Origin of the sequence: Sphingomonas aliaeris (assembly GCF_016743815.1) — a bacterium.
Classification (GTDB): Bacteria; Pseudomonadota; Alphaproteobacteria; order Sphingomonadales; family Sphingomonadaceae; genus Sphingomonas; species Sphingomonas aliaeris.
The window spans coordinates 2,818,650-2,933,992 of the sequence record NZ_CP061035.1 but is presented as its reverse complement, the minus strand read 5'-3'; the positions used below and the strand labels follow the sequence as shown (position 1 = coordinate 2,933,992).

Below are 115,343 nucleotides of genomic sequence, written 5' to 3'. Positions count from 1 at the left end.
TGCAAACCGGATTACGTAACCTGCTGAATTCGTTTGTGCGGACGAGTGTGACCGGACGCCCTGTCCTGTGGTTCTACACGCCCGCGATGATCGGGTTCACGCAGCAGATCGATGCGTCGGCGGTGGTGTACGATTGCATGGACGAACTGTCCGCATTCCGCTTCGCCGATCCCGCGTTGCTGGCGCGGGAAGCGCGTTTGCTGTCGCGTGCGGACGTCGTCTTCACCGGCGGATACAGTCTGTACGAAGCGAAGCGGCACCGTCATTCGAATGTCCATCCGTTCCCGTCCGCGGTCGATGTCGCGCATTTCGCACAGGCGCGCGGCGGGATCGACGAGGCGGCGGACCAGCGTGATATTCCGTCGCGCAAGATCGGTTTCTACGGCGTCATCGACGAACGGATCGATCTGGCGCTGATCGATGCGGTGGCCGCGGCGCGCCCGGACTGGTCGCTCGTGATGATCGGCCCGGTCGTGAAGATCGACCCGGCGAACCTGCCGCATCGACCGAACATCCACTGGCTCGGGTCGCGCGACTATGCCGACCTGCCGGCCTATCTGACCGGATGGGACGTCGCGATGATGCCGTTCGCGATCAACGAGGCGACACGCTTCATCAGCCCGACGAAGACGCCGGAATATCTTGCCGGTGGCCTGCCCGTCGTATCCACGCCGATCGTCGATGTCGTTCGCCACTATGGCGACATGCAAGCGGTCGGAATCGCGCAGGACGCACCCGCCTTCATCGCCGCTATCGAAACGGCGCTGAAACTTCCGAAGCAGGGCGACTGGCGCGATGCGGCGGACGCGGTGCTGGCGACGCAGTCCTGGGACCGGACCCAGGCGGCAATGGCCAACGAGATCGCGCGGGCATGCTCGACCACCGGCCGCATTCCGCGCGCCAAGCCGAAATACGATACGTTGATCGTGGGTGCCGGTTTTGCCGGCGCGGTGCTGGCAGAGCGGCTGGCGGCGGATGCGGGGCAGCGCGTGCTGGTGGTCGACCGACGTCCGCATGTCGGGGGCAACGCGTATGACGAGCATGACGCCGCCGGCGTGCTGATCCACCGATATGGCCCGCACATCTTCCACACCAATTCGGCCGAGGTGTTCGATTACCTGTCGCGCTTCACGGAATGGCGGAATTACGAGCATCGCGTTCTGGCGGACGTGGACGACAAGCTCGTCCCGATCCCGATCAACCGCACGACGGTGAATGCGCTGTACGGGCTGTCGCTCGACAGCGATGCGGCGGCGGAAGCGTTCCTTGCGTCGCGCGCCGAACCGGTCGCGGATATCCGGACGTCGGAGGATGTCGTGGTGTCGGCAGTCGGACGCGAGCTCTACGAAAAGTTCTTCCGCGGTTACACGCGCAAGCAATGGGGGCTGGACCCGTCGGAACTGGACCGCGCGGTCACCGCGCGCGTCCCGACGCGGACATCGACCGACGACCGCTATTTCAACGACCGGTTCCAGGCGATGCCGGCAGCGGGGTATACGAAGATGTTCGAGCGGATGCTGGATCATCCGAACATCACCGTCGAAACGGGCGTCGAATATCGCGACGTTATCGGCTGGGTCGATGCGGACCATATCGTCTTCACCGGGCCGATCGACGAATATTTCGACTTCCGGTTCGGGAAGCTGCCCTATCGCAGCCTCGAATTCCGGCACGAGACGCATGACGTGGCGGAGTTCCAGCCGGTCGCGGTGGTCAATTATCCGAACGAGGCGGTGCCGTACACGCGCATCACGGAGTACAAGCATCTGACCGGGCAGGTGCACGACAAGACGAGCGTCACCTACGAATTCCCAAGTGCGGAGGGCGACCCGTATTACCCGATCCCGCGGCCGGAAAATCAGGCGCTGTTCAAGCGGTACGAGGCGCTGGCCGATGCACAGCCCAACGTGACGTTCGTGGGGCGGCTCGCGACCTATCGCTATTATAATATGGACCAGGTGGTCGGGCAGGCATTGGCGACGTATCGGCGGATGCGCGCAAAGGCGGACACGCTGGCGCTGACGGCGGCGGAATGACGCTTCATCGCAAGGGCGACGTTTGAGCCCGATCGCCCGCGTTTCACCGATCCGTATCCTGTTCGTCTTCGCGTCGCTTACCGGCAGGGGCGACGCGTCGGACGTGCGCCGACTGGTTCGGGCGCTGGATCCCGCGCTCCACCAGGTTTCTGCGGTCGTCTGCTTCCGACCGTCCGGCCTGCAGGATACCGCCGCGCGCCGGCTGGAGGCGGCAGGCGTGCCGGTGGATCGCACGCCGTATCACCTGTCGTTCGAGGATACCGTGGCCTATCTTGCCAGCCGGATGCCGGCGTTCGACGTGGTGGTCGCGTGCCAGAACGTTCCCGACGTGGACCCCGCGATGGACCGGCTGTATCTGCGTCCCGCGCTGATACGGCACGATGGACCGGTCGACGTGTCGGAATGGCCGGGACGGATTGCAGACGCGATCGCCGCGCGTGCGCCGAGGGCACGGCCCACAGGTCTGTTTCGCAGTTTCCTGCAAGGCGGGTTCGAATGTTCGACCCACCGCCGTGGACACGACCGGCGGCGGATCGATGTCATCGCCGCGAGCCAGCATGACCTGCATGCCGATCATGATTATCGCGAGTTGGCCAAGCACGGTATCCTGACGGTGCGCGATGGCTTGCGCTGGCACCTGATCGAGCGCGAACCCGGGCGATACGATTGGTCGAGCCTCGACCGGCAGCTTTCGGCCGCACGCGAGACGGGTACGGAAGTGATCTGGGACCTGCTGCATTACGGATGGCCGGACGATGTCGACGTGTGGCAGCCGGAATTCGTCGAAAGGTTCGCCGCCTTCGCCGCCGCCGCGGCTCGACACATCGGTCCGGCGGGTCCCGGCGAGCGCCGTTTCTATGCGCCGGTCAACGAGATCTCGTTCCTGTCCTGGGGCGGAGGCGATGTGGGCTATATGAACCCGTTCGCCGGCCGGCGCGGGTTCGAGTTCAAGGTGCAACTCGTCCGAGCCGCGATCGCAGCGATGGACGCCATCCGGGCGGTCGATCCCGATGCGCGCTTCGTTCATGCCGATCCGATCATCAACGTCCGCACCAACCCCTTGCGTCCGCAGGATGCGGGCGTGGCCGAGGGGCACCGGGTCGCGCAATATCAGGCATGGGACATGATCGCGGGTAAAAGCTGGCCGCAGCTTGGCGGGCGGACGGACCTGCTCGATATCGTCGGGATCAACTTCTACCACAACAACCAGTGGGTTCACGGCGGGGCGACGCTTGCCATCGGCGATCCGCTCGCCCGCCCGCTGCGCGATCTGCTCGCGGAGACCTATGCGCGGTACGGCCGGCCGATCTTCATCGCGGAAACGGGGATCGAAGGCGATGGGCGTGCGGCGTGGCTGCGGATGATCCTGGCGGAAGTCCGTGCCGCCGTCGCGATGGGCGTACCGGTCGAAGGCGTGTGCCTGTACCCGATCCTGGACCATCCGGGTTGGGACGACGACCGGTATTGCCCGAACGGGTTGCTGCGTTTTTCCCCGAACGCGGCGGATCGTCGTGCCGATCCTGCGCTCGCGGCGGTCATCGACGCGTATCGGGCGGAGGAGGCAGCTAAATCCTGGAGCGGGCGAGGGGAATCGAACCCCCTAGCTAGCTTGGAAGGCTAGAGCATTACCACTATGCTACGCCCGCTCGACGTCGTTGCGACGCGGCGTTTTCCTATCGACTGGCGCCGATAGCGTCAAGGACGTCGCGCCGTTCGAGTGGGGGGAGCGATCGTTCAACCGGTCAGCCTGACCAGCTTCGACATGTCGATCTGCGCGCCGTTGACGCCCAGCGTCACCGCGCCGCCATTGCTCATCACGTCGTCCACGCGTCCGCTGGTGGTGATCGCGACCGGAATGGTGGTGCCGGTGGTCGTGCTGGCCTTCAGCGCCAGCGTATAGGCGCCCGGCGGTGCCTTCGCGCCGTTTGCCATAGTTCCGTCCCAGCTGAACGCGCCGCTCTGATCGGGCATGATCGTGGCGGACGAGACCTGCTTGCCGCTGGAATCGGTAATTGTGGCGGTAAGCTCCGTGACGGACGAGTTCGCCTTGTAGCTCCATTGCGCCGGCCGGTCCGCGGACAGGCCCGTCACGGCGGAGTCGAACTCCGCCGTCTTTCCGATGAAGCCCGACGCCTGCGTCATGTTCTGCGTGCTCAATTGCGCGAGGATGCTGTCCAGCGTCCCGGTCTGCTTGACGGACTGCTGCACCTGCGTGAACTGCGCCAGCTGCTGGGTATATTCGGTGGATTCCATCGGCTTCAGCGGGTCCTGGTTCTGCATCTGGGTCGTCAGCAGTTTCAGGAACATGTTGAAATCGACGTCGGTCTGTTTCGCCGCGGTTGTCGCGGCGGTCGGCGCGGTGCCGGTAATCGGGCTGGTAATCGTGGCCATGTCTTACTCCTCAGGCAACCAGATCGACACCGCCGCGGGTGCGCAGCGGGCGGTAGGCGGTGATGTCTTCAATTGTGTCCGGTCCGGTGTCGGCCATCGCGGCGGCGCGGGGGTCCTGCTGGCGTTGCCAGGGCGGTCCGTTATCATTCGCCTGCCCGCGCTGACCGTCTCCGGCGCGCGTATCGAACCGCAGCGTCTGCGTATCTGCGCGAACCCCGGCATCGCTCAGCGCGCGGCCGAGATCCGCGCTGTCCCGGCGCAGCATATCGAGCGCGGCGGGCGTATCGGCGGAGACGACGGCGCGCAGCGTGCCGCTATCGTCGAACGACAGCTTCACCTCGATCCGCCCCATGTCGACGGGGTTGAGACGCAGCGTGATGGTTTCCCCGCCGCCCGTCGCGGCCGTTCCGCTCGCGACGTGATGCGCGATGGCGACGCCCAGTTCCTGTCCGATCCGCCCGGGCTGGGCCGTGATCGTGGCGATCGGGGGCTTGGGCGTGCTTTCCGGGGGAGCGGTATGGGGGGCGAGTGCGGCGGCGAACGCCGGCGCGATGTCGCGCGCGGGGGCGCTGGCGGGGGCCGGGTCGGCACCGGGTGCGGTGGACGGCGAGGTCATGTTCGACGGCATGTTCGGTACGTCCCGCTGCTCGACCGGGTCGTCATATTTCCCGTCTTCCACGGCAATCGCCGCGCGAAGCACCGGGGCAGTAGACTGGCTGATCACCGGCCCGCCCGATGCCGGATCCGCCTGACTGGACTTGGGATCGGATGGCGTCCTCTCGACCGGCGGGTTTGCCGGCATCGGCAAGGCTATCGCTGCCGGCTGGGGGAGCGGGGAGGGCGTGTCGATGGCAAACGGCGGCTCGTCCGGGGGCGGGGCGGCCTTTGGCTTCTCGGACTTTACGGCGTCTTTCTTTGCGGGCTGGTCGGTGATGACTGGTGCGCTTGGCTGAGCGGCCAATTGCAACGCGCTGCCGATCGCCGGAGCTTCCGGACGGCCTTTGTTGGTGGCGGGGGCCGCAGGGGCCGTGGGAGGCGGCTGATCCTTCGGCGCTGCCTTGGGCGGTACCGGCATATCCTGCGCGAGCGTCTCCGGCTCTGCCGGACATTCGGTAGGCGGAACGGCTGCTTCGACGACCGGCTCCTCATCTGGCTGGACGACGGAGATGGCTGACGGAGTTTTGGCCCCGGGGACCGAGGCGATCGTCAACAATGTTGTCATCGGGGGGCGGGGAGTTTCAAGTCCGCATTCGGGCCAGGGGCGGGGATGACGGGCGTCGGAGCAGCGCCGGGCAGCGTGCCGAACGAAGTCATGGTGGCTTGTACCGACGTCGCGCCGGTCATCACGATAGGATCGATGGCCAGCAGCGTTCCGAACGCGGGCATGTCCGCCGGCCCGTAAGTCTGGCCCGTCATTGTCGTCGCCTCAGGGGGGCGAACAGGCTGGCGGCGACGGAGATCATGCAGGTCCTTTCGGGGGATGCGTGAACGTATCCCGTCTTATTATAGGCGAGGCGCGGTTCAGCCGATCGTACCGAGCGACCGAATGCGGGCGCGGGCATGGATTTCGTTCTGCGACAGGACGACCGTGGCGGGGCGGACGCGTTCGATTATGGATCGGACGAACGGCCGGATCGAGGGATTGGTCAAGAGGCAGGGAATCTCGCCCTCGCCAGCCAGTCGATCGAGCGTTTCACGCACTGCGCCGAGAAACCCTTGGAGCGCGGACGGTGCCATCGCCAGTTGGCGGTCCTCGCCCTCGCCGACGATGCTGGCGGCGAACGCTTCGTCCCATGCACCCGACAAGGTGACGATCGGAATTGCGCCGTCGCGCGCCTGTTGCGCCGATATCTGCCGGGCGAGACGGCCGCGTACATGTTCGGTGATCTGGGTCAGGCTGTGGGTCAGCGGAGCGGCCTCCGCAATGCCTTCCAGAATTGTCGGGATATCGCGGATCGAAATGCCTTCCGACAGCAGGTTCTGGAGAATCCGCTGCACGCCGGACACGCTGATCTTCGCCGGTACGATGTCCGCGACGAGCTTTTCCGAATCCCGGTGGACCTCGTTCAGCAGTTTTTGGGTCTCGGTGTAGCTCAGGAAATCGGCGATATTGTCCTTCACGAGCTCGGTCAGGTGCGTCGTGATGATCGTTCCGCAATCCACGACGGTCAGGCCGCGAAGCCCGGCTTCGTCGCGCAACTCGCGGTCGATCCACAAGGCGGGCAGGTTGAACACCGGCTCGCGCGTTTCCTCCCCCGGCAGCGCGAGCGGGCCACCCTCCGGGTTGATCACCAACAGCCGGTCGAGCCGGATTTCGCCGCGTGCCGCCTCGGTTTCCTTGACGTAGACGACATATTCGCTGGGTTGCAGCGCCATGTTGTCGATGATGCGGACGGATGGGAGGACGAAGCCGTAATCGGTCGCCATCTGACGACGGAGGGCGCGAACCTGATCGTCCAGGCGAGGTTCACGCTGCGCATCGTTGATGATCGGCAACAGGCCGTAGCCGATCTCGATCCGGATCGCGTCGATCGCCAGCGTCCGCGAAATCGGCTCCTCGGCGACCGGTTCTGCCGCGATCGCCATCGCTTCGTCGGCAGCGGTCTTGGCGATCTTCGCGTTGGCGGTCTTGCTGAGATGCCATGCGGCCCATCCGCTCAGGCCGGCAAAAATCGCGAATGGCAGGAAAGGCAGGCCGGGCAGCAACGCCAGCGCGGCCATCAGCGCGGAGACCATTCCGAACGCCTTGGGATATCGACCGAGCTGCTCACCGAGCGCGGCTCCGGTTTTCCCGGCAACCCCGCCCTTCGACACCATTAGGCCGGCCGCAGTCGAGACGATCAGGGCCGGAATCTGGCTGACCATGCCGTCGCCGACCGTCAGCAGGGTATAGGTATGGAATGCCTCGGCAAAGGGCACGCCATGTTCCGCCACGCCGATGATGAGGCCGACCAGCACGTTGATCGCGGTGATGAGCAGAGCGGCGACCGCATCCCCCTTCACGAATTTCGATGCACCGTCCATCGCGCCGTAGAAGCCGCTTTCGGCCTCTACCTCGGCGCGGCGTTCCTTGGCGACCGTCTCGTCGATCGTGCCGGCGCTGAGATCCGCGTCGATCGCCATCTGCTTGCCGGGCATCGAATCCAGGCTGAAACGCGCTGCGACTTCGGCGATGCGGCCGGCGCCTTTGGTGATGACTACGAAGTTGATGACGATCAAGATAGCGAAGATCGTCAGGCCGATGACGGTGTCGCCGCCGATCAGGAACTCTCCGAAAGCGGCGATAACCCCGCCTGCCGCCTCGGATCCTTCGTGGCCGTGGATCCTTCGTGGCCGTGACCGAGGATCAGGCGCGTCGAGGCGAGATTCAGGCCGAGACGCAGCATCGTCGAGATCAGCAGGATCGTCGGGAAAGCGGATAGTTGCAGCGGCTTTTCGATGAACAATGCGGTCATCAGGATCATGACGGACAAGGTAATCGACAGCGCGAGCCCGAGATCGAGCATCCAGCCGGGCATCGGCAGGATGAGCATGACGATGTCCGCGATCGTGACCAACGTATTGCCCAACGGCAACCTGGTGATCCGCGGGCGTCAGGAAATGCGCGTCAATTACGAACTGCGCGAACTGATCGTCACCGGCATCGTCCGTCCGCAGGACATTGCCCGCGACAACAGCATACCGCACACCAAGATCGCAGAAGCGCGCATCAGTTATGGCGGACGCGGCCAATTGACCCAGGCGCAACAGGCGCGGTGGGGTCAGCAGATCTACGACGCACTGTTCCCATTCTGACGGTCGCAGCATCGTAACACAGCAGGGATTCAAAAAGGAATAATCGGTTAAGTATAGTTAACCGAATATTTACCATCAATATTTCGTCAGGTTCGTCCGGGTCAGTTTTTTCCTTCATATGATGGGGAGTGGCTGGAAGAATTCCGGTCGCCGGTGGATCGCCGTTACGATCCGCGGCCGCAGAAGCAGCCGGTAATTTCCAGAAGGAAATATTGATGGCTTTTTCCGTAAACACCAATACTGGCGCTTTCGCTGCTCTCCAGTCGTTGAATCAGACGACCAAGGGATTGGCGACCGTTCAGAGCCGCATCAACACCGGCATGAGCGTGGCGTCGACCAAGGACGATTCCGCTTCCTATGCAATCGCGCAGGGCCTTCGTGGCGATCTGGGCGGTTTGAAGGCGGTCAGCACTTCGCTCAGCCGGGCGAAGAGCGTCGTCGACGTGGCAGTCGCGGGTGCGGAGCAGATTTCGGACGTTGTCAACCAGATGAAGACGCTTGCAAAGCAGGCGTCGGATGACGGTATCAGCACCGAAACGCGCGCCGCATACAACAAGGACTTTACGGCCCTTCGCGATCAGATCACCACGATCGTCAACTCGTCCGAGTTCAACGGAACGAACCTGTTGAAGACCAGCGGCGGCACCGTGAGTGCGTTGCAGTCGCTGACCAATACCGCCACCTCGTCCGGCACCACGTTTACGCCGGACACATTGACCGTCGACAACCAGACGCTGGACCTTGCGTCGACCGAAACCGCGTCCACCGGCGCCGGCACCGGTGTCCTGGGCAAGGACTCGACGATCGACACGTCGTCCAAGGCGAAGAAGGCGATCGATACCCTCGATAAGCTGAGCACCACCCTGTCGGGCAAGCTCAGCACGCTGGGTTCGGCGGCACGAGCGATCGATGCGCAGCAGACTTTCACGAGTAAGCTGTCGGATTCGGTCGAAGGCGGCATCGGCAATCTCGTCGATGCGGATCTCGCCAAGGAATCGGCGAAGCTGCAGTCCTTGCAGGTCAAGCAGCAGCTTGGCGTTCAGGCACTGTCGATCGCCAACCAGGCGCCGCAGACGATCACGTCGCTGTTCCGTTAAGGACGCCGGCACCGCCGGCACCCCCTAAACAGCTGGCGGGATCGCGGGGATCGGGATGGCAGAAGCCATCCCGATCCTCCTTCTCCGACGTGAAACAATAAAATCGTGTTTACCATGACCGGCAGGGCATTTTCCTTCCCACAATGAAACGCAGGATCGGTCATGGCCGATCGTTTCAGAAGGAACAGTGCTCATGACCTTTTCGGTGAATACCAATGTCGGCGCGGCCGCCGCGCTTCAGGCGTTGAATGCGACGTCCAAGGGCCTGGCGTCGGTGCAGAGCCGCATCAACTCCGGACTCATCGTGTCGTCCACCAAGGATGATTCGTCCTCATTCTCGATCGCGCAGAATCTGCGCGGCAATCTCAGCGATCTGAAGGCGGTAACGTCGTCACTGAATCGTGCCAAGAGCGTGACCGATGTTGCCGTCGCCGGCGCCGAACAGATTTCCGATGTCGTCAACCAGATGCGTACGCTGGCCAAGCAGGCGGCCGATGACGGCGTCAGTGCAGACAGCCGTGCGGCGTACAACAAGGACTTCACCGCGCTCCGCGACCAGATCACCACGATCGTCAGTTCGGCGGAATTCAACGGCACCAACCTGTTGAAGACGAGCGGCGGCACGATCAGCGCGCTTCAATCGCTCAGCAATCTCGCCACGACCAGCGGCACGACGTTCACGCCGGATGTCCTGACCGTGTCGAACTTCGAACTTGATCTGCCAGCCACCGAGACCGCATCTACCGGGACGGGCACCGGGGTACTTGGCAAGAATTCAACGATCGACACGGCGGACAAGGCCAAAAAGGCGATCGACACGCTGAACACGATGGCGACCACGCTGAGCAGCAAGTTGAGCGATCTTGGTTCCGCGTCGCGCAATATCGATAACCAGATTACGTTCACCAGCAAGCTGTCCGACACGATCGAGAGCGGCATCGGCAATCTGGTAGACGCCGACCTCGCCAAGGAATCGGCGAAGTTGCAGGCCCTGCAGGTCAAGCAACAGCTCGGCGTGCAGGCACTGTCGATCGCCAACCAGGCGCCGCAGACGATCACCTCGCTGTTCCAGAACTAATCGCGTGATGGTGCCGATCGCGGCCTCGTTCATCCCTTCATAGCACCGCCGAGCCGTTGCTCGGCGGTGCCAAGACGGTAAAGCAAATGGCCGGTGAAGTAGTTTCACGAGTTACCTGATTAGATTGTCTGTACGGACCCGGACCTCGGTCCGCATCCTTCTCGCCCTTTACCCGACGTCAAATCAACTTTGATCCGTTTCGGGATCATCTTGTATAATGGTTTGATATAAGTTAAGCGAAGCAAGGTTGCGGTGCCAGATCGATGTCGCAACGATTCATCTCGGAACGGGGTGGGCCATGCTAAGCCTGGCTTGCCGATGACAGAGGTCAATTCGATCCATTTTGCGGGGGCAAGATGAACCGGAGTGTGGGTATGGTTCGTATTACTTTGGAATTGACGTTCGATGGCGTCGCATCCCTTTGGGGGCATGCCGCTCGCCGGGCAGCGGTCGATCACGGCTTACTCGATAACGAGATTATCGAGACGTTTGGTCCGCGCGAGGATCCGGACCTCCGGGCCTGCGCCGAAATGGTGTTCGACCGCCTTACCCGTGAAGACGGCATGTTCGAAACCAGTGCTATCTCGGTAAACCAGCCAGATGCAGTGATGGTCGAGCCCGGGCAACCTGCCGCGGCGTCCGTTACGCTGTGGAGCGGTTCGAAGAACAAGCACGTATCGTTGAGAGAATATTTCCGCGTCGCGTGACAGCCGGGGCGGATACGGAGCGATCAGGAGCGCTCCGCAAACACTCCGACAAGCAATACCCGTGTGATGGCATGCTCGGTATCGCGAGACGTCAGCGCGTTGCCGACATCGCGTGCAAGCCGTGCCGCATCGACCGGAGCGAATGGTGACGCGTAGAAGCGCGCAAATTCCGCCGCCGCGATCAACGCCGTCTCCCGCAACTCCGGCATCCTCGCCTCCAACGGCGCGATAGCCGCCGCGTCATGCGCGACCAGCACCAGTTTCACGCGAAGGCGGCCATAGGCCCGCGAGCCGTCGACGATCGGAACGACGATTTCCTTCATCGGCAGCAAGGACGGTCCGGCGGCGGCACCGCCATTCGCAGTCGCCACGGTCCCTTGGGACAGCACCAGCGCGGTAGCGGCTAGATATCGAGTTCGGCGCATTGCGGGCAAATCTCCGGCGGGAATGATCGTGTCGCCGCCATGTGGCTGGAGAACCTTCCTATAATAGGACGAGTTGGAACGAGGCGGATCGCAATGAGCCAGGATCGTAAACCCGGCAAAGTCCGGGTGTTGAAGGCTGGCGATGAAACGCCGCAGCGCCGACGTCACGATTCCGATCCGATCGTCGTGGATGGCGGCGGCGCGGGAACACGCGGTGCGCCGTGGATGATGGCCCTGCTGTTCCTGCTGGCCGCGATCGGCTGCGCGGCTGCCACCGAATTGTATCTGCCGTGATGATCCGGCTGGTCATCGGTGCCGTGCTTGCTGCGACCGCGGCGAATGGCGAAGTGCATGCGCCCGTCGCTGCCCCGCACGCGATCCCCGCAACCGGGCATTCCACGCCACCTCCCGTAGCCAAGACGCGTCAGGTGGCGGAGCCATCGCCGTTGATCGGCCGGGCCCCCAATGTACGATTGCCGGGTTTCGCGGCGTGGCTGGCGGACCAGCCGATCGATTCGGCGTTCGACGCCTGGCCGACGATACCAGATGCCGACGCCTGGCACGAAATTGCCGTCGCGCGAACGAGCGAGCGGCAGGCCGCGCGGTGGGCATTCGTCAGGAGCCTGATCGGCAGCGGGCGAGGAACGGACGCGATCGGCGTGCTCGAGGTGATGGTGGCAGACGATCCCGATCTCGCATTGGTGCCGACATGGCAGCGCGCGAATGGCATCGCACAGATACAGGCATGGCATCTGGAGGACGGCGTCGATACGCTGCGCCGGTTCGGACTGGTGGCCGATCCCGAAGCGTGCCTCTGGCGAATGCGGGCATTGTCCGACCTGGGGCAGGGCAAGGCGGCGCTGGCGGACTTCAATTGCGCTGTTCCTGCGATCAACGCACGTCGGCCGTCAGCGCGCAAGGCCTTCACGCTGGCCGCAGCCCGTGCCGCTGTGGATGCGGGCGAGTATAAGATCGCGCTTGGTTGGCTGGCCCCGTTGCCCGACACCGATACGAGCGCCAACCTTTTGCGTGGGAAGGCAGACCTCGCGCTTGGCTATGCGCAGGACGGTCGATTGCGATTGGCGCGCGTGGCATCGCTTGGCACGCGGCAACAGCGCGCGGAGGGCATGTTTTCGACCATCCAATATGGACTTTCAAGCAAGACGATGCCGGTCGAGGAGGCGTTGAAGCAACTGGACGTGCTGTTGATCGGCTGGCGTGGCGACGCGCTGGAACGGCGCGCGCTGACATTGTCGATGCAACTTGGCGAACAAACGCACGATCCGGTGCGCGAGCTTGGATCAGGTGCAATCCTGTCACGATATTACGATCTGGGTACCGAAGCGGGGCCTCTCGTCGCGACATTACGGTCGCGGCTGGCTGTGCTGCTTGCGCCCGCATCGACCCTGCCGCTGGCAAAGGCGATGGGGTTGTTCTGGGATTATCGCGAATTCGCGCCGAGTGGGCTGGAAGGGGTGCGGCTGGGGGAAATGCTGGTGACCCGTTTGCAGGCGGCCGGCCTGTACGATCGGGCGGCCGATCTGCTTGATCATCGCTTGTCTGCCGCGACGACGCGCGACGTGGCCGAGGGGCCGCTGTCGATCCGCATCGCCAGTCTGCGCATCCTTGCGGGCGATCCCGCCGCGGCGATCCGTGTTCTGCGGGCAACGGACGATCTCGCCTATCCAGAGGATATGACCGCGCAACGGCGGCGATTGGAGGCGGTGGGGCTCACGTTGCTGGGCAAGACCCGCGAGGCGCTGGCCGTGCTGGACGATGTGCCGGACGGCGCCGCAATCACGGCCGAGATTTACTGGCGCGCGCGAGATTGGGCGCGGCTGGAGACGGTGGGGTCCGTTTTGTTGCCGCCGCCAGGGCAATTGAGCGAAGTGGGACAGGCGATCGTGCTGCGACAGGCAATCACCTCGGCGATGCTTGGACATGGTAGCGCGCTTACCAAATTGCATCAGCGCTATGGCGCCGCATTTGCCGGACTGCCGGCAGCCGCCGCGTTCGAATTGCTTGCCGGCAATCCGGAAAAAATCGATCCGACGGCGCTGACACGGGCGATGGGCGCGATGCCGACCGCGAGCCCGATCGGCGCGCTGGGCGACATGATGGATGCCGGGCAGGCGGCGATGGCTGCCAAAAAGGATGCGCCGCCCGCTGCCTAGGTTTGGCCGCTAGGCCGCACCTGCATCCGCGACGATCCGCACCGGGACCGATTTGGACGCGGGCGTCTTCGACAGATCATCGTGCAGCGCGACTGGAACGAGCACGTTGCATTCCGGGTAATAAGAGGCGACCGTGCCCCGCGGCAGGCGATAGGCCGTGAGCGTCAGGCCGCCTAGTTGCCGGTCGATGCCGTCCTCCGCATCCGTGATCATCCGCACCGACTGCCCGTCGCGCAAGCCCGCCTCCGCAATGTCGTCGGGGTTCATCAGCAGCACGTCGCGCGTGCCTTCGATCCCGTGGAAGCGATCGGAATAGCCGTAGATTGTGGTGTTGAACTGATCGTTCGACCGGATTGTCATCAGCCGGTAGCGTCCCGGCGCATCCTTGAAGCCGACCGAATTGAGTTCGCCTGGCGTCGTGAAGACCGCCTTGCCGCTATCCGTTTTCCAGATGCGATTGTGCGCGCCGTTGCCGCGGTAGAAGCCGCCGGCTTCGAACATGCGCGCGTTATAGTTGCGGAAATCGTCGGGATAGGTGGCTTCGATCAGGTCACGGACCAATGCGTAATTGCCGGTCCATTCGCGCCATTTTAGCCTGTCGTTCTGGGGCAGCGTTGCCTGCGCGATGCCCGTGACGATCGCGAGTTCGCTCTTCACCGCGTCCGACACCGGGGCGCGGCGGCCGACCGAACCGTTGATCATCGAAAAACTGTCCTCGCTCGTCACAGACTGGTTGCCGGAGGCCTGCACATCCTTTTCGTAGCGGCCGAGGCAAGGCAGGATGTAGGCCGTCTTGCCGGGGAACAAGTGGCTGCGGTTCAGCTTGGTCGATACCATCACGGTCAGGTCCTGCTTCGGCCAGGCCTCCTCCATTCGTTTCTGGTCGGGTACCGCGCGAAGCAGATTGCCGCCGAGGCAAATGAACGCGCGGACTTTCCCCTCGATCAGCCCCTCGACCGCCTCGACGATGTTCATGCCGTCGTGACGCGGAGACGTGATGTCGAACAGGTCGTCGATCGTATCGAGCGGGACGAGGTGCGCCTTTTCGGCGATGCCGACGGTGCGCTGGCCTTGCACGTTGCTATGCCCGCGCACGGGGCAACAGCCTGCGCCGGGCTTGCCGATATTCCCGCGCAGCATCAACAAATTGACGAGCATCGCGACGTTGAGCGCGCCGTGGGCGTGTTGTGTCAGCCCCATGCCGTATACGCCGATGACGCGTTCGGCGGCGATGTAGACACCCGCCGCGTCGCGGATCGCGGCCTGTGGAAGTCCGCTCTCGCGTTCGATTTCGGCCCAGTCCGCGGCGCGGCAACTCGCGATGAAGTCATCGAAGCCGGTCGTGTGTTCGGCGACGAAAGCATGATCGATCACCGCTGGCTGGCCGGCGGCGCGGGCCGTATCGTCCGCCTCGACGACGCATTTGCACATGCCGAGCAGCGCCGCGATATCACCGCCCGCCTTCAGCTGGTGATACTGGTCCGAGATGGTCGTCGCCTTGCCGGTCAGCATCGCCGATGGGCTCTGCGGGTCGACGAACGATACGAGCCCTTGTTCGATGATCGGGTTGAACGTGACGATCTTTGCGCCGCGATCCTTCGCATCCTTCAGCGGGTGCAGGAAGCGCGGACTGTTCGTGCCGGGATTTTGACCGAAGAAGAAGAAGGCGTCCGCCTTCTCCAGATCATCCCAGACGATCGTGCCGACCGGCGAGCCGATCACCTTCGTCAACCCGACCGACGTAGTCTCGTGACACATGTTGGAGCTTTGCGGCAGGTTGTTCGTGCCATACGCGCGCGCCAGCAACGCGTAGAGATACGACGCCTCCAGCCCGGCATGGCCCGAAGCGTAGAACACCGCCTGATCGGGTTCGAGCGGCTGGAGGGCGGCAGCGATCCCGGCGAACGCCTCGTCCCACGTGACTTCCAGATAGCGATCGCTGACCGCGTCGTAGCGCAGGGGGTGGGTCAGACGCCCGGTCATCTCCAGATCGTGGTCCGCCCAGTCGCGGAGCGCGGTGACGGTATGACCTGATTTCGCCCAGAATACCGGCGTGCAGCGCGCGCTGGTCATCTCCCACAGGGTCGCCTTCGCACCGTTCTCGCAGAATTCGAACGCTGAATAGTTTGCGGGCTTCGGCCATGCGCAGGAGACGCACATCACGCCTTTGGGTTTGTTCAGCTGCCCGAGCGTAGCGAGCACGCTGGGCGTCGCCCATGTCTCACCGAAGATTTGAGCGATGCCCTTCAGGGATCCCCACCCGCCGGCGGGTCCGGGGGAGTGCGGCAGACTGCGCTTGTCGGTCATCGGGATCTTTCGATTGTATCAGGCGATCATAAGCCCAACGTCCGGCAATGCGAAAGGGGGGCGAGGGCGCGATAAATCTGCCTTAATATCCTGTGATGCAACGCAATCGTTGCATAGTCATCCCGACGCGCGCAGTTTGTCGCCGAGATCGCGCCCCGCAGGCGGACGCGCGTCGACCGTCGTTCAGGAGACCCCGATGCCGATAATCGTCAATGGTTCGCCCGTGGACCTGCCGGGCGATCCCCGCGTGTCGCTGCTGGACCTGTTGCGCGAAGGGCTTCATCTGTCGGGGACGAAGAAAGGCTGCAACCAGGGCGCATGCGGTGCCTGCACGGTGCTGGCGGATGGCGACCGGATCCTGTCCTGCCTCGCGCTTGCGGTTCAGTTCGACGGGCGCGAGATCGCGACGATCGAGGGGTTGAGCGGGGAGGGCGGCCTTCACCCGCTGCAACAGGCGTTCATCGATCATGACGGGTTCCAGTGCGGGTATTGCACGCCGGGCCAGATCTGCTCCGCGATCGGCATGGCGGCGGAGGCGAAGCGCGGGTTGCCCAGCCATGTCAGTGGCGACCTGTCCGCAGAACGGGTCACGCTGACCCGCGAGGAATTGCAGGAACGGATGAGCGGCAATCTGTGCCGGTGTGGGGCGCATAACGGCATCATCGACGCGATCACCGAAACCGTCGCATCGGAGATGGCGGCATGACCCCGTTCGATTATGCTCGCGCCGGGGATACCAGCGAAGCGCTGCGTTTGGGTGCGGTCGGGTCTGCGGCGTACCTCGGCGGCGGGACCAATCTGGTGGATCTGATGCGCGAGACGATCGCGCGGCCCGCGACTTTGATCGACGTGACCGGCTTTTCCGGTTCGATCCAGGAGACGGAAAGCGGCGGACTGATGATCGGAGCGGGTGTGCGCAACACCGCACTTGCCGAACATATTGCAGTACGCACCCGCTATCCGGTGCTGGCACGCGCGGTATTGGCAGGGGCTTCGGCGCAGATCCGCAACATGGCGACGGTCGGCGGGAACATGCTGCAACGGACGCGCTGTACCTATTTCTACGATACGGACGGTTCGCGCTGCAACAAGCGCCAGCCGGGATCGGGCTGTGATGCGATCGGCGGGTTCGACCGCGGGCATGCGATACTGGGTACGTCGGATGCGTGCGTCGCGACGCATCCGTCGGATATGTGCGTGGCGCTGGCGGCGCTGGATGCAATCGTTCATCTGGAAGGCGCGGGTGGCGCGCGGACGCTGCCGTTCGTGGACCTGCACCGGCTGCCGGGGGATCATCCGGAGATCGACACGGTGCTGGAGCCGGGCGAGCTGATTACCGCGATCGAATTGCCCGCGCTGACGTTCGCTGGGAACTCGACGTATCGCAAGGTGCGGGACCGGGCGAGCTATGCGTTTGCGCTGGTCTCCGTCGCTGCTGCGATCGCGGTCGAGGACGGCGTCGTGCGCGATGTCCGGATCGCGCTGGGGGCGTGGCGCACAAGCCGTGGCGCGCGACGAAGGCCGAGGCGGCGTTGATCGGCGGGCCGGCGACGATCGAGGCTTTTCGGGCGGCGGCGCAGGCGGAAATGGCCGAGGCGCGGCCGCTGCGTGACAATGGATTCAAGATCGGGCTGGCGACGCGGACGATGAGCGCGGTGCTTGGCGAACTGGCGGAGGTTTCGGCATGAAGATCGTGGAAGATGCCAAAGTTGCCGCGCAAACGGTTATTCAAACGGCAATGTCGAAGCTGGTGCCGCTGGCGCCGGACAGTTGGATTCCAGGTGGGATTCCCGACCCGTTGATCCAGCAAAAACATGGGCTTATCGGGTCTTCGGTGTCGCGGCTGGATGGGCCGTTGAAGGTGCGCGGCGCGGCACGTTTTGCAGCGGAAGTGCGCATGGATGACATGGTCTATGCCGCGCTCGCCTATGCCACGATCCCGCGCGGCCGGATTGCGGCGATCGACACGGCCGCAGCGGAGGCCTCGCCCGGCGTGGTGCTGGTGATGACGCACCTGAACGCCCCGCGGATGAACCCGCCGGCGGTGTTCGGATCGTCCCCGACCGCCGCGGGACCGTCCGACCTGCCGATCATGCAGGACGACAGCGTCCACTGGAACGGCCAGCCGGTCGCGGTCGTGCTGGCCGAGACGCAGGAACAGGCGGATCATGCGAAGTCGTTGATCGCGGTGACCTATGATGCCGCACCGTCCACGACATCGTTCGAGACGGCGCGCGCCGCATTGACCGAACAGGGCCTGTTCATGGGCCAGCCGCTGCTGGACGAGATCGGCGATGCGGACAAAGCGCTGGCCGATGCGCCGCACCGGGTGGACAATCTGTACCGGACGCCACGCCACAACCATAATGCGATCGAGCCGCATGCGGCGACGATCGCCTGGATCGATGGCGATTTGATCATTCACGATGCCAGCCAGATGGTCACGGCGGAGGCCGCGACGATCGCCGACGTGTTCGATCTGGAGGCGGACCAGGTGCGGATCACATCGCCTTATGTCGGCGGCGGATTCGGCAGCAAGGGATTGTGGGACCACCAGATACTGGGCGCGGCAGCGGCGAAGGCCTTGGGGCGACCGGTGCGGATCACGCTGTCGCGCGAAGGCGTGTACCGCATCGTCGGCGGACGTACGCTGACCGAACAGCGCGTCGCGATCGGGGCGGAGCCGGACGGCCATTTCAACGCGCTGATCCATACCGGGATCGCACCGATGACGCCGCACAACAACATGCCCGAGCCGTTCATCCTCGGCACGCGATCCGGTTATGCGGCCGACACGATGAAGTTGCAGGTCGAGATCACCAAGATGAACATGCTCGCCAACACCTTCATGCGCGCGCCGGGGAGGCCGTCGGCACGTTCGCGCTGGAATCGGCGATCGACGAACTGGCGGTCGAACTGGGGATGGACCCGATCGACCTGCGGCTGCGCAACGAACCGGAAAAGGACCCGACGTCCGGCCTGCCATTCTCGTCGCGACATATCGTCGAGGCGTGGAATGCAGGCGCGGAGCGGTTCGGCTGGTCGAAGCGGAGTGCGGCGCCGGGGATGCGGCGCGAAGGCGAATGGCTGGTCGGCATGGGCTGCGCGACCGCGACCTATCCGTATTACCGCATGCCGGGCGCGGCGGCGCGGATTACGCTGACGACCGACGGATCAGGCGACATCCGCGCCAAGGTGGAAGTCGCGGCGCATGAAATGGGCATGGGCACGTCGACCACGACGGCGATCGTCGCGGCGGAACGGCTGGGCCTGCCGATGGACCGCGTGGATGTCGCCTACGGTGATACGAACATCCCCGGCGCGATCATGGCGGGTGGTTCGCAGCAGACCGCGGCGATCGGCGGCGCGGTGATCGCGGCGCACCGGTCGCTGGTCGCCGAGTTGATCAAGCTGGCGGGCAACGATTCCCCGCTTGCCGGCCTGTCACCGGACGACGTCGGCAGCGAGGATGGCGGGCTGGCCAAGCTGGACGAACCGGGGCGGCGCGAAAGCTATGCCTCGATCCTCGGCCGGGCGCAGCGCGACAGCGTGAGCGTGACGGAAAATGCGTCGCAGCCGCTGGAGCAGATGCACTGGTCGATGCATTCCTATGGCGCGATGTTCTGCGAAGTGCGGGTGAACACGGTGACGGGCGAGCCGCGCGTGAGCCGGTTCCTGGGATCGTTCGATACGGGGCGTATCCTGAACGCCAAGACGGCGCGCAGCCAGTTCCGCGGCGGCATCATCATGGGGCTTGGCCTCGCGCTGATGGAGGAAACGCAGTTCGACGAACGCAACGGGCGGATCATGAACCCGAGCCTCGCGGAATATCACGTGCCGGTGCATCTGGACGTGCCGGACATCGACGTGATCTGGACCGACATTCCCGACCCCCACACGCCGATGGGCGCGCACGGCATCGGCGAGATCGGGATTACGGGCGTCGGCGCGGCGGTGGCGAATGCGGTGTTCAACGCGACCGGACGGCGCGTGCGGGACTTGCCGATCACGTTGGATAAGTTGCTGTAGGGGCGTTCGCCCGCCTTCGTCGTGACGGGTAGACTTTTCCCGAACCGGTCGTGCTGAGCTTGTATCGCGTCGCGGCTCGCGACCACCCTGCCAATGGTGCCCGTCCTTTGTGAGTCCGGTGAAGCCATGCTGCCAGCCCGTCTTTTGGTTGCCGACCGGCGTGATTGTAGATCCCGGTGGGCGCGGGAGTGACGGGGTGGCGGATTTAGGGAAGCCAGCTCTTCATGGTGTTGATCACTGCTTCCGGGGCCTCCCAGGGCACGAAATGACCCGCATCGACGTGGATCAGCGTCAGATCGGGGACAAGCTCGCCCAAACCTTCCAGTTGGCTCGGTAACAGCGCCTTGTCCTGCATGCCCCAGATGACGAGCGTGGGTTGCGTTACGGGCGGGAAGGGGGCGCTGAGAAATGCCGGGCGTTCCGGCGTGGAGTCCATCGGGGGGACGATAATCGAACTGGCGCGGTACCAGTTGAGCATCGCGGTCATCGCGCCAGGCTGGCTCCACTGGTCGAGATAGACGGGTTTCTCGTCGGCGATCCTCTCGAAGTCGGTGTGCTTCATGAAGCTGCCGTCGAAGAAGGCGCTGAGCCCGATGCTGTCGATATGCTTTTCGAGGCTCGGGTTGCGGAAGGCGGTGATGTACTGGCTCGCCTCGCGCTGGCCCAAGTCGTCGAACAGCGTCTTCTGGAAGATATAGGGGTGCGGCGCGTTGACGATGATCAGCCGCGCGACGCGGTCGGGCCGGGTGAGCGCCGCCATCCACGCGATCGCGCCGCCCCAGTCGTGCCCGACGAGCGTGAAGCGATCGATCTTGTAGTGATCCGCCAGTGCGATGAGGTCGCCGACCATCTTGTCGGGGGTGTAGTCCGCCACGTCCGCGGGCTTTGACGAGCGGGCGAAACCGCGCTGGTCGGGGGCGAGGACGAAATGCTTTTCGGCGAGCGCCGGGATGACGTGACGCCACGTGCGGTGGGATTCGGGGAAGCCGTGCAGCAGGATGATCGCGGGATCTTTGGGCGATCCGGCGGTCGCGACGTCCAGGCTGACGCCGGTCGGCAGGTCGATACGGTGAAGGTCGAAATCTGGCATTTTGTCTCCCCTCCCGCTTGCGGGAGGGGCCGGGGGAGGGCCATCGCGCGCGGTGTGCTTGGTAGAATGCCCTCCCCAACCCCTCCCGCAAGCGGGAGGGGAGATTTTAGGGGGCCGCGCTAAATCGGGAGGGGGTTACGGATAGCTGACGGTCAGGGGCACTTCGGGGATCGGGATAAATTCCTTGTCGTCGCCGGGGACGGTGGGGAAATTGCCCGCCTTCCAATCGCGCTTGGCCTGGTTGATGCGCTCGCGGCTGGAACTGACGAAGTTCCACCAGACGTGACGTGGGGTGGCGAACGCTTCCCCGCCGCATAGCATCACGCGCGCGCCGGACGATGATCGGAGCGAGGTCGCGATGCCGGGGCGCAGGACGTACAGCACCATCGGTTCCAGCGTCATGCCGTCCAACGTCGCCTCGCCGACCGCGAGATAGACGGCGCGTTCGTCCGCGCCGGGGTCGATCGGCACTTCGCCGCCCGCATCGAGAACGATGTCGGCATAGATCGTGTCGGCATAGGTCGTGGTCGGCGCGGAGACTCCCCACAGATCGCCCATGATGACGCGCGCGCGCGCATTGGTCGTCTCGACGACCGGCAGTTGCGCCTTGGCGACATGTTCGAACGCCGGGTCGGTTTCCTCGTCCTTTTCGGGCAAAGCGAGCCATGTCTGGATGCCGCTGAGCAACGGACCCGCGGCGCGTTCCGTCTGGGGCGAGCGTTCGGAATGGACGATGCCGCGGCCGGCGGTCATCAAATTCACCGCGCCGGGTTCAACGACGATGTCGCTGCCGACCGAATCGCGATGCCCCAGCGCGCCTTCGAACAGATAGGTGACGGTCGCCAGATTGATGTGCGGGTGCGGGCGGACGTCGACGCCGTTGCCCGCGTCCAGGTGCGCCGGCCCCATCTGGTCGAAGAACAGGAACGGGCCGACCATCGTGCGCGCCTTGTTCGGCAGCGTGCGGTGCACCTTGAACCCGCCCAGATCGTGCGTGACGGGGGTGATCGTCTGGAGGATCAGGTCGTCATTTATCATGTCGCAGGCTCCGTTGCGTCCAGCATCTCGATCAGGTCGGCGGGGTAGATCGGTTCGTGATGCCGCGCGATTTCGGCGCGATCGAACCAGTGCCAGCCCGCCATCAACTGCTTTTCCTGATCGGTCAGATTGGCCGATGAAATGTCGTGATCGTCGATAGCGACCCGAAAGTATCGTTCATCCGCGGTGACTTCCACCCCCTCGAACGTCCTGAAGTCGGCGATGCGTTGCGCGACCTCCGGGCCGCAATCGAGATCGAGCCCGGTTTCTTCCCACAATTCGCGGCGGGCGGCGGCGGCATAGCTTTCGCCCGGATCGACCGCGCCGCCGGGCGTACACCACATCGGGGGGCGATCGTCCGGCGTGAACCGGAACAGCAGGACGCGGCCCTGCGCGTTGGTCAGCAGGATGCGCGCGGCGGGGCGCGGAGCCCGTTTTGTCAGTGATGGCGTGACGGTCAATCGCCGTCCAGTTCGCGATAATGGCGGAAGATGCCGTCGGTGTTGAATGCGAGGCGGCGGTCGCTTTTCAGATAGGCCTTGATGCCGGGCAGCTCGGCGACCTGATCGCGGATGCGGATGAGGGCGGGATAGTCGCCTTCGATCGCGGCCATCCGGCGGGGGAACATGTAGCGCAGCCCCTCGACGACCTGGAACAGCGACGTATCGGCATAGGTCCAGCGATGATCGATCAGCCAGTCGCCTTGGTTGGACGTGACGGCATCGTCGAAATGCTGGAGGAACTTCGGCATGCGCGTGTCGCGGAACTGCGCGGCGGCGCGGGCGGCCTCGGGCTTCTGATCGTCGTAATAGGCCATCATCTCGACCGGATGATGAACGTTGTGCACTTCCGCGACAAGATCGGCGATCGTCAGTTGCAACTGGTTGAGCCACAGCCGGTCGGCCATGTTGCTGGGCGCGAGCTGGTGTCGCTCGCCGAGATACATCAGGATGTTGGCGACCTGAGCGATGACCATATTGTCGATTTCGAGATAGGGCGGGGCGAACGGGCCGCGCTTCGCATGGCGCTCCATATCGTCGAGCAGCGCTTCCTCGTCCTTCGTGCGCGCGCAATCGCGATACTCGATCCCCGCCGCCTCCAGCGCGAGCCGGACGAACTCGCCGCGGCCCTGTATCGAGGGCCAGTACCAGAGATTATAGGCCATGCCTGTCCTTACTCGTCCGGGGCGCGGGCCTTGATCGCGAGGGCGTGGATACGGTCCCGCAGCAGATCGGCCAGCGCGGTGTTTACCATACGCTGCCGCTGAACGCGCGAAACGCCTGAAAAGGCCGCGCTTTCGATCGTCACGGAGAAATGCGTTTCGCCGGTGCCGTCGTCGCCCATATGGCCGGCATGGCTCGCACTGTCGTTGCTGACGTGCAGGTGCGTCGGGGCGAGTGCGGCGGTCAGTCGAGCGGTGATCTGATCGACGATCAGAACCGGGGTGGAGGCGGTGGAAGCATCGGTCATCGCGCCTATATAGACCGCTTTGCCGTTTCGGGGAGCCGTGTGACAGCCGATCGTGAAAAGAAGGACCAGCCGCGGGATCGTGCGCCGCGGGACCGGGTCGGCACGCGCTTTCACGGGCGGGTGGAAAGCCCCGGGCGGCTGTGCTCCGAACCCGGCTGCGACGAGGCGGGCGAATTCCGCGCGCCGTTGCTGGACGGCGTGGGCAGCGGGCATGAAGGGCCGCGCCCGTATCGCTGGCTGTGCTTGGATCACGTGCGCGCGTTCAACGCCGGGTATAATTTCTTCAGCGGGATGAGCGTGGACGAGATTCACGAGGCGCAGCGTCCGATTTCCGGCTGGGAACGCGAAACGCGCGCGTTCAACGCGGCCGGCGGGGCGGATCGGCCGCCGAAATGGGCGGACTTCGCCGATCCGCTGGATGCGATCGGTGCGCGCTTCAAGCGGCGGATGGAAGAGGCGCGGCCCGACGGCAAGCCGCTGTCGGAAAGCGAACGGCGCGCGTTGAAGGTGCTGGGGCTGGGATCGGACGTCGACCGGCGTGGCTTGCGGCAGCGTTACGCGGAACTGGTGCGGAAATATCATCCGGACCGGAACGGCGGCGACCGGAGCCACGAGAAAGCGCTGCAGGACGTGATCGCGGCGTATACGCAGTTGAAGGGGGCCGCGGCGTTTGCGTGAGGGGGGGCGGATTCTGCGCCGTCCTTTCGATCGTCATTCCCGCGTAGGCGGGAATCCATAATCACGCTGGCTGGTGGAAAGAGCCGACTCCGCGGTGATTATGGATCCCCTGGACTCACGAAAGAAGTGCACCGCTGCTAGGGTGGTAGTGCGATGGGGCGAAGATACAGGCAGCTCAGCCTAGACGAGCGGATCGAGATCGCGCGGCTGCATGCCGCCGGGCTGTCGGATCGTGCGATAGCGGCGGCGATCGGCCGGGATCATACGACGATCGGTCGCGAGCGGCGGCGCAATAGCCAGCGGACGAAGGTCTGGGACGGGGGCTATGCCCCGGCGCGGGCGCATGCGCTGGCGGCACGGCGGCGGCGCTGGGACGGCCGCTTCAAGCTGGTACGCCAGCCGGACCTGCGAGAGATCGTGAGGAAAGGCCTTGCGATGGGACATTCCCCCGAACAGATCGCCGGCCGGCTGGCGCGTGACGCTGGTCGCACCGTGATCAGCCATGAGTCAATCTATCGCTACGTCTATCACCGCTCGGCGCAGAAAGACCATTGGCACCGCCTGCTGCCCCGCGCGAAGTTCAGGCGCGGGCGATATGCACGCCGCGGCGGCAGTCCGGCCAGCTTCATCCAGCACCGTATACCCCTGTCCGAACGGCCCGCAGAGGCCGACCGGCGCGACCAGCCGGGCCACTGGGAGGCCGACTACATGCTGTTCGCCCGATACGGCCACAACATCCTCGTCATGCACGAACGACAGACCCGCTTCACCATCCTCGACAAGCCACCGCACCGCAAAGGCGCCTTGACCGCCAGCCGTATCGCAGCGCGGCTCGGCGCCATCCCCCGCGACATGCGGCGCACCATCAGCTTCGATAATGGCACCGAATTCGCCGAGCATCATCGCCTGCGCGATCGTCTCGGCGTCGCCACCTTCTTCTGCGATGTCCGCAGCCCCTGGCAAAAAGGCGGGGTCGAAAATACCATCGGACGGCTGCGCCGCGTCCTGCCCCGCAAGACCGATCTCAATACGATCACCCACCGCCAACTTTGTGCCTATGCCGAACGCCTCAACAATACCCCCCAGAAAATGCCTCGACTTCCAGACACCCGCCGAGGCATTCATCGCTCTCTCAAACGGTGCACTTCAAACGTGAATCCACATCCCCGCCTGCGCGGGGATGACGGTGGGTATGGGTCGAGGTGGCTCTTCCGAACTAACGCCCCGCCTCGGCCTCTGCGATTTCGGCGAGCTGGTCGGCGACGGTGGACCAGCCTTCGGTAAAGCCCATCGATTCGTGGCGCGTCCTGGCCTCCGCGGTCCAGTGGCGCGCGGTGCCGGTGTAGCGGGTCTGGTCGCCTTCCGCGGTGAATTCGATGATGCCGGTCATGAACAGTTCGGGCTGCGGGATCCAGCCGGCGCGATAGGCGTCGGTGAAGACGAAGCGGCGGCCCGGCGTGACTTCGAGGAAGACGCCTTCCATCTCGTGCCGTTCGCCCTCCGGGCCGTGCATGATCATCGCGGAGCGTCCGCCGGCGCGCCAATCCTGTTCGACGATCTCGGTGCGCCAGGGGCGGGGGCACCAATAATCGGGCATGCGTTCGGTCGCGATCTTCCAGACGAGATCGACGGGCGCGTCGATCAGGCGGGTCACCGACAGGTCGTAAGGTCCGGTCATGCTGCATCCCCGCGTTCGGCGGCCTCGATCGTCGCGATGTCGATCTTGCGCATCGTCATCATCGCCTGCATCGCGCGCCCGGCGGCGGCGGTGTCCGCATTGGTCATCGCCCGCATCAGCGCGCGGGGCGTGATCTGCCAGAAGACGCCCCAGCGATCCTGGCACCAGCCACACGCATTCTCCGCGCCGCCATTGCCGACGATCGCATCCCATAGCCGGTCGGTTTCCGCCTGATCATCGGTATAGACCTGGAACGAGACGGCTTGCGTATGCGGGAAATCCGGTCCGCCGTTCAGGCCGAGCATCGGCATGCCGCAGACGGTGAATTCGACCGTCAGGACATTGTCCTTGCCCGCATTGGGGAAGGCACCGGGCGCGGTGTGGACCGCATTGACCCGGCTGTCGGGGAAGGTCGCGGCGTAGAATTCCGCCGCGTCCCGCGCATCGCCGTCATACCACAGGCATGCGGCCATCTTCGCATCGGTCATCGAAAGTCTCCCGTCAGGCGTCGAGTATTGGCGAGAAGCCGCCATAGATCATGCGCTTGCCGTCGAACGGCATGTCGGACCCGTCGGGTTTCATCCGCTCGTCCGCCATTACCTTTTCCCAGCCCTGCTGCCGCGCCTCCTTCGATGGCCATTCCACGAAGGAGAAGACGATCGCTTCGCCGTCCGCTGCGTTCACCGCCATGTTGAAGTCGGTGATCTTGCCGGCGGGCAACCCCTCGGCCCAGGTTTCTACGACGCGGGTCGCGCCGCAGTCCCGGAACACGGCCGCCGCCTTTTCCGCATGCGCAAGGTATGTGGATTTGTTGCCGACCGGGACGGGCGCGATGAAGCCGTCGACATAGCCCGACCCTTCGCCAGAACCGGCGACGAGGATCGGATCGAAGCCCGCGAAGATCATCCGCGCGCCGTCGAACGGCATATCGCCCATCTCCTCCATGCGGGGATCGGACATGATCTTCTCCATCGCCGCATCGCGCGTCGGCTTGTCGGGATATTCCATCCAGCTGAACACGACCGCCTCATCGTCCGTCGCCTTCACCGCGCGGCGAAAATCGGTGACCTTGCCGTCCGGAACGTCGTCCGCCCAGCATTCCATCATCCGCGTCGCGACGAATTCCTTGAAGATCGGCAGCGCGGCCGTGGCGTGATCGATATAGGCCTGTTTGTTGGCGACAGGCACGGCGAGCACGAAACCATCGATATAAGCCATCGTCTCTCTCCTCGTTCGTTTCTGGTGTCTGGAATCAGGCGGCGGTTGCGTCATGCGCCATGTCGGGCGGGCCGGCCTCCGCCGCGGCGGGGTCCATCCAGAACGGGCCGAAGCCGTGTCCGTCGGGATCGGCGAAGGCACGTGAATACATGAAGCCCAGATCCTCGGCATCGTGCACTTCCGTGCCGCCCGCCGCGATCGCCGCCGCGGCGATGGCATCTACCTCCTCGCGACTGTCGAGCGCGAGCGAGATCAGCGCGCCGCTGGTCGTGTGCGCGTCGATGATCTGCTTGTTGGTGAACGTCGCGTAGAAGGCGTGGTTGAGCAGCATGAAATAGATCGTGTCCGACCAGACCATCGAGACGGCCTGATCATTGGAGAATTTCGGGTTCTTCTGCATCCCGATCTTCTCGTAGAACGCGGTCGACCTGGCGACGTCGGTCACCGGCAGGTTTACGAAGATCATCTTCGGCATATCGTCTCTCCCGTTCGACCCGTGAATTGCTGCGTTTCCGAATCGTTGTTTGACGGTGATGCCTGTGCCGGTTACTAAAAGCAACCATGAAGTTAGAAAAGATAACCAATAAGCGCTGGTATGACGATGCGTGCGGTACTGCACTCGCGATGGAGCTGGTCGGCGAGCGCTGGTCGCTGCTGATCGTGCGCGAATTGATGTTCGGGCCGCGCCGCTTCAACGAATTGCGCGGCGGCCTGCCGGGGGTCAGCGCCAACGTGCTGACACAGCGGCTGGACGGAATGGAGCGGGCGGGGATCGTCGAGCGGATGCGGTTGCCGCCGCCCGCATCCGTGCAGGTGTATGCGCTGACGCCCTGGGGGTATGAGAGCGAGACGGCGATCAAGGAATTGGGCCGCTGGGCGGTGCGATCGCCGAAGCATGACCCCAGCCTTCCGCTGAGCGCCGCGTCGCTGATGATGTCGTTCCGCACGATGTATGCCGCCGACCGCGTGACGGACCGGGATGCGCGGATCGGCTTCAGGTTGGGGGCCGACCCGTTCGTCGCGCGGCTGGCGGCGGACGAGATCGCGATCCGGCGCGAGGATGCGGTCGGCACCGCACTCACGCTGTCCGGCGAACCGACGACGATCGCGTCGATCGTCTATGGCGGCCGTCCGGTCGAGGATGCCGAGGGGGCGGGCGAACTGTCGGTGCTGGGCGACCGCGCGCTTCTCAGCCGCTTTCTGACCCTGTTTCCGCTGCCGGCGAAGATTTCCGGCGCACCGATCGCGGATTAAACGAACCAACTTGCCCGCCAGTGGTTGAGTCCGGAGCCACGCTTGCCCTAAGGCGTTGGGCCAGACGTGAGGCGAGCATGACCGACATTCCGAATACCCAGCCAGACAGCAGAGAGACGACGATCCTGGACGCGCCGGACCGCATGGTCACGGTGCGCGAGATGTTCGGAATCGACTCCGACATGGAAGTACCGGCATTTTCCGAAGCGGACGAACGCGTTCCCGATCTCGATCCCGCCTATGTGTTCGATGCCGACACGACGCTGGCGATCTGCGCGGGTTTCGCGTTCAACCGCCGCGTGATGGTGCAGGGCTATCACGGCACGGGCAAGTCGACGCATATCGAACAGGTCGCGGCACGCCTGAAATGGCCGTGCATCCGCATCAACCTGGACGCGCATATCAGCCGTATCGATCTGGTCGGTCGCGACGCGATCGTGCTGAAGGACGGCAAGCAGGTCACCGAATTCCGCGAAGGCCTGCTGCCCTGGGCGTTGCAGACGCCGACGGCGCTGGTGTTCGACGAATATGATGCGGGTCGGCCGGACGTGATGTTCGTGATCCAGCGCGTGCTGGAGACGGAGGGCAAGCTGACGCTGCTCGACCAGAACCGCGTGATCCGCCCGAACCCCAATTTCCGCATGTTCGCCACCGCGAACACGATCGGGCTGGGCGATACGAGCGGCCTGTATCATGGCACGCAGCAGATCAACCAGGGGCAGATGGACCGCTGGAACATCGTCGTCACGCTCAACTATCTGCCGGCCGCGGTCGAGGCGCAGATCGTGCTCGCCAAGTCGGGCGAGTATGACAAGCCGGAGGGCAAGGCGCAGGTCGACAACATGGTCCGCGTGGCCGAGCTGACCCGCCGCGGCTTCATCAACGGCGATATCTCCACCGTGATGAGCCCGCGTACCGTGATCACCTGGGCGCAGAATGCGCTGATCTTCAAGGATGTCGGCTTCGCGTTCCGCCTGTCCTTCCTGAACAAGTGCGACGAGGCGGAACGGTCGCTGGTGGCGGAATATTACCAGCGCGTGTTCGGCAAGGATCTGCCCGAGAGCGTGGTGGGCAAGGCTTGAGGCCGAAGTGACCACGGAGACGCCGCTCGATCGTTTCAAGGCCGTGCTGGGCGGCACCTCGCGCGCATTGTCGGGCGAGCCCGAGATCGAACTCGCCTTTACCGCCGATGCGCCGACCAGTTCGGGCAACCACATAAAGGTGCCGATGCCCGCGCGGACGCTGCCAGCGGAGCAAGTGGCGGAGGCGCGGGGCTTCGCCGACGGCTTCGCGCTGCGATTGCGCCACCACGACGTCGCGATGCACACGCGTGCCGCGCCGGGCGAAGCGGTGGCGCGCGCGGTGTTCGATGCCGTCGAGGGCGCGCGGGTCGAGGCGCTGGGCGCGCGCGGCTATGCGGGGATCACCGCCAATCTCGCCACCGCGCTTGACATGCGGTTGCGTGCCGACCCGATCACGCGCGCGCGGTCGAAGGACGAGGTGCCCTTGTCCACCGCGATTGGGCTGATGGTACGCGAGCGGTTGACCGGGCAGGGCGCGCCGGCGGTCACTGCGCCGGGCATGGCGTTGGTCCGCGAGTGGATCGAGGAGAAAGCGGGCGGCGATCTGGACGCGTTGGCGCTGGCGATCGACGATCAGCAGGCATTCGCGACGCTGACCACGCGTTTGCTGGAGGATCTCGACCTGATCGAGGGGGACATGGTCCCCGAGGATAGCGACGAAGGCGGCAACGACGACGAGGGCACGGACGAGCAGCAATCGGACGAAGGCGACGAGGGCGAATCCGAAGGCGAGGAAGGGCAGGGCGAGATCGAGGCCCGCGGGTCCGAACGCGATGCCGAGTCCGAGGATGGCGATAGCGCGCAACAGGGCGACGACGATTTCGAGGATATGGACGGCGAGCCGGGCGACGAGGGCGAGGACGGCATGTTGCCCGTCCGCCCCAACCGCCCGATGCAGGATTTCGCCGGGCAATTCGATTACAAGGCCTGGACCACCGCCTATGACGAGGTGATCGCGGCGACCGAATTGTGCGACGCGGACGAACTGGCGCGCCTGCGGTCGTATCTCGACCAGCAGTTGGTGCATCTGCAGGGCGCGGTGACGAAGCTCGCCAACCGGTTGCAGCGTCGGTTGATGGCGCAGCAGAGCCGGTCGTGGGACTTCGACCAGGAAGAGGGCATGCTGGATGCCGCGCGGCTGGCGCGTGTCGTCGTCAATCCGATGCAGTCGCTGAGCTACAAGATCGAGCGCGAGACCGACTTCAAGGATACGGTCGTCACGTTGCTGATCGATAATAGCGGGTCGATGCGCGGGCGGCCGATCTCGATCGCAGCGATCTGCGCGGACATCCTTGCGCGCACGCTGGAACGGTGCGGCGTGAAGACCGAGATATTGGGTTTCACGACGCGCGCGTGGAAGGGGGGACAGGCGCGCGAGACGTGGCTCGCCGCGGGACGCCCGCCGCAGCCGGGGCGGCTGAACGACGTGCGGCACATCGTCTACAAGAAGGCGGACGAGCCGTGGCGCCGGGCCAAGCCGTCGCTCGGGCTGATGATGCGCGAGGGGCTGCTGAAGGAGAATATCGACGGCGAGGCGCTGATCTGGGCGCATAGCCGGCTGATCGGCCGGCCGGAGGATCGCAAGATCCTGATGGTCATATCGGACGGCGCGCCGGTCGATGATCTCGACGCTCAGCGTGAATTCGGGCTCCTATCTGGAGCGGCATCTGCGGCAGGTGATTGGCTGGATCGAGAACAAGTCGCCGGTCGAACTGGTCGCGATCGGCATCGGGCACGACGTGACGCGCTATTACCAGCGCGCGGTGACGATCATGGATGCTGAGCAACTGGGCGGTGCGATCATCGAGCAACTGGCGGCGTTGTTCGACACGAATGATTGAGGCGCCCGAGGGCGGTTTTCGCGGGCCTGTAAAGCGGTCGGTCACGATTGCGGGGCACCAGACGTCGATCAGCCTGGAGCCGGTGTTCTGGAGTGCGATCGAACGCGCGGCAGTGGCGAGAGGGCTGCCGTTGAGTGCGCTGGTGGCGCAGGTCGACGCGGTGCGGATTTTGGCGGAGGACCCGCCTAACTTGGCGAGCGCGCTAAGGACGTGGATATTGTCGGAGGTCGATCCTGCGCGCGAGGCGGATCAGGACTGTTAGCAGGGTCAAGTTCGGACCCGTCCGGGAAGGCCGCGCGCGATAGTTAACGTCTGAACTTGCTGGCTAGCGGACTTTCATCCGTCAGGGGGCTTACGCTTTACGTCGACTGGCACGGAGGGGCGTTGCGCAGCGCCAAACGTCCATAATTCGGAGAGGGCGGGCACCCTTAGGGTATCCGGAACGGGAAGCTTGCTGTACCTCGTGTTGCGACGGCTACACCGCTTGCATCGGTTGCCGGGTCGAACCGGGCCCTCCGCTGAAGGAGCCGACACGGTACATCGTCGAGGGTCGTATGGCCGCTGCTCCGCGTTACCTCGCAGCGAGAAACCTTGCCATTGGCGGTGATATCAAAGTTCACCACGACAAAACCCTGCTCGTTATTTCGGATCGCTGCCGTGGGATAGTCTTCAAATGTCAGCCATTTCCCCGGATTTTTAGGAACCGCGCCACCGAAATCGCTCTTTGGCATCTCGTACGTTGCTCTCGTTTGAGCAATGAGGCCGGTGGAGCTTACGCCTGAAAGTACCAGTAAAACTACGCGCATCATCTTCTGCATCGAAATTCCTCCTGCGAGCGCCACTTATCCTCATACTCAAAAACGCGTCATCAATCCTTCTATCATGGCGCTTATTTTCAGGAGCGCCACTTGACTGGCGGACGTCTAAGTTGGGTACTTCCTGCCGGTCTATGTCCAGGGACTGCGCGCTCGGCATTTTGGCGGGCCTGCACCGAACGAAACGGGAGGCCTGGTCGTCCGCCCGTGCCAAGGAGGACGTCAGCCTACCGGCCCAGCAATACCCGCGCTTGTCCGGCGATCTGCGCCAGCATCGCGGCATTCGGGGCGGCAGCGCCCTTGGCACGTTCGACGACGGCCTTGAACTGCGCGACGCGGTCGGCGTTGGCGGAGAGCCATGCCTCGACCTGCGCTTGCGGATCGCCCGAGCCGCGGCCGAGGAAGTCCAGTCGCAATTGCTGGAAATCGCGCGCGAGGCCGGCGATCAGCAGGCGTTCCCACGGGTCGCTCGGCGAGATGCGCGCGGCATTGGCCTGCGCCCAGTCGAGCCCGAGCGCCTGGCCGAGGCGAGTGAAGGCGCGTGTCAGGACGAGTTCGTCTAGCGTCAGGCGCTGCCCCAGATCGGCGAGACCGACCGCGCCGTCCAGTTCGAACAGCCGCACGGTCTTCTGCACCAGCTTGCGCGGGGCGCCGGCGCCTTCCAGCCGCGCGGCGATACGCGCGCTCTGGGCGCTGGCTTCCTCCAGCAACAAATGCTTGGTCTGCTTGTCGAGGCTGCCGATCCCTTTCGCCAGACGGGCAAGGATCTCCGCCGGGCCGGTGCCGGGGCGGGTGACGCGGAGCAGATCGGCGATCTGCGCGCGCGTCGCGACGGCAACCTCGTCGAACAAAGCGATGCGCGCCGCCTCCGGCATCGGGGCGGTTTCGATCTCGCGCCACAAGGCCGGCAGGTCGAACAGGCGTTCCGCGACGACGAACAAGGCGGCGATGTCGGCCATCGCCGCGCCTTCCTCCTCCGCGAGCTCGAACGGGTACAGTACACCCATGCGGTTGACGATGCGGTTGGCGAGCTTGGTCGCGACGATCTGCGGGCGCAGGCGATGCTGTTCGATCGCGGGGGCGAACTTCTTCTGCATCGCGCGCGGGAAGGCGGCGAACAGATCGTCCCGCAATTCGGGATCCATGCCGAGATCGCTATGTTCGATCGCGTCCTGAAGCGCGAGTTTCGCGGTCGCGAGCAGCACCGCGAGTTCGGGGCGCGTCAGCCCGCGCAGTTCCTGCACGCGACGCAGCAGGTCGTCGTTCGACGCCAGCCCCTCGACCGCGCGGTCGAGCCGTCCGGCGCCCTCGAATATCTCGATCACGCGGACATAGCTTGGCAGTGCCTGCGCGCCGTCATGTTCGGCGACGGACAAAGCGAGCGTCTGGAGCCGGTTATCCTCCAGCACCAGATGCGCGACGTCGTCCGTCATGCTGGCGAGGAAGGTGTTGCGCTTTTCGTAGGCGAGGCGACTTTCGATCATCTCGCGGTTGAGCGCGATCTTGATGTTGACCTCGTTATCCGAACAATCGACGCCGGCCGAATTGTCGATGAAGTCGGTGTTGATGCGGCCACCGCGCGCGGAGAAGGCGATGCGCGCGGCCTGCGTAACGCCGAGGTTCGCGCCTTCGCCGATCGCGATCGCGCGCAGATCCTCCGCATCGACGCGCAGCCGGTCGTTGGCGGGATCGCCGACCGAGATGTTGTTCTCCGCCGCGGCCTTCACGTACGTGCCGATGCCGCCGAACCAGATCAGGTCGACCGGCGCCTTCAGGATCGCGGAGATCAATGCGGTCGGTTCCATCTCGTCCGCGTCGATGCCCAAAGCGGCGCGGATCTGCTTGGACAGCTTGATCGTCTTGTCGGTGCGCGGGAAAACGCCGCCGCCCTTCGAGATCAGCTTCGTATCGTAATCCGCCCAGCTGGAGCGGGGAAGCGCGAACATGCGGTCGCGTTCCTGCCAGCTTGCCGCCGGATCGGGATCGGGATCGAGGAAGATGTGGCGATGGTCGTATGCGGCGACGATCTTGAGCGTCTTCGACAGCAGCATGCCGTTGCCGAATACGTCGCCCGACATGTCGCCGCACCCGACCACGGTGATCGGTTGCGTCTGCACGTCCACGCCGCGTTCGGCGAAGTGACGTTGGACGGACAGCCACGCGCCCTTGGCGGTGATGCCCATCGCCTTGTGATCGTAGCCGACCGATCCCCCGGAGGCGAATGCGTCGCCGAGCCAGAAATCCTGTTCGAGCGCGATCGCGTTGGCGACGTCGGAGAAGGTCGCGGTGCCCTTGTCGGCAGCGACGACGAAATACGGATCTTCATCGTCCAGGATGCGCACGTCCGCCGGATGGACGACCTTGCCCTCGACGATATTGTCGGTGATCGACAGCAAGGTGCGGATGAAGATCCGGTAGCTTTCGGTACCTTCGGCAAGCCAGGCGTCGCGGTTCGATGCGGACGGCAATTGCTTGGGGTAGAAGCCGCCCTTCGCGCCGGTCGGCACGATGACGGCATTCTTCACGCGCTGCGCCTTCATCAGGCCGAGAATTTCCGTGCGGAAGTCATCGCGCCGGTCGGACCAGCGCAAGCCGCCACGCGCGACGGGGCCGGCGCGCAGGTGGATACCCTCGACACGCGGTGAATAGACCCAGATCTCGCGCCACGGAACGGGGGCGGGAAGACCGGGGATCAGGTGGCTGTCGAGCTTGAAGGCGAGCGCAATCCGACCGGCGGGTGCGAACGCGTTGGTCCGCAGCGTCGCCGCGATGACGCTGTGCAAGGCGCGCAGGATGCGGTCGTCGTCGATCGCCGATACCGCGTCGAGACCGCGCTCGATCGCCGCGTCCTTCGCCGGAATACCCGCACTATCATGCGCAGGATCGTGCGCGGCAGAGAAGCGGTCGATCAGGCTCGCCGCTACGTTCGGTGCGCGGCGCAGCGCATCGACCACCGTGGTCAGGCCGTAGGGCAGGCCGGCCTGGCGCAAATAGCGGAACCAGGCGCGGAACAGGACGACAGATGCCGGCGCCATATGCGCATCGACGATCAGCCGGTTGAACGCGTCATTCTCCGCCTTGCCTTCCAGCACGGCGGCGATCGCATCCTCCAGCACCTTCGCATCGCCGGTATAGGCACTGGCCGCCTCGACCAGGAATTCGTGGACGAACCCTTCGGTGTCGCCCGACAGCGCCGTCGGGATCTCCTCGATCACGCGGAAGCCGAAATTCTCCAGCACGGGCACGGCATCGGACAGAGCGAGTGCGCCGCCTTCGCGGTAGATCTTTAGCCGTGCGGCGCGACCGACATCGGTGAACAGGCGGACGGTGCGATCCTCCGGCCCCTCGAGCCGCGCGAGGCACAGGATGTCGCGGGCGGCTTCTTCCGGCGCGGTAGCGTTGCGATAACCTTGCGGGAAAGTCGCCGCGTGGCCAAGTGCGAGACGGGCGGCGCGGGTCGGATCGACCAGCTCACCCAGAGCCGCCTCGACCGCGGGGACCCAGCCGCGCACCATCCGCGCCAACCGTGCGTCGAGCGGTGCGGCATTGGGCATATGCCCTTCGCCGCGCAGGTCGAACGTGTAGCGGATCATCGCCACCACGCCGTCCTCCAGCGCGATCGACCAGTTGAGTAGCGCTCCGTTGCACGCCTCGCCCAGCATATCGCCGATCGCGACGCGGCGGGCGGTGGTCAGATCATCGCGCGGCAGCCAGACGAAGGCGAACATGTGCCGGCCGAGCGTCGAGCGCACCAGCACCAGTTTCGGGCGCGGACGATCCGCCAGCGACATTGCGGTGAGCGCGAGATTTTCGAGATTGTCCGCATCGAAGGCGGTGACCAGATCGTGCGGCAACGCGCCCAGCGCGTGCGTCAGCGCCTTGCCGGTATGCCCCTTCGGATCGAAACCGAACTTCGCCTCCAGCGCGGCGAGGCGGGTGCGGAGCAGCGGCACGGTGTGCGGTGCGGCGCCAAGGGCGGCGCTGGTCCACAAACCGGCATGGATCGAGAGGCCGACGACCTTGTTCTTCTCCACCACCGGCACCAGCACCAGATCGAGCGGCACATGGCGGTGAACGCTGGAAATAAGGTTGGATTTCAGCAGCAGTGGCGCTTCGCCGCCCTTCGCGAAATACTCGACCGCCGCGGCGCGCGATCCTTCCGCCAGCACCGGCACGTCATGCGCATGGCGCGTGATGCCGACCTGTTGCAGGCTGGTGTCACCGCGCCATACCTCGTGTCCGAGCAGCGTCATATGCCCGTCGAGGAACCAGCGGAGCAATGCGGCGCCTTCGCCATCCGAATCGAACAGGCTGCTGTCCAGTAGTGCCTCGGCATCGGCGGCGATGCTTTTCTGCAGCGCCGGCCAATCCTGTACCGCGACGCGGACGTCGGCCAGATTGCGCTCCAGCGCGGCCAGCAGGTCGCGGCGGTCGCGCGCGTCGGCGCGTTCGAGTTCCAGATAGACCATCGATTCGGGCGCGCCGGTATCGCCCACATCGGTAAGCACGCCGGACGCATCGCGCGTGACGCGTAAAACCGGGTGGATGATGCGATCGATGCCGATGCCGTGCGCGCCGATCGTCGCCGCGATCGAGTCGACCAGGAACGGCATGTCGTCGTTGATGATCGCCAGCCGCATCCGGCGGCGCGGGTCCGATCCGGAGATCGGCTCCAGCTCCATCGCAGGAGTTCCGGCGCTGCGCGTTTCGGCAGTGGCGGCGACGAAGGCGGCGGCGTCCTGCCGCTCCTTCTTCCCGAAATCCTGCAATTCCCCCGGAAGTGCGCCCTTGGTCAGCCGGGCGGCAAGCGCATCCGACAGCGATTTCAGCGTAGTCTTGGCCATAGGATAGCCCTATGCGCCTGCCGCTTTTTTAGCTCAACCCCTGTGGCGCTGCACAATCGGTGGGCAGGGGCTGTCGAAGCGTGCGGGGCGGGCCTCAGCCCGCCGCGCGGATCGCCTTTTCGGTCAGGCCGGCATCACCGATCGATGCGACGACCTGCACCTCGCCGTTCGTCCCGCTGCGTGCGAGCAGAACGACGTAATCGCCGACCGGTACGCCCGTTTCCAGTGCAAAGCTGGCGAGTACCGGCTTTCTCGCCAAGGCGATGCGCCGATCGGGCTTTGGCTTGGCGGCCGGCTGACGGAGTGCGCGTTCTGCCTTGACCACGCCTTTGATCCCGCCGTCGAACGCGTCGAGAAAGTCGCCGAGGCCACCGGTCGGCACCGCCATGCGGCGTGCATAGCCCAATACCGCGGCATATTCCGTCAGGCGCGTCTTGTCGTAATCCGCGCCGAAGACCAGCTTCACAACCGGCGTCATCGGCGCCCGCAATTGCAGCGTAATCCCGGCCGCATCCAGCAGCGCCTCATAGGATCCGGGATCACGGTCCGCGGCGGCGGCAAAGTCATGTGCTCGGCCAAGCGCCCGGTACAGGGTGGAGCGCGTGCGCGTGTCCGCCGCACGCACGGCGGCGGCGGTCTGTTGCGCCAGCATCAGCTGGTCGGCAAGGTTGGCAGCGGGGCCGGCGGGCGACCGGGTTTCGTCCTCGTCCGTATCGGCGCCTGCTGTGTCGTCCGCCTCCTCACGTTCCGCGCTCGGCCCGTCGGCCCAGATGGGCGCAGTCGTAGCGCGCGGCGGGGCGGCGCGAACGGCGGCCTGGACCTCGGCATCCAGTTGCGCCTGCAACTCGGCGTCGACCAGTTCCTTCCAGTTGATCACGCCGTAGATGAAGTCGATCGTGTCCTCGTCCGAGGAGAACGGCATCAGGATGCCGCGATACATCGTGTTGAAGCCGCGCTGCGAGACGAACTCCGCCTCGAACCCGATCGGCGCGCGATTGGCGATGATCTGGAGATAATGATCGGTGAGGCGCGACAGCAGCGAGCGACTCGGCACCTGAGAGATCAGCGTCACCGACGAATCGAGATCGCATTCGGCGCGGAGGGCGGAGCCTAGATAGGCGATGACGGGATCTTCCACCCCGCGCGAGAAATCGAGCAGCACCGCGTGCGGACCGAAATCGGCGATGTTCGCGGGATCCAGATCCTCGATCGAGGGATAGGCGCGACCGCCGAGCAGCGACACCCAGTGGTTATAGGCGCGCACATGCATCCGGCGCTCGTCGCTGCCGATCTCCAGTTTCGGTTCGTCGACGACCGGTTCGTCATCGACACCGTCGATCAGGCCCGAATTCAGGTCGCCATCGAAGCCGTGAACATTGTCCATTGCGCATACACCCTTCGTGGATCGCCCGTTCGATCCGCCGCTCAAGGCCGCTTTGTGCACCGGCCATGGTAAACGATGCGTAAAAGAGTGGTCGAAGATCGCGGTTAACAATGACATGCGAAGGCGATCTGGCGCGGAACGGGAGCGATCCTGGTAACGATTGCGAAGAACGGCGCTTGTAAGCCCCGAAGGGACCTGCTAACCGCGCCGCCTCGTGAGGGTTGATCCAACCAGCACGCACGCCGCTTTAGCTCAGTTGGTAGAGCATCGCATTCGTAATGCGGGGGTCACAGGTTCGAGTCCTGTAAGCGGCACCACTTCAAGACATTGTATTCGCTTAGATTTAATAGACCTGTGCGGCTATGGGCGGGTGGTGAGGCTCCGTGAGGAAGCAAAGCGGAAGCAGGCGGGCGTCCCATTGCTTCCGCTCGCCTCGGTGGTCCCGGCCTGCCGCCCCAGTGTTGATCCTTGCACCGTCCTCCACGAACCGCTCCAGATCGGCGGCATGATATCGCACAAGCCTCCGTCCGACTTTCTAATACACGGGACCACCACCCCTTAAGCGCCAGTCTTCTAAGGTACGGGGACTAGTGCCGAAATAGCTTGCCGCGTGGCCGGTAATTAGGAGGGGCTGTCCTCGCGGAACTCCCGCCCCGGTATCGTTGATGTCCGCCTGGGGGCTTAATAGACGGGTGTACGGTGGACACGCCCTCGTCATCCATACCCTTATGCGGAGCCTGACGTGTGCCGCCAATCTCTTTGGCTGCGGTAACAGCCCGCATCGGTGGTTCTCTAGCTAGAAGCGCACGCGCCATCGCCTTGCCCGATAAAGGGTACGCCACGGCTTCACTAGGTCCGGGGCGAATGGGCGATGATCTGCACAGCCCACAACCTCCTCAAGGCCAGGCGCTGAGCACCGGAGCGGTATCCGTTCGCTTCAACTGCAATGCCAACCCCAGCGCATAACCCGTTACTCGGACAGGCTCCTAGCCGTTGGCATCAAGACGGTAGCATTTACGCCGAATACGCTGTGGCCGACCCCGACAGGTCTCAACCTCCTATAATTCAAGAAAGTTATCGGATCGGAAGGATGAGGTTGATGAATTACGGCATTTTGCTGACTGTTGCGCCGATTTCGCTAATGATGCCTGTTTCGGCATCAGCGACACCAGATGCACCGGCCGCTGCTCCGCTGGCGCAGGCGCCCCATGGCTCCGATATCGTAACCACCGGCGTGGCGAAGGGCCGCGACCGTCTGGATAGCGCCACCTCGACAAGCGTGCTGCGCGAAGCAGAGATCACCAAGCTTGCGCCACGTTCGGTCGGTGAACTGCTGCGTGATATCCCCGGCATTCTGGCCGAAGCGCCCAACGGCGAAAGCATCGCGAACATCACGATCCGGGGCCTGCCGCTGTCGTCCTCCGGCGCGAAGTTCGTGCAGTTGCAGGAAGACGGTCTGCCGGTGACGGAATTCGGCGACATCATCGGGGCGAGTTCGGACAGCTTCGTGCGCGTCGATCTCAATCTGGCCCAAGTGGAGGCGATCCGGGGTGGCTCCGCTTCGACCTTCGCCTCCAATTCGCCGGGCGGGATCATCAACTTCATCTCGAAGACCGGCGAACGCGAGGGGGGCGCGGTGGCGCTGACCGCAGGCCTCGACTTCGACCAGTATCGTGCCGATTTCGATTATGGCGGTCGGCTGACCAGCAATCTGCGCTTTCATGTCGGCGGTTTCTATCGGCAGGGCGAAGGCCCCCGCCGGATCGGCTTCGATGGCCAGCGTGGCGGCCAGATCAAGGCTAACGTCACAAGGGAATTCACCGGCGGCTATATCCGACTGTACGGCAAGTATCTCAACGATCGTTCGCCTTTCTATGATTCGGTGCCGCTGCGCGTGACCGGCACCGATGCCGATCCGAAGTTGAGCGCGGTGCCGGGTTTCGATCCGACCAAGGATACGCTGTCGACCCGCGCCCTCCAGTCTGTGACGTTGCTCGACGAGAACAATCAGCCGATCCTGGAGGACATCCGCAACGGCCATCGGGTCAATGAGCAGGCTTTCGGCGTGGAGGGGCAGTTCACGCTGGCAGGCTGGACGATCATGGAACGGTTCCGGTACGCTGGAAGGTCGGGCGGGCTGATCGGGCCGTTCAGTAGCCTGATGCTGACCCCGGCCGCCGCGCTGACCCGGCTCGGTGCCACCGGAGGCAGCTTCAGATACGCGACGGGCGCCAACGCGGGACAGTTGATTAGCAACCCTGCGACGTTGAACGGCAACGGACTGATCGGCATCTACAACATTCGCGACCGGCGGCAGCAGGATGTCGGCAACGTCACTAACGACATCCGGGCCAGCCGGGTATGGGAAATGGGCGAGGCCAGCCTGACGACCACCGCAGGCTTCTATGCCGCGCGCCAGACCATCGACACGTCGATCCTGTACGGCGTCGCGGTGTCCGAAATCCGGGGCGGCGGAGATGCCGAGTTGCTAAACGTCTTCGACAGCACGGGGGCGGCGCGGACCGCGAACGGCATCTACGCCTACAATCCGTTGGCGGGCACGCAGCGCCGCACGTTGCGGCTGGCCTATACGGTGAACGCGCCGTTCGCCTCCGCGAACTACCGGATCGGTCGCGTGTCGATCGGCGGCAGCCTGCGCTACGATTATGGCAGCGCCAGCGGGCAGGTATTCGGGGTCGAACTGGGCAATGGCCGGGTCGGGCAGGTCGTGCGTGACATCGACGGAAGCGGCGAGATTTCGCCGCCCGAGCAGCGCGTCGGCGTGACCCCGATCGGCGCGCCAGGTCTGGTCGATTACGACTATCACTATCTGTCCTATTCGGCGGGCATCAACTTTCGCGTGTCGGAGCCGTTCGCGGTGTTCGGCCGCTACAGCCGCGGCGCCCGCGCCAATGCCGACCGGATCACGTTCGGCGCGGTGATCGACAATGCGACCGGCCGGTTGCTGATCCCATCGGCTTCCTACGATCCCGTCAAGCAGGCCGAAATCGGCGTGAAGTTCCGCCGGGCGGACCTGACGCTGAACCTGACCGGTTTTCACGTCGACGCGCAGGATACGAACATCAACACGTCGACCGGCGCCGTCATCGCGCGCGACTACCGTGCTACGGGACTGGAGTTCGAGGGCGGTATTCGCCACGGCCTGTTCAGCCTCACCGGCGGCGCAACCTGGACCGATGCGAAGATCGTCCGCGACCGGGTCAACCCCGCGATCGACGGCAACACCCCGCGTCATCAGGCCAGTCTGATCTTCCAGGCGACGCCGCAGATCAGCAACGATCGCTTCGCGGTGGGGGCCGTGTTCATCGGCACCACCGACAGCTACTCACAGGACGTCAACCTGCTGAAGATGCCGGGCTATGTCACGACCAACGCCTTCGTACAGGTCCGCCCGACCGAACGGCTGCTATTGTCGCTGAATGCCACCAACCTGTTCGATACGCGGGCACTCACCTCGATCGACGAGGATCGCATACCCGCCAGCGGCATCGTCCGCGGTCGGGTCCTGAACGGCCGGGCCATCTCTGCAACCGCGCGCCTGGACTTCTGATGGTTTAGAGGCGCTTGCGTGCCCTTTGTCATGATGTCTCTTCCTTGAGTTAGATCGTCAGCCGATGCGAAGACGATGCGGACGGGCTCGCGATGCAGGATCGGTACCGCTCGATCCTGCGCGAGGTCGATCTCTCAGCCCTCCTCGGCGTCTATAAGGAAGAACGCGGCTACCCGCCCTTTTGGGCTTTATGCTGATCAGCGGTCACTCGGCCATTCTGACGCAGGGGCAAATTGTGAATGCGTTTACGGCGGTGCCGATCACTGTCAGCTAATGGCTTAAATCTAAGGAGAACCGGCTGCCGATATCCGGTGGCCGAGTTCAACGCCGGCGACATCCCGTTATTTAGCTGCACGTCCTAACGCCTTGCTCCAGTGAAGCCCTCGATGCCCCGGCGGATGCCAAGCCACTCGAACGCCCGCCGGAACGGATACCCACTTGCAGCCTGGCTGCCGGATGAGATCCAAGGAACACCGCGAGCATTTCGCGAATTCGAGGCCTTCGTTCCAGATTGCGGCTGCTGGGCTGTGCCCTCGCATCGTACACATCCATGCCATGCTGCAATGATACCGTCCAAATCCGAGAATGCGGTAACTTTGTCGTCGGAGGCGGCCAGCCGAATATAATCGGTTTGGATCGACGACAGATTATGCCAGGTTCAGCGTCCTGACGGTCGCGTCTTGCTCCGCGAAGCTTTTGCGGATGGTAGTCATCATGGCGATCGCGGACAGGCGATATTTGGGCCAATTGTCCTGTGCCTCCGTGCTTGTCCATCTTCGGCGAAATGTGTCGTACTGGTTGCCGAGCATCACGCAGTCGGCTTTCAACTCCGCCGCTATCATCTTGTCGTTTCGATCCCCCGCAATGATTGGATCGAAGATGTTGGCGTGCTTGAATTGCTGGAACGTCTGCATCGCATCGCTCAACTTTTGTCGGTGTACTGCGATCGCCGGCCAAGCGTCGAGAGCCGAGCGGTTCAGGTCCGGACGAGCGATATCGAGGATCGAAAGGATCGCGCGCCGACGGTCGTGATATTCTCGGATGATCATATCTGGTGCCATCGCTAGCCGCTAGGCGGTGGCTGAGGCATCTGCAATTGACATAAACCTCTCCCAAAAAGACGCGCGGCAAAAGCAATCGAATACGGTGTGGCACCATAAATGGCAAAAAAGCTCGGAACGGAAATTGGAATTTTTATTAACGGGTCAAGCTGTTGCTTTATAGCAACACGGCGTGATGTTGTCGGTACTATGATCCGTAACTGATTGTTCCGCCGGTCTATCTGCGCATAAGGTCGTAAGCGAGGCAGGCCGGGGGGATCGGCCTGCGAGTTCGGGGGTAAAAATATATGCGTCGTTCGGCTATCGCGCTCTTTTGGGGCGCTTCCTCTGTCGGATTTGCTTTGCCGGCGTTTGCGCAAGACATACCGTCCGATGTGGCTGCCCCGACGGCGGTCAGCGAAGATCCGGGCAGTGATATCATCGTCACAGGTACGAGAGCGCAGGGACGTACAGTCGCAAACAGCACAGTCCCGATCGACGTCATCAACGGCGATACGATTTCGCAGTCTGGATACACCGAAACCAACAAGGTCCTCAGCCAGCTGGTACCCTCGTTCAACTTTCCACAGCCGTCTATTACGGACGGAACCGATACGGTGCGTCCGGCAACGCTTCGCGGACTGTCACCCGATCAGACACTGGTGCTGATCAACGGAAAGCGCCGTCACACGACGGCATTGCTGAACATCAATGGTTCGGTTGGTCGTGGATCTGCCGCCGTCGACCTCAACTTGATCCCCGCCATCGCGATCGGGCGCGTCGAAGTGCTGCGAGACGGTGCGGCAGCACATACGGGTCGGACGCGATTGCCGGCGTCATCAACTTCCAGCTTGCGGAAAAGCGCGATTTTTCTGGCCGAGTGACCGTCACGCACGGTTACTATGACACACGGACCGAGGGCGTACAGGGTTTTGGTAGCCTTGTGAGCCCAACCACCGGCGCACCGACGTTCGCTCCCGACGGAACCTTAGCAGTCCGGACCACGGGCGAGGATCGTCACGTCAAGGATGGCGCTTCGACGACCGTGGCAGCGACGGTAGGACTGCCGATCGGTCCGGAAGGATTCTTCGACGTTTCCGCCGAGTACAACGTGCGCAATCCAACGAATCGCACCGGTTTCGATCCACGTCAGCAATACGATCTGATCGGCGGCGCTCTTGATCCCCGCGAGTTCACGTTCAATCGATACAGCCACCGCTATGGTGACGCGAAGACGCAGGATATGAAGCTCTTCGTCAACGCCGGATTGCCGCTGGGCAGCGCGACGCTTTACGCTTTTGGTAGCTACAATTTCCGCGATGGTGAAAGCGCCGCATTCTACCGTCGTCCGCTCGCGGCTGATGGCCGGAGCATTGCATCGATCTACCCCAACGGATTCTTGCCAATCATCAACACGACGTTGGAGGACGTATCCGGGACGACCGGGATCAAAGGCGAGATCGGCAACGGGTTCCGTTATGACCTCTCGGTCGGTACCGCTAAAAACAAGTTCGATTTCCAGATCAAGAACTCGCTCAATCGTTCGTTCGGGCCATCCTCGCCAACGGCGTTTGACGCGGGAGGCCTGCGCTACACGCAGACTGTTGCCAATCTGGACCTGTCGAAGGAACTCGATTTCGGCGGTTTGAAAAGCCTGACCCTGGCCGGCGGTGCGGAATATCGCCGCGAGACCTTCAAGCTTCGCCCTGGCAACGGACCAAGCTATCTGAGCGGCACTTTTGGTGGTGCAGCAGGTGCTCAGGGTTTCCCGGGTATCTCCCCGACGATCGGCGGCCAGCGCGTCGATCAGTTGCGAGCTCGACATAACGTATCGGCCTATGCCGAGCTGGATGCCGAAATCAGCGACGCGTTCACGGTGCAGGCGGCTGGCCGTTATGAGGACTATTCGGACTTCGGTTCGGACTTCAACGGAAAGCTCGCCGCGCGTTTCGAACTCGTAAGAGGCTTTGCAATTCGCGGCGCCGCTTCGACCGGTTTCCGTGCGCCGTCGCTGCAGCAACAGTTTTTCTCGGCTTCAGCGACCAACAACGTCAACGGGGTCCTGCTGGAGACCGTTACCCTTCCGACCGACAATCCGATCGCGATCGCGCTCGGTGCGACACCGCTGAAAGCAGAGACCTCCGTCAGCTACTCGGCGGGCGCGGTATTCACCGCCATCCCCCGTGTCACGCTTACGGTCGATGTCTATCAGGTTTCGATCGACGACCGTATCGTAGTGACCGACAATCTGACGGCTTCGCGTACGAACGGTGTCCCCTCGGGCACCAATCCAGGGCTTGCCATCGCGACGATCCTCAACAACGCCGGTTTCAACGCCACGAATGCCGCTCGCTTCTTTGTGAACGGCGTGGATACGCGAACGCGCGGAATCGATGCTGTTTTGACGTACCGGGCGGATCTGGCTGGTGGCAAAGCGAACTTCACGGCCGGCTACAACTACAATGAGACCAAGATCAATCGTGTTTTGGCCGCTCCAGGGCCATTGGCAAACATCCCCGGCCTAGTGCTGTTCGGGCGTCAGGAATCGCTGCGCCTTACGGATGGGCAGCCGCGTACCAAAATCAACTTCTCGCTGGACTACGATCACCAGTGGATCGGCTTCAACGTCCGCACCAACCGCTACGGTAAGACGTTGGCGGCGGGCACCGATCTGTTCGGCGACGTGCCGTTGGCCGCAAAGTGGATCACTGACGTTGAAGTCCGTGGAACGGTGTCGGACCGCATCGAACTCGCTATTGGTGCGAACAACGTTTTCGACGTGTACCCTACGCTGACGCCGACGGGCCGGGGTATCGATCCGGTGACAAATGCGGCTCGTAACTACGGTGCGACCAACTACGTGACGCCGTATTCCAGCTTTTCGCCGTTCGGCTTCAACGGGCGTTACCTCTACGCGAGGGCGAGTGTGAAGTTCTAAGGAACAAACGTTCGGTCGGCGGGGAGGGGGCTAACGCCCCTTTCTCCTCAAGAACCTGACGTCTGCGCTTCAGTTTTTAAAAAGTGGCGGTTTCCGACGGTTTCAGCTGAGCAGCCCCAATTGGGTTGACGGGCTTTGATACCCTTGAAAGGTCTGGATCGATTTGTGGCTCCCGGCACGTGTTTATGGCGTCTACGAAAACGTGTTGGCATGGAATGACAAATTTTTCTGGATCGCCGTCCATCAAAACGGGTGGTCCGCTAAACCCGAGAAGAGTTAGAACAAGGACGCTAGGGAAGATGCGAGTTCGTCTTTGCGAAACGGCTTTGTAAGCCGAGATATGCCCGCGTCGATCGCGGATTGTTCTGCGTAACCCGATACGAGCAGTGCCGGGATATCAGGCCTAGCCGAGCGGACCGCCTGGATTAAGTCGGTGCCGACGATGCCGGGCATAAGATGATCGGTCACGAGCAGGTCGAAGTGTATTCCGCCGTTCACCAGCCGTAGGGCCTCTTCGCCGGACGAGGCCTCAATTACCTCGTAGCCAAGATCGGTCAGCATGTCTGCCGTGCTCATTCGAACCAGAGCCTCGTCATCGACCAGCAGCGCAGTTCCAGTTATTGTTTGTGACACTGGTTGATCGGCCATCGGCGCAATCTGGCTTACGTCTGCGACCCCTTGCGGAAGCCAAAGTTCGACATTCGTGCCGAGATCAGGTTGGCTTAGGATCGTGAGCGCTCCGCCCAGTTGGGATGCCAAGCCGTGAACCATGGAGAGCCCTAGCCCAGTTCCTTTACCAACACCTTTGGTCGAGAAGAACGGCTCAACGGCTCGCGACAAGGTTCCAGCATCCATGCCCACGCCGGTGTCGGCCACGGAAAGGCGGATATAGTGCCCTGCCTTGAGCTTTGAGCGATGGCCAGACCGGATCGACGCAACTTCCGCCGAGATCCGCAGCGTGCCACCCTCCTGCATTGCATCCCTCGCATTTACGGCAAGATTGAGAATTGCCATTTCGAGTTGGTTTGGATCGGCCATGGCACGCGGCAGGTCATTTTTGACGTCTATCACCACCCTGATTTGCGGGCCGGTCGTGCTCGATACGAGTTCGCCCATTTCGGAAACGAGTTTGGCGACATCGACTGCCACCGGCTGCAGCGGCTGGCGCCGGGCAAAGGCGAGCAGACGTTGCACGAGCGTTCTAGCGCGCTCCGCGGATTGTACCGCACCTGCGATAAGACGCTGTTCACGCTCTCCGCCCAGCCCCTTCCGCTGCAGCAGGTCCAGGCTACCGACAATCGGGGTAAGAAGATTATTGAAATCGTGCGCGACGCCACCTGTAAGCTGGCCCATTGCTTCCATTTTCTGACTCTGGCGAAGTGCTTCCTGCGCCTCCTCGCGTTCTGTAACTGCGTTAGCGATGCGGGCTTCCAATGTTCCGTTTAGTTCACGGAGCGCCTCTTCGGCCTCTTTGCGAGCGGTTACTTGTACAGCGGTGCCCGTAAGTCGGACGCATTTCCCCTCTGCGTTGAAAGCGCCGCGTCCCTTGGCCTCTACCCAACGGACAATCCCGTCTTCTTTCCCGACAGTCCGATATTCAACGTCGTAGAGGGCGCGCCGAGTGGGATCCGCCGCTGCCGTGAAGGCAACGATGGTTTTTTCGCGATCGTCGGAGTGGAGTCCCTCGTAGAAGTCGTTGAGGCTAACGGGCACGTCGGCTGAAATACCAAACATTGCCTTGGTACGGGGTGGCCAGATCAGCACGTCGCTGACGAGATCGACATCCCAAAACCCTACATCTGCGTTGTCGACCGCGAGCCGTAATCGTTCTTCGCTTTCGCGCAGCCGGGCTTCCGCCCCCACTCGCTCGACATGGGCCCAACAGCGCTCGACCACCTCTTTCACCAACGCGATCTCGGCGCTGTTCCATGCCCGTGGCCGGTCCTGGTGGATCGCCATCATCGCAGCTAGCCGTCCCTCTTTGATTAGCGGGCAACAGATGATCGCATCGATACCGATCGCCTGGAACATCTCGCGACCCTCGCCGGGTTCCAGCTCTGCAAGAACATCACGAACGACGAGCGTTACACCGTCGCGCATTTCGGCAGCCGCACGGGATCCGAATAAATCGAGGCTATATTCACCGACCGAGCTTTCGATTCCGGGAGAGTTGAAGTCGTTCCGGATAGTGAACCTATCAGCGTCCTCCGCAACGTCTGCGTAAGCGCACCGCGACGCGCCCAAATCCTGGCCGAGCATCTCGGTAGCCGCGCGCATCGCATCGGAGGCATTGCTGGATCGGAACAACCGTTCCTCTAGCTCGCTCAAGAAACGCAATCGGGTTTCCCGCTCACGTAAGGCAGTTTCCGCCTGCGTCTGCCTTGTAGTCTCCGTACAAGCGCAAAGGATGCCGACGATTTGGTCGAGGTCGTCTCGTACGGGCGAGTACGAAAAGGTAAACGTCGTGTCCTCGTCATACCCATGCCGGTTCATGCGCAGCGGTAGATCTTCAAGCCAAACAGCGTTGCCAGCAATCGCTCTGTCGATCAACGGCGAGATATCGTCCCATATCTCGGACCAAATCTCTTGGAATGGTCTACCCATTGCCCGGGGATGTTTGTCTCCGAGGATGCCTGCGTAGGCATTGTTGTACAAAAAGGTAAGCTCGCTTCCCCACGCAATGAACATGGGAAATCCAGAATCCAGCATTAGCTTCACAGCGATCCGGAGTGCGGTTGGCCATTCATTTGCGGGGCCCACAGGCGTGGCAGACCAATCAATATCACGCATTGACACTGCCGCCGCTGAGCGTGTCGCGAGTAGCCACGAAGGACCCGAGTTCATTTCTAAGTGTTGATCTTGCGGTGTCATCGCCAGGGTTTATCAGGGGCCGTCTGCTCAAGCGAACATTTTAGCCTCGCGACAGGTGGAGTCCAGGCGCGCCTAAATGGGATGCAGCAAGCTGCTGCCCTTTCGCACGGCAATCGCAGAAGGGATCTATGCCGTACCTTCAGTTTTGCATTCACGCCAGGGGTGCGTCTTAGTGATGCCGGAGAACAGGTCGGTGGGTGCAACGAACGACGGTCTCGACGAGCTTTTCGACAGACACGAAGCGTTGCTGGTGACCGTCGTTGATCAGACACATGACTGCATCAAACTGCTGAGCGTCGACAGGATAATTCGGTATGTGAACAGGACAGCTGCTATGGCAATGGACCTAACGGCGCCTTCTGAGATAATCGGTCAGCCATAGTTAAGGCCGCTGGCCGGCGGAAAACCTCTTGGATGCATTTGACACCCTTGCTGAAGCGCGGAAAGGTAATCTTGGCCGGTTTACGGCTCCGAGGCCGCGCCCAAATGGCTTGCTGTCGTGATGCGACGCGACAGCGGGAGGCACCCTCGACCGAGAAGTGACCCCCGGGAACATGACCGTAACTGTAAGGCTACCGATCATTTGACGATTTACCACACCGACTTCGTCGGCCGAGTTCAGAGGTATAGCGCAGGTTGCAATTTCCCGTTTTCCCAAGCCGAGGCACTTTCAATAGGACGGGCCGATAGAACGGCTTCGAGTGGATCTGGGTGGTCAATGGGAGACCGAAAAAACCCGTGTTTGTCATAACGAGAAACTGAGGAAATCCGCTGATTTCAGGCGGATTGTGAGTAGCCTTCGTAATGCGGGGGTCACAGGTTCGAGTCCTGTAAGCGGCACCACCTTCTTTATGGCATTTCCACAAGGTAACGGTGCCGCTGGCGCTGAGAGCTGGACAACCGTTTGAGTTCTGCTTCGTCCGCTTTCATAGGGGCGCCGAGGCAATACTCGCCTACCCGATAGGGCTATCGCGAAGCGTTCTATTTGGCTTCCTCTATGGTGCGCTGCCTTTGCACCGGTAACTGTGATGCGCTACGTCCGTCCCGAACTACGAAGCGAATGGATCGAGTTTGGACGAGTGGCGGCCCCTGACAGCGAACCTCACTGCCTTCGGGGTTTTTATGTTCGTCGGCTATCTATTTTCGGCTCGACTGGGTTACCTCGCTTCCGCCGAATGGAAGCGTCATCCCTCACGAAAGCGACGCGGTATTACAACAATGCGACAAGAACGCGTTGTATGGACCGGAATAGCTATAGCCTTAGCTGTCGGGGCATTTTACAGACAGCTTGACCTGCAGAATTTAATTAGCGGGATCGGTCGGCAGATCGCGAAAGAAGCAATGCTATATAATGGCAGGCAGTCATATCAAGCGATCGTTGTCTGTATTATAGGTGTAGTAATTTTGGCCGCGGCCGTCCTTCTTTTAGGTTGTCTTCGCCGGATCGATTCCTTAGCACTGATTGCCTTAACGGCCCTTTTAATTCTTGTAACAATGCAGGTCTTAAAAACTATCTCTAGTCATCAGATAGACGCGATTTTTCAGGCCGGTTTCGGTGGGATCAATACTTATAATTTGGCCGAGGCGGCCAGCTTGTTTACAATCTGTCTGGCAGCTGTTTTGTACCGCCGGGAGTCGCTGGTTGTTAAAAGAGGGTAGGCCAGATGGCGGCCCTTCTGCAACTGCGTGCAATAGGACCGCGATTCTAATGAGATGTTTCGGCTAAGCCCCTGCAACGCTTCAATATTCGGGTCGTCTCTAGGAAAGGCTGCGTTGCTTCCTACCAAATGTAGAGCCTGAAGGCCTGTATTCGTCGTGGACTCGGTGGGGTCATCAGACGGGCGGGTTAACAGCGAGCGCTGGCAAGCAAAGTCGGATCTGCTTTGAAATAGTATTGGGTCAGTTTGCCTGGCGCGTCTAACATGCCGCTGATGATAGCGGTATCTGTCGTATCCAAGGACCCGTAATGGAGTACGCCGTCATACCGAAGCACTGAACCGCCGGCTAGTCATCCGGCCTCGAAGGCACACCAACGCGCTCAGTCGCTACAAAGCCTGCGCATCCTTCAATCAGGCCCGTTTTACGTAGGAGAAGCGCTGCGGCGGGCTTCGGGTTAAGCTGACGCTCAGTAATGGCGCGGACGTCTGCCTGTTCCATATACGGCTGAGTACGCCTAGCCTGTGGCGTACCGAACGGCGTCATCAGGACGAGCGGGAAAGTCCTGGGGCCGTACCGGGAAGCATCGCCGGGGCCGAGGCCCCGGCGACCTGTCATCAAAAGCGGATGCTGACGGCAGCGCGGACGCCGTAGCTGCCGATTTCCTTCGAAATCGATCCGAACCCGTTGACGCCGACCGTGATACGCTGGCCGAAAGCCAGGTCGGCGCCGCCTTCCAGGTCGGCGCTGTTGCGGCCGAGTGGCGTGCCGGCGACGTTGAACTTGCCCGCCGCGCCCACGAACGCTGCCGTGCGCGTGTCTCCGCCGAGTTTGCCCCAGCCGCGGCGATACGCGACCGACATATGCGGCAGGAGCGAGACGGTTTCTGAAACGGGCGCCGTGCCGCCGATGCGGAGGCCCAGGCTCGTGAAGTCGGCATCGCGCGTGTCGCGTCCGACCGACAGTGCGCCCGTACCGCCCGTTTCCACGAACGCCTTGCTGCGCAAGCTGGTGAACTCGTTGCGAAGGTACGGCGCGACGGTGATGTTGCCATCGACGACGCGGTACGATGCTTCCCCGAACAGTTGCAGGCTGGTGGCTTCGCTCTTGCTCGCGAGGCTGGCCGCGATACCGGTAACGCCTGGCGTGCGCGTGCTGCTGAGATCGTGCCATGCATAGCCGATCCCGGCCTGTACGACGATCCGGTCGTCCTGCCAGGCGAGGCTACCGCCAACCGACTTGGTCTTCGCATGCGCGCGGCTTCCAAGGGCGGAGGCCTGGATCCGGTTGTCGGCATAACCGCCGTTCAGCCCCACACGCCAATTCCCGCCGGCATAGTCCAGTCCGCCGATCATGCCGGTCTGGTTTCCGGAAACATTGGCGAGGCCGGTCCGACGTTCGCTGTCGGTATAGGACTGAATACCTTGTGCCCACAGACCGAAGCCTTCGCCGCCGTTCTCACGACCACGCGACAGGACGGCATCGACCATGCGGCGCCCCCCGTCGATGAGCAACGCAGAGGTGCTCGCATGGATTTCCCCCGACAGTCGATCGAAGGTGGCGGCTGCACTGCCCGTCGTTTGCAGCAAGGCGACGGTGTAGATCGCGTTGCCGATGCCCAGCGCCTGTACCGCATTGGCGACGGCGACCTGGTTGCCCGTATTGCCCAATGTCGCGAACGATATGTCGTTGCGAGCGAGCGTCAGCGTCACCGCGGTGGTGCTGTAGTTGAGCGATGGCGAAAGGAAGGCGAGGTTGGACGTTACGCCCGTGAAGCGGCCCGTCACGCCACCTGCGCCGGTGAGCACGGTGTAGTCGGTCAAATTGGCATAATTGCCCGGTGCTGCCGTTACCGCGACCGTGCCGCCGTTGATCGTGACGGTACCGGAAGCGTTCACGCGATCCGCCGCGCCCGCGGCGTTTGCCTCGACGCCGAAGATCGACCCCGTTGCGAAGACGACGTTGCCGACGACCGTCTGCGTTCCGATCGAGTTACCGGGAGCATAGGTGCCGCCGGCGCCGATCGTAACGTTGCCGGTCGTGCCTGTTCCGCCCAGCGTGCCGCCCGAGTTCACGACAAGCGGCGAGACGATGCTGCCGTTCACCGCAAGGCGACCTTCGTCCACCGCCGTCCCGCCGGTATAGGTGCTGGTACCGGTTAGGTTGAGCGAGCCCGATCCCGTCTTGGTCAGCGTGCCGTTGCCGACCAAAGCGCCCGAGAAGGACGTGTTGGTGGCCTGGTTCACGGCGAGCGAACCATTGTCGATGTTGACGCTTGCCGTGGTGCTCGTTCCGGCGAGTTCGGCCACCGTCTGCGGCAGGCCGGACAGATCGATCTGCCCGTTGCCTTCGACGGTCAGCTCGGTTGTCGGGACGACCGCCGTCGTCAGGCGGATCGACCCGCCATTGACGGTCGTCGTGCCGGTGAAGGCATAGCCCGTGCCGAAGGTGAGCTTCCCGGCGCCGTCCTTCACGATCGATCCCGTGCCGGTCAGTGCGCCGCCGAACATATAGTCGTCCGAACGGTTTACGTTGAGCGTTCCGTTATTGACGAGCGAGCCCGTAAAGGTGCCGGTCGTGCCGCCGTTGCCGAGCTGTAAGGTCCCGCCCGCATTGGTCGTAACCGCTCCGCCCTGCGTACCGGTCAGCAGCAGGCGCCCGCTATCGACGGTGCTGCCGTTGCTGGTGGTGATGGCGTCCGTACCGTCCAGCGTGACGGTACCGGGGCCGGTCAGGAGGACGCTGCCCGAACCGCCGATCGTCATGTTGCCCAGTGTGCTGCCGCTGGCGACCGCATCACTGCGCACGACGACGGTACCATTGGCGACGATCGCGGGGGCAGAGATTCCGACGATCCCGGTTGCACCGTTTGCAAGCTCCAGCGCGCTGCCGGTGTCGACGGTAACGGTATTGAAGGCGCTGGGGCCATTGGCGTCGGCGGTCCAGTAGCCGTTCTGAACGGTCAGGCTATCGAAGCCGGTGAAAGCGGCGATCGACTGCGTGGGGGACGCGGTCGTCGTCGTTCCGCTGAGGAAGGCGGCATCGGTGCCGCCACCGCCGGCAATAACGCCGGTGACGCGCGATCCGGTCCGCAGCGTGACGCTGTCATCGGTCGCACCGAAACGAACGGCGACATCGCCGGTCCCCACGATCGCACCGCTGTTGGTCAGCGCGGTCGCACCAGCCGCGACGATCGCCGCACCGCCGGTGCTGCTGATCGTGCCTTCGTTGACGATCGTGTTGCTGCCGCCGATCGTATCGATGCCGGAAAGCGCGCCCGTGATGCTGGCGCCCGACGCGACAGAGATGTTTACCGCGCCCGGTGGATCGATGAACAGACCGATGCCGCTTGCCGATGATACCGCGCCGGTGATCGAAACGGTTGCAGCGCCCCCCGAGCCATTGGCGATGATATGGACGGCATCCGCGCCTTCGCCTGTCGCGCTGGCGTTACCGATGGTCGCGGTTACCGCGCCGGTTACGGCCTCGAGATAGATAGCATGGCCGTATTGCGTAAACTCCTCGTCGGTGATGGTTGCGGCAGTCGACGAGGCGGAACCGCTGACGAGTGTCACGCCGGTGCCGCCGACGGCATAAATCGCCGAGTTGGCAATTCCACCCGCACTCGCAGTGCCGCTGCGGATATCGACCAGTCCGTCGACAGACGCGAAGATGCCATTGCCCTGAGTGGCAGTCGCCGTAAGGCTGTCGATCGACAGGTCGCCGCCCGATTGCACGTCGATACCTTGTGAGCCTTCGCCCGTCGTCGCGATCGTGCCGCTGTTGACGATCGCCACGACGCCACCACCAGCGCGAACCCGGACGCCGGCGGCGCGGCTGCCGCTGGTCTGCGTCGTGCCGGAGGTCGTGATGGAAATTGCGGCGGCGGCGACATTGGGGCCGCGGAAAGACGATGAGATCGCGTTGCCAGCTTCCACGTGAACGCCGTCCGATTGCGCGCCCGATGTGGTGATGTCGTTACTGGCGATGGTGATCGCACCCGACTGACTCGTCGCGACGATGCCGGCGGAGTAACGCGGCTGGGTCCCCGCGAGACGCGTGGTGCCGCTGGTCGAGATCGCGCCGGTGCTGTCGATCGTGATCGCGCCCGCATCGCTCGACGCCTGGATGCCATAGGCACCGTTGCCGACGGTGGTGATCGATCCGGACGTGATCGCGACGGTGCCCGGCTGGGTAATGCCGGCTTCATCGCTGCTGAAGACCTGCGCGTTGATGCCGAAGCGATTGCCGAGGCCGGTGGCGAGGATCGTTCCGCTATTGACGATGACGCCAGCGCCGTTGGCCTGGATTCCGCCACCCGTAGCCGCGGCCGCGCCGTTCAGCGTGATCGACCCGCTGTTGATGACGGTCGGCGCGGTGGAGGAAGATCCGCTGGCATACCCTGCATCGATGCCGACATGGCCGGTGGCGATCGTCTCGCTGGTGACGGTGACGCCGATGCCGTATGCGGCGATCGCGACGGCGTTGCCTGCGACGACCGATCCGCTGTCGACATTGATCGTCGCGCGGGGGCCGAACGCATTGATGCCGCCCGCTTCGCTGGTCAGCGTCGTGCTTTTGACCGCGACCGTGCCCGGGGCCGCACCTGCCCCGGATCCGGAACTCGTCTGTGCAAAGATCGCTTGGTTGTTGCCGGTGACGGAAAGAATACCGCTGGTGACACTGGCATTATCACGGCCCTGGACGAAAATGCCGCGATTGTTGGTGACGGCAAGATCGGTCGAGACGAGCGTTGCCGTATCGCCCGACGAGATTGCCACGAGACCGGTCGAAGCCCCGCCGGTTACCCGTGCGATGCCGCTGGTCACGGACACCGCCCCGACGGAACGGGCGTCGACCGCCGCGCCCGTGGAGATCGTATCCGCGACGTTGACGGTGATCGGCCCGGTCAGGCCATTGCTGCTGAGGTTGATCGCCGCATGTGCGCCGCTGCCCGTGGTGCGGACGATGCCAGCCTGCACGTTGATAGGTGCGGTGGCGCCCGATACCGGGACGACGACGATCGCGGACGCATCCGCGCCGGTCGCGCGAATGTCGCTCGCGTTGATCGTTACCGGCCCAGCGGTATTCAGAATGAAGATGCCGGATGCGCCTCTGCCGCTGGTGGCGATCGGGCCCGATGTAAGCGAGGTTGCCCCGGAATATGTACCAGCACCCGGTGCCAGATATATGCCGTGCGAGAAATCGCCGGTGGTTGTCACTGGACCGGCGCCGGTCAGCGTCATCGACCCGCTGGTGATGTTTGCGGTAATGCCGTACGCGCCGATACCGCCTGTGGTAATCGATCCGCTATTGGCGATCGTTACCGCTCCGGTACCGGGATAGACCTTGATCGCGGTGGCGTAGTTGCCGGTCGTGACGATCGGGCCCGTATTGCTGATCTGCGTTGGATTGCCCGTTTCGGCCACAACACCCGTGATGTCGATCGCGGTTGAATATTCGCCGTGCGTCGTGATCGCGCGGCTGGTGATATCGATCGATCCGGACGTGCCATTCACTGCGATGCCGCGCGAAAACGCTCGGGAAGTGGTGATAGAGTCGCTGTCCACTGCGATCGCGCCGGAAATCATGGTTCCGTTCCGGCCGCGGGTCGGGGTTGTCGGCGTTACTAAAATCGCGTCCGCCTCCTCCCCCGTCGTCGTGATCGTGCCGCTGACCACGTCGACCGATCCGGTAGTCGGAATGTCATTGGAGATATTGGCGTTCGGGCTGACGAAGATACCCGTGGCGGCGTCGCCGGACGTGTTGATCGTAGTGCTGCGAATGGCGGTAACCCCAACGGCGCTACCATAGATTCCCCGCGCGTAATCGCCGGACGTGCTGACCAGTTCGCTCGTCACCAAGCCATTGGTATTGGCATATTGCAGCGCAATGCCAACCTGCCCATATCCTTGCGTGGAGGCGGTTCCGGAACGGATGGTCGCATTCCCGAGGGCGGATTGAACGAAGATTGCCGCGCCCTGATTGCCGTTACCCGTCAGCGTCGCAAGCTGGCTGTCGACCTCGACGGTGGCACCTTGCCCGATGATCGCGTTGGGCGACACGAGGCCGCTGGCGGTCGCGAATTTGCTGTTGATGACCGTGGCGCCAGCTCCGGACGTGAAAATGCCGCGTCGCGCGCCGATCGTCTGGTCGGCGTTGACCGTAACGTTGCCTCCGGCGCTGCTGATCGCGTTCATTGCAGTGCTGTTGGTGGCGGTGCTGGTGATCGTTCCGCTGGTGATCGAGAGTTCGCCACTCGTCACGCGTGCATCGATGCCGGCCGTCTGGCCAGTGCCCGTCGCGGTAACGGTTCCGCTATTCACGGTCGTGTTCCCGGTGCCGGTATTGTTGGCCCATATGCCCACGCCGAGCGGCGTGCCGGAGGGTGCCGGGTTGGTGGCATTATTTTCAACGTTTACGGTCGCAGTGTCGATTGCGATGTCACCGCTGGAAACCGTGACATCGATGGTGCGTGGACCACCGGAAACCGGATCGGTCTGCGTCAGGACATACGGGCCGGTGCCGGAATAGGCGATGTTTTCGGCCATGGCCGGTGCCGTGGCACCGAGCGTGCTTCCGAGCGCAGTCGTCAGCAGAAGGATCCGACGAACGGCGTTGGAATGCCGCGCGCCTGCGCTCAGTGATGTGATCTGCATGTAATCCCCATTGTCGAAGCCACCGCGACACCGCGAAAGCGGGCGCACACGAGCCGCCTAGGATGGTAAACATTACGGAAACGTTCCCGGTGGGTGCCCACTTGGGGAGAAGAACGTCCGTTCGTACCCGGCTTGCTATCTAAGATGAGCCAGTATCCTTCGGAAAAGACCGGATAATCCAGAACCAATCATGATTATTCGCAAGCCCAAAAGTTTTTCGACCTGTGAAAGGATCGGTACTTTGAAGGGCGGGGTTTTGTCTTCCGGAACTCGAAGTTTCGCTAATAGCTTTGCGGTCAGGATGGGCAGTATTCGGGCTTCCGTCGTGCATCTTACCTCAACCCCGCGGTCGGTGCAGGTCGTCGGGATGTCCTTTATCGGCGTCAGGTCGTTGAGCGTGATCCCGTCCCCACGCGCGCCCCGGCGATATAGCGCGACACGTTGCCGGCGAGCACGTCGAGCGGGACGTTGCCGCCGTCGACCACCGCCTGGTTGAAGTCGGGCAGGGCATAACGCGATCCCAGCGCCGATTGTGCACGGGCGCGTTGGGTGGCGATTTCCGCCCGGCCGACTTCGTAACCGCATGCCTGGCCGGGCCAGGCGCAATAGCGATCGACCTCGCTTTCGGCATTGCTGCGGGGCAGGCCGGTGGCTGCGATGAATTCGGCTAGTGCCTTGTCGCGCGACCAGCCGATCGCGTGGATGCCGGTATCGACGATCAACCGCACCGCGCGCCACGCCAACCCCATAAGATAGCCCAGGCGGCCGGCGGGATCGCCTTCGTACATGCCGAGTTCGTCGGCGAGCTGTTCGGCGTAGAGCGCCCAACCTTCCGAATAGGCGTTAAAGGCGAGGATCGATCGGATTAGCGGCAGTTGCTGCGCATATTCGCCCTGCCAGACATGGCCCGGAATCCCTTCGTGATAGACGAGGTCGGGGATCGTCACCTTGTTGTGGATGGAGGGATCGCCGAGATTGACCCAGATCTTTCCGGGCACCCTGCCATCGATCGTGCCGGGCCCGCCATAAGCCGCGGGGGCGCCGGGTTCCTGCGCGAGCGGCATACGGCGGATTTCGAGATTGCCACGCGCGAGCGTGCGGAAGGCGCGAGGGAGGAGCGGGCGGATCGCGTCGATGCGGCCTTGCATATAGGCGATGATCTGACGTCGCCCCTCGTCCCCTTCCGGAAAGCCGATGCCGGGCCTGCGCTGATAGGCGATGGCGCGTTCGGCAACGCTGCCCGTCGTCAGTCCCTCGCTGCGCAGGATCGTATCCATCTGCTTCTGCAGGTCGGCCAGCCGCATACGGCCCATCGCGTGGAGATCAGCCGCGCTGCGCCGCGTGGTCGTGCCTGCGCGCAGGCCCCAGGCATACCATTCCGGGCCGCCGGGGCGGGTACCCATTCCCGGCGCGTCGGTCGCAGCCGCGCGTTCGGCCCGCAGCTCGGCCAATTGTCGTTCGAGCGCGGGGATGATGGCGGCCCGGACGATCCGAATGGCGCGCTCGGTCCAGTTTCCCGGTATCCCCGTACGCTTGCGCGCGAGCGGACCGATCAGCGGGCCATCCGAAGCCGCGGCTTCGGTCAGCGTGCGGGTCATCCCGGTGATCGTCTTGTCGAGCAGGAAGGATGGCGGGACGAGACCCGCGTCGCGCGCCTGCCGCATCCGCACTGTCTCGCCGTCGAGTTGCGCGGGCATCGCGGCGAGGCGGGCGAGATACGCTTCGGCATCCGCCACGTCCCGTAATGGTTGGTCGCCGTCGAGCAGTTGCGGAACGTCCAGCCATGATCCGACATTCTGGATCACCGTATACGGCGTGTTGCGCCAGTCGCCGATCGTGGCGACGCCGTAGGGCAACGCCATGCCGTCCAGCGCGGTCCTGAATGCGCTTTCCACCACGGCGAGGCTGGTCGCGGTCGAGGCATCCAGACCGGTGCGGGGGACGCGCGCCAGTTCCGCCAGCGCATCGGTCAGAAACCGTTGCCGCTGGGCGATGCCAGCGGGAGAACGATCCTCCAGCGGACGGCGCAATCCGGCACGCGTGCCGGTATCGACGCCCAGCATCGTCGCGCGATCGGGAAAGAATTCGAGCAGTTTCCAAGCAAGCCGGTCGAGCAAGGCAGACGCCTCGTTCGCCGCGGGCGTGGATGCGGAAAGGGCGTTGTGCAGGGGCGCCACGGCGGTAACCGTGGCGATACCAGCGAGCGTTTCGCGGCGAGACAGGATGTGGGTCATCGCGGCAGGATGGCTGCCGGATGGGGGCAGGTCAATTCGGGCGATCGCCCATCCGTTCGCCGACACGCACCGGCCGCTCGGGCGCCCAGCTTTCGTCGAATGCGATCGTTCCCGGGCGGAACAGCATCACGACCGTCGAACCGAGCAGGAAGCGGCCCATTTCCTCGCCCTTTTCGAGCATCAGGTCCCGGTCTTCATACGTCCACTCCGCAGGCGCACCGGCGCGAGCCGGATCGACCACGCCGTGCCAGACGGTCGCCATGCTGCCGACGATCGTCGCGCCGACCAGAACCATCACGAAGGGGCCGTGCTCGGCGCTATCGAAAACGCAGACGATGCGTTCGTTGCGCGCGAACAGGTTCGGCACGCCGCGTGCGGTGACCGGGTTCACCGAGAAGAAGCTGCCGGGGATGTAGATCATGCGCATCAGGCGACCGGCGCAGGGCATGTGGATGCGGTGGTAATCCCGCGGGGAGAGATAGAGGTTGGCGAAGCTGCCGTGACGGAATTGCGCGGCGAGGGCCGCATCGCCGCCGATCAGTTCGGTCGTGGTGAAACGGTGGCCCTTGGCCTGTACGATGTGGTGATCGTCGATCGCGCCCAATTGGCTGATCGCGCCATCCACGGGTGAAATGAAGTCCGCCGCCGCAAGCGGTCGGGCGCCGCGATTCAACGGGCGGGTGAAGAAATCGTTGAAGCTCGTATAGTGGCCGATATCGGGTTCCGCGGCTTCGGTCATGTCGACCTTGTACCTTGCGACGAACCAGCGGATCAGGCGGGTGGTCAACGCCCCGCCACGTGCGCGGGCGACGCGTCCGGCCAGCATGGTCAGGCGCCGCTTGGGCATAACGTGCTGCATCAGGACGGTAAGGCGTTCGGACATCGTCTACTCGTGTTTGCGGGATCGGCGCGGTTCGTCAGACTACGCGCGGGATCCGGGGGCGGCCGAGCGGACATTCCAGCGTGTCGCGATCCCAGTCGCCAAGATCGGCGGCGGCGTCGTAGGTGGAGTGGCAGAAGGACAGCAGGTCGGCGTCGGGATCGGCCGAAGTCCGGATTGCATCATAGGGCAGGATGAATTCGCCGAGCGTCATGTCATACCGCGCGGCGTCTGGTGACACCTTGGCCTTGGAATAGCCCTCGGGTGCTGGATAGGCATAAGCGTAGAAGGCGGCGTGGGGATAGGCGTCGCTGCCCGGCCAGAAGCCCAGACTCGATTCCTGATCGCTATACGCCTCGATCGTGACGGCGTCGGGCAGGCCGGGGACGCCGCCCGGATGGCGCGGCGCGGAGCGCCCGGAAAAGCGCGTCGAGGCGAGATCGAAGCTGCCCCAGAAAAAGTGCGTCGGGCTGGCCTTGCCGAGAAAGCCGGTGCGGAAATCGTCGAACACCCGCGTCGCCTGGATCAGCGCGCGCCAGAAATTCCGTGCCATATCTGCATCATAGGGGCGGTCGGCATGATCGTTGGCGAAGGGCACGGGATCCGGAAGTTCGCTAGGAAGGCCATCGACCTTTGCGGTGATGCCGAGATCGGCGAGCGTGTCCAGAACGCCGGCGTGGAAGTCCGAAATCCGGCCGGGGGCGAGGGGGATACTGCGCTGTTCTCCATCGCTGGTTTCGAACGTTACGCGATCGGCGAGGAAATCGAACTCGATCTCCAGAATGCGCGCGCCAAGCCGGATCGGCGAGGTCGTCAGCCCGCGCGCCGACACGTACAGCGGTACGTGCCAGCTATGGTTGAGCCACGGCGTCAGCGCGAGCCTGACCTTCCCCACGATCTGCGTCCGCAGTTGCAGGGCGATCGCGGTCTCGCGCCAGTGCGACCAATCGAGTTCGGGCCAGGCCGCGCGCATCGCTCAGCGCGCCTTGACGAACTTCAGCGTCAGCCGATCGCTTTCGCCGATCGCGGCATATTTCGCGCGATCAAGATCTTTCAGTCGATAGGATGGCGGCAGCGTCCAGACGCCTTCGGGATGATCGTGCGTATCGCGCGGGTTGGCATTGACGCGCGCTTCCCCGGCGAGCTTGAACCCCGCCTCCTGCGCCAGCCGGACGATCGTCGAGCGCTTGATATAGCCGCTGGTCTTCTCGCGCGCGGTGTCCATGTCCTCCGGCAGGCGATGATCGACCACGCCAAGCACGCCGCCGGGCTTGAGCGCGGCATGGAACGCCTTGAACAGGCGCGCCGCGACGGCGGGATCGTCCTGCATCAGCAGGTTGTGGACGTTGCGGAACGTCAAGACGACGTCCGCGCTGCCCGCCGGGATCGAGGACGTACCGGTCTTGAAATCGACCGTCGCGACTTGCGTCGGACCATAAATGGCGGCCTTTTCGGCAAACGCGGTGCGGATACGATCCGCCTGCGCGGTAGGCACGAGCGCCACATAGCGACCGCGACCCTTGACCAGAGGCGCGAGGATTTCAGTATACCAGCCGCCCGAAGGCAGGAACTCGACGACGGTTTGCGTCGGCTTCACCCCGAAAAAGGCGAGCGTCTCCGCCGGGTGGCGATAGCGGTCGCGCTCACGATTGGCAGGGGTGCGGGTGGGCGATGCGATCGCGGCCGCAATCTCCTTCGACGGCGCGCCGGATTGCGCGACCGCGCCGGTCGACAGAATTGTCGAGACGCAGGCGAATGCAGTAAGCAGGCGGTTCATGTCGTTATACTCCCTGGGGATAGTGGAGCGACCATGCCCTGCCGGAGGGAGTTTCACAATCACGCGCATTCTCTGGCGCGCGCATCCGCAAGCCCGGCCATCACGTACCCTAAACCGAAGCTGAACGACGCCGTTCAGCCTGCCGCCGCGGGCGCGCCCTATGCAGCGGGGCGCCGTTAGCGCACGTCCTTCGGCATGGAGAGTGATCTGGCATCGGTCGCAGCATCGCAGGATATGGCGAGACCTCCGCACGCCAAGGCGCCGAACGGCACGCTGGATGCGCTCAACTTCTTCCTGGCCGATGTGCGCGACGGTCTGGGGCCGTATCTCGCCATCTATCTGCTGGTCGTTCGCGGTCCTTCGAACGGCTGGAACGAGGCGACGGTTGGTTTGGTGCTGACGATCGCCGGGATCGTCGGGTTGCTGTCGCAAACGCCCGCGGGCGGATTGATCGACCGGGCGAGGAACAAGCCGCGCATCGTCATCGCCGCAGCGGTGCTGGTCACGCTCGGCAGCCTGTCGTTACCTGTCGTGTCCGGCTTTACGATGGTGACGATCACCCAGTCGATCGCGGCGGCGGCGGGGGCGATCTTCGCGCCCGCCATTTCGGCGATTTCGCTCGGACTGGTCGGGCCGAAGCTGTTCGCCAAGCGGGTCGGGCGGAACGAAGCGTTCAACCATGCCGGCAACGCCGTATCGGCTGCGCTCGCCGGTGTGCTCGCCTGGTCGTTCGGCCCGGTCGTGGTGTTCTGGCTGATGGCGGGATTGACCGTCGCCAGCGTGATCGTGGCGGCGCGGCTGGACAATGACGATATCGACAATGCGGTCGCGCGCGGCCTGGATTGCGAACCGGACGAGGGGTGCGACGAACCGAGCGGCTGGAAGACGCTGATCGAGAACCGCGCACTGATGATCTTCGCCGCCGCCGCCTTCACCTTCCATCTGGCCAATGCCGCGATGCTGACATCGGTCAGCCAGTTGCTGGGCCGCACCGTCGGCACCGACAAGGCGACGTCGCTGACCGCGGCATGCATCGTCGCGGCGCAGCTTGTTATGGTGCCCGTCGCGATAGTCGTCGGGCGGCACGCCGAGAGATGGGGAACGAAGCCCATATTCCTCGTCGCGTTCGCCTTCCTCGCGGCGCGTGGTGCGCTGTACACTTTATCGAACGATCCGTGGTGGCTGGTCGGCGTGCAGGCGCTGGACGGGATCGGGGCGGGTATCTTCGGCGCCTTGTTCCCGGTGATCGTCGCGGACCTGACGAGGGGCACGGGCCGGTTCAACGTCAGCCAGGGCGTGGTTTCCAGCGTGTTCGGGCTGGGCGCCGCCCTGTCCGCGACGCTGGCCGGATCGATCATCGTGTGGGCGGGATATAGCGCGAGTTTCCTGACGCTGGCGGGTATCGCCGCGGCGGGGTTCGTCCTGTACCTGTTCGCCATGCCCGAGACGCATCGATGATTTTAGCGACGGGGGCGACGGGTGCGATATGGGCGATCTGCGCCGCGTCCACCGCAGCGGTGATCGCCCGGCCGTTCCGCTGGCCGGAGGCGATCTGGGCGGTCGCAGGCGCGCTTGCCCTGATCGTACTGGGCCAGATGCCCGTTCCGGCGGCGCTGGGTGCAGTCGGCAAGGGGCTGGACGTTTATCTGTTCCTGATCGGCATGATGCTCCTGAGCGAAGTCGCGCGGGCGGAGGGGCTGTTCGACTGGGTCGCCGCCACCGCCGCGATTCATGCACGGGGATCGACCGCGCGATTGTTCGCCTTGGTCTACGTCGCGGGGATCGTCGTCACGACGTTCCTGTCGAACGACGCTACGGCGGTGGTGCTGACCCCGGCAGTCTATGCCGCGGCGAAGAAGGCGAAGGCGGATCCGTTGCCTTTATTGTTCGCCTGCGCATTGATCGCGAATGCCGCGAGCTTCGTTCTGCCGATCTCGAACCCTGCCAATCTGGTGCTGTACGGGGGCAGGATGCCGCCGCTCGGCCAATGGTTCGCATCGTTCGCATTGCCGTCGCTGGCGTCGATCTCCGTCACGTTCCTTGCGCTGCGGTGGCTGGAACGCAAGCGGCTGGCGGGCACGTGCGTCAGCGAGATCGATCGCCTGCCGCTGACGCTCGGCGGCAAGGCGGCATTCGTGGGGATCATCGCGACCGCGGCCGTCCTGCTGATCGTTTCCGCGCTGGATATCGAACTCGGTCTGCCCACGGCGATCGCGGGTATCGTCACGACGCTGGCGGTGTGCGCGATCGCCAGATCGTCCCCGATCGTGTTGCTGCGGGACGTTTCGTGGAGCGTCCTGCCGCTCGTCGCCGGGCTGTTCGTGCTGGTCGAGGCGCTGGCGCTGACGGGGGTGATCGGCCATGTCGCCGATGCGATCCGCCGCCTGTCCGTCGATCCGGCACAGGCTTCCGCAGTGTCGGGCACGATCCTGGCATTCGCCTCGAACCTGATGAACAACCTGCCGGCTGGGCTGGTTGCCAGCACCGCGGTGGCGCAGGCGCAACCGCCGCGGCTGGTGATCGACGCCCTTTTGATCGGGGTGGATCTGGGACCCAATCTGTCGATCACCGGCAGTCTGGCGACGATCCTGTGGTTGCAGGCGATCCGGCGCGAAGGCGAGGATGTCGGCTTCTGGCGGTTCCTGAAGGTCGGGGCGGTCGCGATGCCGCTGGCGTTGATCGCGGCGCTCGGCACGCGCATCGCGCTGGGATGACGGGCGTGTCGATCGTTCGAACCTGTATCGAGCGCGGTGGCAACTGGTAGCAATCTACCAGTTCACAGGTAGGTCGGCAGGATATGCCTGGCGGGTCGCGGTCGGTATCTCGCCCGATCATGACAGAAAACAACCATGCCGATTTGAGATCCGACGAAATATCGTCAGTCATTCGCGATGATGCCGACGAGCGTGAGTATTTGCGCAAGCGCGTTCGCGATCACCTGCAACTTGCTGAAAACACTAAGGATAGTGGATCGAGATCGATCCATTTGCGTCTCGCGGCGCTGTACGATGCGCGCGCCGGCACGCTGGGACTAGTGCAACCGGACTAAGCGGGCGCGCAAAGATACCAGGAACGCGTCCCTTGCTTGGCGGTTGATGCGGCCGAGACGGACGTATCTTCAATGTCCGACAGTCGAGGAATTTCCATGAAGGCGTTGGCGATCACGCTGTGCGGGGCGATGACCCTTGCCGCCTGTGCGGCCCCGGCGACCCGCATTTCCACCGGGTTGCAGCGTTACGGTCTGGACGAGCCGCGTGCGGATTGCGTCGGGACCCGGTTGCAGAAAAACCTGTCGATCGGACAGCTCCAGCAACTGGGGCGGGCCGCGGCGGCGTTTCGTTCCGGCGATACGAGCATCGGCGCCCTGACGCCGGCCGACCTGCTGCGGGTAGCGGGTGAGATCGAGGATCCGAAGGTGGCCGTCGAGGTCGCCAAGGCGGCGGCGGGTTGCGGCGTCCTTTACTGAACGATGCGCGTAGCTGAATTTTTATAAGGATCAGAACGATGAACGAAGACGAATTGAAGGGCGGCGTCCGCTACACCGTGGGCAAGGTCGAGAAGACGATCGGCGATACGGTCGAGAGCCGCGACTGGCAGGTCGACGGCGTGGTCGATCAGGTCGCGGGCGGCGTGCAGCATGGCTATGGCCGCGTACGATCGATCGTCGAGGATGCGGTGGATGCCGCGCCCGAGCTGGCCGAGGTGGCGCGCGATCACGTGAAGGCATCGGCAGCGCGTGTCGCCGACGCCGCGAAGCATGGCGGGAAGGTCGCGATCGACACGGTGCGCGACACGCCCGTCCTGTGGGGCATCGCCGCGGCGATGGGCGGATATGCGCTCGCCTGGCTCGTCCACGGACGCCACGACAAGTAATCCGTGGTGGCCAATTCGTCCCTCAAGTCGCTTCGCGAAACCGCCGACCTGCGCCACCTGCGCCAGATCATCGTCGGTCTCGACGAAGGCGTGATCCTGATCGATCCGGACCAGAGCCTGCTCTGGGCGAACGATGCCGCGCTGGCGATGCACGGCGTGACGGAGATCGCCGATCTGGGCGCGACGGTGGATGAATATCGCGCGCGCTTCCAGCTGCGGTATCGTAACAATCACCGGCTGGAAGCGGACGATTATCCGATCGATCGCGTCGTCGCGGGCGATGCGTTTTCGGAAGTCGTCGTCGAGGTGACGCTGGCGGGGGAGACGGACCCCCGCTGGGTGCATCAGGTGCGCAGTCTGGTGCTGAACGATTCCGACGATGACGGGCCGGCATGTCTGGTGCTGATCATTCAGGACGTGTCGGCGCGCTACGAGGCGGAGGACCGGTTCGAACAGTCGTTCAACGCCAATCCGGCACCGGCGCTGATCTGCCGGTTGAGCGACTTGCGGTTCGTGAAGGTCAATCAGGGGTTCCTCGACATGACCGGGCACCAGCGCGATCAGGTGCTGTGCAAGACGGTGTACGATATCGACGTGCTGCGCGAGGCGGACCGCCGCGATCTCGCCAAGGAACGGCTCGCGGAGGGAAGGACGATCCCGCAGATGGAGGCGGAACTGGAACTGCCAGAGGGCGGGACGAAGCTGGTGATCGTCGCGGGCCAGCCGATCGACATGGGCGACCAGCCCTGCATGCTGTTCACTTTCGCCGACCTGGAACCGCGGCGGAAGGCGGAGGGCGCGCTGCGACATAGCGAGGAGCGCTTCACGCGCACGTTCCAGATGGCGCCGGTGCCGATGGCGATCGGCGCGCGCGACGGGCATCTGCTGTGCGAGGTCAATGCGAGCTTCACCGAAATGACGGGATATTCCGCGACCGAGATCATGGGGCGGCCGCTGGGCGATGTCGAACTGTGGGAAACGTCGGCGATGCGGCGGGAGATCGAGGCGGCGATCGACGGCGGGCGCGACCTGCGCAGTCACGAAGCGCGCATCCAGGCGAAGGACGGGGCGAGCATCGACTGTCTCGTCTCGACCGAGGCGATCCGGCTGGGCGACGATGCGTGCGTATTGTGGGCGTTCCAGGACATCACGCAGCGCAAGGCGACCGAGATCGAACTGGTCGAGGCGATCGAGGCGGTGATGAAGGATACGAGCTGGTTCAGCCGGTCGATCATGGACAAGCTGGCCCGGCTGCGCGCGCCGCAGGCCGAGGCGGACGGCCCGGGGCTGGACGACCTGACCGCGCGGGAACGCGAGGTGCTGGCGCTGATCTGCCGCGGCTATGACGACAAGACGATCGCGCGGACGCTGGATGTCGCGGGCAACACCGTCCGCAACCACGTCGCGCGCATCTATGCCAAGATCGGCGTCAACCGGCGGATCGCCGCGGTCGCTTGGGCGCGGGCGCGGGGGTTCGACGGTGAAGGCGTGGCGGTCGGCAAGCACGTACAGGAAGCAGTGGCATGACCGACAAGAGCGATAGCGACGACCGCATTCCCGATCCTTCGGTACGGGACGCACCCGAGAAAGCCGCGGCGGAGCAGGAGGCCAAGGGGTCGGTCCACGAAGCGATCGGCAAGCTGATCGGCGACGATGCCGCGCGCGACCAGGGTCGTGCCGAAAAGCGCGCAGGCGCCCGTGCCGCCACGCAGGCCAAGCAATCCCCGCGTCGCTGACGCCGGATCCATCACGTTTCAACAGGAGTATGACATGGTTAGCAATGTGACGAACGGCGTTTTGCCGATCGATGAGGTGCGCGCGGCGAAGATGCCGACGCGATTGTCCTGGGGCGCGATCTTCGCCGGGGTCGTGATCGCGGTCGCGGTGCAGTTGGTGCTGGGCATATTGGGGACGGGCATCGGGCTGACGATGGTCGATCCGGTCGAGGGCACGACGCCGGGCGCGGCAGGCTTCGGCATCGGCGCAGGTATTTACTGGCTGATTACGACGATCGTCGCGCTGGGCGCGGGCGGCTATGCCGCCGCGCGCGTGGCCGGCGTGCATGACCGGTTCGACGCGCTGGTCCACGGACTGGTCGTGTGGGGCGTGACGTTGATCCTGACGCTGTATCTGCTGACATCGGCAGTCGGCGGTATCATCGGCGGTGCATTCCGCACGGTCGGCGCGGTTGCGGGAGCGGCGGGATCGAGCGTGGGCGCGGTCGCACCGAAGGTCGCATCGGTTGCGGGCGTCGATGAGAGCGACGTTCGCAACGAGGCCGCCGCCTATCTGTCCGACGCGCCATCCGATCCGGCACAGATGACGCCGGAACAGGCACAAAAGGAAATCGCCAAGCAATTGCCCGCGCTTGCCCGTGGCGGCAACGAAGGGCGCGAGGCGGAGGGCCGTATCGTCGATATCGTCGCGGCCCAGCGCAATATCCCGCGTGCCGAAGCCCAGGCACAGGTGACGCGCGCTAAGCAGCAGTTCGTCCAGTCCAAGGACAATGCCGTCGCCACCGCCAAATCCGCGACGGACGCCGCCGCCGGAGCCGCCGCAGGGACATCGTTCGTCATCGTGCTCGCCCTGCTGATCGGTGCGGTCGCCGCGTCGATCGGTGCGACCACGGCAACCCGCCGGACGATCCGCTGATCACCCCCGGAAGACTAAAGGAGACAACCATGACCAAGACCATCACGATCGCCACGCTGGCAGGCCTCGCGCTCGCCATATCCGCCTGCAACACCGTCAACGGCGCAGGCAAGGACATGAAGTCCGCCGGAACCGCGGTGTCGGGTGCATCGGGCAAGAACGACAAGAAGTAGTCCGTCCGATCCGGACCGTCGGCCATCCGGCCGGCGGTCCATCCGGTTCGGCCCCGGTCGGCGCGATCCACAATTATGATCGATGGTTCGACGGTTCGAAGCGTGACGATCCTCGAACGTCGTTAACTCGCCTATGATACGGTCAGGCCCATTAGCCGCAAGAGGATCGCATGAACGATTGGGTGCCGTTTTCCGCCGTCGCGATCTTCGCCGAAGATGTGCGTGAGGAGTCGGTGCCCACCGCGGCCCTCTGCGGTGTGAAGGTGAGGGTGGTATCGCCGCCCGCTCCGCCAGTCCCGCCGACGCCGCCGATCGCCGCGCCGACCGATACGGCGGGTATCGCGGAGACGCTGAGCGTAGTCGCCGACCCGGCATTGCCGCCGCCACCGATCGATTGCGCCTGGATTGCGTAGGACCGGTCGCCCTCCGTCGCGATGCTGCCCGAATTCGATACCGATACCGTGCCGCCGCTGCTCGTGCCGCCGCCCTTGCCGCCGATCGTGACCAGCCCGCCGCTGTCGCCGCCCGCGCCGCCGCCGCCGCCGACCGATTGAACGAGCATGCCGTGCGACGCATCGCCTGCGGTGCGGATCACGCCGCCATTCTGCGCATAGGCCGTGCCGCCGGTGCCGCCCAAACTGCCCTGGCCCGGCTGTCCGACGAAGCCGTAGCTGTTGCCGCCGGATCCTGCATTGCCGCCGAGGCTCTGCACGAGCATGCCGACCGCACCACCGCCGGTGGTGGTGATGTTGCCGGTATTATACGCGTTGGCCGAGCCGCCCTTCGCCGCGGATCCGCCGGTGCCGCCCGTCGCCGCGAGAATACCGGTGCCGCCTTGGCCACCGGCTCCTGCAATGCTCTGCACGAGGACGCCGTGGCTGTTCGCGCCGCTGGTCAGGATGTCGACGGCGGTGGTGGCGGTCGCCGTTCCGCCGTCCCCCGCCGTACCGCCGCGCGCCGCCTGGATGTTGCCGAACGCGTTGCCGCCCTTGCCGCCGTTTCCGCCGACGCTCGCCACGATCACGCCTGGAAGATTGCCCGAGACGGTTTCGATATTGCCGCCGCGCGTCTTCGTCGCGTCCGGCGCGATCGTGACGTTCACCGTGGTCCCGGTAGCACCGTTTCCGCCCGTATTCGGCCGGACTGCCGCGCATCCGATATACGGAATGCACACGCCCGCGCCATTGCGACCGCTACCGCCGCCATTGCCGCGCAGGTATGTGCTCGACTGGTTGATGTCGCCGCTCGCGGTGCCGAACGGGACCGGCGTCGTTCCAGACCCGCTGCCGCCGCCCGCGCTGGGATAGGTAACGGCCTGGACGATATCGACCGACTGCACGGGTACGGTGGCGTCATTGACGTCCTTTATCGTCACGCTCACGACCTTGCCGGCCGTGTTGCTGGTGACCGCGGTCACTTCGTAGGTTTTGGAAACGTCCTGGTCGTTCGCGTCCGTCGTGACGACGGTATATGTGTCGCCCAGCGTTTGGGCGAGCAGGATCACGTTGTCCTTGTCGGCCCGAACCGCATAATTGCCGACCAGTTCGGATACGGTTTCGTCCAGCCCTGTCTCCGGATTGGTCACCGCATCGCCGATCGCCGGCACCGCGATCGCGGAGCTTGTCGTCGTGGTGGGGGGGCGTCTGCGCTGCTGCTGAGGTGGCGGACAGATTCGACACCGCCAAGGCGGCAGCGGCCAACGGCGTCAATGCACGCAGCAGGCGACGCAGTTTCCGCGTCGCATTGGGATCGGGCAGGGGGGCGCCCTGGGAGCCGAGCCGCTTTTCCAGGATCGCGAGCAGCCGGCGGAGCGCGCGATCCAGCGCGGGCGATTGCGGGCCAAGCTTGGCGATCAGGTCCTCGACCTCCGGAATTGCCAGCCCGCAAGCGCGGCTGGCCAGCATCGTCGGGTCGAATTCGTCGGCAAATCGTTCGATCGCGCTTGCCATAGAGGCCAGCTGTACCGTGGTTTCGATCTGCCGCATTGTACCAAGCCCTGTCGTCTGCACGGCTTTGGCCGTGTCTCTCCGGACCGTTGCGCGTGCTGCGCGAGGCCCATTTGCCGAAAAGGTATCAACCGCGATCGACGCCCCCCGGCATCGATCGCGGTTATCCCCCGATTCACGCTCCCGAAGCGCCGTTAGGCGGGTGCGAGCAAACTAATGTAGGTCGATGACCTACACCGGGGGCGGGGACCCGGAATAAAGACGAGGGAGTGCGGGTTGGCGGGGGAAGAGATGGCGATTTTTCGGTTGCTGATCGTCGACGATCATCCGATCGTCCTGACCGGGCTTAAACTGTTGCTGGCCAGCGACGACCGGTTCGACATTTGCGGCGAAGTCACATCCGCGATCGCCGCGCGTGCCGAGGCGGAGCGACTGCAGCCCGATGCGATCGTAACCGATCTGGTGATGGGCGAAGGCGACGGGATCGAGCTGATCGAGGATCTGCGCGCGATGCTGCCCGCCACGCGCATCGTCGTCTATTCCAGCCGCGAGGAACATGTCTGGGCTCCGCAGGCGATCCGCGCTGGCGCGCACGGCTATGTCGCGAAATCCGAACCGCTGGACGTCGTGGCCATAGCGCTCGGCCGTGTCATGGCCGGGGCGATCCATGTCAGCGAACCGGTCCAGCAATTGCTCATTGCGGATATCGCGCATCACCGTGACCGCCGGTCTGATATCGAGTGCCTGTCCGCGCGCGAACTCCAGGTGCTGCGGCTGATCGGCACCGGGGAAACGCTCCAGTCGCTCGCTCGCCAACTCGATCTTAGCGTGAAGACGGTCGGCACCTACCGCGAACGGCTGAAGATCAAGCTCGGACTGGACAGCGTAAGGATGCTGGAGCGCTTCGCTGCCGATCATGCCGCCGGGCGGACACCGGTTTCATGAGACCGTGGATCTCGCGGTGGGACGTGACGCCCGCCGAACAGGCGGGAATGACGTTCGGACAGGTCCTGACCCGAGTAAATGTTCGACGCGTGGAAATCGTCGCGTTGCTCGGTCTTTTCACGCGGCTGTCCGAAATGGCCACGGGGTATCGAGGCCCCTCGCTCTGGTTCGAACTGGGAATGATGCTGACGGTCCTGTTCGGATCGATGGCGTTGCGCCGCACCAATACCACATGGCTGGGCCGGGGTTTCGTCGCATGCGTACTCATCGTCGCCCTGCTCGGTACGCAATATGCGGTCGCCGCGCTCGGGGCGAAGGGAAGGCTGACCAGCGGCTATCCCCTGATGCTGCTGTCGTTGACGATGCTGTTCGTCGTGCCCCCGCGCATCGTCGCGCTCGGCTGTGCCGGTTTGCTCATCTGCTACTACACCGTCGTGGTCGATATCCCCGTGACGAACCACGAAAAGATCATCGCGATCGTCAATGCCGGGATCGTCTCGGTCATTGCCGTCGTCGCGGCGGCGTTGATCTATTCGGGGCGCCGGAGGGACCACGAACAGAAACGCGAGATTCGGCTGCAGAACGATCGCCTGCGGGATCGTAACGAAGAACTCGATACGCTGATGGCGATCACGGCACACGATCTGCGCAGCCCGCTATACGGCTTGCGCAACCTGTTCGATCTCGCGATCCGGCGGTCGGAAAAGGAAAGCGAATTGCCTTTGATCGTATTGCGCCAGGCGATGCCCAGCATCGACGCGATGTTGGGGCTGGCGACGCGCCTGCTGGATGCGCATGCCGCCGAACATGGCCCGATGACCCGATTGGTCAACGAAGATGTTCGCGGCCATATTCTTGCGGCGGTCGACCGGATCGGGCCGCGTGCGCATTCGTCGGACATTCGTGTCGCTGTGGATCTGCCGGACCGGCCGCTGATCGCGACGTTCGACATCGGGGGGCTGGCGCAAATTCTCGATAATCTGCTCGGCAATGGTGTCCGGTTCAGCCCGCACGGCGGCACGCTGGCAATCGCCGCGAGCGGCGTCGCAGGTGTCGGGGACGGCCAGGTGCGTATCGTCGTGAAGGATCGGGGTCCCGGTATCGACGAGGCTGTTCAGGGGACTCTGTTCAGCAAATTCCATCGGGGCACGTCCGGTCAGTCCGATACGCTACCGGGGACCGGCATGGGCTTGTTCATCGTCGCCACGCTGGCCGAGCGCATGAACGCGCAAGTCTGGCACGATCCCGTCCGGGACGGCGGCACTGCCTTCACGGTATTGCTTCCCGTGAACCAAATTCCCGCCAGTGGGTTTGTCGGATAGAGAAATCTAACGCCAAACCAATGGCTTATAATCTATGTCAGGACGGGAATTGCGCATGGATTCGAAATCCGATGTCCGTCGGGTAAAAGCACTGGCCCCGGAAGGGTCTAGTATTCAGACGCTGGCGCTCCGCGAGGCCTTGGCGAAGGATCGCGGCAAGACGGTCGCGCGGTTCGAAACCGGTGAGTTGAGGGTCGAAGTGCGCGCGATCGGCGACTCGGTCTGGGCACTGATCCGCCGCGAGGATGCGGGTGGGCTGGCGCTGCGCGTCGCCTTTCTCGACACGGAATTCGAGTGCGAAAAGCAGCAGCCCGGGCCGGGCGAGGTCTGCCGCATAGCGGTGCGAAGCGTGCTGGGCGACCATTGTATCTGCTTCGCGATCGGTGACGGACCACTGGAACGCCTCCGCTCCACGGTGAGCTTTACGCCTGCCGTACCCGTGTTGATCCCGTTCCAGCCGCGCGACCTGTATCCGTTGGGGCGGGGGGACGATCCGATCGGCGCGAAGGGCGTCGTCGAGGCGACGCAGCGGGGGATGAATTCCGGCCTGGTCTATTTCCGGATCGACGAACCCGAGTTCGGTAACGTGCTCTATTTCCAGAATCTGACTGCGATGAATCCGTATTACGAAGCCACGGAAACCACCCCCGACAGCGCGGTGGGCGGCGAGTGGCCCGAACTCGGCTGGCTGTTGCCGACGCCGTCGCAATGCGGAACCCCGGACACCAAGCCGTTGACCACAGGGGAGGAGATCGTCTTGTCCGACGCGATCCTCGTGTTCCGGCACGAGGCGCCCCCGCATGAGCGCGAGTCCGCGCGACAGTTCCTCCAGCTTCTGGGCGAGGCCTATGCCGTGCTCGATCTGCCGCGGACCGAGTATCGCGACTGGGAAACCCGCGCGCGGCATACCCTGCGAGACCTCGATAAAGCGCCGGAGGCGACGATCGAACATTACGGCCATCGGTATATCCACCCCTATACGAATGCCGAGTATCCGGACGTGATGGTGCAATTGTCGATCGTTTCGGCAATCCATCAATGGGCGAAATGGACGGATGATCCGGAGCCGCTCGAGGCGGAGTTCAAGGCGGGGCTGGACAAGTTCTACGATCCCGAACTGAAGACGCTGCGGCGGTATCTTCCGAATGTCGGGGATGACAAGAATGCCGATGCGGTCGACAGCTGGTATCTCTATCATCCGCTGCTCAATTTGGGGCTGCTCGCGCTGGATGGGGACGAGGATGCGCGCAAACTGCTGATGAAATCGGTGGATTACGCGATCCGCGCGGCGCATCATTTCGATTACAAATGGCCGGTGCAGTTCGACGTCACCGATTTCTCGATCATCACCGACGTCGCCGAAGCCGATGGGCGGGGACAGACCGATGTCGGCGGCGTCTATGCCTGGGTCATGTTGCAGCTGTTCGAACTGACCGACGACAAGACCTATCTCGACGAGGCGTGCGCCGCGATCGAGGCGGCGATCGGCCTGCGCTTCAACATCAATTATCAGGCCAATCTCACCGCCTGGGGTGCGGCGGCGTGCATGCGGCTGTGGCGTATCACCAACCGTCCGGTCTATCTCGAGCAAAGCTACGTCTATCTCGCCAGTTTCTTCCACAATTGCGAAATCTGGGACAGCCGGATCAAGCTGGCGCGCCACTTCCCCAATTTCCTTGGTGCGACCTGCCTTCAGGACGCGCCGTACATGGCGATCTTCGAATGTTTCGACTCCTTCACTGCGTTCGAGCGGTATCTGGACGATAGCGGCCCGGACCTCGAGCCCGGTGCCCGTCTGCTCGTCTCCGAATATTGCCGGTATGCGCTCGATCGCGCTTGGTTCTACTATCCCGACGCGCTGCCGGCGGACGCGATCTCGCCGGAGCAACGCGAGACGAACGGTCACGTCGATCGCAAGCTGAACTTCCCGCTGGAGGATCTGTACCCGACGGGAGAACTGAACGGGCAGGTCGGGCAGGAGATATACGGTGCCGGCGCCGCGTTTGTATTCGCGACGCGTGCCGTGCATCGGCTCGAAAATGCACCGTTCGATCTATATTGCGACCATTTCCTGCGGGCTATGGAAAGGACGGGGGATCAGTCGCTGACCGTAACGCTGGACGGCGGCGAGAATTGCCAAGCGGGGTTAAGCGTCGTGCGGCGCAAACGCCGAAAGCTGACGCGGACGCGTGTCGCAACGATCGGTGGCGACCCGTTGCGCGCGGTTGCGACGACGGACGACCGTATCGATTTCCGCGTTCCCGCAAGCGGGCGGATCGTCCTCAACTGGGAGTAGGGGGGAATGCGGTGGCTCTTCAGCCCGGGGTGAAGGACCAGCCGCCTGCCGAAAAGCTGGTCGTTCCACGCGTCATAGGCTCCGAAAGTAGCGACATGGTCCGGCCCGTGATTGTAGCGGACGCCATCGTCGGGAGGCTGTCGACGACGACGAAGGGCGGCGTCGCGCTGGGCCTGTTTTGCCCTGCGGAGTTGTCGCCAAAAGCTTTGTTCACTCGCCGCGATCCCGTCAGGTCTACCGCCAGCTACGCGCGCACCGGCTTCACGAGATTAGGACCCGGCTCGATGCCGTTGAAGGCGGTGCCTTCCTGATCGTTCGGGTAGCTTGGCGTCTTCCGCGCGGCGCACCAAAACTTCTATGGCAGCGACAGGGTTTTTGCCGCTAGGGGAAGGGCATGGGTGAAATCGAACGGCTCGTTCCTTCGGGGTTGGTGGAACAATGGGCAATGCATCTCCGGCGGCAGCGATCGCGCGCGATGGACGCGATCTGGCTGATCGATAGCGGCTTTACCGTGCATGACGGGCGGGACGGCGTGCCGACCGAAGATGCGACCGCGCGCTACCGCGCGGAGCAGGCCGAGGTGATCGCCGAAGTCAGTCGCTTGATCGAGCAATATGACGCCATCAACCTGCGGCAATCTGGCGAAGAGCCGGAATAGCCGTCGCGCCGCCCCGCACGCGGCGAAAAACCCCGCTCGGGCCCGTAAGTGCCTATCGCAAAGCGAATTTCGTGTTCCGCTCGGGCCATCGCCTGACACCAAACTGACGGTTGACACCGGTTACCGCTGCTGAAATAAAGCGGGGGTATCCGGCGGTGATCGGGATGGGGAGGTTTGGCGTTCATGGGGCGCCGCACTCCCTTCGAACTTTGATGGCGGGCCATGACAGGCCGTGTCATCGCGAAGCACAAGGGCCGAGAACAGGTCGGCGAAGGGGAGAGAGAATGATCCGTCTCACAGTTTCGAATGCACGGCGAACTGCGCTTTTGAAGAGCGCGTCGGCCGGTGCGCTCATCGTCGGGCTGGCACTGCCTGCGTCCGCATTCGCGCAAGCCGCGACCACCACCAACCAGACGCCGGAGACGGTGACGACGGCGACCGATCCGGCGACCGGCGTCGAGGCGCCCGCGCAGGATCCGTCGGTTCAGGAAGACGTTACCGCGGATATCGTGGTGACCGGTTACCGCGCGTCGCTGAACGCCGCGATCAACGCCAAGCGCGAAGCGACCGGCATTGTCGACGTCATCAAGGCGGAGGACATTGCCGACTTCCCGGATAACAACCTCGCCGAGTCGATCCAGCGCATCCCCGGCGTCGCGATCAACCGCGATCAGGGCGAAGGCCGCAACATCACCGTGCGCGGTCTCGGCCCGGTCTTCACGCGCGTTCGGATCAACGGCATCGAAGGCCTGTCGACCACCGGCGGCGCAGACGCATCGGGCGGCGCCAATCGCGGTCGCGGGTTCGATTTCAACGTGTTCGCATCCGAACTGTTCAACTCGATCACGGTCCGCAAGTCGGCTTCGGCGGATGTCGAGGAAGGCTCGCTCGGCGCGACCGTCGATCTCGTCACCGCACGCCCGCTCGATTACAAGGACGACTTCACGCTGGCCGGTTCGGCACAGGTCGGCCTGAACGACCTGTCGAACCAGGTCGATCCGAAGCTCGCCGCGCTGGTGTCGAAGAAGTTCGCGGACGGAACGCTCGGTGTCCTGCTGTCGGCCGCCTATTCCGAACGTGGCATCCGCGAGGAAGGCCCGTCGACCGTCCGGTGGGAACGCGGCACGGACAATGGCGGGTTCGCCCCCACCTCCACGTTGCCGCAGGGCGCGCAGCAGGCTTATGCCTTCTTCCACCCGCGCATCCCGCGCTACGACAGCTATCAGTACAAGACGGAGCGTCTCGGCCTGACCGGGTCGATCCAGTGGCAGCCGAGCGACAGCACGTTGCTGACGGTCGATGCGCTGTACGCGAAGTTCAAGAGCCAGCGGTCGGAACAGTATCTGGAGGCGATCTCGTTCAGCCGGTCGGGCACAGGCAAGCCGCAGACGGTGATCCTGCCCGGCGCGGTCGTCGACTCGAACAACAGCCTGGTTTCCGGCACGTTCAACAACGTCGATGTCCGCGTCGAATCGCGCTATGACGAACTGACCACCAAGTTCCAGCAATATACCGCCTCGCTGCATCATGAGTTCGGCGAACGGCTGACCTTCGACGCGCTTGGCGGCTATTCGAAATCGGCATTCGCCAACCCGATCCAGACCACGGTCGCGCTCGATGCCAATAACGTGCAGGGCTATAGCTACGATTTCCGCGACGGTCGCACCCCGACGTTCAACTATGGCAATCTGAATGTTCGCGACCCCGCCGCCTTCACGCTCGCCGAAATCCGTTTGCGCCCGCAATATGTCGACAACGACTTCCGCGTCGGCCGCGCGCAATTGGCGTACAAGCTCAGCGATCCGCTCAGCATCGTGATCGGCGGCGATTATAAGAAGTATAATTTCTCGTCGGAGGAATATCGCCGTACCAGCGAAACCGATGTGGCGGGTCTGGTGGGGGCGGGGCAACTCGGCCCACTCTCGACGCTCTATTCGTTCAGCCCGGATACGGCGCTCGGCGGGACGCCGGGGACGTTCGTAGTGCCGAACCTGGGCGCGTTCGCAAACACGCTGGGCATCTATTCGAACACCGGCCGCTTCGCGCTGACGGGCATCACCAATGCCTCGGCACGGGGTAACTTCACGACGGTCAGCGAACGCGACATCGGCGGTTTCGGCCAGCTCGTCTACAAGGGTGAAGTCGCCGGGCTGGACGTGAAGGCGGACGCAGGGTTGCGCTTCGTCGAAACCCGCCAGAGCTCGACCGGTTATCAGAATACGGCGACGGGCTTTCTGCTGGTCGATGTCGATCGCACGTATCGCAACTGGCTCCCCTCGGCGAACCTCAGCGTCAACCTGACCCCGGACTTCGTCGTCCGTGCGGCCGCGGCGCGCGTCATCGCACGGCCGAACATCGGCACGCTCAGCCCGGGCGGTTCCTTCTCGGTGAGCGGCGGCAACCGCACGTTGTCGCTGGGCAATCCGTTCGTCAGCCCGACCAAGGCGACCGACGTCGACCTGTCGTTCGAATGGTATTTCTCGCGCGGGTCGTCCTTCGTCGTCGGCCTGTTCTACAAGGACATCTCGTCCTTCGTGGCGACCAGTACGGATACCATTCCGTTCAACCAGTTGGGCCTGCCGGAAAGCCTGCTGACGGGAACGAACGCGTCGGCGACCGACCTGTTCACGGTCACGCAGCCGGTCGACAGCCCCGGCGGCAAGCTGAAGGGGATCGAGGTCGGCTTCCAGTCGCAGCTGAAGTTCCTGCCAGGTGCGCTTAGCAATCTGGGCGTGCAGGCGAACTACACCTATGTGGATTCGAACATCGTCTATCCGCTCGCCGCGCCGGTCGGTTCGCCTACGGTGACGCAACCGCTGGTCAATTTGTCGAAGCACAGCGCGAACGGCACATTGTACTATGAGGACAAGATCTTCTCGTTGCGTGGTTCGGTCGCGTATCGCAGCGGCTTCCTGACCTCGGTTCCGGGTCGCAACGGCGTGCCGGCGGGAACGGGTCCGGTGTTCAACCCCAATGCGGGTAAGCCGACGTTCAACGATGTCGAAGGTACGCACGGGACGATCAACGTCGATATGTCGGCATCGGTGAAGGTGACCGAGAACGTGTCGCTGACACTGGAGGCGATCAACCTGACCGACGAATATGTCGATCAGTATATCGACAGCGCCGCCGATCGCCTGAGCGTGTCGCACCATACGGGACGGCAGTTCTACTTCGGCGCACGCTTCAAGTTCTGACGATGATCGGCGCGATCCTGACGCTGGTCGCGGCACAGGCGGCGGTGGCTTCGGTCCCTGCCGCCGAACGTCCGATGGTCGTGATCGAAGAACGCGCCACGATCCGGCGCGAGCCGCCCCCGCATGGCGCGATCGGGATGAGCACGGCGTACCGGATCAGCGACGGCGTCGACGGCCGGACGATGGAGTTCCGCAAGCGCATCCTGCACCGCGGCGCGGCGATCGGGGTGCACCGGATCGATCATGACGAAGTATATTACGTCCTGTCCGGCACCGGCGAGGTGACGTCGGGCGGGGAGCGCAGGACGCTCACGCCCGGTATGACGGCCTATCTGTACAGCGGCGCGACGGTCGGCATCCGACAGACCGGGGGCAAGTCCTTGTCGCTGATCATCTCCTATCCGCTGGCCAAACCCGTCGCGGCCAAATGAGGCGTGCGGCCTAGCTCCCGGGCTGGATATACGGAATGCGCGCGAACTGCTCGCGTTCCCACCGGCGCGGATCATCCACCACCCTGGACCGCGCATCGACCACCAAGGTCGCGCGTCGTGCGAGATCGTAGACCGGCCACCCGGCCGATCCCGCACGGTTCGGATCGCCGGTACGCGCAAAGGCGACGAACGCATCCTGCAACGCGGCACTCGCCGCGCGCGCATCCGCCCCGGTTCCGGTTTCCGACCCCGCGGCCCCAAGCGTCCCGAACACCAACGGAATGTCGAGCGTATGGAAGGCACCTTTCCGCGGGTTGGTGCGCGATGCGAAATCCAGCTGGTACACCCACGTCCGCGTGCCTTGCGCCGCCCGCGCCTCCGCCTCGATGATCTGGCCGCGCCAGCTTCGGGCAGCAGTCGTCGCGCGGTAGAATATCTGTTCCGGCGACCAGCCCGGGTAGCGCGCACGGAATTGCGCCACGACCCATTCGGGCAGCACGTCGATGCGCAGTTCGGGCGCCATCGTCGCGGCGAGATTGTCCCAGGTCAGCGCCCGTATCCGTGCGGACGCAGGAGAAATGAAGCCGCGCGTCTCGTCCTGCGTATTGCCGAGGATCATCGGGATGCCGCGCGATTGCGGGTTGGCATCGGGCCAGAACGGATGCCGGGTCAGCCACGTCATATCCAGCACGGGCCCGAAATACACACCGCCGCCAAGGATCGGATCGGTGGTGGCTAGCGCATCGACCAACTTTTGCGCGGGCATAGCTAGCAAAGGCGACAGATCGCGCTCCGCCACGCCAAGTTTCGCCAGAAAGGCCCGCGCGCGCAGCGTCGCGTTGATCGGTCCCGACGCCGTGACCTGCTGCCCGCTCATCGTCGCCGCGCGGTGGAACAGGCCCTGCGCGGCCGGCATCCCCATCAACGTCGCGATCTTCGCGCCGCCGCCGGACTGGCCGAAGACCATCACCCGCCCCGGATCGCCCCCGAACGCCGCGATATTCTCGCCGATCCAGCGCAGCGCGAGGATCAGGTCCAGTTGCCCGGCATTGCCGCTGTCGGGAAAGCGCGGGTCGATCCGCGCGAGATACAGATATCCGAACGCGTTCAGCCGGTGATTGATCGTCACCACGACGACGTCGCCGTGCGCGGCCAGCGTTGCGCCGTCGTTCAACGGATCGGTGACGCTGCCGTTCGAATAAGCGCCGCCATGGATGTAGACCATCACCGGACGCGCTGCGCGGCGATCAGGCGCGGGCGTCCAGATGTTGAGGAAAAGGCAGTCTTCGGACTGCGGCGTATACGGTCCGTTCTGAGGGGCGACCGGGCCGAATTCCCGCGCGGCGACTACCTGCCGGGGCGGGGCGACAGGTGTCGGCGATCGAAAGCGTTCGGCGCGACCATAACGAATGCCGCGAAACCCCGTCACGCCGTCTTCGCGCGCTCCTGCGAATGCTCCGGCGGGCGCACGAACGATCGGATCCGCGGGGAGTGCAGCGGTTGCGCGCGCGCCGGCCAAAGCCGCCGCAGCCCCCGCGCCGATCACGCCGCGGCGCGTCCAGCCCTCAACGCCGGACGTCGAGACCCCCGGCGAGATACGCATCGACATCGGCCTGACGGAACAGGCTCGCATCGCCCGGCAACGAATGCTTCAGCGCGGCGAGTGCCAGTCCCGTGCTGGCGGCGGCGGCGCTGTCGCCACCCGATCGCAGCGCGTGGAGAACGCCGGCGGCAAAGGCGTCGCCCCCGCCGATCCGGTCGACGATCCCGGCCAGCGTCACTTCCTCCGTCTGGGCATGGCCCTCGCGAGTGTCGACGCGCGCGGACAGGCGGTGCAGGTCGACATGATCGACGTGGCGCGCGGTCGAGGCGATCGTCCGAAGCTTCGGGAATGCGCTGAAGGCGGCATCCGCGGCCTCCCGTCGGCGCACCTCCGCATCGGCGGAGAATTCGCGGTCCAGCAGCAATGCGATGTCGCGGTGATTGCCGAACATCAGATCCGCCTCCGCCACCAACTGGTTCAGGATGTCGCGCGGGTTCGAATCCCACCGTTCCCATAGCTTGCCACGCCAATTGCCGTCGAACGATACCGCGACCCCGCGTTCCGACGCCGCGCGTACCGCGGCCAGTGCACTTTCCGCCGGCACTGGACCGAGCGCGGGCGTGATGCCCGACAGGTGCAACCGGTCCACGCCGTCCAGCAATTCATCCCACTGCCACCCCGAAAAGGGGGCTTGCGCGAAGGACGACCAGGCGCGGTCGTAAATCACTTCGGTCGCGCGCATCCCCGCGCCCGACGTGACGAAATACAGCCCCATCCGTTCGCCGCCAAACTGGATCGCCGACGTATCGACGCCGTGTCCGCGCAATGTCGCGATCGCCGAGCGGCCGAGATCGTTGTCCGGCACCATCGTCGCGAACCCGACATGATGGCCCAGCTTCGCCAGTTGCGTGACGACGTTCGCCTCGGCACCCGCCACCCACACGTCGAATCGCGGCGTCTGCATCAGCAGTTCGCGGCCCGGCGGGGACAAGCGGAGCATCATCTCCCCGAATGCGAGAAATTGTCCCATCAGCGTGCCAGCCAGCCGCCATCGACCGCAAGGATATGGCCCTGGACATAGTCCGCCGCCGCCGATGCGAGGAACACCGCCGCCCCGCCCAGATCGCTGGCATCGCCCCACCGCGCGGCGGGGATGCGATCGACGATCGACTTGTTGCGCGCCTCGTCGGCCTGCAACGCCGTCGTGTTGTTGGTCGCGATATAGCCGGGGGCGATCGCGTTGACGTTGATCCCCTTCGCCGCCCATTCGTTCGCCAGCAGCTTGGTCAGCCCACCGATACCCGATTTGGACGCGGTATAGCTCGGCACGCGGATGCCGCCCTGGAACGTCAGCATCGACGCGATGTTGATGATCTTGCCCTTGCCCTGCGCGATCATGTGACGGCCCGCCGCCTGGCACAGGAAAAATACCGACTTCATGTTGGTATCGACCACGGCATCCCAATCTTCCTCCGTGAAATCAACGGCATCCGCGCGGCGGATAATGCCGGCATTGTTGACCAGAATGTCCAGCCCACCAAGCTTTTCCAGCGTTTCGTCGACAACCCGTTGCACCGGCTCGATCGAGGACAGGTCGGCGGACACGATCTCGGCCCGGCGACCCAGCGCCCGGATCTGCGCGACCGTATCGTCCGCCGGGGTCCGGCCGACGCACGCCACGTCGGCGCCCGCGGCCGCCAGCGCGACGGCGATCGCCTGCCCGATACCGGTGTTCGCGCCGGTGACGACGGCAACTTTTCCTGAAAGGTCGAAAGGGTTCATTCTGGTCTTCTCCGCGTCCCGCCGGGGATGGCAGGGCGTTGATCTTCTCCCCTCCCTGGAAGGGAGGGGCCGGGGGTGGGTGGAGTGCTCGCGATACGGATGATCACGCGAAGGGGGCCGCCGTATCGCCCGGCCCGGACCCACCCCCAACCCCTCCCTTTCAGGGAGGGGAGCTTAAGGTTCGCCCCTCCCTGAAAGGGAGAGGAGCTTAGGGTCATCCCAACTGAAAGTGAGGGCAGCCTAACCCAACCTCACGCCAGCTGGCAGATATCCAGCACGTTCATATCCGTATAATCCTGATTCTCGCCCGCCATCGCCCAGATGAAGGCATAGGCCTTGGTGCCGGACCCCATGTGGATCGACCAGGGCGGGCTGATGACCGCTTCCTCGTTCGCCATCACGATGTGCCGCATCGCTTCGCCTTCGCCCATGTAATGGAAGACGCGGTCGTTCGGGCCATCCAGTTCGAAGTAGAAATAGATCTCGCTGCGGCGTTCGTGGATGTGCGGCGGCATCGTGTTCCACACGCTGCCCGGCTTCAGCACGGTCAGGCCCATGACCAGTTGCGCGCTGTCGCAGATGCCCGGAATGACGAGCTGGAAGATCGTGCGCTCGTTCGATTCCTCCAGGCTGCCGCGTTCCAGCGCGTTGGCATCGCCGATCCCCAGCTTGCGCGTGGTGAACGCCTTGTGCGCCGGGCAGGACGCCAGATAGAAACGCGCGCCATCGCCCGAAAACTGCACGTCCTTTGCGCCCATCGTGACGTACAGGCAGTCCTTGTTGCCGAGCGTGAAGGTCTCGCCGTCCACGGTGACGGTGCCTTCGACGGTGCTGACGTTGACGATCGCGAGTTCGCGGCGCTCCAGGAACGGGTGGCCCGCCGCCGATGCCGGCTCGGTCTGGTCGGGCAGCTTCACGCTGCCGCTGGCGACCGCGACGCCACCGATCACGAAGCGGTCGGCATGCGTATAGTTCAGCACGCATTCCCCGTCGCGGAATAGCCCGCCGATCAGGTAGCGGTCGCGCAGTTCGTCATTCGAGACGCATTCCATCATGTCGGGATGCGTGGCGTAATAGGTACGGTCGAACATCTTGGGTCTCCGGTATCAGGCTGCCGCGGCGAGCGGCGAGGGTTGATCGATTCTATAAGCGCGGCGCACCAGGCCGCTGGTCAGTTCGTGCGCCAGATCGGCGGCTTCCCAGTCGGCGATGCGGTGTTCGACGACGAGTTGCGCGAGGAAGCCGCAATCGACGCGGCGCGCGACGTCGTGGCGCGCCGGGATCGACAGGAAGGCGCGCGTATCATCGTTGAAGCCCACGGTATTGTAGAAGCCGGCCGTTTCCGTCGTCGCCTCGCGGAAGCGGCGCATGCCCTCGGGCGAATCGTGGAACCACCAACTCGGGCCCAGCTTCAGGCAGGGATAATGACCGGCCAGCGGCGCGAGTTCGCGGGCGTAGGTGCTTTCGTCCAGCGTGAAGAGGATGATCGACAGGTCGGTCGAATTGCCATGCCGGTCCAGCAGGGGCTTCAGCGCATGGACGTAATCGGTGCGAGTCGGGATGTCGGCGCCCTTGTCGCGCCCGTGGCTGGCGAACAGGCCGGCATTGTGATTGCGGAACGATCCGGGGTGGATCTGCATCACCATGCCGTCTTCCGCCGACATGCCGGCCATTTCCGTCAGCATCTGCGCACGGAACAGTTCGGCATCGGCCGGCGTCCAGTCACCACGCGTGACCTTCGCGAACAGCGTCTCGCATTCGGCCGTCGACAGGTTGGCGGTGGCGGCGGTGGGGTGACCGTGGTCCGTCGCGGTGGCGCCCGCCGCGCGGAAATCGGCCCGGCGCTTGCGGTGCGCCGCCAGATAGCCGCGCCAGTCATACACGTCCTCGCCGGTCAGTTCGGCGAAGCGAGTCATGGCGGGCACGAACGCCTCATGCTCGACATCGACCACGCCGTCCGGGCGATAGGTGGTGACGACGCGGCCGTTCCAGCCCGACTCGCGGATGCGGTGATGCGCGCCCAGATCGTCCTGCGCGCCTTCCGTCGTGGCAAGGAAGTCGATGCGGAACCGGTCGAACAGCGCTCGTGGGCGAAACGCATCGGTCGCAAGCTTTTCCGCGATCGTGTCGAAATACAGGTCGGCGGAAGACGGCTCCAGCGCCACGTCGAACCCGAAGACCTCGGCGAATACATGATCCAGCCACAAGCGCGACGGCGTGCCGCGGAACAGGTGATAATTGGCCGCGAACAAGGCCCAGGCCGCGCGGGGATCGGTCGCCGGAACGCCACCCTTGTCCGGGATGGCCAGCGCATCCAGCGCAATCCCCTGGCTGTACAGCATGCGGTAGAGATAATGGTCGGGCGCGAGCAGCAGCGACGTCGCGTCGGTCCAGGGCTGGTTGCCGGCGAACCAGCCGGCGTCGGTATGGCCGTGCGGGCTGACGATCGGTGCATCTGCGACCCCGGAATACAGATCACGCGCGATCCGGCGTGTCGTCGGATCGGCAGGGAACAGCCGGTCGGGGTGCAATTCCAGTCGCCGTGCCATAGCCTGTGTCCGTATCCATCCTCTGCAAGCCGCGTCGTCTGCTCGGCTGTCTTAATTGGTAACCGGTGTCAGCCGATCATGCAAGGATCACGCGGCCGGCGGGGTCACGGATGCGCGTCGAATCAGGGTCGACAGGAAGAGCGACGGCTCATCCACCGCATTCTCTTCGAGTGAGGCGGTGATCTTGAGCGCAGCCGACCGCGCCATCGACGCGATCGGCCAGCGCACCGTGGTCAGCGGCGGCCAGACATGCGCGGCGACCGGCGTATCGTCGAACCCGATGATCGACAGGTCACTCGGAATATCCAACCCTCGCTGCCGTGCCGCATGCATCACGCCGGCGGCCATCTCGTCATTGCAGGAAAAGATCGCGGTCGGGCGCGGCATCAGGTCGAGCAGGCGACCGGCGGCTGAAATGCCTGATTCGAAAGTATAGTTTCCGTCGGCGATCATGCTGCGCGAAATCGGGATATTCGCCGCATCCAGCGCTTCCTCGAATCCCAGCCGACGCTCGCGCGCCGACCGGAAACCATGCGGCCCGGCGACCAGGCCGATCCGGCGATGGCCCTGCGCGATCAGATATTCGGTCGCCCCGCGCACCGCCTCCCGATCGTTCGACGCGACCATGTGATCGTCGTCATCCAGTTGCGCGGACCCCATCCGGACATAGCGGCATCCGATTTCCGAACATAACTGGGCAATGGAATCATTCTCGCTGATGGGGGGCAGCAGGATCAGTCCGAACAGCCGCTGGCGCTCGAGGAAGTGGCGCAGATCCTCCAGCATCGTCGCCGATCCGCGATCCAGCGGACGCACGACCAGTTCGAACTCGGTACCGTGCAGCGCCTCCAAGATCCCCTGCTGCACGTTCATCACCATCTGCGCATTGGGATTGTCGTGAACGAGCCCGATCAGGAAATTGCGGCGGAGTGCGAGCGCGCGGGCCTGCGGATTCGGGATGTAGCTCAATCCGCTGATAACGTCCTCGACCCGCCGCCGGGTGTCGTCGTTCAGCAGGGGCGATCGGTTGATCACGCGGCTGACCGTCTTTTTCGAAACGCCCGCGAGCCGCGCTACGTCGTTGATCGTCGGCTGGCCGGTCTTCTTCATAGCTCCAGTGCATAGCCGGGCGAAGGTGCAGCCGCCAGCACTTGCGATGATATTGCCGCTCCGGCATTGATAGTCGCGGCTGACACCGGTTCCCGTTACCTTCGCAAAAGGCATAGCATTCGTGATCAAGGCCCTGCACATCGACCCGCGCGACAGCGTCGCGACCTTGCTGGACGACGTGCCGGTCGGCGGCGCGGTCGAGGTCGATGGACGGACGATAGAGTCGCGCGCGGCAATTGGCCGCGGCCACAAGATAGCCGTCGCGCCGCTCGCGCCCGGGGAAGACGTCGTCAAGTTCGGCTTTCCGATCGGTCGCGCGACCCAATCGATTGCGGTCGGCGATGTGGTGCACAGCGACAACCTCGCCACCGGTCTTGTCGGGGAACTCGATTACACCTTTATGCCCGCGGCCGCCCCTCACCTCACGGGCGGGCAGGACCAGTTCATGGGCTATATCCGCGCCGATGGCCGCGTCGCCACGCGCAACGAAATCTGGGTATTGCCGACGGTCGGTTGCGTGGCCCGCACCGCCGACCGGATCGCCGCGCGCGGTAACGCGCTGGCTTTGCCCGGTATAGACGGCGTCCATGCCTTCACCCACCCGTTCGGTTGCTCGCAACTCGGCGACGATCTTGCCGCGACGCGCCGGATCCTCGCCGGCCTCGCGTGCAACCCGAATGCCGGGGGAGTCGTTATCGTCGGGCTTGGCTGCGAATCGAACCAAATCGAGCAGTTGATGGCCGAAATCCCGGCCGATCGCCGCGCGGTCGTCAGGACATTGGTCGCGCAGCAGGCGGAGGACGAAGTCGAACAGGGCGTCGCCCTGGTCGAGCAACTCGCCGCCTATGTCGCCGCGACCCGCGAGCCGGTCGCCTTCGATCGCCTCGTGCTGGGCGTGAAATGCGGCGGGTCGGACGGCTTTTCGGGCCTTACCGCCAACCCGCTGGTCGGTCGGATGAGCGACCGGGTCGGCGGCGCGGGCGGGCGCGTGATCGTCACGGAGATTCCAGAAGTGTTCGGCGCCGAACAGATGCTGATGAACCGCGCCGCAAGTCGCGACGTGTTCGATCGCATCGTCACGCTCGTCAACGACTTCAAAAGCTATTTCCTGTCGCACGGCGAGCCGGTTTCGGAGAATCCGTCCCCCGGCAATATCGCGGGCGGGATCACCACGCTGGAGGAGAAATCGCTCGGCGCGGTGCAGAAGGCGGGGCGCGCACAGGTCATCGATGTGATCGGATATGGTCACGCCGCGACGCAGTCCGGGCTGACCCTGCTGGAAGCGCCCGGTAACGATGCGGTGTCGTCCACCGCCTTGGCGGCGGCCGGGGCGACGGTGATCCTGTTCACCACCGGGCGAGGAACGCCGCTCGGCTTTCCCGTACCGACGATCAAGATCGCATCGAACAGCGCACTCGCCGCCCGCAAGCCGAACTGGATCGACTTCGACGCGGGACAGGTGCTGAACGAAGGTTTCACCGCGGCGGAAGACGCGCTGGCAGGCCTGATCGGACGGGTCGCATCGGGCGCGGAAACGGCGGCGGAACGGAATGGCGAACGCGAGATCGCGATCTGGAAACGCGGCGTGACGCTGTAACTTCGGTTGGAAATCGGACACCGGCACCGCGCAGGCTATTGTCATTGACACCGGTTTCCCATAGTCATCGCCGACAGAAGAATAGTGAGTGGGGAGGCGAGCGCGTAGCAATGTCCGGTCAGATTTCCGAGAACATCAACGGCATCGCCCGTTCTTTCGTCGATGCCCGCCGCACCGGCCGCGCATTGCCCGATTTTCCCGGCGACATGCCCGACACGCTCGAAACGGCCTATGCCGTGCAGGATGCGGCGATCGCGCTGTCCGATCGTCAGGTGGTCGGGTGGAAGGTCGGACGGATCAATCCTCCGATCGACGGAATCAACCGCCTCGCTGGACCGATCTTCGCCGATCAGGTGAAGGACGCGCAGGACGATCCGGTCGCGATGCCGGTCATTTCCGGGGGTTTGCCGCCGGTGAAGCAGAGTTCCTGCTCTGCATCGGCACCGCGCCCGATCCCGCGAAGCAGTCCTATACGATCGCCGAGGCGACGGCGCTGATCGACGCAGTGCATGTCGGGATCGAGATCGCCAGTTCGCCTTTCCCCGGCATCAACGATCACGGCGCGACCGTCACGATTTCCGATTTCGGCAACAATAACGGTCTGGTCGTGGGCGAAGCGATTCCGAATTGGCGCGATCAGGATCTGGTTTCGTGGCCGGTGAGCCTCACGATCGACGGGGTGGAGGCAGGCGCCGCGACCGCCGCGACGATGCTGGACGGCCCGTTCGGTGCGGCGCGGTTCCTGTTCGAGGCGATGGCGCTGCGCGGTATCGCGCTACAGCCCGGCCAGTGGATATCTAGCGGTGCCGTCACCGGCGTCCACCGCGTCGCGATCGGCGCGGCCGTCGAGGCAGTGTTCGACGGCCGACTGACGGTCGCATGCAAGATCAAGGCTCAATAAGGGCCAGGTAAACGGGAGAGAATGTGATGGCACAGGCACCGGAGTCCGCGATCGGCGCAGCGCCGGATGGCGGAGTGGTGGATCGGGCGGCCGGCACGGTCGGGCGCTATCGCTGGGTGATTTGCGGCCTGTTGTTCGCGGCTACCGCCATCAACTATATCGATCGCCAGATGATCGGCGTGCTGAAGCCGACCCTGCAGGCCGAATTCAAATGGACCGAGGGCGATTTCGCCACGATCGTGTTCTGGTTCCAGGTCGCCTACGCAGTCGGTTACATCAGCTTCGGCAAGGTGGTCGACAAGCTCGGCGCGCGGCTCGGCTATACGATCGCGATCATCATCTGGACGATCAGCCACATGGCGCACGGCCTGGCGGGCAGCATCACGCAGTTCGCGATGGCGCGCTTCGGCCTCGGTATCGGTGAATCCGGAAACTTCCCCGCGGGCATCCGCGCGGTGACGGACTGGTTTCCGCAGCGTGAGCGTGCATTCGCGATCGGTGTGTTCAACGCCGGCGCCAATGTCGGCGCGATCATCACGCCGTTGCTCGTCCCGTTCCTCGTTCTCGCCTTCGACTGGCGCGTCGCCTTCTACATCACCGGCCTGTTCGGGATCGTGTGGCTGATCGCGTGGTGGGCGATGTACCGCCACCCGCGTGAGCATTCGCGCGTCGGCGCGGCGGAACTGGCGTGGATCGAACAGGATCCGGCCGACCCCGTCGTGCCCTTGCCCTGGTTGCGCCTGCTGACGGTGCGTGAGACATGGGCCTATGCGCTGGGCAAGTTCTTCATCGATCCAATCTGGTGGTTCTTCCTGTTCTGGCTGCCGGGCTATCTGTACGAACGCTACGATCTCGACCTGAAGACGTTCGGTCTTCCGCTGGCGGCGATCTACCTGTTGTCCGATGTCGGCAGCGTCGGTGGCGGGTATCTGTCGTCGCGCCTGATCAAGGCCGGCAAGTCGCCCAACTTCGCGCGCAAGCTGACGATGCTGATCTGTGCTTTCTGCGTGCTGCCGATCTATTTCGCGCAGGATATCGACAATGTCTGGACGGCGGTTCTGGTGATCGGGCTGGCGACGGCGGCGCATCAGGCCTTCTCCGCCAACCTCTACACGTTGCCGTCGGATATCTTTCCGCGCGGTGCGGTCGGGTCGGTCGTCGGCATCGGCGGTACGGTGGGTGCAGTGGGCGGGATGGGGATGGCGTGGTTCACCGGGTCGATCCTCGACGCGACGGGCAGTTATTCGACCCTGTTCGCGATCTGCGCCAGCGCCTATTTCCTGGCGCTGCTCGCGGTACACCTGCTGTCGCCGCGGCTGGCACGGGTCGAGGTATAAGGCGCACGAAGCGCCCGCCGGGAGAGAGAGTGTGACAAGAACCCGCCTGATCCCGGCGTGCCTCATCCCGGCGGCGGCGCTGATCGCATGGGCGCCGATTGCCCATGCGCAGTCGGCTAAGGACGCGACCGGCCTGCTGTTCCGCGCCTCGGCGGATACCAGCCTGACGGCGGAGGTCGCCGGCGGCGATCCGGTGCCCAATTTCCGGAGCGGTGTGACGGTCGTCCCCGATGGCGCGATCGGCGGGGCGGCGCGCTGGGCCGACGATGGCTATGTCGCGTGGAAGGCACCCGGCAACATCCGCGCGGCGCGGGGGACGCTCGCTTTCTTCTGGCGCGCGCGGACGCCGGTGGGCGAGGCGCCATTCAACATCTTCCGCGTGTCCTTCGCGGATCATTCCAGCTGGGACATGGCGTTCCTGCGCATCGATTATAACGGCCACGGCTTCGACGCGTTCGTCACCGACGCCAATCTGTCGCGCGTCCGCGTCTCGTACCGCATGCCCGTCCTGCCCGCCGCCGATGCCTGGCATCATATCGCGGTATCGTGGGACGAGACGGTCGGATTGCGCCTGTACGTCGATGGCAATGAAGCCGCCCGTCGCGACCAGAAGGCGGATCTGGACAGCGGCCTCGACCAGTTCGGCCTCGCCGGCCGCGTCCTCTCCCCGCATCAGGTGCAAAGCCGCTACAATTTCATGCGCGGCAGCGACGTCGACGAGATCCGCGTCTACGATAGCCAACTGGACGCCGCCGCCATCGCCGCGCTTGCCGACAAGCGGGACCCGGCCGCGCCACCACTACGCGACACGCGCGCCGAACGCGCCGCCTGGCTCCACCGGTACGGCTGGGACCGAACATCACCTCCATTGCTCGACGCCGCCGTCACACGCATCCGAAAGGTCGAATTCGCCGACGCGAAGGACCTGAAACAGTGGATGTGGAAAGGCGTGGACGGCATCACCGAGACCACCTGGCCCGGCGTCTACAATCGCTCGCGCCTTCCCGGCCGCAACGACTATTTCGAACTGCCCGACTGGAACACCTATGTCGAAGGCGGCAAGAGATACGACCTGACCGTCCCGCCCGGCGAGCGCGTCAACCGCATCGAAATCCGCGGCGCGGCCTATGGCACGCTCGACTGGAGCGACGGCGGGAAGGCGGTGACGCTGGCCAGACGACCGCAAGGCGTCGTCCGCTCGGTCGATCGCTTCACCCCGCGCACCGGTGGCCGCTTCGGCTTCACCAACGTGATGCAGGAACAGCCGATCCAGGAAATCTGGGCGTATGACGTTTCGGCGGGCGCGGTGCCGACGGGCAGCTTCTCGCTCGACTACACGATCAATTCCGATCTCGCGCCGAAGCTCGCCGCGCTCGACCCGCTGAATGCCTTCATCGCTGGCCGATACGCGCCGGACGAACGCGAAACGGTCCTCGCCACGCCGACGTCCGGGATCAAGGCGGCGGTCGGCGCGGGTGCGGCCGGCGCGACCGGGCCGGTCGCCCGGATGAAGGGCGCGCAACCGATCGTCCATATCCTGATCCCCGCCAGCTATGGCGACGCCTATCCGGATCAGCCGATCGCGCGCGCCTGGGATTATGGCTGGCAGAATCTGAACGCCGGTCTGGACGGCATCGCGATCGACCTTCCCGCGCTGAAATCGACCGCCAACGCCGCCGGACTGATCCCGTTGAACATCCGCGTGAAGGATCCGCTCTGGCCCGGTCGCGACATGATCGACGTGTCGGTCTCGGTCCGCCCCGGTCAGCCGCGCACCGTCTGGCTCGATCTGCGTGATCGTATCCTGTCCAACGACAGCCTGTATGTATCCGTGGCCTCGGCCGCGCCCGACTTCGACGCCGCGGCGCTGAACGGCGCGAAGATCCGTCTGGTCTTCAAGGACCGCGCAGCCGCGCTGCCCGAACACGTCGCCGATCGCCTGAATCAGGTGAAGGACAATTGGGGCTTTCTGGTCGAGGAACACACCGCTTCGAAACGCGCCGGTCTTTATGCCCGTCTGTTCGCGGATATCGGTGATCTGCTGCGCGTCGATCCCAACAATGTTCGCGCCCGCGCTTATTGGGCGGACATCAACTACCGCCCCGAAAACCTGCCCCCTTACGCGTCGCCGGCGGTGCCCGCCGATACCCCCGCCTGGGCGTTCCGCCAGATCGAGGATCTGAAGCAGGTCCGGCACTTCGTCGACTGGTGGATCGACAATCGTCAGGTGCCCTATGGCGATTTCGGCGGCGGTATTTCGGACGACGTGGATCTGGCGCAGCAATGGCCGGGGCTGGCGCTGATGGGGGTGAAGCCGGACAGGATCCGCGCCTCGCTCCGTGCGCTCGCCGATGCATCGTACAAGAACGGCATGCGGGTGAACGGCCTCGGCTATATCACCACCGACGAACTGCATGCCTATGAGGAAGGCCTGAACTCCGACGCGGCGGACCTCTATCTCAACTGGGGCGATCCGAAGGCGGTCGAGCGGTTGATGGCGACGACGCGCGCGCTGCAAGGCGTCATCCTGCGCAATCCCGCCGGCCATCTCCACTTCGCGAGCAACTGGTATGGCGGGCGCAAGATGTACCGCGAAGGGCCGTGGGAATGGCAGAAGCCGTATAGCTGGACGGTCATGCACGCCCCGATCCTGCTCGGCCTGTACAATGGCAATGCGCAGGCCCGCGGGCTGGTCACCGGGCTGGTCGACGGCTGGATGGCGCATGGCGTGCAGGGCGCGGACGGCCAATGGAGCTATCCCAACGAGATCAACTGGCGCACCGACCAGACGCGCGTCGGCGACGGGGGCGGGGTGAACACGCCGCTGCAATCCGTCTGGGCTGCATGGCGCTTTACCGGGGATGACAAATATCGCCGCCCGATCGACGCGCGTCTGGCCAGGTCCGGCCCGAGCGCGCTGGCCGAACTGAACGAAAACGCCTTCGCGACCTATCCCGGCGGCGCGGCGCTACGAAAGAAAGCGACGGGGCAGGACCCGTTCGGCCAATATGCCCGCTGGTCCGAAACCGGCGACACGGCCGTTCTCGCCGCGCTTCACGCGCAAGCCGCTGCCGACAAGGCGCAGCACCAGGATATGTATACCGAGGGGCATTGGTGGTCCGATCGCGTCGATCAGCCGAATGATATCCTGCAGCGCGAACGCCTGGGCGGCATCGCCTTGCGCCGCAACCAGACATGGCCGGGCAATACGGTCAGCTGGCGCTTCGCGAACGAAGGCGCGGGCGAACAGGTCGCGATCCTGCTGCCGGGCGCGACGCCCGACCGGTTCCGGGTCATCGCGTATAATATGAGCGACGCCGAACAGCGGGCGGCCATGACGACGTGGAACGTCACGGCGGGTCGGTGGACGATGCGGCTATCGACCAGCACGGACGAAAGCCGGACGCTGGTGCCGGCCGGACCGGCCCGGCCGGTCGAACTGGAACGGAGCGCGAGCGTCGATGTCGCCTTCGCGCCGCGCACCACGACGGTCATGGACTTTGCACTCCAGACGCCGACGACGCCGGTCGAGGCACGGCCGGATCTCGGCATCGGTGCCGACGACCTGCTCGTCCGGGGGATCGCGTGCGCGTGACGGTGCATAGCCTCGGCGCGGTCGCCGCGCGCGGTGGACGTGCGGAGCTGGTCGCGGCAGATGGCCGGGTGCTGGGCAGCACGATCGTACCCGATATCGCGGCTCCGACCGATCTGGCGCCGAAGATCGTGCCGGTCGAACTCCGCATTCCGGTGGGTTCGGACCGCGCCGGGCTGGCCGTGCGAGTCGCGCTACCTGGCGATGCGCCCGAAACCACGCGCCTGAACAACGTCGCGCCGCTACCGCGATGATCGTCACGCGGCGATCCGTTTTGGCGGGGGCGGGCGCGGTCATCCTGTCCTCCGGCGCCAGGGCGCAGCTAGGCGCGGATGCGGCACTTCGCCCGTTGCTCGATGCCGCCGCGACAACCGATGCACCCGCAGACATGGTCGATCGCCTGTCGCGGATCGATCCCGCGTCTTTGTCCCCGTCGGCCCGCGCCGATCTGATCACGGCGCTGTCGGGGTTGCGTATCGACGTGCAACTGGCCGACCGCTTCCCGAACGGTGCGGCAATGTCGGCCGGCCGATATCGCCTGCTGCTGCGCCGGATCACGAGCGACGATGCCGACCCCGGCGCAGTGATGCGGCGTCTGGCTGCGGAACGTCGCGCGCTGACCGACCGTGCGGACCGGCTCATGAAACGCCTCGGCCGCGCGACGGGCACGGTGGGCGCGCGATATTCCGCGATGTGGAGCGATCCTGCGTGGCTGTATAGCGACGACGATGCCGGCCGGGACCGCGCCGTGGCCGAAATGAATCGCACGCTGGCCGCGGCCCGGCTCCAGGCGCTGCGCGATTATCCCGGTATCCCTGCTTATTGTTTCGACGTCTCGGTGCGCAGGATGAGTGCAGCGGACGAGGCGGCGGGCCGCGGGGGCTATCGCGACCTGCCGACGGCGACGATGGCCGGTGCCTATGTCGTGGACCTGAAGCACATCCGCCGCCGGCCAGGCTGGACCTTGCCCAGCGTCGTTCGGCACGAAACGTTGCCCGGACACATGATCCAGTTGCCGATCGAAGGCTCGGCCGCGCCGCATCCGCTACGCCTTCGCTATGCCCCCGGATTTGCGGAAGGATGGGCAAACCACGCCGAACGGATCGCGCTCGTTCAAGGCGTATACGCCTCGGATCCGATGGCGGAACTCGGATGTCTTCATTGGCTGCTGTTCCGCGTCAATCGCGCGCTGGTCGATCTGCACATCCATCTGTCCGGCTGGAGCCGCGCCGACGCCGTCCGCCGGCTCGTCGAGTGGCAAGGCGAACCGGCCTATTTCGCGCCGTTCGACGTGGATATCGATCGGATCGTCAAGGATCCCGGCGCGCGCGTGGCGGAAGCCGTCGCGTGGTTCGCGCTCGACGATCTGTGGCTTCAAAAGGGAGGGTGGGACGCCCTTCAGCCGCCGCCGTTCGGACGGGTGCGCAACGATCGCCTTGCGAACTGGATGGGGTGATACGCCGCCGGTATTCGATCTGGGAAACGGACGTGGGGGAGAGCGCACGCGGCTGCTCCATCCCCCACACTGCAATCGCGCCGTTGCCGGTCTAACCGGCTGGCTCCACTCCTCGAACATATTATTTTTGTTCGGCGTGACGTCAGCAATCGTCGCCTAGCTCAAAACGAGGTCAAAAAAAGGGCCGGCCCCATTAAAAGGCCAGCCCTTGAAAGTTTTAGGAGAGGATGCCTGAAAGGCACCCCCTTTGTGCAGCGCAGCATGGTTTGATGCAAGTGCGAAAGCATCCATCGCGATTGCGTTTGATGCACTCGTAAAGGACTGGTGAAGGGGCCGGTCCGCCTGCAGCAGCGATGGTTTACGCGTTGCTTACCAGTTCGCGCCTAAAACTGGCGCGATGTTTCATGATACCGCTCTCGCGCGCTCCGCTCAAGCTGCTGATACCCGACCGGAATCAGCGGTCAGCACGGGTTGCGGCCTTGTCGGTTTGGCCGGGTTGCTCGCCTGGGTTGCGATTGCGCGCTGGTACCGGATGGACGGTCCCTATGCCGCGCTCGTCAATATCGCGGCCTGTGGCATACCGATGATCTTGTGGTCGATATTGATCGACAAGGTGCATCGCAACCCTTCGACCGGTTTCGACTGGGACCACGCAGCGCCGTGGCGCGACACGATCGACGTCAGCCTGACCAAGTTGGCCGGTCTCTGGGCGACCTGGGCGGGCATCGCGGTGATCTACGCCACCGGCCGATTCTATTGGGAAGGCAACTTCCAGTTTTCGATGTGGTGTTTCGAAACCGTGATGCCGGTCCTGCTGGTCGTATCGATCCCTTATATCATCTGGCTGGACCGGCGCGCGATCGAACCGAAGGACGGATGCTGGGCATTCGGCGCGTGGCTGATCGGGCTGGACGAACCGGTCCGGAAGACCGCGATCCACGACCATCTGCGCAGCTGGGGCGTGAAGGCGTTCTTCACCGCCTTCATGCTGGCGATCGTACCGCCGGGGTTCGGGGAATTCGTTCGCGGCGATACCAGCCGGGTATTGGGCGATCCCGTCGCGCTGGCCAACTGGCTGATCACGTTCATGTTCGTGATCGACGTCGCGTTCGCCACCGCCGGCTATCTTCTCGCACTCAAGCCGCTCGATTCGCATATCCGCACCGCCACGCCCTATGCGGCGGGGTGGATGGCGGCCCTGATCTGCTACCCGCCCTTCATCCTGATGGCACCGGGCGGCCCGTTCGATTATCACCCCGGCACGTCGGAATGGTCCCATTGGTTCGCTGGGCATCCGGTGATCCTGACGCTGTTCGGCATCGTACTGGTCGCGCTGACGGCGATCTATGCATGGGCGACGATCGCATTCGGCTACCGCTTTTCCAATCTCACCAATCGCGGCATCCTGACGCACGGGCCCTATGCATTGTCCAGGCATCCCGCCTATCTATCGAAGAACCTGTTCTGGCTGATCTCGACCATTCCCTTCCTGACCACCGGGTCGCTGGTCGATGCCGCCCGCGCGACCGTGCTGATGGGCGTGGTCGCCGGCGTCTATTACTGGCGCGCGCGAACCGAGGAGATGCATCTCGGGCTCGATCCGGCGTATCGCGACTATAGCGAATGGATGGCACGGCATGGCCTGGTTCCACGCCTTGTCGCGTGGATGACGGGCCGGTCGCGCGGCTAGAACGTCAGTTCGTCATAGACCTTGGAAACATCGCCGCCCCAAACGCCGTGATACTTTTCCAGCAACACTTCGGCCGGCACCTTGCCCGACCGGACGACCTCGCGCAGCGGGTCCAGGAAGCCCGTTTCGTTGCTGCCGCTCGCGTCGAACCGTGCCCGTGCGGTCAGCCCGGCATTGGCGATGTCCAGCACCTCGCCGGCAATATCGCGCAGCGTTCCGCCACGCGCGATCGGTGCGTTCAGGCCAAGCTTCGGGACGGAATCGCGCAGCGCCTGCCGCTCCTCGATCGTCCAGTCCTTCACCACATCCCACGCCGCGTTTAGTGCGCTATTGTCGTACAGCAACCCGACCCACAAGGCCGGCAGCGCGCAGATCCGGCTCCACGGTCCGCCATCGGCGCCGCGCATCTCCAGGAACGTCTTCAGCCGCACTTCGGGGAAGGCGGTGGACAGATGGTCCGCCCAATCGTCCATCGTCGGCTTCTCGCCCGGCAGGACCGAAAGCTCGCCCTTCAGGAAATCGCGGAAGCTGTGGCCTGCCGCATCAATGTATCTGCCGTCGCGGTAGACGAAGTACATCGGCGCATCGAGCGCATATTCGGCATAGCGTTCGTACCCGAAGCCGTCCTCGAACACGAACGGCAGCATGCCCGTCCGCGCAGGATCGGTATCGGACCAGATATGGCTGCGATAGCTGAGCAAGCCGTTCGGCTTGCCCTCCAGGAACGGCGAATTCGCGAACAACGCGGTCGCCAGCGGCTGCAACGCCAGACCGACGCGAAACTTCTTCGCCATATCGGCTTCGGTTTCGTAATCGAGGTTCACCTGGATCGTGCAGGTGCGCAGCATCATATCCAGGCCCATCGTGCCGACGCGCGGCATGTGGCGCAGCATGATCGCATAGCGGCCTTTCGGCATGATCGGCAGTTCGGCCCGCGTCTTGTCCGGCCACATGCCGAGACCGAGGAACCCGATGCCGAACTTGTCGCCGATCGCCTTGATCTGCTCCAGATGCCGGCCGGTCTCGGCACAGGTCTCGTGCAGATTGTCCAGCGGCGCGCCCGACAGTTCGAACTGTCCCGCCGGCTCCAGGCTGACCGACCCGTCCGCCCCGGACAAGGCGATGACGTTCCCGCCCTCGATCACCGGCTTCCAGCCATAGCCTTCCAGCGCCTTCAAAAGGTCGCGGATTCCGCCTTTCTCTTCGTAACTTGGCGCATGATGATCGGACAGCGCATAGACGAACTTCTCATGCTCCGTACCGATGCGCCAGTCGGTCACGGGCTTCTCCCCGCGCGCGAAGCTCTCGATCATCTGATCGCGCGACTCGATGGTCGGCGACACGGTCTTTTGCACGGTCTTTGTCGTCATCGCCGCCATGTAGCCGCGCCCACGGAAGGGCGCTAGTGGCGCAGACGTGGCGATTGTCATGAAACGCGATAAAGGCCTGAACTTGCGCGCGTTTCGCTACCAATCGCCGCGCGCCGCCATCCACACGCTGATCGCCGCCGCCGCCGCCGTATCCGCGCGCAGGATACGCGGCCCCAGCGTGATGCCGACCGCGCTAGGATGCGCCTTGATCAAGGCGCGCTCTTCATCGTCGAAACCGCCCTCCGGCCCGATCAGGATCGCCGCCGCATCGCCACCCGCCCGCATCGCCTCCGCCGCCGGAACGCCGCCGGCTTCATCCGCGAAGAACAGGGTCCGCCCCGCCGGCCAGTCGCGCAGCAAGGCGGGCAGCTTCACCGTGTCGGCCAGTTCGGGAATCGCTGTGCGTCCGCATTGCTCCGCCGCCTCGATCATATGCGCGCGCAGGCGTTCCGCCTTGGGTTTGTCGACGACCGCGCGCCGGGTGACGACGGGAACGATACGCGCCACGCCCAATTCGCACGCTTTCTCGACCATCCAGTCGATCCGCCCCTTTTTCAGCGGCGCTGCGCACAGCCATAGGTCGGGCACGGCCTCCCGTTCTCGCAAACGTTCGGTGACGTCCAACGTCAGATCGCGCTTGCCCACCGCGCTCGCCACGCCCAGCCATTCGCCGGTCGCGTCGTCGAACAGCTTGACCGGATCACCCGCCTTCATCCGCATCACCGATACGAGATAGTGCGCTTGCGGGCCGTCGATGCGCAGTGGCCCGGCGGAGAGTTCGTGCCCCACGAACAGGCGCGGCGTGGATTGCGGGGGCCAGGCGGGGGTTGCGGGCATCGTGCCGCTGTAGCGGCAGCGGTCCGGCGAATCTACGCTCCGTGCCGTTCCCGATTTCAGCGTCGCCGCCGCCACGGCCAGCGCCCCAGCACCAGTCGTACGGCGACGGCAACCAACAGCAGTCCACCAAACACGATCGCGCCGATCTGCCCGGCGGCTTGCAGCATCGCCCAGAACAACGCCTCGAAAAAGCGCCCGACGGCAACCGACAGACCTACCATCGGACAAGAACGAACATACGCGACACCGCACCCAACCTAGCGCCCCGCAACGCTATGGCAAAGCGGCCTGTGCACTGTCATGGAGTGCGCCATATGACACCCGATACGGAATATCGCGGCCTCGTCCGCCTGTTGCCGAATGCCGCACGTCCGTTCGCGCTGCTCGCGCGCTTCGATCGTCCGATCGGATGGTGGCTGTTGTTCTGGCCCGGCGCATGGGGTGTCGCGCTTGCCGGCGGCGCGATCGACCGGTGGGATCTGATCCTGTGGCTGCTGGCCGGCGCGATCGCGATGCGGGGCGCGGGATGCGTCTATAACGATATCGTCGACCGCGATCTAGACGCGCAAGTCGCCCGCACACGCAATCGCCCGCTCGCCAGCGGCGCGGTCTCGCTCAAGGCCGCCTGGGTCTGGCTGGTGATCCTGTGTCTCATCGGGCTGGCGGTTCTGCTGCAACTCCATCTCTATTCGGGCATCGTCGCTATATTCAGCCTGGCACCTGTGGCGGCCTACCCTTTCATGAAGCGCATTACCTGGTGGCCGCAGGCGTGGCTCGGTCTCGTGTTCAGTTGGGCGGCGCTGGTCGGATGGAGCGATATCGCCGGGACGCTCACCATTCCCGGCCTGCTCCTTTATGCCGGGTCGATCGCGTGGGTGATCGGCTACGACACGATCTATGCATTGCAGGACCGCGAGGATGACGCGTTAATCGGCGTCCGCTCGTCTGCGCTGCGCATGGGCAATCATGTTAAAGGCGGTGTTGCCATCTTCTACGGCGTGGCGCTCGTCCTGTGGGCGGCGGCGTTCTGGCAGGTCCGCCCCGATCCGCTTGCGATCGTCGCACTGGCGCCGCTCGCCGTGCATCTGATGTGGCAGGTTCTCAGCCTCGACCTCGCCGACGGGGCAAGCGCACTCGATCGCTTCCGCAGCAACCGTTTCGCGGGCTTCCTGATGTTCTGCGCCTGCTTCGTCGTCGGAACGACGCTGTAGCGCGCCAACCCGGTTGCGCCGCCCCGCCTGCCAACCTAAGTCCCAAGCCATGCTGACCCCCGACCAAGCCCGAGACCGCGCCGCGGATATCGTTTCCCGCGCGCGCGCCGCCGGGGCCGACGCCGCCGACGCGGTATTTGCCGCCGATACCGCGCTGGACGTGTCCGTCCGCCTCGGCGCGCTGGAGGATGTCGGGCGGTCCGAGAGCGCCGAGCTTGGCCTGCGCGTGTTCGTCGGGCGTCAATCGGCCAGCGTTTCGACATCGGACCTGTCCGTCTCCGCGCTGGATGCGCTGGTCGAGCGCGCGATCGCGATGGCGCGGGAGGCGCCGGAAGACGAATGGGCAGGCCTCGCGCCAGAGGATCGCCTGCTGAAAGGCAACGTCCCGCAACTCGACCTGGACGACGGCGGCGAAGTCGAGCCCGCCGCGCTGAAGGAAGCGGCGCTTGAGGCGGAGGATGCCGCCCGCGCAGTCGCCGGCGTGACGAACAGCGAAGGCGGGGGCGCATCCGCCTCGCGCAGCATCTGGGCACTCGCCACCAGCCACGGCTTTGCCGGCGCCTATGCCGCGACCGGATACGGCGTCTCCGCCAGCGTCCTGGCGGGCGAGGGCGGGGCGATGGTCCGCGATTACGATCATCACAGCGCGCGCCACCGCCGCATGCTGGAATCCGCTGCGGACATCGGCCGCCGCGCGGGCGAACGCACCGTCGCACGGATCAATCCTGGCGTGGTGAAAAGCGGCACGATGCCGATCGTGTTCGATCCGCGCAACGGGGGGTCGATGCTCGGTCACCTGATCGGTGCGATCTCCGGCGCCGCTATCACGCGCAAGACCAGTTTCCTACTCGATGCGCTCGGCACGAAGATCTTCTCGTCCGCCGTCACGATCTCCGACGATCCGCACCGCCCGCACGGTCTTCGGTCACGCCCGTTCGACGGGGAGGGATTGCCCGTTTCCGCGACCGAATTCGTCACCGCGGGCATGCTGGAGACGTGGTTGCTCGACAGCGCATCGGCGCGGCAACTCGGGCTGGAGCCGACCGGCCATGCCGCCCGCGGCGTCGGCGGCAATCCGGGTGTGGCGACCAGTAACCTGTTCATGGCGGCTGGCGACATTCCGCCCGAAACGCTGATCGCGGACATCGCCGACGGCATCTACGTTACGGAGATGCTCGGCGGTGGCGTCAATGGTGTGACGGGCGATTACAGCCGGGGCGCCGCCGGCTTCCGCATCCAGAATGGCGAGATCACGACGCCGGTCGCGGAATTCACTATCGCAGGCAATGCGCGCGACATGTTCCTGAACATGACTCCCGCCAACGATCTGGAATTCCGGTATGGCAGCAACGTGCCGACGATCCGGATCGAGGGGATGACCGTCGCGGGCGCCTGATCCATCCGATCGCACCGCGCTCGCCGACCGGGTCGCGGCGATCGCGGCTGAGGCGGGAGCGCTTGCGCTCGCCAAATGGCGCACCGACTTCGCACGGTGGGAAAAGTCGCCGAACAATCCGGTCTGCGAAGTCGATCTGGAGGTCAACACGCTGCTGCGCGTTCGGCTTGAGGCGTTACTGCCGGATGCCGGTTGGCTGTCAGAGGAAACCGTGGACAATCCCGACCGGCTGTCGCGATCGCGCGTCTGGGTGGTCGATCCGATCGACGGAACGCGCGACTATATTCGCGGACGTCCCGGCTGGGCTATCTCGATTGCACTGGTCGAGGACGGCAGACCGGTCATCGGCGTTCTCGACGCACCCGCCCGCAAGGAAGTGTGGCGCGCCACGGCCGGGCAGGGCGCGACATTGAACGGCGCGGCGATCCATGCCGGCGATCGCAGCGAATTCTCCGGCGCACGCGTGCCCACGGATGCGCTGCCCAAGATCGACAGCGATCTCGTGCTGGTCGAAAAGCCCAACTCCATCGCCCTCCGCATCGCGATGGTCGCGTCAGACCGCGCCGACCTCGTCGCCACGCTTCGCTGGGGCCACGAATGGGACATCGCCGCCGCCATCCTGATCGCCGCCGAAGCCGGCGCGAGTGTCACAGACGCCCTGGGCCAGCCGCTGGCGTTCAACACCCCGTCCGCGCAGGCCTTCGGTGTCCTCGCGACCACGCCCGGCATCCATACGGCTGCGGTGGAAAGGTTGCGGGAGAGGGCGGAGCGGCTGTCGAAATAGGAGGGGGCCGTATTTTCACCCCTGCCCGTTCGCGCCCCTCGTCAGTTCGTTTCGAGGGAAGTCGAGAAACAGGCCTTCAGCCGGTGGCTAGGGTTTCTCGACTTCGCTAGAAACGAACGGAGGTGGAGCCGGCCTTCGCCCGGGTCGATGAAGGCGCGTGCTGCACGGGGACGGCCCCCGCCGCCCCCGCAAAGTCAAATCAAAGACCTCGGCACGTCTGGCAGAGCGGAAGCCCGCCAGATCCCGACACACGATTACGCGTCTCGATGTTATTGCCGACGGTGCACCGGTTGTCGTTGTGATGAACGCCAGTTCCGGGGAGTTTTGAGCGGAATGCTGCTACCTTAGCCACGTTTTCTCTCCTGTTGTACGGGAGCGAAACCTAGTCTCGATCACCCCGATACCGCAGGGTAACCTCGTCCATTATGGCGCAAACCGCCGGCTACGGGAGGCGCTTCAGTTCGACCCGCCCACTCCATCCTCGCGATACTTGATCTCAAGAAACCGCCCGCGTGTCGCCAGCAGGTTCAGGTCTCCTTCGGCCAGTTGCGCGGACATGCCAGCGATCTGGTCGTCGATCACCTTCAGCCCGTCCGCAAGCTGCTGGTCCGGCGTCTTGCCGTTGCGCTCGAGGCCGCGCAGCGCGATGGGCACGCGGGCATAGCCTTTGAGCAATTCCGGTAGTTGTTCGCCGACCAGCTTGCGGACCTCCGCCGCGGCGGGTTCCTGTTCGTCCAGCGTCTGGAGCTGCGGCGCAAGACCTTCCAGCCGCACCCCGATCCTGTCCACCAGCGTCTGTGCCGGTGCGGGCAAAGCGGGGCGCTGCGTCTCCAGCCATTGTTCGGTCTTCAGTGGCAATTGCTTCAGCGGCGTCTGCGCCAGCGCCTCGGGCTTCACGTCGGGCGTCAGCGGGAAGATCGCTAGCAGCAACGTCGCCGCAATCAACGCCCCCATCACCAGCATCGCACCGCCGATGCCCAGCGGCACGAACCATCCGACGACGATCGCCGCGATGACGATCGCGATGTCCGCCGCCGCGATCCGGCCGACGCGTGTCATGATCTCGGTACCTTGCCGCTTGCGCCGCCGTGCATTCAGCGATGCGGATCGTTCGCGCGTGCGGTCGAGATATTCGCTGCTCCGCGCGATCTGGCGATCGACGTCCGTCACCTCACAACGCCTCCAGCTTGAACGTCTCGCCGCCGGAACCGCTATTCTGCGCCGCACCCTCGGCCCGCGCGATATAGCCCTTCGACTTTTCGACCTCGTTGCCCAAAGTGTTGACTGTCGTCTTCATGCTGTCGAGCGCCTTAAGCTTGAACGTGTCGATCGCATCCATCGTGTCGTAGATGTTCTGGAACGCGCGTTGCAGCACTTCGATCGGAATGGTCGCGCTCGCGGCCTGTTCGTGGATCGATGCCGTCTGGCTCTTCAACAGCTTGCCGGTCGAATCGATGATCCCCGCCGTGGTCGTGTTCAGCGCGGTGATCTGTTCCAGCACCAGCTTCTGGTTCGTCAGCGCCTGCGCCACCGTCACCGCCGTGCGCAGCGCAGAAACGGTCGTGGTGGACGCGCGATCGACGCCCTTCACCAACTCGACATTGTTCTTCTTGACCAGATCGAGCGCCAGATACCCCTGCACCGTCACCGCCATCTGGGTCAGCAAGTCCTGCGTCCGCTGCCGGACATAGAAGAGCGCGCTTTCGCGGATCGCTTTCGCCTTGGCCGGATCGCTGTGATCCAGCTCGTTGGCCTTGTCCTCCAGCTTCGCATCCATTTCCTTGGACAGGACGATCATCTGTTCCAGCCGCCCCATCGCGGTCCACAGGTTCGCCCGCTCCACGTCGATCGCGGCATTGTCCATCAGCAGCTCGTCCTTGCCGCTGGTCAGCGACTTCAGGATCGAGGAGATGTGCGTCTGCGACGATTTGTAGCTGTCGAAATAGTTGCGCATATTGCTGCCGAACGGGATCAGCCCGAACAGCTTCTTCGGCGCGGTCAGATTGCCGCGCCGGCCCGGATCGAGGTCCTCGACCGTGCGGCGCAGCTCGGCCAGGTCTTTCCCGACTCCGCTATCCTGATCCATTGCCCGCGTCGGCCGGTCGAGAAAGCGGTTCGACTGGCCCGCCGCGTCGCGGATTTCCTTCTGGCCCATCGCACTGATCGCATCGACGCGCTTGCCGAATTCGGGCGAGTTCACGTCCTGCGCGACCAGATCGTCGATGAACGTCTTGACCCGCTTCTGCAATTCGTTGCGCTTGGCATCGTCGACCGGCACCAGTCCCACGGCCTTTTCGGGCGCGACGACGGGTACGGGGTCGGGCGGAGTCAGCACCAGATCGCTGGTCGCGGTGTCGGTCGCAGTCGTCGCCATCGTCTTCTCCATACGCTTCCCCGCTAGATGAAGGGGATTGGCGCAGCGTTCAAGTGTATCGTTCAACTAATACGCCTGTCGAGAGGTTCCGGGCGCCCGGTTTCGCCGGACGGTTCCGGCATCGTATCGACTGACCCCCTTCCCGCAACGCAACATTTGCGCTAGGGGCGCGCGCTACATCTCAAGCTAAAGCACCGGATACCCTTATGAGCCTCCGCAATGTGGCGATCATCGCGCACGTCGATCACGGCAAGACGACCCTCGTCGACCAGCTGTTCCGCCAGTCGGGTACGTTCCGAGACAATCAGCGCGTCGAGGAACGCGCGATGGACTCGAACGATCTCGAAAAAGAGCGCGGCATCACGATTCTCGCCAAGCCGACCTCGATCGAATGGATCGACGGCGCCGGCGTCGCGACGCGCATCAACATCGTCGATACGCCCGGCCACGCCGATTTCGGCGGCGAAGTGGAGCGCATCCTGTCGATGGTCGATGGCGTGATCCTGCTGGTCGATTCGGCCGAAGGCGCGATGCCGCAGACCAAGTTCGTCACCGGCAAGGCGCTGGCGCTGGGCCTTCGCCCGATCGTCGTCGTCAACAAGGTCGATCGCAGCGACGCGCGAATCCAGGAAGTGCTCGACGAAGTGTTCGACCTGTTCGTCAGCCTCGAAGCGACCGACGAGCAACTCGACTTCCCAGTCCTCTACGCATCGGGCCGCAACGGCTATGCGAGCAAGGACGAGAATGCCCGCGAAGGCACGCTGACGCCGATGTTCGAAACCATCGTCAGCCATATCCCGCCGCCCTCGGCCGATCCGGATGGCCCGTTCAAGTTCCTCGTTACTTTGCTGGACCGCGACAACTTCCTCGGCCGCATCCTCACCGGCATGGTTTTCTCGGGTTCGGTGAAGACGAACATGCCGATCCACGCGCTCAACAATGACGGCAAGATCGTCGAGACGGGCCGCGCGTCGAAGATCATGACGTTTCGCGGTCTGGAACGCGTGCCGACCGACGAAGCGCAGGCGGGCGACATCATCAGCCTCGCCGGCCTGACCACCGCGACCGTGTCCGACACGATCTGCGATCCCTCGGTGACCGAACCGCTGCACGCGCAGCCGATCGATCCGCCGACGCTGTCGATGCGCTTTGCCGTGAACGATTCGCCGATGGCGGGCCGCGAGGGCACCAAGGTGACCAGCCGCATGATCCGCGACCGCCTGTTCCGCGAAGCGGAATCGAACGTTGCCGTGAAGGTGACCGAAGCGTCCGACCGTGACAGCTACGAAGTAGCCGGCCGCGGCGAGCTTCAGCTGGGTGTCTTGATCGAGACGATGCGCCGCGAAGGCTTCGAACTCGGTATCAGCCGCCCGCGCGTGCTGTTCGCCGAGGACGAGGACGGCAACAAGACCGAGCCCTACGAGACCGTCATCATCGACGTGGACGAGGAATATTCGGGCACCGTGGTCGAGAAGATGAACGTCCGCAAGGCCGAGATGACCGACATGCGTCCCTCGGGCGGCGGCAAGACCCGCATCACGTTCAGCGCCCCGTCGCGCGGCATGATCGGCTATCACGGCGAATTCCTGTCCGACACGCGCGGCACCGGGATCATGAACCGCCTGTTCGAGAAATACGGCCCCCACAAGGGCAAGATCGAAGGCCGCAAGAACGGCGTTCTGATCTCGAACGGCGCAGGCGAAGCCAATTCCTACGCGCTTGGCCCGCTCGAGGAACGCGGCATCCTGTTCGTCGGCCACGGCGAGCAGCTGTATGAGGGCATGATCGTCGGCGAGAACGCCAAGAACGACGATCTCGAAGTCAACCCGATGAAGGCGAAGCAGCTCACCAACTTCCGCGCCAGCGGCGGCAAGGACGACGCGATCCGCCTCACGCCGCCGAAGAAGATGACGCTGGAACAGGCCATCGCCTATGTCGATGACGACGAAATGGTCGAAGTGACCCCCAAGTCGATCCGCCTACGCAAGCGCCACCTCGATCCGCACGAACGCAAGAAGGCGAGCCGCGCCAAGGTAGCGTAAGGCGGGTCATCGACCGAAATCAGAAGGGCGTCCGGAGCGATCCGGGCGCCCTTTTTGCTGAGCAAGGCCCTGACTATCGGCACGCCAGCAGCTATTTCAATCCTGAACCACCTTCCGTTCGTTTCGAGCGAAGTCGAGAAACATGCCTCAGGTACCGGGAGCGGTTTCTCGACTTCGCTCGAAACGAACGGGGTAGGGTAGGCGAGCCCCCGGCACTCATTCAACGCGCTCCCCGACGATCACCCGCCCATCGCCACGATCGCCGCCCATTCCGCCTCGGTAACCGGCGACACCGACAACCGCCCCTGCCGCACCACGGCCATCTCCGCCAGCGCAGGGTCAGCCTTCATCGCCGCCAGGGTCACCGGCACCTCCAGCGGAGCCACGGGCGCGATTTCGACCGAGACCCAGCGTGGTTCGTCCCCATCCTGTCGCGCGGTACTGGTCACCTGGGCGATGCCGACGACCGCTTTCGCCTTGCCCGAATGATAAAAGAACGCCCGGTCGCCCACCTCCATTGCCTTCAGGTGCAAAGCGGCGGCGGGGTTGCGGACTCCAGTCCACTCGGTGCGTTGCTCGACGACGAGATCGTCCCAGCCATAAGTTTCCGGTTCCGATTTCAGCAGCCAATATGCCATGCGCGTTCCGTCCTGTGATCCGTTCGGAATTATCGACCTGTCCGGTCGCCATGACAATCTCGCCTGCGTCGCCCGCCGCCTGAACCTGCGCTAAACATCGCATTCCGCGCCCGTTCAGTCCGGCAAGTGTAACGATTGCAACAAGCTAGCCGATTCCCGCGTTGTTCGCACAGGATCAAATGGCTTGCTGGCATGAGGAGTATGAACATGAACAGCGTGATCAAGAAGGCCGGCCTGGGCGTAGCCCTCGCGGCAACCGCACTGACCGCCGCGGCACCCGCCGATGCGCAGCGCTATCGCGGCGATCGTTACTACCACCGCGGCGGCAATGGTACCGGTACAGCAGTCGTCGCGGGCATTGCCGGTCTTGCGATCGGTGCAGCACTCGCGTCGAACAATCGCGACCGTTACTATGATCGCGGATATCGCGGCGGCTATTACGACCGTGGCTATAACGGCTATTACGATCGCGGCTATTATCCGCCGCGCGGCTACTACCGCGATCGTGGCTATTATCGCGGAGGCGGCGGTTATTATCGCGACTGCCGTGTCGAGCGGCGGTGGGACCCCTATTACGGTCGCGGCACGCGGGTTCGCGTCTGCTACTGATCCGATGAGGACGGCGCCGGAGCGATCCGGCGCCGTTCTTCGTTTTAGCCTATGGCATCTGGCGTCCGCGCGCATTTTGCGTCAAAGGCACGCCCCATGACCGACACTCCCCCAGATCGCCTGTCCTCCAACCCCCGCAGCCCGTTCTTCGACGAAGACAAATTGGCGCGCGGCATCGGCATTCGCTTCAACGATCGCGAACGTCACGATGTGGAGGAATATTGCATTTCCGAAGGCTGGATCCGCGTCGCGCTCGGCAAGAAGGTCGATCGCAAGGGCAATCCGCTGACGCTGAAATATAGCGGCCCGGTCGAGGCGTGGTACGAACACCCGGCCGACGGCGCCGAAGAGCCGAACGAACAGTAAAGCCAAACCAGCCACTCCGTTCGCCCTGAGCCTGTCGAAGGGCTGCATTCTTCTCGCCGCGCATACGCCGCTCGAAAGGGCAGTGCTTCGACAAGCTCAGCACGAAGGGGGTGGTTCTATGACGCTATCGCCGATCAGTGGACGAAGCGCGCCACCACGTCGCGGTACGAGCGCGATACCTTCACCTGCGCACCCGATCCGAGCACCAGGAAGCATTCGCCATTGGTGTGCGGCTTCACTTCCTTGACGAGATCCAGGTTGACGATCGTCGACCGGTGCACGCGCTGGAACCGGCGCGGGTCCAGCCTTTTCTCCAGATCCTTCATCGTTTCGCGCAGGATCAGCGTGTTGTCGCCGGTATAGATGCACATATAATCGCCGGCCGCGTCGATCCGCTCGATCGTATCGACGTCCACGCGGAATATCTGGCCGCGATCCTTGATGTTGATGAGCTTCTCGAACCGGTTCGATGACACCTGGTCGCCGCCATCGGTGATGTCGCCCACGCTGTCGGGGGCGACTTCGGCCAGCACTTCCTTCAGCCGATCGACTTCCTCGACGCCGCGCTTTTCGGCCAGGCGCTGGCGCACGCGTTCGATCGTGTCGGCCAGCCGCGCTTCCTCCACGGGCTTCATCAGATAATCCACCGCCTGCGCCTCGAACGCCTTCAGCGCATGATCGGAATAGGCGGTCACGAAGACAAACAGCGGCGGTTCGACCTCCATCAATCCCTGCACGACCGAGAAACCGTCGAAGCCGGGCATCTGGATGTCGAGGAAGACGAGATCGGGCTTGTGTGTCTTGATCGCGCGGATCGCCTCGCGGCCGTTCTGGCACTTGTCGATGATCTCGACATCTTCATGCGCGGCAAGGCGGAGTTCGAGGCCCTGGATCGCCAGCGGCTCGTCATCCACCAAAATCGTTCTAATCGTCATGCAACCTCTCTTGTCGGTTCCCGCGCCGGCTCGTCGAGCTGGAACGGTATCTCGATTTCGACCTCATACCCGCCGCCTGGTAGCGAGCGTGTCTCGAAACTGTGATCGGGGCCGTACGCCTGCGCCAATCGCTCCCTGATATTGGCAAGGCCGACCCCGGTTGAAAGGGATGGACGCGCTTTCGTTTCATTCAACCCCGGCCCGGTGTCGGATACGGCGATCTGCACGCGATCTCCGCTGAGCCGCGCTATCACCGCGATTTCCGCGCCTTCCTCTTTGGGAGTTACGGCGTATTTGATCGCGTTCTCGACCAGCGGCTGGAGCAGCAGTGACGGCAATCGCGCCTTTTCGACGCGCATGTCGATCTCGAAGCGCGGCCGCAGCCGGTCCTCGAAGCGCATCTTCTCGATTTCCAGATACAGCTTCAGCGTCTCGACCTCCTGCTGGATCGTCACGTTCGCAGTCGGCTCGTTCGCCAGCGTATAGCGCAGGAACGAGGACAGCCGCATCAGCATCGCATTGGCGCGCTCGGTCTGCTTCAACAGCACCAGCGTGGAGATGGAATTGAGCGTGTTGAACAGGAAATGCGGGTTCAACTGGTACCGCAGCATCGCCAGCTGCGCCGACGACGCCTGGTTGCCCAATGCCTGCAGCTGGTCGATCTGCTCCTCGACGATCAGGTAGAAATTGATCCCGAAATACAGCGCGGACCAGCCCGCCAGCACGGTGAAATTCAGGAAGACCGTGCCGAGCACGAGGTTCAGGTTCAGCCCCGGATTGGCCAGCTTGATGAACGAGAAGGAGAAGGCGTCGAGCACCGAATAGAGCAATGTCGCGATCGCGAGCGTTATCATCGTCAGCAGGATGCCGCTGATACGCGGCAATCCGCGATACACGCCGTACAGCGTCGATAGTAGCAAAGTGATGCAATATCCGACGATCGATTCGATCACGACCGGGATGATCACGTCCAGCGATGGCCCGTTCGATATGCTCGAAACGCTGCGCAGGATCAGATAGCCAGTCCACCCCGCCGCCTGCAGTCGCCAGAATGCCCGGCTTTTCTGTTCGAAGAAGGGCCGGGTGAAGAGATCGGGCTTCTTCAAAGCCGGGCGGGGCAGGGCTGGCATGCGCCGCGTCTTACAGAAGGGGGCCGCAGAGCGCAAAGTCTGGCCCGCACGTCCGTCCGGCCTGATCCCGACAAACAGCAAAAAGCCGCCGGCCTTTCGGCGGCGGCTTGATGGATTGACGGGGGTGGATCGTCAGGCGGCGGACGCGATCCTGATGCTGCGGCGGCGCGTGCGCAGCGCGGCGCCGACCACGCCGAAGCCGGCGATCATCATCCCCCACGTAGCCGTCTCGGGAACTGCCGCGGAAAACGAAGCCTTGAGCCAGGCGTCGCCGAAGTTGCATTGTTCGCCACAGTCCCAATTTCCGCCGAAAGCGTTGGTATTGGTGAACACGAAGCTTCCGCCGGAATAGGTCGTGTTGGCGACGATCGGCATCATCGTTCCGAAGGCATTGTTCGGCGCGCCGTCGACGGTCAACATGGCGACATATTGCGTGTTGGGCGCCAGTTTCAGGCCCGTCGTGGAAAACACGTATTCGCGGTCGTCGCCGATGCTCGCCTGATGCGATGCGCTGGTGAAGAGCGCAGGGCCGGTAACGCCGCTGCCATTCCACTGGTAGATGTACGATTTGAACTGGAAGTTCTCGGACGTCATCTTGGTCAGGAACATCGAATAGGAATTGAGCATCGCATCGGTACCGACCTTGAAGGTCTGGCCATAGGTCGTGCTGCCGCCATAGCTGCCCAGTTCGAACTTGGCAGCGCCGTGCGTCGTATTGATCACGGTCGCGGCAAAGGCCGGTGCGCCGGCCAGGATGGCAGCGGAAAGGATAGCGCTGGTAATGATCTTCTTCATAGTCTTTTTCCTTGACCCCGCCGAACAGCGATCATGCGTCGTCATCAGCAATCGACGTGCCAAGTTAAGAATCCAGCGAGTCTCGGTGGTAAACGGCGGCGAAACCTTTGGTTAATGTAAGATCTTCTTACAGCCGCTCGCTGCGTGGACTGGTAAAGACCGGTGGGGCTTCGGCGAGGGCGAGCGACGCCCGATCGTCATGCCCAGTCGGTTATCGGCATATTCTATCTGTCTGATTTGCCGCGCTGTTTGCCGATTGCCGCTGCCGGGACGCAGCGCTATGCATCGCCAATACACTTGAAGTGAGGGGTACCGAATTTGCGACTGTCCATCATCGCCCGCCTGTCTGCGGCCACCGCCGTCATCGCCTTCGCCTTGCCCGCTGTGTCGCAGGATGCGGCGACTAAATCCGGTCCGGTCTACGGCACGTTCGGGATCGACACGACCGCGCGCAATCCGTCGGTCAAGCCGGGTGACGATTTCTGGACCTTCGCGAATGGCGGCTGGGATGCACGTACGCAGATCGCGGCGGACCGCACCTCCGCTGGCCCATCGGTGATCCTCTCGGATCAGGCGGAACTGCAGGTGAAGCAGATCCTCGCCGATGCCGCGAGCAATCCCGAGGCCACCGGCGCGGGCGCGAAGCAGCTCGGCGATCTCTATGCCGGCTTCATGGATCAGGCCGCGATCGAGCAGCGCGGTGCCGCACCGCTCGCGCCATATTTCGCGAAGATCGATGCGGCGAACGACCGGTCGAAGCTGCAGGTCCTGTTCGCGACCGAAGGCTATGCTGCACCGGTCGGCGTGGGACAGCTGCCCAACCCGTCCGATCCCAGCCGCTATACCGTCGCTGCGGGGCAAGGCGATCTCGGCATGGGCGGGCGCGATTATTACCTGCTGCCCGGCGCGAAGTATGACGGGTTCCGCGCCGCCTACCGCGCCTATGTCGCGCAGATGCTGACGCTGTCCGGCGTCGCCAAGACCGCCGCGGATGCCAGCGCCCGGGCCGATCGCATCATCGCGCTCGAAACCGAGATGGCGAAGGTCCAGTGGTCGCCGGAACAGTCGCGCGATCTCGTGAAGCTGCTGAAGCCGATGGACGCCGCGCAGCGCAAGGCGCTCGCCCCCGAATTCGACTGGGACCTGCAGTTGAAGACGGCCGGCTATGAAGGCTTTCCGATCGTCATCATGACCCAGTCGACCGCGCTGACCGGTCTCGGCAAGATCTTCGCCGCGACGCCCGTTTCGACGTGGCAGGACTGGATGAAGTTCCGCTTCGCCTCGTCCAAGTCGGGCGTGCTGCCCAAGTCGTTCGACGACGCGACCTTCGCCTTCTACGGCAAGGCACTGTCCGATCAGCCGGAACAGCGTGCCCGGTGGAAGCGCGGTCTGGCGGCGGTCAACGGTTCGATGGGCGAAGCGATCGGCGAGATCTACGTCAAGCGCCACTATCCGCCCGAGAGCGAGGCGAAGATGAACGAGCTGATCGCCAATCTGCGCGCCGCGTACAAGGAACGGATCACCGCCAACAACTGGATGGATCCGAAGACCAAGGAACAGGCGCTGGCGAAACTTGCCGCGTTCGACCCGCGGATCGGCCACCCGGTCAAGTATATCGATTATTCGGCGCTGAAGATCGATCGCAACGATCCGGTCGGCAACACGATGCGCTCGGCCGAATTCCAGCATCAGCTTGATCTCGATCGTCTGAAGAAGCCGGTCGACCGCACGCTGTGGAACATGACGCCGCAGACGGTGAACGCCTATTACAACCCGCTGGCCAACCAGATCACGTTCCCGGCGGCGATCCTGCAAGCGCCGTATTTCGATCCGAAGGCGGATGCGGCGGTCAATTACGGTGCGATCGGTGCGATCATCGGCCACGAAATGGGCCACGGCTTCGACGATCAGGGCAGCCAGTTCGGCCCCACGGGCAAGTTCGAGAATTGGTGGACGCCCGAAGCCCGCAAGGCTTTCACCGAGCGGACCGCTGCGCTCAGCAAGCAGTATGACGGCTACGAACCGATCCCCGGCACGCGGATCAAGGGTGGGCTGACCTTGGGCGAGAATATCGGCGATCTCGGCGGGATCGAGACCGCCTATGCCGCCTATCAGAAGTATCAGGCGACGCACGGCAAGGCGAAGACGATCGACGGGCTGACCGGTGACCAGCGCTTCTTCCTGTCCTATGCGCAGGCTTGGCAGTCGAAGCTGCGTGAAGGTGCGGCGCGTGCGCGGCTGCTGACCGACCCGCACTCGCCGCCTTTCTACCGCGTCAACGGCATCGTTCGTAACGTCGATGCCTGGTATACGGCGTTCAACGTGAAGCCCGGCGACAAGCTGTACCTCGCGCCTGCGGACCGCGTGCACATCTGGTAAGTGGCGGACGGGGCGGGATAAAACCCGCCCCGTTCACACCGATAGCGTTCACACCACCCGGTACGGCACGATGCCGCGTGCCGCCGGGTCGACCGCGATCCCCCGATCCGCGGGCGGAAATGCCCGCTGGTCGCAATCGTCGCGTGGGCACAGGCGACAGGATATCCCGATCGGCGTCGCGGGTGCCGACCGGTCTAGCGCATCGGCATAGACGAAGTCGGCGGCATGCTCGGCCTCGCATCCCAGCGTCACCGCATAACGGCGCGGGGTGCGTGTGAAGCTGCCGCTCGGCTTGACCAGCCCCTTCGCCATCGAGACGTAACGCACGCCGTCCGGTGTCTCCGCATGCTGGACGACGATCCGGTCGGGGATCGCGACCGCTTCGTGCACGATCCATAACGGGCATGCCCCGCCGAACCGCGCGAACTGGAACCGCGTCGCGCTGTGCCGCTTGGTGATGTTTCCCGCCATGTCGACGCGGCAGAAATAGAAGGGGATGCCCTCCGCGCCCGGACGCTGCAACGTCGACAGGCGGTGGCACGCCTGTTCGAAACTGACGCCGAACCTGCGGCACAACCGGTCGATATCATGCCGCATCTCCCGCGCCGCGCGACGGAATGCGGTATAGGGCATCATCAGCGCCCCGGCCGCATAATTGGCCAGCCCGATCCGCAGCAGGTTGCGCGCCGCCTCGTTCGGCAGCGGCGCATCCGCCACGATCTCCTCGATCCGCCCGGCAAACAGCGTCGCGGTCAGCCGGTGCGCGAGCAGGAACGTGCGGCTCTCCTCCGGCAGCATCGCACCCAGCGTCAGCGTGGTTCCGTCGAACGATGCCAGCGCGCCTTCCCGTACGTCGGTCGCCACCGCGATCCCGGCATCGCGAAGCGCGGCGACCAGCCGCATCTGCGCCCCCGCCATCGCCGGTGCCCACACAGCATCGCGGTTCCCCTGCGGATCGAGCGACAGGGTCGCAGCCAGCGCCTCCGCCGCCCGGTCCAGCGCATCGACGTAATTGCCGCCCAGGTGAAACCAGTCGCGCACCGCTTCCCATGGCCGGCGCCCGCCGTCCCCGCCGCCAGCGATTCCTCGACCTTCTGCAACCGTTCCTCCGCCGCGCGCATCGCCCCGTGCAGCGCGATGAAGCGGTCCGCGATTTCCGGCCGTTCCTCCGCCAGCCGCGCGATCGCATCGGGCGGCGGGGCGGCCGGCAGCAATGGATCGGCCAGCGCATTGGCGAGCGCCGACAGCCGCAAAGCGGGTGCTGCATCCTCGATTCCCGCCAGCGCGAGTGGATGATGCCGACGGAGCGCCGCAGTCACGCTCGGCGTCAGCGGCCGCGCACCGCTTTCCAGTTGCGACAGATAACTCAC

At 64.2% G+C, this 115,343-nt stretch carries 87 protein-coding genes, 2 tRNA genes and 7 pseudogenes (2 of these 96 cut by a window edge); 51 read left to right on the top strand and 45 right to left on the bottom strand.

Features of this window, described 5'->3' with window-relative positions; translation table 11 throughout:
- A protein-coding gene (glf, locus tag H5J25_RS13705) for a UDP-galactopyranose mutase (RefSeq protein WP_202096377.1) crosses the window boundary here: on the top strand, nt 1–2,036 show its 3' portion. 154 nt of this gene lie to the left of the window's left edge; 2,036 of the gene's 2,190 nt are visible here — the last part of the coding sequence; its start codon lies beyond the left edge, outside the window; its stop codon occupies nt 2,034–2,036.
- Nucleotides 2,037–2,079: 43 nt separating this feature from the next.
- On the opposite strand, the gene H5J25_RS13700 is transcribed toward glf, so the two are convergent.
- The 7 genes from H5J25_RS13700 to H5J25_RS21690 form a co-directional block, all read right to left on the bottom strand.
- Nucleotides 2,080–3,144, bottom strand: coding sequence for a hypothetical protein (locus H5J25_RS13700; protein WP_202091857.1), 1,065 nt, complete (start codon nt 3,142–3,144; stop codon nt 2,080–2,082).
- Nucleotides 3,145–3,609: 465 nt separating this feature from the next.
- Nucleotides 3,610–3,682: transfer RNA gene (locus tag H5J25_RS13695), tRNA-Gly, on the bottom strand.
- An 88-nt stretch (nt 3,683–3,770) separates the two neighbouring features.
- On the bottom strand, nt 3,771–4,427 hold the full coding sequence (locus H5J25_RS13690) for a flagellar hook assembly protein FlgD (protein ID WP_202091855.1): 657 nt from the start codon (nt 4,425–4,427) through the stop codon (nt 3,771–3,773).
- Nucleotides 4,428–4,437: 10 nt separating this feature from the next.
- Nucleotides 4,438–5,649 (bottom strand): flagellar hook-length control protein FliK, encoded by a 1,212-nt coding sequence (locus tag H5J25_RS13685; RefSeq protein ID WP_202091853.1) that lies wholly within the window; start codon nt 5,647–5,649, stop codon nt 4,438–4,440.
- Complete coding sequence (locus tag H5J25_RS13680) at nt 5,646–5,843, bottom strand: hypothetical protein (RefSeq protein WP_202091851.1); 198 nt, start codon at nt 5,841–5,843, stop codon at nt 5,646–5,648. The genes H5J25_RS13685 and H5J25_RS13680 overlap by 4 nt, the downstream gene beginning before the upstream one ends.
- A gap of 105 nt (nt 5,844–5,948) precedes the next feature.
- Nucleotides 5,949–7,688 carry a flagellar biosynthesis protein FlhA gene (locus H5J25_RS13675; RefSeq protein ID WP_404829618.1) on the bottom strand — a complete coding sequence of 580 codons (1,740 nt, stop codon included), beginning with the start codon at nt 7,686–7,688 and terminating at the stop codon, nt 5,949–5,951.
- Nucleotides 7,688–7,951: an FHIPEP family type III secretion protein gene (locus H5J25_RS21690; RefSeq protein ID WP_404829617.1), complete on the bottom strand. Its 264-nt coding sequence runs from the start codon at nt 7,949–7,951 to the stop codon at nt 7,688–7,690. The genes H5J25_RS13675 and H5J25_RS21690 overlap by 1 nt, the downstream gene beginning before the upstream one ends.
- Nucleotide 7,952: 1 nt before the next feature.
- Here H5J25_RS21690 and H5J25_RS13670 point away from each other — a divergent pair.
- From H5J25_RS13670 to H5J25_RS13655, 4 genes and pseudogenes are all read left to right on the top strand, one after another.
- Nucleotides 7,953–8,222, top strand: a pseudogene (locus H5J25_RS13670) (flagellar basal body L-ring protein FlgH); the annotation flags it as partial.
- A 215-nt stretch (nt 8,223–8,437) separates the two neighbouring features.
- Nucleotides 8,438–9,319 (top strand): flagellin, encoded by an 882-nt coding sequence (locus tag H5J25_RS13665; protein ID WP_202091849.1) that lies wholly within the window; start codon nt 8,438–8,440, stop codon nt 9,317–9,319.
- Nucleotides 9,320–9,512: 193 nt separating this feature from the next.
- Nucleotides 9,513–10,397, top strand: a complete 885-nt coding sequence (locus tag H5J25_RS13660; protein ID WP_202091847.1) for a flagellin — start codon at nt 9,513–9,515, stop codon at nt 10,395–10,397.
- Nucleotides 10,398–10,771: 374 nt separating this feature from the next.
- Nucleotides 10,772–11,104 carry a hypothetical protein gene (locus tag H5J25_RS13655; protein ID WP_202091846.1) on the top strand — a complete coding sequence of 111 codons (333 nt, stop codon included), beginning with the start codon at nt 10,772–10,774 and terminating at the stop codon, nt 11,102–11,104.
- Between the two features lie 23 nt (nt 11,105–11,127).
- Here H5J25_RS13655 and H5J25_RS13650 read toward each other — a convergent pair whose 3' ends face one another.
- Entirely contained in the window at nt 11,128–11,529 is a 402-nt protein-coding gene (locus tag H5J25_RS13650) for a hypothetical protein (RefSeq protein WP_202091844.1), read from the bottom strand.
- 93 nt (nt 11,530–11,622) lie between these two features.
- Between H5J25_RS13650 and H5J25_RS13645 the strand changes: the two genes are divergently transcribed.
- Together H5J25_RS13645 and H5J25_RS13640 are read left to right on the top strand one after the other, a co-directional pair.
- Nucleotides 11,623–11,823: a hypothetical protein gene (locus H5J25_RS13645; RefSeq protein ID WP_202091842.1), complete on the top strand. Its 201-nt coding sequence runs from the start codon at nt 11,623–11,625 to the stop codon at nt 11,821–11,823.
- The gene (locus tag H5J25_RS13640) at nt 11,823–13,703 is read left to right on the top strand and encodes a hypothetical protein (protein WP_202091840.1); all 1,881 of its coding nucleotides are present in this window, start codon (nt 11,823–11,825) and stop codon (nt 13,701–13,703) included. The genes H5J25_RS13645 and H5J25_RS13640 overlap by 1 nt, the downstream gene beginning before the upstream one ends.
- A 9-nt stretch (nt 13,704–13,712) precedes the next feature.
- On the opposite strand, the gene H5J25_RS13635 is transcribed toward H5J25_RS13640, so the two are convergent.
- Nucleotides 13,713–16,010 (bottom strand): FdhF/YdeP family oxidoreductase, encoded by a 2,298-nt coding sequence (locus H5J25_RS13635; protein WP_202091838.1) that lies wholly within the window; start codon nt 16,008–16,010, stop codon nt 13,713–13,715.
- Between the two features lie 196 nt (nt 16,011–16,206).
- Between H5J25_RS13635 and H5J25_RS13630 the strand changes: the two genes are divergently transcribed.
- The 3 genes and pseudogenes from H5J25_RS13630 to H5J25_RS13620 all read left to right on the top strand — a co-directional run bounded on the left by H5J25_RS13630 (nt 16,207) and on the right by H5J25_RS13620 (nt 20,039).
- Nucleotides 16,207–16,716, top strand: coding sequence for a 2Fe-2S iron-sulfur cluster-binding protein (locus H5J25_RS13630; protein WP_202091836.1), 510 nt, complete (start codon nt 16,207–16,209; stop codon nt 16,714–16,716).
- Nucleotides 16,713–17,698 (top strand): annotated as a pseudogene (locus H5J25_RS13625) (FAD binding domain-containing protein). Before H5J25_RS13630 ends, H5J25_RS13625 begins: the two are co-directional and overlap by 4 nt.
- Nucleotides 17,695–20,039, top strand: a pseudogene (locus H5J25_RS13620) (xanthine dehydrogenase family protein molybdopterin-binding subunit). The pseudogenes H5J25_RS13625 and H5J25_RS13620 overlap by 4 nt, the downstream one beginning before the upstream one ends.
- A gap of 205 nt (nt 20,040–20,244) precedes the next feature.
- Here the strand turns inward: H5J25_RS13620 and H5J25_RS13615 are convergent.
- From H5J25_RS13615 to H5J25_RS13595, 5 genes are all read right to left on the bottom strand, one after another.
- Nucleotides 20,245–21,129: an alpha/beta fold hydrolase gene (locus tag H5J25_RS13615; RefSeq protein ID WP_202091834.1), complete on the bottom strand. Its 885-nt coding sequence runs from the start codon at nt 21,127–21,129 to the stop codon at nt 20,245–20,247.
- Between the two features lie 135 nt (nt 21,130–21,264).
- The gene (locus H5J25_RS13610; protein WP_202091832.1) at nt 21,265–22,167 is read right to left on the bottom strand and encodes a pirin family protein; all 903 of its coding nucleotides are present in this window, start codon (nt 22,165–22,167) and stop codon (nt 21,265–21,267) included.
- A complete protein-coding gene (locus tag H5J25_RS13605) occupies nt 22,164–22,628 on the bottom strand; it encodes an NUDIX hydrolase (RefSeq protein ID WP_225883117.1) in 465 nt (154 codons plus the stop codon). The genes H5J25_RS13610 and H5J25_RS13605 overlap by 4 nt, the downstream gene beginning before the upstream one ends.
- On the bottom strand, nt 22,625–23,332 hold the full coding sequence (locus tag H5J25_RS13600) for a glutathione S-transferase (RefSeq protein WP_202091831.1): 708 nt from the start codon (nt 23,330–23,332) through the stop codon (nt 22,625–22,627). The genes H5J25_RS13605 and H5J25_RS13600 overlap by 4 nt, the downstream gene beginning before the upstream one ends.
- A gap of 8 nt (nt 23,333–23,340) precedes the next feature.
- Nucleotides 23,341–23,637 carry a BolA family protein gene (locus H5J25_RS13595; RefSeq protein WP_202091829.1) on the bottom strand — a complete coding sequence of 99 codons (297 nt, stop codon included), beginning with the start codon at nt 23,635–23,637 and terminating at the stop codon, nt 23,341–23,343.
- A gap of 138 nt (nt 23,638–23,775) precedes the next feature.
- On the opposite strand from H5J25_RS13595, the gene H5J25_RS13590 reads away from it, so the two are divergent.
- Nucleotides 23,776–24,315 carry a J domain-containing protein gene (locus H5J25_RS13590; RefSeq protein WP_202096375.1) on the top strand — a complete coding sequence of 180 codons (540 nt, stop codon included), beginning with the start codon at nt 23,776–23,778 and terminating at the stop codon, nt 24,313–24,315.
- A 153-nt stretch (nt 24,316–24,468) separates the two neighbouring features.
- Nucleotides 24,469–25,471: pseudogene (locus H5J25_RS13585) on the top strand (IS30 family transposase).
- 60 nt (nt 25,472–25,531) lie between these two features.
- On the opposite strand, the gene H5J25_RS13580 reads toward H5J25_RS13585, so the two are convergent.
- Genes H5J25_RS13580 through H5J25_RS13565 form a run of 4 tightly spaced genes read right to left on the bottom strand, consistent with a single transcriptional unit; the run spans nt 25,532 to nt 27,686 of the window.
- Nucleotides 25,532–25,993, bottom strand: a complete 462-nt coding sequence (locus H5J25_RS13580; protein WP_202091825.1) for an SRPBCC family protein — start codon at nt 25,991–25,993, stop codon at nt 25,532–25,534.
- Entirely contained in the window at nt 25,990–26,481 is a 492-nt protein-coding gene (locus H5J25_RS13575) for a VOC family protein (protein ID WP_202091823.1), read from the bottom strand. The genes H5J25_RS13580 and H5J25_RS13575 overlap by 4 nt, the downstream gene beginning before the upstream one ends.
- 13 nt (nt 26,482–26,494) lie before the next feature.
- Nucleotides 26,495–27,211 carry a DUF1428 domain-containing protein gene (locus H5J25_RS21815; protein WP_202091821.1) on the bottom strand — a complete coding sequence of 239 codons (717 nt, stop codon included), beginning with the start codon at nt 27,209–27,211 and terminating at the stop codon, nt 26,495–26,497.
- A gap of 34 nt (nt 27,212–27,245) precedes the next feature.
- Nucleotides 27,246–27,686: a VOC family protein gene (locus tag H5J25_RS13565; RefSeq protein ID WP_202091816.1), complete on the bottom strand. Its 441-nt coding sequence runs from the start codon at nt 27,684–27,686 to the stop codon at nt 27,246–27,248.
- An 86-nt stretch (nt 27,687–27,772) separates the two neighbouring features.
- Between H5J25_RS13565 and H5J25_RS13560 the strand changes: the two genes are divergently transcribed.
- From H5J25_RS13560 to H5J25_RS13545, 4 genes and pseudogenes are all read left to right on the top strand, one after another.
- Nucleotides 27,773–28,465 carry a winged helix-turn-helix transcriptional regulator gene (locus tag H5J25_RS13560; RefSeq protein ID WP_202091814.1) on the top strand — a complete coding sequence of 231 codons (693 nt, stop codon included), beginning with the start codon at nt 27,773–27,775 and terminating at the stop codon, nt 28,463–28,465.
- Nucleotides 28,466–28,542: 77 nt separating this feature from the next.
- Entirely contained in the window at nt 28,543–29,547 is a 1,005-nt protein-coding gene (gene cobS / locus H5J25_RS13555; protein WP_202091812.1) for a cobaltochelatase subunit CobS, read from the top strand.
- A gap of 7 nt (nt 29,548–29,554) precedes the next feature.
- Nucleotides 29,555–31,388 (top strand): annotated as a pseudogene (gene cobT, locus H5J25_RS13550) (cobaltochelatase subunit CobT).
- A complete protein-coding gene (locus tag H5J25_RS13545) occupies nt 31,381–31,650 on the top strand; it encodes a ribbon-helix-helix domain-containing protein (protein ID WP_202091804.1) in 270 nt (89 codons plus the stop codon). The pseudogene cobT and the gene H5J25_RS13545 overlap by 8 nt, the downstream one beginning before the upstream one ends.
- 166 nt (nt 31,651–31,816) lie before the next feature.
- Here H5J25_RS13545 and H5J25_RS13540 read toward each other — a convergent pair whose 3' ends face one another.
- From H5J25_RS13540 to H5J25_RS13530, 3 genes are all read right to left on the bottom strand, one after another.
- Nucleotides 31,817–32,206, bottom strand: coding sequence for an energy transducer TonB (locus H5J25_RS13540; RefSeq protein WP_202091802.1), 390 nt, complete (start codon nt 32,204–32,206; stop codon nt 31,817–31,819).
- 224 nt (nt 32,207–32,430) lie between these two features.
- Complete coding sequence (locus H5J25_RS13535; protein WP_202091800.1) at nt 32,431–37,047, bottom strand: NAD-glutamate dehydrogenase; 4,617 nt, start codon at nt 37,045–37,047, stop codon at nt 32,431–32,433.
- 94 nt (nt 37,048–37,141) lie between these two features.
- On the bottom strand, nt 37,142–38,431 hold the full coding sequence (locus tag H5J25_RS13530) for a PAS domain-containing protein (RefSeq protein WP_202091799.1): 1,290 nt from the start codon (nt 38,429–38,431) through the stop codon (nt 37,142–37,144).
- A 241-nt stretch (nt 38,432–38,672) separates the two neighbouring features.
- Here H5J25_RS13530 and H5J25_RS13525 point away from each other — a divergent pair.
- Nucleotides 38,673–38,748, top strand: a tRNA-Thr gene (locus H5J25_RS13525).
- 782 nt (nt 38,749–39,530) lie between these two features.
- Nucleotides 39,531–42,002, top strand: a complete 2,472-nt coding sequence (locus H5J25_RS13520) for a TonB-dependent receptor domain-containing protein (protein WP_225883116.1) — start codon at nt 39,531–39,533, stop codon at nt 42,000–42,002.
- Between the two features lie 647 nt (nt 42,003–42,649).
- Here H5J25_RS13520 and H5J25_RS13515 read toward each other — a convergent pair.
- Nucleotides 42,650–43,063 (bottom strand): hypothetical protein, encoded by a 414-nt coding sequence (locus tag H5J25_RS13515; RefSeq protein WP_202091795.1) that lies wholly within the window; start codon nt 43,061–43,063, stop codon nt 42,650–42,652.
- 287 nt (nt 43,064–43,350) lie between these two features.
- Here H5J25_RS13515 and H5J25_RS20765 point away from each other — a divergent pair, with 287 nt between their 5' ends.
- Nucleotides 43,351–43,926, top strand: a complete 576-nt coding sequence (locus tag H5J25_RS20765; RefSeq protein ID WP_225883115.1) for a TonB-dependent receptor plug domain-containing protein — start codon at nt 43,351–43,353, stop codon at nt 43,924–43,926.
- Complete coding sequence (locus H5J25_RS13510; RefSeq protein ID WP_225883114.1) at nt 43,923–45,980, top strand: TonB-dependent receptor plug domain-containing protein; 2,058 nt, start codon at nt 43,923–43,925, stop codon at nt 45,978–45,980. The genes H5J25_RS20765 and H5J25_RS13510 overlap by 4 nt, the downstream gene beginning before the upstream one ends.
- Nucleotides 45,981–46,256: 276 nt before the next feature.
- Here H5J25_RS13510 and H5J25_RS13505 read toward each other — a convergent pair whose 3' ends face one another.
- A complete protein-coding gene (locus tag H5J25_RS13505) occupies nt 46,257–48,770 on the bottom strand; it encodes an ATP-binding protein (protein WP_202091793.1) in 2,514 nt (837 codons plus the stop codon).
- Between the two features lie 1,203 nt (nt 48,771–49,973).
- Between H5J25_RS13505 and H5J25_RS13500 the strand changes: the two genes are divergently transcribed.
- A complete protein-coding gene (locus H5J25_RS13500; RefSeq protein ID WP_202091791.1) occupies nt 49,974–50,510 on the top strand; it encodes a hypothetical protein in 537 nt (178 codons plus the stop codon).
- Between the two features lie 614 nt (nt 50,511–51,124).
- On the opposite strand, the gene H5J25_RS13495 is transcribed toward H5J25_RS13500, so the two are convergent.
- The 5 genes from H5J25_RS13495 to H5J25_RS13475 form a co-directional block, all read right to left on the bottom strand.
- Complete coding sequence (locus tag H5J25_RS13495) at nt 51,125–57,166, bottom strand: autotransporter domain-containing protein (RefSeq protein ID WP_202091789.1); 6,042 nt, start codon at nt 57,164–57,166, stop codon at nt 51,125–51,127.
- 383 nt (nt 57,167–57,549) lie between these two features.
- Nucleotides 57,550–59,400, bottom strand: coding sequence for a DUF885 domain-containing protein (locus H5J25_RS13490; RefSeq protein WP_202091787.1), 1,851 nt, complete (start codon nt 59,398–59,400; stop codon nt 57,550–57,552).
- Nucleotides 59,401–59,431: 31 nt separating this feature from the next.
- Nucleotides 59,432–60,283 carry an archaetidylserine decarboxylase gene (asd, locus tag H5J25_RS13485; protein ID WP_202091785.1) on the bottom strand — a complete coding sequence of 284 codons (852 nt, stop codon included), beginning with the start codon at nt 60,281–60,283 and terminating at the stop codon, nt 59,432–59,434.
- Nucleotides 60,284–60,317: 34 nt separating this feature from the next.
- A complete protein-coding gene (locus H5J25_RS13480) occupies nt 60,318–61,253 on the bottom strand; it encodes a DUF5996 family protein (RefSeq protein WP_202091783.1) in 936 nt (311 codons plus the stop codon).
- Nucleotides 61,254–61,256: 3 nt separating this feature from the next.
- Nucleotides 61,257–62,057 carry a class I SAM-dependent methyltransferase gene (locus tag H5J25_RS13475; protein ID WP_202091781.1) on the bottom strand — a complete coding sequence of 267 codons (801 nt, stop codon included), beginning with the start codon at nt 62,055–62,057 and terminating at the stop codon, nt 61,257–61,259.
- A 195-nt stretch (nt 62,058–62,252) separates the two neighbouring features.
- Between H5J25_RS13475 and H5J25_RS13470 the strand changes: the two genes are divergently transcribed.
- The 9 genes from H5J25_RS13470 (at nt 62,253) to H5J25_RS13430 (ending at nt 68,755) form a co-directional block, all read left to right on the top strand.
- The gene (locus H5J25_RS13470; RefSeq protein ID WP_225883113.1) at nt 62,253–63,515 is read left to right on the top strand and encodes an MFS transporter; all 1,263 of its coding nucleotides are present in this window, start codon (nt 62,253–62,255) and stop codon (nt 63,513–63,515) included.
- The gene (locus H5J25_RS13465; protein WP_202091777.1) at nt 63,512–64,771 is read left to right on the top strand and encodes an arsenic transporter; all 1,260 of its coding nucleotides are present in this window, start codon (nt 63,512–63,514) and stop codon (nt 64,769–64,771) included. The genes H5J25_RS13470 and H5J25_RS13465 overlap by 4 nt, the downstream gene beginning before the upstream one ends.
- A 119-nt stretch (nt 64,772–64,890) precedes the next feature.
- The gene (locus H5J25_RS13460) at nt 64,891–65,106 is read left to right on the top strand and encodes a hypothetical protein (RefSeq protein WP_202091775.1); all 216 of its coding nucleotides are present in this window, start codon (nt 64,891–64,893) and stop codon (nt 65,104–65,106) included.
- A 96-nt stretch (nt 65,107–65,202) separates the two neighbouring features.
- Nucleotides 65,203–65,523 carry a hypothetical protein gene (locus tag H5J25_RS13455; RefSeq protein ID WP_202091773.1) on the top strand — a complete coding sequence of 107 codons (321 nt, stop codon included), beginning with the start codon at nt 65,203–65,205 and terminating at the stop codon, nt 65,521–65,523.
- Nucleotides 65,524–65,561: 38 nt separating this feature from the next.
- Complete coding sequence (locus H5J25_RS13450) at nt 65,562–65,930, top strand: CsbD family protein (RefSeq protein ID WP_202091771.1); 369 nt, start codon at nt 65,562–65,564, stop codon at nt 65,928–65,930.
- A 6-nt stretch (nt 65,931–65,936) separates the two neighbouring features.
- Nucleotides 65,937–67,457, top strand: a complete 1,521-nt coding sequence (locus tag H5J25_RS13445; RefSeq protein WP_202091769.1) for a helix-turn-helix transcriptional regulator — start codon at nt 65,937–65,939, stop codon at nt 67,455–67,457.
- On the top strand, nt 67,454–67,666 hold the full coding sequence (locus tag H5J25_RS13440) for a hypothetical protein (protein WP_225883112.1): 213 nt from the start codon (nt 67,454–67,456) through the stop codon (nt 67,664–67,666). The genes H5J25_RS13445 and H5J25_RS13440 overlap by 4 nt, the downstream gene beginning before the upstream one ends.
- Before the next feature lie 34 nt (nt 67,667–67,700).
- Nucleotides 67,701–68,582: a hypothetical protein gene (locus tag H5J25_RS13435; RefSeq protein ID WP_202091767.1), complete on the top strand. Its 882-nt coding sequence runs from the start codon at nt 67,701–67,703 to the stop codon at nt 68,580–68,582.
- A 29-nt stretch (nt 68,583–68,611) separates the two neighbouring features.
- The gene (locus tag H5J25_RS13430) at nt 68,612–68,755 is read left to right on the top strand and encodes an entericidin A/B family lipoprotein (protein ID WP_202091765.1); all 144 of its coding nucleotides are present in this window, start codon (nt 68,612–68,614) and stop codon (nt 68,753–68,755) included.
- Between the two features lie 151 nt (nt 68,756–68,906).
- Here the strand turns inward: H5J25_RS13430 and H5J25_RS13425 are convergent, their stop codons facing one another.
- Nucleotides 68,907–70,361: a hypothetical protein gene (locus H5J25_RS13425; protein ID WP_202091763.1), complete on the bottom strand. Its 1,455-nt coding sequence runs from the start codon at nt 70,359–70,361 to the stop codon at nt 68,907–68,909.
- A gap of 631 nt (nt 70,362–70,992) precedes the next feature.
- Between H5J25_RS13425 and H5J25_RS13420 the strand changes: the two genes are divergently transcribed.
- The 7 genes from H5J25_RS13420 to H5J25_RS13390 all read left to right on the top strand — a co-directional run bounded on the left by H5J25_RS13420 (nt 70,993) and on the right by H5J25_RS13390 (nt 79,550).
- Complete coding sequence (locus H5J25_RS13420) at nt 70,993–71,646, top strand: response regulator (RefSeq protein WP_202091761.1); 654 nt, start codon at nt 70,993–70,995, stop codon at nt 71,644–71,646.
- The gene (locus tag H5J25_RS13415) at nt 71,643–72,968 is read left to right on the top strand and encodes a sensor histidine kinase (RefSeq protein WP_202091759.1); all 1,326 of its coding nucleotides are present in this window, start codon (nt 71,643–71,645) and stop codon (nt 72,966–72,968) included. The genes H5J25_RS13420 and H5J25_RS13415 overlap by 4 nt, the downstream gene beginning before the upstream one ends.
- Before the next feature lie 55 nt (nt 72,969–73,023).
- Nucleotides 73,024–75,264: a hypothetical protein gene (locus H5J25_RS13410; RefSeq protein ID WP_202091756.1), complete on the top strand. Its 2,241-nt coding sequence runs from the start codon at nt 73,024–73,026 to the stop codon at nt 75,262–75,264.
- Between the two features lie 11 nt (nt 75,265–75,275).
- Entirely contained in the window at nt 75,276–75,575 is a 300-nt protein-coding gene (locus H5J25_RS13405; protein WP_202091754.1) for a hypothetical protein, read from the top strand.
- An 83-nt stretch (nt 75,576–75,658) separates the two neighbouring features.
- On the top strand, nt 75,659–75,922 hold the full coding sequence (locus H5J25_RS13400; RefSeq protein WP_202091753.1) for a hypothetical protein: 264 nt from the start codon (nt 75,659–75,661) through the stop codon (nt 75,920–75,922).
- Between the two features lie 284 nt (nt 75,923–76,206).
- A complete protein-coding gene (locus tag H5J25_RS13395; protein ID WP_202091751.1) occupies nt 76,207–79,119 on the top strand; it encodes a TonB-dependent receptor in 2,913 nt (970 codons plus the stop codon).
- A gap of 2 nt (nt 79,120–79,121) precedes the next feature.
- Nucleotides 79,122–79,550 carry a cupin domain-containing protein gene (locus H5J25_RS13390; protein WP_202091749.1) on the top strand — a complete coding sequence of 143 codons (429 nt, stop codon included), beginning with the start codon at nt 79,122–79,124 and terminating at the stop codon, nt 79,548–79,550.
- Between the two features lie 10 nt (nt 79,551–79,560).
- Here H5J25_RS13390 and H5J25_RS13385 read toward each other — a convergent pair whose 3' ends face one another.
- The 6 genes from H5J25_RS13385 to H5J25_RS13360 form a co-directional block, all read right to left on the bottom strand.
- Nucleotides 79,561–81,153 carry a carboxylesterase/lipase family protein gene (locus H5J25_RS13385; protein ID WP_202091747.1) on the bottom strand — a complete coding sequence of 531 codons (1,593 nt, stop codon included), beginning with the start codon at nt 81,151–81,153 and terminating at the stop codon, nt 79,561–79,563.
- The gene (locus tag H5J25_RS13380) at nt 81,116–82,123 is read right to left on the bottom strand and encodes a sugar kinase (RefSeq protein WP_202091745.1); all 1,008 of its coding nucleotides are present in this window, start codon (nt 82,121–82,123) and stop codon (nt 81,116–81,118) included. Before H5J25_RS13380 ends, H5J25_RS13385 begins: the two co-directional genes overlap by 38 nt.
- Entirely contained in the window at nt 82,123–82,875 is a 753-nt protein-coding gene (gene kduD, locus H5J25_RS13375) for a 2-dehydro-3-deoxy-D-gluconate 5-dehydrogenase KduD (protein WP_202091744.1), read from the bottom strand. Before kduD ends, H5J25_RS13380 begins: the two co-directional genes overlap by 1 nt.
- A gap of 251 nt (nt 82,876–83,126) precedes the next feature.
- Nucleotides 83,127–83,966: a 5-dehydro-4-deoxy-D-glucuronate isomerase gene (gene kduI, locus H5J25_RS13370; protein WP_202091742.1), complete on the bottom strand. Its 840-nt coding sequence runs from the start codon at nt 83,964–83,966 to the stop codon at nt 83,127–83,129.
- A gap of 15 nt (nt 83,967–83,981) precedes the next feature.
- A complete protein-coding gene (uxaC, locus tag H5J25_RS13365; protein ID WP_202091740.1) occupies nt 83,982–85,424 on the bottom strand; it encodes a glucuronate isomerase in 1,443 nt (480 codons plus the stop codon).
- Between the two features lie 87 nt (nt 85,425–85,511).
- The gene (locus tag H5J25_RS13360; protein ID WP_202091732.1) at nt 85,512–86,534 is read right to left on the bottom strand and encodes a LacI family DNA-binding transcriptional regulator; all 1,023 of its coding nucleotides are present in this window, start codon (nt 86,532–86,534) and stop codon (nt 85,512–85,514) included.
- 121 nt (nt 86,535–86,655) lie between these two features.
- Between H5J25_RS13360 and H5J25_RS13355 the strand changes: the two genes are divergently transcribed.
- The 7 genes and pseudogenes from H5J25_RS13355 (at nt 86,656) to H5J25_RS13330 (ending at nt 97,107) form a co-directional block, all read left to right on the top strand.
- Nucleotides 86,656–88,131 (top strand): UxaA family hydrolase, encoded by a 1,476-nt coding sequence (locus tag H5J25_RS13355; protein WP_202091730.1) that lies wholly within the window; start codon nt 86,656–86,658, stop codon nt 88,129–88,131.
- A 110-nt stretch (nt 88,132–88,241) separates the two neighbouring features.
- Nucleotides 88,242–89,032, top strand: a pseudogene (locus tag H5J25_RS13350) (2-keto-4-pentenoate hydratase).
- Between the two features lie 26 nt (nt 89,033–89,058).
- Nucleotides 89,059–90,369: an MFS transporter gene (locus H5J25_RS13345; RefSeq protein WP_202091728.1), complete on the top strand. Its 1,311-nt coding sequence runs from the start codon at nt 89,059–89,061 to the stop codon at nt 90,367–90,369.
- Nucleotides 90,370–90,400: 31 nt separating this feature from the next.
- Complete coding sequence (locus H5J25_RS13340; RefSeq protein WP_318781310.1) at nt 90,401–93,964, top strand: LamG-like jellyroll fold domain-containing protein; 3,564 nt, start codon at nt 90,401–90,403, stop codon at nt 93,962–93,964.
- Complete coding sequence (locus H5J25_RS21410; RefSeq protein WP_318781308.1) at nt 93,961–94,215, top strand: hypothetical protein; 255 nt, start codon at nt 93,961–93,963, stop codon at nt 94,213–94,215. The genes H5J25_RS13340 and H5J25_RS21410 overlap by 4 nt, the downstream gene beginning before the upstream one ends.
- Nucleotides 94,212–95,417 carry a DUF885 family protein gene (locus tag H5J25_RS13335; protein ID WP_202091726.1) on the top strand — a complete coding sequence of 402 codons (1,206 nt, stop codon included), beginning with the start codon at nt 94,212–94,214 and terminating at the stop codon, nt 95,415–95,417. The genes H5J25_RS21410 and H5J25_RS13335 overlap by 4 nt, the downstream gene beginning before the upstream one ends.
- A gap of 397 nt (nt 95,418–95,814) precedes the next feature.
- Nucleotides 95,815–97,107: a methyltransferase family protein gene (locus tag H5J25_RS13330; protein ID WP_202091724.1), complete on the top strand. Its 1,293-nt coding sequence runs from the start codon at nt 95,815–95,817 to the stop codon at nt 97,105–97,107.
- Here the strand turns inward: H5J25_RS13330 and H5J25_RS13325 are convergent.
- From H5J25_RS13325 to H5J25_RS13315, 3 genes are all read right to left on the bottom strand, one after another.
- A complete protein-coding gene (locus tag H5J25_RS13325; protein ID WP_202091722.1) occupies nt 97,104–98,477 on the bottom strand; it encodes a glutamate--cysteine ligase in 1,374 nt (457 codons plus the stop codon). The two genes, H5J25_RS13330 and H5J25_RS13325, sit on opposite strands and share 4 nt — an antisense overlap.
- A 96-nt stretch (nt 98,478–98,573) precedes the next feature.
- Complete coding sequence (locus H5J25_RS13320; protein ID WP_202096373.1) at nt 98,574–99,314, bottom strand: 16S rRNA (uracil(1498)-N(3))-methyltransferase; 741 nt, start codon at nt 99,312–99,314, stop codon at nt 98,574–98,576.
- Nucleotides 99,315–99,370: 56 nt separating this feature from the next.
- Complete coding sequence (locus H5J25_RS13315; RefSeq protein WP_202091720.1) at nt 99,371–99,535, bottom strand: hypothetical protein; 165 nt, start codon at nt 99,533–99,535, stop codon at nt 99,371–99,373.
- A 93-nt stretch (nt 99,536–99,628) separates the two neighbouring features.
- On the opposite strand from H5J25_RS13315, the gene ubiA reads away from it, so the two are divergent.
- Genes ubiA through H5J25_RS13300 form a run of 3 tightly spaced genes read left to right on the top strand, consistent with a single transcriptional unit; the run spans nt 99,629 to nt 102,705 of the window.
- Nucleotides 99,629–100,525 carry a 4-hydroxybenzoate octaprenyltransferase gene (gene ubiA / locus H5J25_RS13310; protein WP_202091718.1) on the top strand — a complete coding sequence of 299 codons (897 nt, stop codon included), beginning with the start codon at nt 99,629–99,631 and terminating at the stop codon, nt 100,523–100,525.
- Between the two features lie 49 nt (nt 100,526–100,574).
- Nucleotides 100,575–101,921: a TldD/PmbA family protein gene (locus H5J25_RS13305; RefSeq protein ID WP_202091716.1), complete on the top strand. Its 1,347-nt coding sequence runs from the start codon at nt 100,575–100,577 to the stop codon at nt 101,919–101,921.
- A gap of 40 nt (nt 101,922–101,961) precedes the next feature.
- Entirely contained in the window at nt 101,962–102,705 is a 744-nt protein-coding gene (locus H5J25_RS13300) for a 3'(2'),5'-bisphosphate nucleotidase CysQ (protein ID WP_202096372.1), read from the top strand.
- Between the two features lie 456 nt (nt 102,706–103,161).
- On the opposite strand, the gene H5J25_RS13295 is transcribed toward H5J25_RS13300, so the two are convergent.
- Both H5J25_RS13295 and H5J25_RS13290 read right to left on the bottom strand, forming a co-directional pair.
- Nucleotides 103,162–103,875, bottom strand: a complete 714-nt coding sequence (locus H5J25_RS13295; protein ID WP_202091714.1) for a hypothetical protein — start codon at nt 103,873–103,875, stop codon at nt 103,162–103,164.
- Between the two features lies 1 nt (nt 103,876).
- The gene (locus H5J25_RS13290; RefSeq protein ID WP_202091713.1) at nt 103,877–105,079 is read right to left on the bottom strand and encodes a toxic anion resistance protein; all 1,203 of its coding nucleotides are present in this window, start codon (nt 105,077–105,079) and stop codon (nt 103,877–103,879) included.
- Nucleotides 105,080–105,285: 206 nt separating this feature from the next.
- Between H5J25_RS13290 and typA the strand changes: the two genes are divergently transcribed.
- Nucleotides 105,286–107,121 carry a translational GTPase TypA gene (gene typA / locus H5J25_RS13285; protein WP_202091711.1) on the top strand — a complete coding sequence of 612 codons (1,836 nt, stop codon included), beginning with the start codon at nt 105,286–105,288 and terminating at the stop codon, nt 107,119–107,121.
- Nucleotides 107,122–107,360: 239 nt separating this feature from the next.
- Here the strand turns inward: typA and H5J25_RS13280 are convergent, their stop codons facing one another.
- Nucleotides 107,361–107,759, bottom strand: a complete 399-nt coding sequence (locus H5J25_RS13280) for an EVE domain-containing protein (protein WP_202091709.1) — start codon at nt 107,757–107,759, stop codon at nt 107,361–107,363.
- A gap of 207 nt (nt 107,760–107,966) precedes the next feature.
- Between H5J25_RS13280 and H5J25_RS13275 the strand changes: the two genes are divergently transcribed.
- Together H5J25_RS13275 and H5J25_RS13270 are read left to right on the top strand one after the other, a co-directional pair.
- Nucleotides 107,967–108,368 carry a hypothetical protein gene (locus H5J25_RS13275; RefSeq protein ID WP_202091707.1) on the top strand — a complete coding sequence of 134 codons (402 nt, stop codon included), beginning with the start codon at nt 107,967–107,969 and terminating at the stop codon, nt 108,366–108,368.
- 96 nt (nt 108,369–108,464) lie between these two features.
- A complete protein-coding gene (locus H5J25_RS13270) occupies nt 108,465–108,734 on the top strand; it encodes a DUF3297 family protein (protein ID WP_202091705.1) in 270 nt (89 codons plus the stop codon).
- Nucleotides 108,735–108,868: 134 nt separating this feature from the next.
- On the opposite strand, the gene H5J25_RS13265 is transcribed toward H5J25_RS13270, so the two are convergent.
- The 3 genes from H5J25_RS13265 to H5J25_RS13255 all read right to left on the bottom strand — a co-directional run bounded on the left by H5J25_RS13265 (nt 108,869) and on the right by H5J25_RS13255 (nt 111,594).
- Nucleotides 108,869–109,669, bottom strand: coding sequence for a LytR/AlgR family response regulator transcription factor (locus H5J25_RS13265; RefSeq protein ID WP_202091703.1), 801 nt, complete (start codon nt 109,667–109,669; stop codon nt 108,869–108,871).
- Nucleotides 109,666–110,799: a sensor histidine kinase gene (locus H5J25_RS13260; RefSeq protein WP_202091701.1), complete on the bottom strand. Its 1,134-nt coding sequence runs from the start codon at nt 110,797–110,799 to the stop codon at nt 109,666–109,668. The genes H5J25_RS13265 and H5J25_RS13260 overlap by 4 nt, the downstream gene beginning before the upstream one ends.
- Nucleotides 110,800–110,931: 132 nt before the next feature.
- On the bottom strand, nt 110,932–111,594 hold the full coding sequence (locus H5J25_RS13255) for a PEPxxWA-CTERM sorting domain-containing protein (RefSeq protein WP_225883111.1): 663 nt from the start codon (nt 111,592–111,594) through the stop codon (nt 110,932–110,934).
- 318 nt (nt 111,595–111,912) lie between these two features.
- Between H5J25_RS13255 and H5J25_RS13250 the strand changes: the two genes are divergently transcribed.
- Nucleotides 111,913–113,973, top strand: coding sequence for a M13 family metallopeptidase (locus tag H5J25_RS13250; RefSeq protein ID WP_202091699.1), 2,061 nt, complete (start codon nt 111,913–111,915; stop codon nt 113,971–113,973).
- Nucleotides 113,974–114,021: 48 nt separating this feature from the next.
- Here the strand turns inward: H5J25_RS13250 and H5J25_RS21685 are convergent.
- Nucleotides 114,022–115,343 (bottom strand): annotated as a pseudogene (locus H5J25_RS21685) (helix-turn-helix domain-containing protein); it runs 102 nt beyond the window's last position.

What these genes read in the sequence shown, in the direction of transcription:
- H5J25_RS13690 (WP_202091855.1), bottom strand. Translation starts at nt 4,427, where the DNA reads ATGGCCACGATTACCAGCCCGATTACCGGCACCGCGCCGACCGCCGCG.
- H5J25_RS13685 (WP_202091853.1), bottom strand. Translation starts at nt 5,649, where the DNA reads ATGACAACATTGTTGACGATCGCCTCGGTCCCCGGGGCCAAAACTCCG.
- H5J25_RS13680 (WP_202091851.1), bottom strand. Translation starts at nt 5,843, where the DNA reads ATGACGGGCCAGACTTACGGGCCGGCGGACATGCCCGCGTTCGGAACG.
- H5J25_RS13665 (WP_202091849.1), top strand. Translation starts at nt 8,438, where the DNA reads ATGGCTTTTTCCGTAAACACCAATACTGGCGCTTTCGCTGCTCTCCAG.
- H5J25_RS13660 (WP_202091847.1), top strand. Translation starts at nt 9,513, where the DNA reads ATGACCTTTTCGGTGAATACCAATGTCGGCGCGGCCGCCGCGCTTCAG.
- H5J25_RS13655 (WP_202091846.1), top strand. Translation starts at nt 10,772, where the DNA reads ATGGTTCGTATTACTTTGGAATTGACGTTCGATGGCGTCGCATCCCTT.
- H5J25_RS13650 (WP_202091844.1), bottom strand. Translation starts at nt 11,529, where the DNA reads ATGCGCCGAACTCGATATCTAGCCGCTACCGCGCTGGTGCTGTCCCAA.
- H5J25_RS13645 (WP_202091842.1), top strand. Translation starts at nt 11,623, where the DNA reads ATGAGCCAGGATCGTAAACCCGGCAAAGTCCGGGTGTTGAAGGCTGGC.
- H5J25_RS13640 (WP_202091840.1), top strand. Translation starts at nt 11,823, where the DNA reads ATGATCCGGCTGGTCATCGGTGCCGTGCTTGCTGCGACCGCGGCGAAT.
- H5J25_RS13635 (WP_202091838.1), bottom strand. Translation starts at nt 16,010, where the DNA reads ATGACCGACAAGCGCAGTCTGCCGCACTCCCCCGGACCCGCCGGCGGG.
- H5J25_RS13630 (WP_202091836.1), top strand. Translation starts at nt 16,207, where the DNA reads ATGCCGATAATCGTCAATGGTTCGCCCGTGGACCTGCCGGGCGATCCC.
- H5J25_RS13615 (WP_202091834.1), bottom strand. Translation starts at nt 21,129, where the DNA reads ATGCCAGATTTCGACCTTCACCGTATCGACCTGCCGACCGGCGTCAGC.
- H5J25_RS13610 (WP_202091832.1), bottom strand. Translation starts at nt 22,167, where the DNA reads ATGATAAATGACGACCTGATCCTCCAGACGATCACCCCCGTCACGCAC.
- H5J25_RS13600 (WP_202091831.1), bottom strand. Translation starts at nt 23,332, where the DNA reads ATGGCCTATAATCTCTGGTACTGGCCCTCGATACAGGGCCGCGGCGAG.
- H5J25_RS13595 (WP_202091829.1), bottom strand. Translation starts at nt 23,637, where the DNA reads ATGACCGATGCTTCCACCGCCTCCACCCCGGTTCTGATCGTCGATCAG.
- H5J25_RS13580 (WP_202091825.1), bottom strand. Translation starts at nt 25,993, where the DNA reads ATGACCGGACCTTACGACCTGTCGGTGACCCGCCTGATCGACGCGCCC.
- H5J25_RS13575 (WP_202091823.1), bottom strand. Translation starts at nt 26,481, where the DNA reads ATGACCGATGCGAAGATGGCCGCATGCCTGTGGTATGACGGCGATGCG.
- H5J25_RS21815 (WP_202091821.1), bottom strand. Translation starts at nt 27,211, where the DNA reads ATGGCTTATATCGATGGTTTCGTGCTCGCCGTGCCTGTCGCCAACAAA.
- H5J25_RS13565 (WP_202091816.1), bottom strand. Translation starts at nt 27,686, where the DNA reads ATGCCGAAGATGATCTTCGTAAACCTGCCGGTGACCGACGTCGCCAGG.
- H5J25_RS13560 (WP_202091814.1), top strand. Translation starts at nt 27,773, where the DNA reads ATGAAGTTAGAAAAGATAACCAATAAGCGCTGGTATGACGATGCGTGC.
- cobS (WP_202091812.1), top strand. Translation starts at nt 28,543, where the DNA reads ATGACCGACATTCCGAATACCCAGCCAGACAGCAGAGAGACGACGATC.
- H5J25_RS13545 (WP_202091804.1), top strand. Translation starts at nt 31,381, where the DNA reads ATGATTGAGGCGCCCGAGGGCGGTTTTCGCGGGCCTGTAAAGCGGTCG.
- H5J25_RS13540 (WP_202091802.1), bottom strand. Translation starts at nt 32,206, where the DNA reads ATGCAGAAGATGATGCGCGTAGTTTTACTGGTACTTTCAGGCGTAAGC.
- H5J25_RS13535 (WP_202091800.1), bottom strand. Translation starts at nt 37,047, where the DNA reads ATGGCCAAGACTACGCTGAAATCGCTGTCGGATGCGCTTGCCGCCCGG.
- H5J25_RS13530 (WP_202091799.1), bottom strand. Translation starts at nt 38,431, where the DNA reads ATGGACAATGTTCACGGCTTCGATGGCGACCTGAATTCGGGCCTGATC.
- H5J25_RS13520 (WP_225883116.1), top strand. Translation starts at nt 39,531, where the DNA reads ATGAATTACGGCATTTTGCTGACTGTTGCGCCGATTTCGCTAATGATG.
- H5J25_RS13515 (WP_202091795.1), bottom strand. Translation starts at nt 43,063, where the DNA reads ATGGCACCAGATATGATCATCCGAGAATATCACGACCGTCGGCGCGCG.
- H5J25_RS20765 (WP_225883115.1), top strand. Translation starts at nt 43,351, where the DNA reads ATGCGTCGTTCGGCTATCGCGCTCTTTTGGGGCGCTTCCTCTGTCGGA.
- H5J25_RS13505 (WP_202091793.1), bottom strand. Translation starts at nt 48,770, where the DNA reads ATGCGTGATATTGATTGGTCTGCCACGCCTGTGGGCCCCGCAAATGAA.
- H5J25_RS13500 (WP_202091791.1), top strand. Translation starts at nt 49,974, where the DNA reads ATGTTCGTCGGCTATCTATTTTCGGCTCGACTGGGTTACCTCGCTTCC.
- H5J25_RS13495 (WP_202091789.1), bottom strand. Translation starts at nt 57,166, where the DNA reads ATGCAGATCACATCACTGAGCGCAGGCGCGCGGCATTCCAACGCCGTT.
- H5J25_RS13490 (WP_202091787.1), bottom strand. Translation starts at nt 59,400, where the DNA reads ATGACCCACATCCTGTCTCGCCGCGAAACGCTCGCTGGTATCGCCACG.
- asd (WP_202091785.1), bottom strand. Translation starts at nt 60,283, where the DNA reads ATGTCCGAACGCCTTACCGTCCTGATGCAGCACGTTATGCCCAAGCGG.
- H5J25_RS13480 (WP_202091783.1), bottom strand. Translation starts at nt 61,253, where the DNA reads ATGCGCGCGGCCTGGCCCGAACTCGATTGGTCGCACTGGCGCGAGACC.
- H5J25_RS13475 (WP_202091781.1), bottom strand. Translation starts at nt 62,057, where the DNA reads ATGAACCGCCTGCTTACTGCATTCGCCTGCGTCTCGACAATTCTGTCG.
- H5J25_RS13470 (WP_225883113.1), top strand. Translation starts at nt 62,253, where the DNA reads ATGGAGAGTGATCTGGCATCGGTCGCAGCATCGCAGGATATGGCGAGA.
- H5J25_RS13465 (WP_202091777.1), top strand. Translation starts at nt 63,512, where the DNA reads ATGATTTTAGCGACGGGGGCGACGGGTGCGATATGGGCGATCTGCGCC.
- H5J25_RS13460 (WP_202091775.1), top strand. Translation starts at nt 64,891, where the DNA reads ATGACAGAAAACAACCATGCCGATTTGAGATCCGACGAAATATCGTCA.
- H5J25_RS13455 (WP_202091773.1), top strand. Translation starts at nt 65,203, where the DNA reads ATGAAGGCGTTGGCGATCACGCTGTGCGGGGCGATGACCCTTGCCGCC.
- H5J25_RS13450 (WP_202091771.1), top strand. Translation starts at nt 65,562, where the DNA reads ATGAACGAAGACGAATTGAAGGGCGGCGTCCGCTACACCGTGGGCAAG.
- H5J25_RS13440 (WP_225883112.1), top strand. Translation starts at nt 67,454, where the DNA reads ATGACCGACAAGAGCGATAGCGACGACCGCATTCCCGATCCTTCGGTA.
- H5J25_RS13435 (WP_202091767.1), top strand. Translation starts at nt 67,701, where the DNA reads ATGGTTAGCAATGTGACGAACGGCGTTTTGCCGATCGATGAGGTGCGC.
- H5J25_RS13430 (WP_202091765.1), top strand. Translation starts at nt 68,612, where the DNA reads ATGACCAAGACCATCACGATCGCCACGCTGGCAGGCCTCGCGCTCGCC.
- H5J25_RS13420 (WP_202091761.1), top strand. Translation starts at nt 70,993, where the DNA reads ATGGCGATTTTTCGGTTGCTGATCGTCGACGATCATCCGATCGTCCTG.
- H5J25_RS13415 (WP_202091759.1), top strand. Translation starts at nt 71,643, where the DNA reads ATGAGACCGTGGATCTCGCGGTGGGACGTGACGCCCGCCGAACAGGCG.
- H5J25_RS13410 (WP_202091756.1), top strand. Translation starts at nt 73,024, where the DNA reads ATGGATTCGAAATCCGATGTCCGTCGGGTAAAAGCACTGGCCCCGGAA.
- H5J25_RS13400 (WP_202091753.1), top strand. Translation starts at nt 75,659, where the DNA reads ATGGGTGAAATCGAACGGCTCGTTCCTTCGGGGTTGGTGGAACAATGG.
- H5J25_RS13395 (WP_202091751.1), top strand. Translation starts at nt 76,207, where the DNA reads ATGATCCGTCTCACAGTTTCGAATGCACGGCGAACTGCGCTTTTGAAG.
- H5J25_RS13390 (WP_202091749.1), top strand. Translation starts at nt 79,122, where the DNA reads ATGATCGGCGCGATCCTGACGCTGGTCGCGGCACAGGCGGCGGTGGCT.
- H5J25_RS13385 (WP_202091747.1), bottom strand. Translation starts at nt 81,153, where the DNA reads ATGCGTATCTCGCCGGGGGTCTCGACGTCCGGCGTTGAGGGCTGGACG.
- H5J25_RS13380 (WP_202091745.1), bottom strand. Translation starts at nt 82,123, where the DNA reads ATGGGACAATTTCTCGCATTCGGGGAGATGATGCTCCGCTTGTCCCCG.
- kduD (WP_202091744.1), bottom strand. Translation starts at nt 82,875, where the DNA reads ATGAACCCTTTCGACCTTTCAGGAAAAGTTGCCGTCGTCACCGGCGCG.
- kduI (WP_202091742.1), bottom strand. Translation starts at nt 83,966, where the DNA reads ATGTTCGACCGTACCTATTACGCCACGCATCCCGACATGATGGAATGC.
- uxaC (WP_202091740.1), bottom strand. Translation starts at nt 85,424, where the DNA reads ATGGCACGGCGACTGGAATTGCACCCCGACCGGCTGTTCCCTGCCGAT.
- H5J25_RS13360 (WP_202091732.1), bottom strand. Translation starts at nt 86,534, where the DNA reads ATGAAGAAGACCGGCCAGCCGACGATCAACGACGTAGCGCGGCTCGCG.
- H5J25_RS13345 (WP_202091728.1), top strand. Translation starts at nt 89,059, where the DNA reads ATGGCACAGGCACCGGAGTCCGCGATCGGCGCAGCGCCGGATGGCGGA.
- H5J25_RS13335 (WP_202091726.1), top strand. Translation starts at nt 94,212, where the DNA reads ATGATCGTCACGCGGCGATCCGTTTTGGCGGGGGCGGGCGCGGTCATC.
- H5J25_RS13330 (WP_202091724.1), top strand. Translation starts at nt 95,815, where the DNA reads ATGTTTCATGATACCGCTCTCGCGCGCTCCGCTCAAGCTGCTGATACC.
- H5J25_RS13325 (WP_202091722.1), bottom strand. Translation starts at nt 98,477, where the DNA reads ATGACGACAAAGACCGTGCAAAAGACCGTGTCGCCGACCATCGAGTCG.
- H5J25_RS13320 (WP_202096373.1), bottom strand. Translation starts at nt 99,314, where the DNA reads ATGCCCGCAACCCCCGCCTGGCCCCCGCAATCCACGCCGCGCCTGTTC.
- H5J25_RS13315 (WP_202091720.1), bottom strand. Translation starts at nt 99,535, where the DNA reads ATGGTAGGTCTGTCGGTTGCCGTCGGGCGCTTTTTCGAGGCGTTGTTC.
- ubiA (WP_202091718.1), top strand. Translation starts at nt 99,629, where the DNA reads ATGACACCCGATACGGAATATCGCGGCCTCGTCCGCCTGTTGCCGAAT.
- H5J25_RS13305 (WP_202091716.1), top strand. Translation starts at nt 100,575, where the DNA reads ATGCTGACCCCCGACCAAGCCCGAGACCGCGCCGCGGATATCGTTTCC.
- H5J25_RS13290 (WP_202091713.1), bottom strand. Translation starts at nt 105,079, where the DNA reads ATGGCGACGACTGCGACCGACACCGCGACCAGCGATCTGGTGCTGACT.
- typA (WP_202091711.1), top strand. Translation starts at nt 105,286, where the DNA reads ATGAGCCTCCGCAATGTGGCGATCATCGCGCACGTCGATCACGGCAAG.
- H5J25_RS13280 (WP_202091709.1), bottom strand. Translation starts at nt 107,759, where the DNA reads ATGGCATATTGGCTGCTGAAATCGGAACCGGAAACTTATGGCTGGGAC.
- H5J25_RS13275 (WP_202091707.1), top strand. Translation starts at nt 107,967, where the DNA reads ATGAACAGCGTGATCAAGAAGGCCGGCCTGGGCGTAGCCCTCGCGGCA.
- H5J25_RS13270 (WP_202091705.1), top strand. Translation starts at nt 108,465, where the DNA reads ATGACCGACACTCCCCCAGATCGCCTGTCCTCCAACCCCCGCAGCCCG.
- H5J25_RS13265 (WP_202091703.1), bottom strand. Translation starts at nt 109,669, where the DNA reads ATGACGATTAGAACGATTTTGGTGGATGACGAGCCGCTGGCGATCCAG.
- H5J25_RS13260 (WP_202091701.1), bottom strand. Translation starts at nt 110,799, where the DNA reads ATGCCAGCCCTGCCCCGCCCGGCTTTGAAGAAGCCCGATCTCTTCACC.
- H5J25_RS13255 (WP_225883111.1), bottom strand. Translation starts at nt 111,594, where the DNA reads ATGAAGAAGATCATTACCAGCGCTATCCTTTCCGCTGCCATCCTGGCC.